The sequence below is a fragment of the Sediminibacterium sp. genome, from assembly GCF_051860225.1.
Lineage (GTDB): Bacteria > Bacteroidota > Bacteroidia > Chitinophagales > Chitinophagaceae > Sediminibacterium.
On record NZ_JBHYEI010000001.1, the window covers coordinates 1,174,024 to 1,289,366 of the forward strand.

At 35.5% G+C, this 115,343-nt stretch carries 94 protein-coding genes (2 of these 94 only partly in view); 54 read left to right on the plus strand and 40 right to left on the minus strand.

The features are described 5' to 3' along the window. From mqnC to ACTIEI_RS05105, 6 genes are all read left to right on the plus strand, one after another. Positions 1-1,011, plus strand: partial view of a cyclic dehypoxanthinyl futalosine synthase gene (gene mqnC / locus ACTIEI_RS05080; RefSeq protein ID WP_439505199.1) — the 3' portion only. 117 nt of this gene lie to the left of the window's left edge; the window shows 1,011 of its 1,128 coding nt (coding positions 118-1,128); its start codon lies off the left edge, out of view; the stop codon is at positions 1,009-1,011. A 54-nt stretch (positions 1,012-1,065) separates the two neighbouring features. Further along, the gene (locus tag ACTIEI_RS05085; protein ID WP_439505200.1) at positions 1,066-1,509 is read left to right on the plus strand and encodes a hypothetical protein; all 444 of its coding nucleotides are present in this window, start codon (positions 1,066-1,068) and stop codon (positions 1,507-1,509) included. Between the two features lie 122 nt (positions 1,510-1,631). Beyond that, positions 1,632-2,117 (plus strand): RNA polymerase sigma factor, encoded by a 486-nt coding sequence (locus ACTIEI_RS05090; protein WP_439505201.1) that lies wholly within the window; start codon positions 1,632-1,634, stop codon positions 2,115-2,117. Further along, positions 2,117-3,190 carry an anti-sigma factor family protein gene (locus tag ACTIEI_RS05095; RefSeq protein ID WP_439505202.1) on the plus strand — a complete coding sequence of 358 codons (1,074 nt, stop codon included), beginning with the start codon at positions 2,117-2,119 and terminating at the stop codon, positions 3,188-3,190. Before ACTIEI_RS05090 ends, ACTIEI_RS05095 begins: the two co-directional genes overlap by 1 nt. A 10-nt stretch (positions 3,191-3,200) precedes the next feature. Continuing rightward, positions 3,201-4,064 (plus strand): outer membrane beta-barrel protein, encoded by an 864-nt coding sequence (locus ACTIEI_RS05100; protein ID WP_439505203.1) that lies wholly within the window; start codon positions 3,201-3,203, stop codon positions 4,062-4,064. A gap of 94 nt (positions 4,065-4,158) precedes the next feature. Further along, positions 4,159-4,701: a L,D-transpeptidase family protein gene (locus ACTIEI_RS05105; protein WP_439505204.1), complete on the plus strand. Its 543-nt coding sequence runs from the start codon at positions 4,159-4,161 to the stop codon at positions 4,699-4,701. Between the two features lie 93 nt (positions 4,702-4,794). Here the strand turns inward: ACTIEI_RS05105 and ACTIEI_RS05110 are convergent, their stop codons facing one another. Continuing rightward, positions 4,795-6,585 carry an acyl-CoA dehydrogenase family protein gene (locus ACTIEI_RS05110; RefSeq protein WP_439505205.1) on the minus strand — a complete coding sequence of 597 codons (1,791 nt, stop codon included), beginning with the start codon at positions 6,583-6,585 and terminating at the stop codon, positions 4,795-4,797. A 27-nt stretch (positions 6,586-6,612) separates the two neighbouring features. Continuing rightward, complete coding sequence (locus tag ACTIEI_RS05115) at positions 6,613-7,077, minus strand: MarR family winged helix-turn-helix transcriptional regulator (RefSeq protein WP_439505206.1); 465 nt, start codon at positions 7,075-7,077, stop codon at positions 6,613-6,615. Positions 7,078-7,219: 142 nt separating this feature from the next. Between ACTIEI_RS05115 and ACTIEI_RS05120 the strand changes: the two genes are divergently transcribed. Continuing rightward, positions 7,220-8,362 carry a glycosyltransferase gene (locus ACTIEI_RS05120; RefSeq protein WP_439505207.1) on the plus strand — a complete coding sequence of 381 codons (1,143 nt, stop codon included), beginning with the start codon at positions 7,220-7,222 and terminating at the stop codon, positions 8,360-8,362. Positions 8,363-8,559: 197 nt separating this feature from the next. Here ACTIEI_RS05120 and ACTIEI_RS05125 read toward each other — a convergent pair whose 3' ends face one another. The 5 genes from ACTIEI_RS05125 to ACTIEI_RS05145 all read right to left on the minus strand — a co-directional run bounded on the left by ACTIEI_RS05125 (position 8,560) and on the right by ACTIEI_RS05145 (position 13,464). Continuing rightward, positions 8,560-10,005, minus strand: coding sequence for an O-antigen ligase family protein (locus tag ACTIEI_RS05125; RefSeq protein WP_439505208.1), 1,446 nt, complete (start codon positions 10,003-10,005; stop codon positions 8,560-8,562). Continuing rightward, positions 10,006-10,851, minus strand: coding sequence for a Wzz/FepE/Etk N-terminal domain-containing protein (locus tag ACTIEI_RS05130; protein ID WP_439505209.1), 846 nt, complete (start codon positions 10,849-10,851; stop codon positions 10,006-10,008). It abuts the gene before it with no gap. Positions 10,852-10,861: 10 nt separating this feature from the next. Further along, entirely contained in the window at positions 10,862-11,332 is a 471-nt protein-coding gene (locus tag ACTIEI_RS05135; RefSeq protein WP_439505210.1) for an Lrp/AsnC ligand binding domain-containing protein, read from the minus strand. A 469-nt stretch (positions 11,333-11,801) separates the two neighbouring features. Then, entirely contained in the window at positions 11,802-12,005 is a 204-nt protein-coding gene (locus ACTIEI_RS05140) for a hypothetical protein (RefSeq protein ID WP_439505211.1), read from the minus strand. Position 12,006: 1 nt separating this feature from the next. Beyond that, positions 12,007-13,464 (minus strand): hypothetical protein, encoded by a 1,458-nt coding sequence (locus tag ACTIEI_RS05145; RefSeq protein ID WP_439505212.1) that lies wholly within the window; start codon positions 13,462-13,464, stop codon positions 12,007-12,009. Positions 13,465-13,918: 454 nt separating this feature from the next. On the opposite strand from ACTIEI_RS05145, the gene ACTIEI_RS05150 reads away from it, so the two are divergent. Together ACTIEI_RS05150 and ACTIEI_RS05155 are read left to right on the plus strand one after the other, a co-directional pair. Next, positions 13,919-14,152, plus strand: coding sequence for a helix-turn-helix domain-containing protein (locus tag ACTIEI_RS05150; RefSeq protein ID WP_439505213.1), 234 nt, complete (start codon positions 13,919-13,921; stop codon positions 14,150-14,152). A gap of 14 nt (positions 14,153-14,166) precedes the next feature. Continuing rightward, entirely contained in the window at positions 14,167-15,228 is a 1,062-nt protein-coding gene (locus ACTIEI_RS05155; RefSeq protein WP_439505214.1) for a hypothetical protein, read from the plus strand. A gap of 21 nt (positions 15,229-15,249) precedes the next feature. Here ACTIEI_RS05155 and ACTIEI_RS05160 read toward each other — a convergent pair whose 3' ends face one another. The 3 genes from ACTIEI_RS05160 to ACTIEI_RS05170 all read right to left on the minus strand — a co-directional run bounded on the left by ACTIEI_RS05160 (position 15,250) and on the right by ACTIEI_RS05170 (position 20,435). Then, complete coding sequence (locus tag ACTIEI_RS05160) at positions 15,250-16,995, minus strand: HsdM family class I SAM-dependent methyltransferase (protein ID WP_439505534.1); 1,746 nt, start codon at positions 16,993-16,995, stop codon at positions 15,250-15,252. Positions 16,996-17,464: 469 nt separating this feature from the next. After that, positions 17,465-17,938: a hypothetical protein gene (locus tag ACTIEI_RS05165; protein ID WP_439505215.1), complete on the minus strand. Its 474-nt coding sequence runs from the start codon at positions 17,936-17,938 to the stop codon at positions 17,465-17,467. Positions 17,939-18,131: 193 nt separating this feature from the next. After that, positions 18,132-20,435, minus strand: a complete 2,304-nt coding sequence (locus ACTIEI_RS05170; protein WP_439505216.1) for a KAP family P-loop NTPase fold protein — start codon at positions 20,433-20,435, stop codon at positions 18,132-18,134. Between the two features lie 375 nt (positions 20,436-20,810). On the opposite strand from ACTIEI_RS05170, the gene ACTIEI_RS05175 reads away from it, so the two are divergent. Together ACTIEI_RS05175 and dctA are read left to right on the plus strand one after the other, a co-directional pair. Beyond that, complete coding sequence (locus ACTIEI_RS05175) at positions 20,811-22,157, plus strand: hypothetical protein (protein WP_439505217.1); 1,347 nt, start codon at positions 20,811-20,813, stop codon at positions 22,155-22,157. Between the two features lie 322 nt (positions 22,158-22,479). Further along, complete coding sequence (gene dctA / locus ACTIEI_RS05180; RefSeq protein WP_439505218.1) at positions 22,480-23,703, plus strand: C4-dicarboxylate transporter DctA; 1,224 nt, start codon at positions 22,480-22,482, stop codon at positions 23,701-23,703. Here the strand turns inward: dctA and ACTIEI_RS05185 are convergent, their stop codons facing one another. From ACTIEI_RS05185 to ACTIEI_RS05195, 3 genes are all read right to left on the minus strand, one after another. After that, positions 23,704-26,262: a TonB-dependent receptor domain-containing protein gene (locus tag ACTIEI_RS05185; protein ID WP_439505219.1), complete on the minus strand. Its 2,559-nt coding sequence runs from the start codon at positions 26,260-26,262 to the stop codon at positions 23,704-23,706. Positions 26,263-26,317: 55 nt separating this feature from the next. After that, complete coding sequence (locus ACTIEI_RS05190) at positions 26,318-26,608, minus strand: heavy metal-binding domain-containing protein (RefSeq protein ID WP_439505220.1); 291 nt, start codon at positions 26,606-26,608, stop codon at positions 26,318-26,320. Between the two features lie 96 nt (positions 26,609-26,704). Then, positions 26,705-27,091 carry an HYC_CC_PP family protein gene (locus ACTIEI_RS05195; protein ID WP_439505221.1) on the minus strand — a complete coding sequence of 129 codons (387 nt, stop codon included), beginning with the start codon at positions 27,089-27,091 and terminating at the stop codon, positions 26,705-26,707. A gap of 72 nt (positions 27,092-27,163) precedes the next feature. On the opposite strand from ACTIEI_RS05195, the gene trmB reads away from it, so the two are divergent. From trmB to ACTIEI_RS05275, 16 genes are all read left to right on the plus strand, one after another. Further along, complete coding sequence (trmB, locus tag ACTIEI_RS05200) at positions 27,164-27,868, plus strand: tRNA (guanosine(46)-N7)-methyltransferase TrmB (RefSeq protein WP_439505222.1); 705 nt, start codon at positions 27,164-27,166, stop codon at positions 27,866-27,868. Continuing rightward, the gene (locus ACTIEI_RS05205; RefSeq protein ID WP_439505223.1) at positions 27,849-28,040 is read left to right on the plus strand and encodes a DUF5522 domain-containing protein; all 192 of its coding nucleotides are present in this window, start codon (positions 27,849-27,851) and stop codon (positions 28,038-28,040) included. Before trmB ends, ACTIEI_RS05205 begins: the two co-directional genes overlap by 20 nt. A gap of 32 nt (positions 28,041-28,072) precedes the next feature. Next, the gene (locus ACTIEI_RS05210; RefSeq protein ID WP_439505224.1) at positions 28,073-28,447 is read left to right on the plus strand and encodes an MGMT family protein; all 375 of its coding nucleotides are present in this window, start codon (positions 28,073-28,075) and stop codon (positions 28,445-28,447) included. 16 nt (positions 28,448-28,463) lie between these two features. Further along, positions 28,464-29,198, plus strand: coding sequence for a 2-phosphosulfolactate phosphatase (locus tag ACTIEI_RS05215; RefSeq protein ID WP_439505225.1), 735 nt, complete (start codon positions 28,464-28,466; stop codon positions 29,196-29,198). 95 nt (positions 29,199-29,293) lie between these two features. Continuing rightward, positions 29,294-33,052, plus strand: a complete 3,759-nt coding sequence (locus ACTIEI_RS05220) for a DEAD/DEAH box helicase (RefSeq protein WP_439505226.1) — start codon at positions 29,294-29,296, stop codon at positions 33,050-33,052. 117 nt (positions 33,053-33,169) lie between these two features. Next, a complete protein-coding gene (locus ACTIEI_RS05225) occupies positions 33,170-36,013 on the plus strand; it encodes an outer membrane beta-barrel protein (RefSeq protein WP_439505227.1) in 2,844 nt (947 codons plus the stop codon). Between the two features lie 288 nt (positions 36,014-36,301). Next, positions 36,302-36,976 carry a GNAT family N-acetyltransferase gene (locus ACTIEI_RS05230; RefSeq protein WP_439505228.1) on the plus strand — a complete coding sequence of 225 codons (675 nt, stop codon included), beginning with the start codon at positions 36,302-36,304 and terminating at the stop codon, positions 36,974-36,976. An 11-nt stretch (positions 36,977-36,987) separates the two neighbouring features. Continuing rightward, positions 36,988-38,190: an argininosuccinate synthase gene (locus tag ACTIEI_RS05235; protein ID WP_439505229.1), complete on the plus strand. Its 1,203-nt coding sequence runs from the start codon at positions 36,988-36,990 to the stop codon at positions 38,188-38,190. Further along, complete coding sequence (argC, locus tag ACTIEI_RS05240; protein WP_439505230.1) at positions 38,183-39,178, plus strand: N-acetyl-gamma-glutamyl-phosphate reductase; 996 nt, start codon at positions 38,183-38,185, stop codon at positions 39,176-39,178. Before ACTIEI_RS05235 ends, argC begins: the two co-directional genes overlap by 8 nt. 2 nt (positions 39,179-39,180) lie before the next feature. Next, a complete protein-coding gene (locus tag ACTIEI_RS05245) occupies positions 39,181-40,332 on the plus strand; it encodes an aspartate aminotransferase family protein (protein ID WP_439505231.1) in 1,152 nt (383 codons plus the stop codon). A 2-nt stretch (positions 40,333-40,334) separates the two neighbouring features. Next, positions 40,335-41,327 carry an N-acetylornithine carbamoyltransferase gene (locus tag ACTIEI_RS05250; protein WP_439505232.1) on the plus strand — a complete coding sequence of 331 codons (993 nt, stop codon included), beginning with the start codon at positions 40,335-40,337 and terminating at the stop codon, positions 41,325-41,327. Then, a complete protein-coding gene (gene argB / locus ACTIEI_RS05255; RefSeq protein WP_439505233.1) occupies positions 41,305-42,093 on the plus strand; it encodes an acetylglutamate kinase in 789 nt (262 codons plus the stop codon). The genes ACTIEI_RS05250 and argB overlap by 23 nt, the downstream gene beginning before the upstream one ends. After that, positions 42,086-43,153, plus strand: coding sequence for a M20 family metallo-hydrolase (locus ACTIEI_RS05260; protein WP_439505234.1), 1,068 nt, complete (start codon positions 42,086-42,088; stop codon positions 43,151-43,153). The genes argB and ACTIEI_RS05260 overlap by 8 nt, the downstream gene beginning before the upstream one ends. Beyond that, positions 43,150-44,484 (plus strand): argininosuccinate lyase, encoded by a 1,335-nt coding sequence (argH, locus tag ACTIEI_RS05265; RefSeq protein WP_439505235.1) that lies wholly within the window; start codon positions 43,150-43,152, stop codon positions 44,482-44,484. Before ACTIEI_RS05260 ends, argH begins: the two co-directional genes overlap by 4 nt. Positions 44,485-44,510: 26 nt before the next feature. Continuing rightward, positions 44,511-45,263, plus strand: a complete 753-nt coding sequence (locus ACTIEI_RS05270) for an FKBP-type peptidyl-prolyl cis-trans isomerase (protein WP_439505236.1) — start codon at positions 44,511-44,513, stop codon at positions 45,261-45,263. An 87-nt stretch (positions 45,264-45,350) separates the two neighbouring features. Continuing rightward, entirely contained in the window at positions 45,351-48,158 is a 2,808-nt protein-coding gene (locus ACTIEI_RS05275) for an outer membrane beta-barrel protein (RefSeq protein WP_439505237.1), read from the plus strand. 58 nt (positions 48,159-48,216) lie between these two features. Here the strand turns inward: ACTIEI_RS05275 and ACTIEI_RS05280 are convergent, their stop codons facing one another. Further along, on the minus strand, positions 48,217-49,029 hold the full coding sequence (locus tag ACTIEI_RS05280; RefSeq protein WP_439505238.1) for a GLPGLI family protein: 813 nt from the start codon (positions 49,027-49,029) through the stop codon (positions 48,217-48,219). Between the two features lie 118 nt (positions 49,030-49,147). Between ACTIEI_RS05280 and ACTIEI_RS05285 the strand changes: the two genes are divergently transcribed. Genes ACTIEI_RS05285 through ACTIEI_RS05315 form a run of 7 tightly spaced genes read left to right on the plus strand, consistent with a single transcriptional unit; the run spans position 49,148 to position 58,146 of the window. Then, positions 49,148-50,896: a sensor histidine kinase gene (locus ACTIEI_RS05285; RefSeq protein ID WP_439505239.1), complete on the plus strand. Its 1,749-nt coding sequence runs from the start codon at positions 49,148-49,150 to the stop codon at positions 50,894-50,896. A gap of 6 nt (positions 50,897-50,902) precedes the next feature. Then, positions 50,903-51,589: a response regulator transcription factor gene (locus ACTIEI_RS05290; protein ID WP_439505240.1), complete on the plus strand. Its 687-nt coding sequence runs from the start codon at positions 50,903-50,905 to the stop codon at positions 51,587-51,589. A 44-nt stretch (positions 51,590-51,633) separates the two neighbouring features. Then, the gene (gene kbl / locus ACTIEI_RS05295; protein WP_439505241.1) at positions 51,634-52,821 is read left to right on the plus strand and encodes a glycine C-acetyltransferase; all 1,188 of its coding nucleotides are present in this window, start codon (positions 51,634-51,636) and stop codon (positions 52,819-52,821) included. A gap of 7 nt (positions 52,822-52,828) precedes the next feature. Continuing rightward, positions 52,829-53,605: a penicillin-binding transpeptidase domain-containing protein gene (locus tag ACTIEI_RS05300; protein ID WP_439505242.1), complete on the plus strand. Its 777-nt coding sequence runs from the start codon at positions 52,829-52,831 to the stop codon at positions 53,603-53,605. Positions 53,606-53,613: 8 nt separating this feature from the next. Further along, positions 53,614-55,641 carry a (E)-4-hydroxy-3-methylbut-2-enyl-diphosphate synthase gene (gene ispG, locus ACTIEI_RS05305; protein ID WP_439505243.1) on the plus strand — a complete coding sequence of 676 codons (2,028 nt, stop codon included), beginning with the start codon at positions 53,614-53,616 and terminating at the stop codon, positions 55,639-55,641. Positions 55,642-55,649: 8 nt separating this feature from the next. After that, positions 55,650-57,248 (plus strand): L-aspartate oxidase, encoded by a 1,599-nt coding sequence (gene nadB, locus ACTIEI_RS05310; protein WP_439505244.1) that lies wholly within the window; start codon positions 55,650-55,652, stop codon positions 57,246-57,248. A gap of 13 nt (positions 57,249-57,261) precedes the next feature. Then, positions 57,262-58,146: a lysophospholipid acyltransferase family protein gene (locus tag ACTIEI_RS05315; protein WP_439505245.1), complete on the plus strand. Its 885-nt coding sequence runs from the start codon at positions 57,262-57,264 to the stop codon at positions 58,144-58,146. 2 nt (positions 58,147-58,148) lie between these two features. Here the strand turns inward: ACTIEI_RS05315 and ACTIEI_RS05320 are convergent, their stop codons facing one another. From ACTIEI_RS05320 to ACTIEI_RS05335, 4 genes are all read right to left on the minus strand, one after another. Then, on the minus strand, positions 58,149-59,561 hold the full coding sequence (locus ACTIEI_RS05320) for an MBL fold metallo-hydrolase (RefSeq protein WP_439505246.1): 1,413 nt from the start codon (positions 59,559-59,561) through the stop codon (positions 58,149-58,151). A gap of 24 nt (positions 59,562-59,585) precedes the next feature. Continuing rightward, positions 59,586-59,921, minus strand: a complete 336-nt coding sequence (locus ACTIEI_RS05325) for an ArsR/SmtB family transcription factor (protein ID WP_439505247.1) — start codon at positions 59,919-59,921, stop codon at positions 59,586-59,588. Positions 59,922-60,017: 96 nt separating this feature from the next. After that, positions 60,018-60,704: a tRNA (adenosine(37)-N6)-threonylcarbamoyltransferase complex dimerization subunit type 1 TsaB gene (tsaB, locus tag ACTIEI_RS05330; RefSeq protein ID WP_439505248.1), complete on the minus strand. Its 687-nt coding sequence runs from the start codon at positions 60,702-60,704 to the stop codon at positions 60,018-60,020. A gap of 3 nt (positions 60,705-60,707) precedes the next feature. Continuing rightward, entirely contained in the window at positions 60,708-61,313 is a 606-nt protein-coding gene (locus ACTIEI_RS05335) for a 3-hydroxyacyl-CoA dehydrogenase family protein (RefSeq protein WP_439505249.1), read from the minus strand. A gap of 75 nt (positions 61,314-61,388) precedes the next feature. On the opposite strand from ACTIEI_RS05335, the gene ACTIEI_RS05340 reads away from it, so the two are divergent. Next, positions 61,389-61,775 (plus strand): RidA family protein, encoded by a 387-nt coding sequence (locus tag ACTIEI_RS05340; protein ID WP_439505250.1) that lies wholly within the window; start codon positions 61,389-61,391, stop codon positions 61,773-61,775. Here ACTIEI_RS05340 and ACTIEI_RS05345 read toward each other — a convergent pair. Beyond that, on the minus strand, positions 61,770-62,705 hold the full coding sequence (locus ACTIEI_RS05345) for an aldose 1-epimerase (protein WP_439505251.1): 936 nt from the start codon (positions 62,703-62,705) through the stop codon (positions 61,770-61,772). The two genes, ACTIEI_RS05340 and ACTIEI_RS05345, sit on opposite strands and share 6 nt — an antisense overlap. Before the next feature lie 118 nt (positions 62,706-62,823). Here ACTIEI_RS05345 and ACTIEI_RS05350 point away from each other — a divergent pair, with 118 nt between their 5' ends. From ACTIEI_RS05350 to ACTIEI_RS05365, 4 genes are all read left to right on the plus strand, one after another. Beyond that, positions 62,824-66,189 (plus strand): methylmalonyl-CoA mutase family protein, encoded by a 3,366-nt coding sequence (locus tag ACTIEI_RS05350; RefSeq protein WP_439505252.1) that lies wholly within the window; start codon positions 62,824-62,826, stop codon positions 66,187-66,189. 8 nt (positions 66,190-66,197) lie between these two features. Further along, on the plus strand, positions 66,198-66,782 hold the full coding sequence (locus tag ACTIEI_RS05355) for a hypothetical protein (protein WP_439505253.1): 585 nt from the start codon (positions 66,198-66,200) through the stop codon (positions 66,780-66,782). Between the two features lie 82 nt (positions 66,783-66,864). Then, complete coding sequence (locus tag ACTIEI_RS05360) at positions 66,865-69,294, plus strand: bifunctional YncE family protein/alkaline phosphatase family protein (RefSeq protein WP_439505254.1); 2,430 nt, start codon at positions 66,865-66,867, stop codon at positions 69,292-69,294. A 15-nt stretch (positions 69,295-69,309) separates the two neighbouring features. Next, positions 69,310-69,939 (plus strand): flavin reductase family protein, encoded by a 630-nt coding sequence (locus ACTIEI_RS05365; protein ID WP_439505255.1) that lies wholly within the window; start codon positions 69,310-69,312, stop codon positions 69,937-69,939. Here the strand turns inward: ACTIEI_RS05365 and ACTIEI_RS05370 are convergent. The 11 genes from ACTIEI_RS05370 to ACTIEI_RS05420 form a co-directional block, all read right to left on the minus strand. Beyond that, a complete protein-coding gene (locus ACTIEI_RS05370) occupies positions 69,914-70,438 on the minus strand; it encodes a GNAT family N-acetyltransferase (protein WP_439505256.1) in 525 nt (174 codons plus the stop codon). The genes ACTIEI_RS05365 and ACTIEI_RS05370 overlap by 26 nt on opposite strands. Further along, positions 70,438-72,705 (minus strand): type IX secretion system anionic LPS delivery protein PorZ, encoded by a 2,268-nt coding sequence (gene porZ, locus ACTIEI_RS05375; protein ID WP_439505257.1) that lies wholly within the window; start codon positions 72,703-72,705, stop codon positions 70,438-70,440. The genes ACTIEI_RS05370 and porZ overlap by 1 nt, the downstream gene beginning before the upstream one ends. Positions 72,706-72,726: 21 nt before the next feature. After that, the gene (locus ACTIEI_RS05380; RefSeq protein WP_439505258.1) at positions 72,727-73,386 is read right to left on the minus strand and encodes a response regulator; all 660 of its coding nucleotides are present in this window, start codon (positions 73,384-73,386) and stop codon (positions 72,727-72,729) included. Further along, a complete protein-coding gene (locus ACTIEI_RS05385; protein ID WP_439505259.1) occupies positions 73,361-74,035 on the minus strand; it encodes a sensor histidine kinase in 675 nt (224 codons plus the stop codon). The genes ACTIEI_RS05380 and ACTIEI_RS05385 overlap by 26 nt, the downstream gene beginning before the upstream one ends. Before the next feature lie 808 nt (positions 74,036-74,843). Further along, the gene (locus ACTIEI_RS05390; RefSeq protein WP_439505260.1) at positions 74,844-75,347 is read right to left on the minus strand and encodes a hypothetical protein; all 504 of its coding nucleotides are present in this window, start codon (positions 75,345-75,347) and stop codon (positions 74,844-74,846) included. A 477-nt stretch (positions 75,348-75,824) separates the two neighbouring features. Next, on the minus strand, positions 75,825-77,003 hold the full coding sequence (locus tag ACTIEI_RS05395; RefSeq protein WP_439505261.1) for an FtsX-like permease family protein: 1,179 nt from the start codon (positions 77,001-77,003) through the stop codon (positions 75,825-75,827). Positions 77,004-77,006: 3 nt separating this feature from the next. Further along, a complete protein-coding gene (locus ACTIEI_RS05400) occupies positions 77,007-77,654 on the minus strand; it encodes an ATP-binding cassette domain-containing protein (protein ID WP_439505262.1) in 648 nt (215 codons plus the stop codon). Further along, positions 77,654-79,378 (minus strand): DUF4836 family protein, encoded by a 1,725-nt coding sequence (locus tag ACTIEI_RS05405; protein WP_439505263.1) that lies wholly within the window; start codon positions 79,376-79,378, stop codon positions 77,654-77,656. Before ACTIEI_RS05405 ends, ACTIEI_RS05400 begins: the two co-directional genes overlap by 1 nt. 59 nt (positions 79,379-79,437) lie before the next feature. Then, positions 79,438-82,410: a glycoside hydrolase family 3 N-terminal domain-containing protein gene (locus ACTIEI_RS05410; RefSeq protein ID WP_439505264.1), complete on the minus strand. Its 2,973-nt coding sequence runs from the start codon at positions 82,408-82,410 to the stop codon at positions 79,438-79,440. Positions 82,411-82,452: 42 nt separating this feature from the next. Then, positions 82,453-82,857, minus strand: coding sequence for a DUF5606 family protein (locus tag ACTIEI_RS05415; RefSeq protein WP_439505265.1), 405 nt, complete (start codon positions 82,855-82,857; stop codon positions 82,453-82,455). Positions 82,858-82,910: 53 nt separating this feature from the next. After that, on the minus strand, positions 82,911-83,555 hold the full coding sequence (locus ACTIEI_RS05420; RefSeq protein ID WP_439505266.1) for a DsbA family protein: 645 nt from the start codon (positions 83,553-83,555) through the stop codon (positions 82,911-82,913). A 64-nt stretch (positions 83,556-83,619) separates the two neighbouring features. Between ACTIEI_RS05420 and ACTIEI_RS05425 the strand changes: the two genes are divergently transcribed. Beyond that, complete coding sequence (locus ACTIEI_RS05425; protein WP_439505267.1) at positions 83,620-84,819, plus strand: DegT/DnrJ/EryC1/StrS family aminotransferase; 1,200 nt, start codon at positions 83,620-83,622, stop codon at positions 84,817-84,819. Here ACTIEI_RS05425 and ACTIEI_RS05430 read toward each other — a convergent pair. Beyond that, entirely contained in the window at positions 84,816-85,139 is a 324-nt protein-coding gene (locus ACTIEI_RS05430; RefSeq protein WP_439505268.1) for a hypothetical protein, read from the minus strand. The genes ACTIEI_RS05425 and ACTIEI_RS05430 overlap by 4 nt on opposite strands. A 47-nt stretch (positions 85,140-85,186) precedes the next feature. Here ACTIEI_RS05430 and rpoN point away from each other — a divergent pair, with 47 nt between their 5' ends. From rpoN to ACTIEI_RS05470, 8 genes are all read left to right on the plus strand, one after another. After that, positions 85,187-86,677: an RNA polymerase factor sigma-54 gene (gene rpoN / locus ACTIEI_RS05435; RefSeq protein WP_439505269.1), complete on the plus strand. Its 1,491-nt coding sequence runs from the start codon at positions 85,187-85,189 to the stop codon at positions 86,675-86,677. 9 nt (positions 86,678-86,686) lie between these two features. Then, entirely contained in the window at positions 86,687-87,388 is a 702-nt protein-coding gene (locus ACTIEI_RS05440) for a hypothetical protein (protein ID WP_439505270.1), read from the plus strand. Positions 87,389-87,443: 55 nt separating this feature from the next. Continuing rightward, the gene (locus ACTIEI_RS05445) at positions 87,444-89,777 is read left to right on the plus strand and encodes an efflux RND transporter permease subunit (protein ID WP_439505271.1); all 2,334 of its coding nucleotides are present in this window, start codon (positions 87,444-87,446) and stop codon (positions 89,775-89,777) included. Positions 89,778-89,883: 106 nt separating this feature from the next. Then, positions 89,884-93,021, plus strand: coding sequence for a SusC/RagA family TonB-linked outer membrane protein (locus tag ACTIEI_RS05450; RefSeq protein WP_439505272.1), 3,138 nt, complete (start codon positions 89,884-89,886; stop codon positions 93,019-93,021). Between the two features lie 24 nt (positions 93,022-93,045). Further along, on the plus strand, positions 93,046-94,506 hold the full coding sequence (locus tag ACTIEI_RS05455; protein ID WP_439505273.1) for a RagB/SusD family nutrient uptake outer membrane protein: 1,461 nt from the start codon (positions 93,046-93,048) through the stop codon (positions 94,504-94,506). 237 nt (positions 94,507-94,743) lie between these two features. Then, on the plus strand, positions 94,744-97,776 hold the full coding sequence (locus tag ACTIEI_RS05460; RefSeq protein WP_439505274.1) for a SusC/RagA family TonB-linked outer membrane protein: 3,033 nt from the start codon (positions 94,744-94,746) through the stop codon (positions 97,774-97,776). A gap of 12 nt (positions 97,777-97,788) precedes the next feature. Then, positions 97,789-99,315 (plus strand): RagB/SusD family nutrient uptake outer membrane protein, encoded by a 1,527-nt coding sequence (locus tag ACTIEI_RS05465; protein WP_439505275.1) that lies wholly within the window; start codon positions 97,789-97,791, stop codon positions 99,313-99,315. 21 nt (positions 99,316-99,336) lie between these two features. Further along, entirely contained in the window at positions 99,337-99,852 is a 516-nt protein-coding gene (locus ACTIEI_RS05470; RefSeq protein WP_439505276.1) for a DUF4843 domain-containing protein, read from the plus strand. A 72-nt stretch (positions 99,853-99,924) separates the two neighbouring features. On the opposite strand, the gene ACTIEI_RS05475 is transcribed toward ACTIEI_RS05470, so the two are convergent. Genes ACTIEI_RS05475 through alaS form a run of 3 tightly spaced genes read right to left on the minus strand, consistent with a single transcriptional unit; the run spans position 99,925 to position 105,143 of the window. Then, positions 99,925-101,064, minus strand: coding sequence for a redoxin domain-containing protein (locus tag ACTIEI_RS05475; RefSeq protein ID WP_439505277.1), 1,140 nt, complete (start codon positions 101,062-101,064; stop codon positions 99,925-99,927). A 9-nt stretch (positions 101,065-101,073) separates the two neighbouring features. Beyond that, the gene (gene gatB / locus ACTIEI_RS05480; protein WP_439505278.1) at positions 101,074-102,519 is read right to left on the minus strand and encodes an Asp-tRNA(Asn)/Glu-tRNA(Gln) amidotransferase subunit GatB; all 1,446 of its coding nucleotides are present in this window, start codon (positions 102,517-102,519) and stop codon (positions 101,074-101,076) included. Then, on the minus strand, positions 102,519-105,143 hold the full coding sequence (alaS, locus tag ACTIEI_RS05485) for an alanine--tRNA ligase (RefSeq protein ID WP_439505279.1): 2,625 nt from the start codon (positions 105,141-105,143) through the stop codon (positions 102,519-102,521). Before alaS ends, gatB begins: the two co-directional genes overlap by 1 nt. Before the next feature lie 97 nt (positions 105,144-105,240). Here alaS and ACTIEI_RS05490 point away from each other — a divergent pair, with 97 nt between their 5' ends. Continuing rightward, positions 105,241-106,212: a M23 family metallopeptidase gene (locus ACTIEI_RS05490; RefSeq protein WP_439505280.1), complete on the plus strand. Its 972-nt coding sequence runs from the start codon at positions 105,241-105,243 to the stop codon at positions 106,210-106,212. 48 nt (positions 106,213-106,260) lie between these two features. Next, positions 106,261-106,491, plus strand: a complete 231-nt coding sequence (locus tag ACTIEI_RS05495) for a hypothetical protein (protein ID WP_439505281.1) — start codon at positions 106,261-106,263, stop codon at positions 106,489-106,491. A gap of 2 nt (positions 106,492-106,493) precedes the next feature. Here ACTIEI_RS05495 and ACTIEI_RS05500 read toward each other — a convergent pair whose 3' ends face one another. Together ACTIEI_RS05500 and ACTIEI_RS05505 are read right to left on the minus strand one after the other, a co-directional pair. After that, entirely contained in the window at positions 106,494-107,402 is a 909-nt protein-coding gene (locus ACTIEI_RS05500; RefSeq protein ID WP_439505282.1) for a prohibitin family protein, read from the minus strand. 50 nt (positions 107,403-107,452) lie between these two features. After that, positions 107,453-107,884, minus strand: coding sequence for a YybH family protein (locus tag ACTIEI_RS05505; RefSeq protein ID WP_439505283.1), 432 nt, complete (start codon positions 107,882-107,884; stop codon positions 107,453-107,455). A gap of 44 nt (positions 107,885-107,928) precedes the next feature. Between ACTIEI_RS05505 and ACTIEI_RS05510 the strand changes: the two genes are divergently transcribed. Further along, positions 107,929-108,522: a DNA-3-methyladenine glycosylase family protein gene (locus tag ACTIEI_RS05510; RefSeq protein ID WP_439505284.1), complete on the plus strand. Its 594-nt coding sequence runs from the start codon at positions 107,929-107,931 to the stop codon at positions 108,520-108,522. On the opposite strand, the gene ACTIEI_RS05515 is transcribed toward ACTIEI_RS05510, so the two are convergent. After that, on the minus strand, positions 108,523-111,186 hold the full coding sequence (locus tag ACTIEI_RS05515; RefSeq protein WP_439505285.1) for a phosphoenolpyruvate carboxylase: 2,664 nt from the start codon (positions 111,184-111,186) through the stop codon (positions 108,523-108,525). Positions 111,187-111,196: 10 nt separating this feature from the next. On the opposite strand from ACTIEI_RS05515, the gene ACTIEI_RS05520 reads away from it, so the two are divergent. The 3 genes from ACTIEI_RS05520 to ACTIEI_RS05530 are packed head-to-tail and all read left to right on the plus strand — an operon-like array spanning position 111,197 to position 112,808. After that, entirely contained in the window at positions 111,197-111,739 is a 543-nt protein-coding gene (locus tag ACTIEI_RS05520; protein WP_439505286.1) for an RNA polymerase sigma factor, read from the plus strand. A gap of 37 nt (positions 111,740-111,776) precedes the next feature. Further along, a complete protein-coding gene (locus ACTIEI_RS05525) occupies positions 111,777-112,268 on the plus strand; it encodes a hypothetical protein (protein WP_439505287.1) in 492 nt (163 codons plus the stop codon). Positions 112,269-112,292: 24 nt separating this feature from the next. Further along, positions 112,293-112,808: a hypothetical protein gene (locus ACTIEI_RS05530; protein WP_439505288.1), complete on the plus strand. Its 516-nt coding sequence runs from the start codon at positions 112,293-112,295 to the stop codon at positions 112,806-112,808. Here the strand turns inward: ACTIEI_RS05530 and ACTIEI_RS05535 are convergent. The 3 genes in view from ACTIEI_RS05535 to mrdA are tightly spaced (at most 9 nt apart) and all read right to left on the minus strand, a layout consistent with a single transcriptional unit that may run on beyond the window. Beyond that, a complete protein-coding gene (locus ACTIEI_RS05535) occupies positions 112,805-113,563 on the minus strand; it encodes an MBL fold metallo-hydrolase (protein ID WP_439505289.1) in 759 nt (252 codons plus the stop codon). The genes ACTIEI_RS05530 and ACTIEI_RS05535 overlap by 4 nt on opposite strands. A gap of 9 nt (positions 113,564-113,572) precedes the next feature. Then, entirely contained in the window at positions 113,573-114,916 is a 1,344-nt protein-coding gene (gene rodA, locus ACTIEI_RS05540; protein WP_439505290.1) for a rod shape-determining protein RodA, read from the minus strand. Beyond that, positions 114,913-115,343 carry the end of a penicillin-binding protein 2 gene (gene mrdA, locus ACTIEI_RS05545; RefSeq protein WP_439505291.1) on the minus strand. The gene runs 1,678 nt beyond the window's last position, so the window shows 431 of its 2,109 coding nt (coding positions 1,679-2,109); its start codon lies off the right edge, out of view; it ends in the stop codon at positions 114,913-114,915. Before mrdA ends, rodA begins: the two co-directional genes overlap by 4 nt.

Below are 115,343 nucleotides of genomic sequence, written 5' to 3' on the forward strand. Positions count from 1 at the left end.
GAGCTTCGGAAAATACAAGTGCCGCACGGGAAAGTTACTTGGCAAATAGACCGAAATGTGAATACTACGAACGTTTGTATAGCCAATTGCAAGTTTTGTAATTTCTATAGAATTCCAGGTCATGCGGAAGCCTATATCACCGAAATGCCTGTTTATCGAAAGAAAATTGAAGAAACATTGAAGTATGGGGGCGATCAACTTTTGCTTCAAGGAGGCCACCATCCTGAATTAGGGCTTGATTTTTATACCAACACTTTTCGTCAGCTAAAACAGGAATATCCTACCATTAAGCTGCATGCGCTCGGACCGCCCGAAGTGGCACATATTGCCAAATTAGAAAAGATGAGCCACCATGATGTACTAAAAGCATTAAAGGAGTCGGGCTTAGATTCATTGCCAGGCGCAGGAGCAGAGATATTGGTGGATCGGGTACGCCGACTGATTTCTAAAGGTAAGTGCGGTGCAGACGAATGGTTGGCCATCATGCACGAAGCGCATAAACTAAATATTACAACCAGTGCCACCATGATGTTTGGCCATGTAGAAACTTTAGAAGAACGATTTATTCATTTAGTTAGAATTAGAGAAGTTCAATCCATGAAACCTACTGATGCCAATGGTTTCCTAGCATTTATTCCATGGACTTTCCAAGATGTAGATACTTTACTTACAAAGATTAGAGGGGTACATAATTTAACAACTCCTGATGAATACCTAAGAATGATTGCAATAAGTAGGATCATGTTGCCCAATATTAAGAATATACAAGCAAGCTGGTTAACGGTGGGTAAGGAAACTGCACAATTGTGCTTACATGGAGGAGCCAATGATTTTGGGTCTATCATGATTGAAGAAAATGTAGTGAGTGCCGCAGGTGCTCCACATAGATTTACCTACAAAACCATACAGGCAGCAATTAGGGAGGCAGGTTTTGAACCACAGTTGAGAAATCAGCAATATGGTTGGAGGGAAATACCTGCAACAATTGTAGAGCAGACTATTGATTACTAATTTATAGTAACTTCAGTAGCCAATATTATATCCTATTGTACTGAATACAACAATATGAATCTGTTTGAATCAGTAATTTGTTACGACTTCTCAGTGGGAAGGACACAGAATGAAAAGACATTGATTAAGACCAATGGCGTTCATATGATCGGTCTTGCTTGGGTCTGTAATGTGCTTTCGCTAATGGGCTTAGGAATAATCTATCTCTATTTATCTAAACAAAGCAATGAAATCTATGATTTTCTGGCAATGATTCGGTATTGGGAGCTTGCGGGTAGGATTGGCTTAATTATTTTTCTTTTATTGGTTTACTCGATGAGTTTCGGTGCATATGGAGGAAAAGTAATTTTTTTAAATATTATTCGCCGATTTCATTCAATGGATGAAAATGAAAAGAATTTGGTTGTTACAAGGGGAGGGCGATATTTCTATATATCATTGATTAGCTTTTTTATTATTGCGGGTGTTGTTGTTTACCTAAGTAAATACGTCTATTAAAGCCCTCTTCCCAAGGGTTTGCGCTATTTTTACGCCTCAAATTAAAAAAAACACCATTAGCTGTAACATAATGTTTGTTAGTACGTATCATAAGTACAAACCAGCTAACTGTTTCTATTTATATGACCGAGTTTGAGTACAATGAATGTGTAAACAACCATGCCGATGGCCTTTTTAGGTTTATCGTGAAAAATCTTCGGCATGAAGAAGACGCAAGAGATATTGTACAAACCAGTTTTGAAAAACTCTGGAGAAACCGAGATCAAGTAGAAACAGCCAAGTCAAAAGCCTATTTATTTACCGTAGGGTACAATCAAATGATTGATCATATCCGCAAAAATAAAAGGGTGCAATTGAAAGAGGAATTTGAAGAACAAACGGGTATTCAATACCAACAACATACCGGCTTAAAGAAAACATTGATGGAGGCATTGAACCGTTTGAATGAAACACAGAAGAGCTTAGTAATGCTGAAAGACTATGAAGGGTACAGTTATGAAGAGATTGGACAAATCATGAATTTGAATGAAAGTCAGGTTAAAGTGTACTTGCACAGAGCCAGATTAACCTTAAAAAACTATTTGGTTAGCGCCGAAAATGTATTATAATGATGACTATTAACCGAAATAATTACGAACACTATTTTCTACTTTGGGTAGATGGAGAGCTCTCCCCAGAAGAGATGGTAGCTGTAGAACGTTTTATAGCGGAGCATCCAGACCTAGCCGAAGAGTTGGCAATATTGCAAGACACTAAATTAGAGCCAGAAACACAATTAGTTTTTGAAGACAAGGCATTATTGTTAAAACAGCCTAGTAATGAGATTACCTTAAGTAATTATGAGTCTTGGTTTTTATTATTTATTGACAATGAATTGTCTTTAGCCGATCGCCAAAAAGTAGAGTTGTTTGTATTGCAGCATCCGAATTTGCAAGCAGCGTTTCAATTATTGTTACAAACCAAATTGGCTCCTGAAGAATGGGTATTCAACAATAAAGAATTATTATACAGGAAAGAGGATCAAAAACGTCCTGTTTTATATATGCGTTGGATGCGTTACGCATCAGCTGCTGCAGTCATTGGATTAATTGCTACTGTTTGGATGCTTGCTCCAGCAAATCAATTGAAAAAGACCATTGATATCAATGGAACACAACCAGAAATGGTTGGTACAGAGCCTGCGGGTAATGTAGAAAGAAAAGAAATAGTTACTGAAGAAAATCCAAAGAGTATAATTGAGCAACTAAAACCGAAAGCATCGCTTCAAGTTGAGACTCCTTCAATTAAAGTCAACAAAGCGCAAGCATTAGTAGGCAAGAATACTTTAGTAACAATGATCAATAATGAGCAAGTTAAAAAAGAAGAACAAACAATTGCAAGTGTTGAGCATAATTCAATCAACAGTAGCCAGGCCACTATTTCCGAAAATATAATGGAAAGAAGAAATGATATTGGGAATAATCAAGGAGTTAATATGGCCCCTGTTGAAGAAAAGATAGAATCAGCCCCAGAAGAGGTAAAAACAGTATATACCGCACTTGAAGATATTGAAGAAGACAAAAGTCTTTTTATAGGGGCCTTAGAATTAAATAAAGATAAATTGCGCGGATTATTCCGCAAAGCAGGAACGATCTTTCGCTCAAAAGCAAAACAAGAGGAAGACACTCGTCAAAGAAAATAAAACAAATAGTATGAAAAGAATCGTAAGCATGGTAGCAATGGTATGCATTGCCTTAAGTTCAACTGCTCAGTCAACTCAAGAGACTGATACCATCAAAGTAGGAAATTTCGTGATTATCAAAAAGAAGGGATCTGAGGGAAGCTCAACAGGGGCCTCAAGAACCAATAGAGATAATTACAATTTATTAAGGGTAGAGCGTAGACCAGCCAAGCGTAAAAATTTAAGCACCAATTGGTGGATTCTAGATTTGGGTTTTGCTAATATGCGTGATAATACCAATTATGGCTTTGCGCAAGCAGGATCTTATTTTAAAACTTTTCGTCCACAAGATGGACCAGTGAACGAAAATAGTTATCGTTTAAACAGAGGAAAATCTTCAAATGTGAATCTTTGGTTCTTCATGCAGAAATTGAATATCAGCAAGAATGTATTGAACCTTAAATATGGTTTGGGGCTAGAAATGTACAATTTCCGTTACGATTCTAGAATCAGTTATAATAATGATCCAGCACCTTACGTTTTTAATGATTCTATTTCTTTTTCAAAGAATAAATTATACGCTGGGTACCTTACAGTTCCATTTATGATTAATATCAATACTACGCCAGATAAACGCAAAGGATTTAGTTTTAGCGCAGGCGTAAGTGCTGGATATCTAATTTCTAGTAGCAATAAACAAATTAGTGCCGAGAGAGGAAAGCAAAAAGAGAAGGCAGACTTTTATATGGAACCCTTCCGCTTGGCTGCTATAGGAGAAATTGGATTGGGACCAGTTCGACTATATGGCTCATATAGCTTAAATAAAATGCAGAAAGATATTACCCGTGTAGAACAGTTTCCATACGCAATAGGAGTAAGATTAAGCACTTGGTAAAAAGTAGGTTCTTATTTTATCTTTGTTAAGTGAATTTAAATTAACATTCGTACCACAATTAGAACAGTTAATTTTCGTTTCTTAATCAGAGACTATGAAAAGGCCATTATACTGGATATTATTTTTTGCTGGCTTTACGATTACTACTTCTTTCAGGAAGCACAAGGTAATTGATCCTAAAAAAGCTGATAAGGATACCTACTCTGTTTATATCATAAAGAGTGAGTACGAGTTAAAAATATATGATAAAGACGGCGAATGGATGGCATCTTACCCTGTAGTGTTTGGAAGTAAAGATTTAGGCGATAAACTTTACCAAGGCGATAGAAGAACTCCAGAAGGGGTATTTCATATAACCGGTAAGCGAAAACATGCTAAATGGGAGCGTTTTATGTTGATTGATTACCCAACTGCTGAAAGTTATGCCAAGTTTAATCAACGTAAAGCCTTAGGCCAAATACCAGCAGGTGCAAAAATTGGAGGAGATATTGGCATACATGGTACGGTGCCTTATGACGATTATGCTATTGACCAATATAGAAACTGGACAGAAGGATGCATCAGCACAAAAAATAAATATGTTCAGGAATTGTTTGATTTATTGCCAGTAGGAACTCGAGTTGAAATTCGTAGGTAAGTTATCCACTACTAAGTATATAGTTTGATTCTGTAAAAATAAAAATCCCCGCTCCGATTAATCAGAGCGGGGATTTTACGTATTATCAATCGATTAGATTTTATAGCCATTATCAGCCACTAGTCGATCAGAAATTCTTCTGCGGGCATCTTTGCAATTGAAAGGCTCTACTTTAGTAAAACGCTTTAATCCAATATGCATCATGCGCAATTCGTCCCCGTCTGCAAAGCTATTCAATGCGTCTTTACCAGCTTTATTAATTCGATCTGCTGCATCATACAAGTAAGTGCGCATAATATCATTTTGAGTAGCTACGGCAGCGTCTCCTCTTAAAGAAGCCAATTTCATTACACGCAATAAAGCACTTTCTGCATGGAATACTTCAATAGCCATGTCTGCAATATTCATCAAGATTTCTTGCTCTTTATCTAATTGCATCATCAGTTTTTGAACAGCGGCACCAGCAACCATTAAAATAGCTTTCTTGAAATTAGCTATGGCTTTTAATTCTTTAGCGTATGTGCCTTCCTCTTCTGCGCCAAAATCTGGAATGCTCATTAATTCTTTTTGAACAGACATTGCAGGTCCCATTAAGTCTAGCTTTCCTTTCATTGCACGTTTCAATACCATGTCAACCGTTAGTAAACGATTGATTTCGTTAGTGCCTTCATAAATTCTATTGATGCGGCTATCGCGGTATGCTTTAGAAATTACATATTCATCAGAGAAACCATTTCCACCATGTATTTGAACACCTTCGTCCACTACAAAGTCAAGTACTTCACTTCCATACACTTTTAACATAGCGCACTCAATGGCATATTCTTCAGCGGCACCTAATAAAGCTTCTGCAAAAGATTTTCCACTTGCAGCTAATTCGTGTTCTTTATCATCAATCCATTTTGCAGAACGGTATAATGCAGATTCGCAAACCCATAAGCGAATAGCCATTTCAGCCATTTTATGGCGGATAGCTCCAAATTTAGCAATGGGTAATTTAAACTGCTCTCTTGTCTTTGCGTATTGAACAGAAGTATCGGTTGCTTTTTTAGCTCCTCCTAAAGTTGCAGCACATAATTTTAAACGACCGATATTTAAAATATTGAAAGCGATGACATGTCCTTTGCCAATTTCACCCAAAACATTTTCTACTGGCACTTTACAATCTTGGAAATACAATTGAACGGTTGAGGAACCTTTGATACCCATTTTATGTTCTTCAGGTCCTTGTGTAAAACCTTCTGTTCCACGCTCAATAATAAAGGCAGTGAATTTATCTCCATCAATTTTTGCAAATACAGTAAACACATCTGCGAAACCACCATTGGTAATCCAGCATTTTTGACCATTCAATAAATAATGTTTTCCGTCTTCGCTTAGCTTAGCAGTGGTTTTAGCACCCAATGCATCACTACCACTGTTGGGCTCTGTTAATCCATAAGCACCCTTCCATTCTCCACTGGCTAATTTGGGAATATATTTTTGTTTTTGTTCTTCGGTACCAAAGTATAAAATGGGCAAAGAACCAATACCTGTATGAGCTGCAACGGCTACAGAGAATGAGTAACCACCACCCATTCCTTCGTTCACAATAGTTGAAGTAATAAAATCTTTACCTAGCCCACCGTATTCTTCGGGGAATGATGTAGAGAGTAATCCTTGCTCGCCTGCTTTTTGCATTAGTGATGCTACTAATCCTGGCTCCATTTTATCAATTCGATCTACAATGGGCAAAATTTCAGCATCTAAAAACTGATGGCACATGTCCATGACCATGGTCTGCTCTTCATTAAATTCTTCCGGAATGAAAGTTTCATGAGGATTGCTTTCCTTGATGATCCATTCTCCGCCTAATAAGGCTTTTGTTTTGTTTGTGGCTTCCATCGTTAATTGTTTTGTATGTTAAAGTGTTTAATTCAATTGTTCTATTGGTGTTAAGGTAAGGTTGTCGTAAACCTTTTGAAATACCGCTTTTACCGTATCAATATCTTTTTTATCTACTCCCACCAAAGCTTCCGCCATAGTTTGATTGGCGAGGTCAATGGTAATTTGTTGTAGGTCTTTAGCTGCATCAGTTAGTTGAACCAAATTGATTCTTCTATCAGTGGGAGATGCTACTCTTTTGACCAAATGTTGCTTTTCTAAATTATCAATCAACCTGGTAATGCTTGGTTTGTCTCGAAATGTACGATTACAGAGTTCTTGCTGGCTTAAGCCGTCTTCTTTCCATAAATGGTATAATACACTCCATTGCTCAATAGTGATTTCCAATCCCGCATTGCGGAAATTCTTCTGCAATCTTCTAGCCACGGCAGTAGAAGCCATGCCATTGATGACGCTGTATAATTCTCCTCTTTTAAAATGGTTGTTTGGCATATAGTTAGTTATGCAACTAATTCAAAATTGGTTTCTTTCTTTGATACTACCAAGAATTATTTAATGAAAATTGGATGATTTTGCTGCTGTATCGCTTATTTAACTATCTCTTGATTCAAGAAGAATGGTTTTCTTTGCCTGAATGGAGTATTGGTTTATGATCACAAGCGGGGTTTTGGCGGCCTTATATGGTTGCCTAATACTGGTTTACCGTTATTGGTTCAGTGCTTTAAAGCCATTTCAAGTAACTAGAGAACAAAATCCATCTATTTTTTTCTCTATTATTATTCCTGCCCGAAATGAATCGGCCAATATCGAAAAATGTCTAGAAAGTATTTTATCACAGTCTTATCCATTGTATGAAATTTTAGTGGTGGATGATCATTCAACAGATGATACTGCGCTATTGGTTGCTCAACTAGCCCGGCAATACCCGCAAATACGATTGATTCAACTCAAAGATTATGTGGATGGAGAAGCTACCAATTCCTTTAAGAAAAAAGCGATTGAAATTGCAGTAGAAAAGTCAACAGGGTCATGGATTGTTACTACTGATGCCGATTGTTTGGTGCCAACTAATTGGTTGTATCATTTTAATGCAATGATTTTGGCAAAAGATCCGGTTTTTATTGCAGCCCCAGTCATGTTTACGCAGAATGGCCATTTTAGCGGGGTTTTTCAGGTACTGGATTTTTTGAGTTTACAGGGGATTACAGCCGCCGCTGTATCAGCGGGTTCTCATAGTATGTGCAATGGCGCTAATTTGGCTTATAGCAAACAAGCATTTGAGGCAGTTGATAAATTTAAAGGAATAGATCATTTGGCTAGTGGAGACGATATGTTATTGATGCATAAAATGAAAAAACAATTTCCCAATAGGTTGGCTTATTTGTTTTCCAATGAAATGATTGTGTCCACATCGCCAATGCCTGATTGGTACTCTTTTTTTCAACAGCGTATTCGTTGGGCAAGTAAAGCGGACAGTTATAATGAGCCCAAAATATTTTTAGTATTATTATTGGTTTATGTGTTTAATTTGTTCTTACTAATTGGGCTTGTAGTTGGAATATTTCAAGTTGAAATATTCTATTGGACCTGTTGGCTTATAGCCAGTAAAACCTTTATAGAGTTATACTTTCTTTTGCCCGTTGCTCGTTTTTTTAATCTTAATAAGACCTTGTTGTTTTTTCCAATGATGCAACCCTTTCATATTATCTATACCGTTGTTGCAGGGTGGTTAGGTAAATTTGGTAAATACCAATGGAAGAATAGGACAGTGCGTTAATTTTTTTCTTTAGAACGCTTATCGGGGAACCAAGCATAGATAAACATTGCAGCTAAAAAAAACGGAGTTAATAGTAAGCGTATCATGGTATTGGTCTATTTCTATATTAGATACCAAAACTATCCAAGTGTTTATTCTAGAAGCATTAATTAATGATTAAAATGAGGCTTAATCGGTCAATACACTTTTTATACCGCTTAAATCGCTAATGATTCTTTTTCAATTTTTTGATGATGCTTCAAACTAATCAATATTCCAGTAGTTAGCCAGAACAATCCACCAATTTTGTCGGTCTCTATTAAATCGCTGGTAAAATTAAGTGATGCAATCATCATTAATAGAATGCCCAAGCCCAATGAAATTTGACGATAATAGTTCTGTTGAAATTGATGATAGAGTTCCTGGGTTACTAATAGCAGGTAAATAAAAAATCCTGCAAATAATATAAGTGCAGGTAACCCTTGCTCTAAGGCAAGCAACAAATAATAATTATGTACAGTGGAATGTTCGGGGTTATTGCTGACCCAGGTTTTAAATGCAGCGGCGGTATAGGGTTCGTAATTATTGTAGAAACTATTTGCGCCAAATCCTGTCCAAGGTTTTTCTGCAACCATTCTAATACCTGCAACCCATCTATGGAAACGTTCTGCATTTGAAATGTCTTTTAACCCAATCGTTGCATTTAAGTGTTCCGAAAAATTCTCATGAAAAATAGTTTCATCGTGTTCAGGTGCAAACTGCATGAATCGATTGTTGTTGATTAGCACAATTAAACCAATGACTATACTAATAATGCCTATTAAAATGGTTTTGCCAAGTATATTTTTTTTAATTAAAATGTAGCCAATCATTCCTACTAATAAGGCCAACCATGCACCCCTTGAATAGGCAAAGAATAAACCAAGTGCTGCTATCATTAAACCTAATTGAATGATATATTTTTTGCGAGTATGTTGGGTGAATTGTAATAACAATATCCCAATAGGAATTAGGCAAACCAACATGGCAGAATAGTTTACATGATTCCTAAAAAACGGTCCCATTGTTTTTTTAATAGCCACAAAATCAAATCCATAAAATGCATGTCTAATAAGTGTTTGAATCACAACTAAGCTTAATGGTATGCATATATATAATGCAGTTTTTCTAAAATTACTCGAACGTAGATGTATCAAAGCAGTAAGCAATACAAATGGCAATAGGTACCAAATCTTAGCTAGTATAAACTTGAGTGCTAACCATTGGTTGGATGCATAAAATAAACTGATGCACATCCAAATTAGGAAGGCGATGATCCACTTGAAAATAGGCGATTCGAAAATAAACCTAAACGGAGATGGATTAAATAATATACTTGCTGCTACTGCTACAGATAAGATGATCAATAAGGGTTCATCTGGAAGATCTAAGCCAAGCGTGGGTGTGAAATTGTATTCTGTGGATAATGGAAGTGTAATCAGTAATAGCCAGTATATCCGTTCAGTTTTAGTAACAATCAATTGAAAGACTGGTGCTGCTGCAATTAAAATAAATGGTACGGCAAGACAATAGGGTTCTTGCGTAAGCAGCGACCATAATCCACATAAAAAGAAACTGCTAATTGCTAACCAAGAAAACTTTTTTGTTTGTAAAAAGCTAAGCATTTAGAAGCGACTGGGTTTTGCACTAATTAACACCAAGCATACACTGAAAACAAGTCCTAATAAAGCGGCAATAGGTAAAACTACTGCTTTTTGAGGCCAACTAATTTTTGCAGGGATACTAGCTTTTTCTAAAACAATTAACGCTTCAGGAGTGGTGGCTGCTGCCATTTTTGTTTCAATACTCATTTTATTGAACTGCTCTAATTGACTTAATAGTGCCGTCATTTTTGTTTTTGCAATTGCATCATTTGAGGAAGAATTACTCGATAGGTTATTGTAATCATTTGAAATGGCTGCAATGCTGCTGTCTAACTGCTGAGCTATTTTTTCGTATTGTAGCTTCCATATATTTTTCATTTTTGCAGCAAGTTGATCGGTCATAAAATTGACAACGGCTGCTGCCGTATCCTTGCTTTGGTGTGCATAGGAAATTTCTAGTTCATTGTTCACTGTTTTTACCAGTGTCAGGTCTTTTTTAAACTGCCGAATGCTTTTATACATCCTCATTCCCATGTCTTTATCTTCTATTTGATAATAGCGAGTCAAATCAAACCCATGAATAACCTGCTTGAGACTGGTATCCATGCTGGCCATACTCATCAAGCGATCTAAGTCGTCTCCTGAACCAAAAAAGGAATAAAGGTGTTGAATTTCATCGTTAAATAAACGCGCTTTATCAGCTAAAACTGCATTGCCTGGTAAGAGCTTGGTAGTAGCAGTGTATTTTGGAGTAATAAAAAAGATTACTCCTGCTGCAATTATAACAGATGCAATCGTGAAAACCAGAATGAATTTCCAACGCTTAAGCAGGGCAGTCGTTAATTCAGCAATATTAAATTGATTCATACAGGTTCTTTTAGTTAGGGCTTACCACAACATTTCTATCTAAACTTTCTTCTAATGAAATAAAGGTCTCGGTTCTTTCTATTCCCTTTATTTTTTGTAATTCGTCGTGCAATACAAAACGTAATTCTTGAATGTCTTTGCATACGATTTCTGCAAACATGCTGTAGTTTCCAGTTGTATAATTCAAGCGAACAATTTGTTTGATATTTTTTAATTCCATGGCTACGGAATCATATAATGAGCTTTTTTCAAGGTAAATACCTATGAACGCGATTACATCATAGCCCAATGATTTGAGGTCTACCGATAATCTTTTACCTTTAACTACATTTAGCTCTTCTAATTTTTTAATACGAACATGGATGGTGCCACCTGAAACGAATAATTTCTTTCCCAAATCGGCATAGGAAATCTCTGCATCTTCCATCATTTCTTGGATAATCTGAAAATCGAGTTTGTCAAGATTTAATTTAGTAGACATTTTTGCTCGTTTATTTTAATATTTTTCAAATATATGTATTGTTATTTGAATAATATCTATAATTTATTAAAAATGTTTGAAAAATAACTAACTAAACAAAGTTTATCTTAATTTTGATTTATCAAAGTAGCAAATTAGTTCTTTTTACTGTGGGGTGATGAAACTTTTGGCAGACATGCCCTCTTGTCTCGGGGGTGAGGATAACAGAATAAACGTAGCATAGAGCCGCAAGGATAGCAATATCTGAGCGACCGGGGTCGACCACCGAACTTTGTACTACAGCTAACTGCCTCGTGGAGGTTCGATCCCTCCCCCTACAGCTATTTAAAGGTCATATATGATTGATTTTCAATTATATATGACCCTCTTTGTTTATAAAAGAGGGTCATATAAAGGAAGTACTTAAGAATAATGAATATGTTTTAAATTATAGTCATTATAAAATCAATATGTGATTATTTAAAAATTGTTAAGCTGTGATTACCAGCATGCTTAATTCATTCAATGACTGAGCTTGCTTGTTTCTCTTTTCAATTTCAAACTTTTCCATGGTTTTTTCTATCTCCCTGCTTAAGTTATTCATAAAATTAGCATCAATCACTGCACCATCAATATGCGCAGGCACTATATTCTCCAATATCTCTGTAGAGTTGTAGTTAATATTGTTTTGCATATTAAAAAGTTTTTAGATTTTGAAAAATTTCAAAGGGAGGCAAAGGTAATGTATATAGTCCAATTTTACCATTCAGTTCACCAATATACAAATCTTTTAATAAACTAGCAATTGGTATGCGCGATCTCGGTTCTGTTGCATCAAATATTAACAATCCAGACGCTTTTTTGGATAATGCTTCACTTGTACTACTTAATTCTGCTATCCAAATAAACTTTGGCAATTCCAGATTGATTAACAATGCTTTAACATCAATTGAAAAGTCTTTACTAGCAGCTAAGTAACTCTTATAACTTCTTGTGGATGTAAGAAGGACGCGTACTACATAACTTGGAAGGTTAAGTTTAGTACTTATGGTTTTTAAAAATTCAAAACTTACCTCTTTAACTTGATCCGACTCTACATACACCCGCGAATATAACGGAACAATTGCAGCAGTTATTTCACAGCCAGCAAATTTAGGGTCAGAATAATTTGAAGCGGGATCGTTGAGATTTATGGTACTATAGGGTCTAAGATTGTCGTCAATTATAATATATTCAGCGTTTTGTTCATAGAAATCATAAAGGTTTGCACCATTTGCCAGTGTTGCAACTACAGAAAATGTATGTTTGGCTTTATACTCCGTCCTTCCAACTATGTTCATTACATGTGCAACACCTTGTGTATTTTGAATTATCGCCATTACTGGAACACATGATTCAATATAAATTTTTATTAAGTTAAAAAAATCACCTTGTGTGTACGTTGAAACAGAATACCAGTTAACTCCAAATCCAATTTTTTTTAAAACATAAGATATGTTTGATATGCTTAAACCTTTTGACGGTATTTGTCTAGTTATTGAATTTGAAGAAAGTATTCGATGTATATCATTAGGTAATAAAGGTTTATAATCAGAGTAGCGATTTGAGAAATATTCAAGTAGTGACCAAAGCGCAGTTTCTGCACAAACCATCATTTCGCCATCTTGAGAAGAATGAGGGAAGCCGTTTACATTAAATTTAACTCCACTGATTGCAGCATGCCCATTTGTTACAGCAACATAGTATAAATGATTTTTTTTAAAGATATCAGGTCGAAAAATATTTCGACCCGTAGGTGCAATAAATATAGGGCGGATAATTAAAAAACCAAGAAAGCTTGAAAGTAGATTTTCATGCTGATTAATGTCAAAGAAATCAGTGATTGAATATTTCTTATCAAAAAAAGATAAACGTATACAATGTCTTTGGTAATCTTTAAATTTTGAACCCCAGTAATGATAATACGAGTTTCGATAAAGCTTGTCTACATATGGAAACTCTATACCTATATAAATGTCATCCCTAATATCTGTTAAACACCTTATATTAAGTAGTGCTATTTTCGACTCATCAATTGTGAATCTAAACGTATCTTGAAAAATATCAAATAATCTATTTTCTAAATCAGCTTTATTAACAATTTCTATGGACATTTTTCTTTTATGTTATATCAAGTAAATATAATATTAATTATAAAAATTTAATATATTTCCAGTAAAAAATATTATTTACATTTTTTCATAATAGATTATTGGTTCAAGCCAAGCATATCAAATAGTATTTTGTCCCCCTTTTTTGCATCTAGTAACACTTTCTCATAGGGCATGACCTTTTTTGTAGGCATTAAAACCTTAAGTGTTAAAATTTGAGCTGTATTGTCATCCTGAGCTATACCTAGGTGGTAAACTTTGGAGTGAAACACCGGCTGTAACCATGCCCACCATCTGTAGACGGAAATCTTATTTGCTAAACGTTTAAAATCAACTAATCAACAACTCCAGTAAGCGCAAAACTTTCAAAAGTTTAAACCGTTACAATCTGAAAGATACTTATAGTCCGTAGACTTATTTACATCTATCATTCAACTTTGTATTCTAATCTACAAAAATGGGTACAACATATAATAGGGATGAAAAGGCTTTTTTAGTAAAAATCGGAAATCGTATTAGAGAGCTTCGAATAGAAGCCGATTTATCACAGGAAAAATTAGCCTTTGAAAGTGAACTTGACAGAACTTATATAGGCTCAGTTGAGAGAGGCGAAAGAAATATTTCCATAATTAACCTTAGAAAAATCTCAAATGCTTTAAAGACTGAAACATCGAAATTATGTGACATCTAATCCCAATAATATACATGAAAGATTATTTAAGCGACGCTATTAGAAAAGTTGAAAAAATAAAAAAAAGGAGCTTGACGATTTATGATAAGATTGAAATTGGAGATCATGAATTGTGGTTAACTAGTCAAGAACTTTCAGCTATTTTAAATGAAAAACTTGTTGGAAATACCTCTTTACAGGGATTACCTTTACGAACTAGATCAAAAGTGGCAAAGCAAATTACTTGCATTGCACTTGGCTACCCAATTCCAAACTCTTTTAAAAAAGTACAACCGCGATTTTTCGGACTTTCATTTGACACGTATGTTCAAAAATCAAATAATCTACAGGTTTGGAATGAAGAGCTTGATGTTGAAAGAAGATATGTTTTGATACGAATTGACGAATCAGAAATTATTTCTAAAATAAAAGTTGTAACAGGGAGTAATTTAGCTGTATTGGATACAACGGGCACTCTTACTCAAAAATATCAAGCAAGACTTATCAATGGAATTGAGCAAACAGAATTAATTAGTTTATCCGATACGGATCATTTTCCAAATAGTTTTGAGATGCATGATGGGGAGATAGATTTGTCTTTAGATTCACCAATAGATGAACCTTCGGAAAATAAACTACTTCCTATCAAAGGCATTTTTGAATCAATCCAGAATCTTATTGGCGAATCATTCTTAGACAGTGGACATGATCAAGAACGAAATCGTGGTGCGGCTTTACATGCACTTGTTTGCAAAGCTTTGGGATATAAAAAATATTTTGATGATGGACAATTTCCTGATATTAAGCACCAATTATTGGAAATTAAATTGCAAACATCTCCGACAATTGATCTCGGATTGGTTTCTCCTGATAGTGATTCATTTTTAGATATTGAAAAAATCGGTGACAAAAATATGAGACATTGTGATGTACGATATGCATTATTTTTTGCGGTGATATCACAGGGAATTGTAACAATAAATAATATCTACTTGACAACAGGAAAGGATTTCTTTACCAGATTTCCTAAATTCGGGGGGAAAGTACTAAATAAAAAAATACAGATACCCTTACCTCGAAACTTTTTCAATACTTAATAGCTGCTTTTAGTAAAAGTTTCAATGTAAATCAAATATCGGATCTACATTAAATGATTCAGCAACTTTCAGCTCGAGCTGATATTCAAGTCTATCTATTACTTTCTTACTTTGTGATTTATTTAATTGCTTAACTAGATCAATAATTTCTATCCCTATCGGGGACTTAAAATCGGGAAGAGGATATTTCTCAACATACTGTGTAAAATAGCGTCTTCTGCCCGAATAAAGTTTATTATTGAAAACAAGGTCGTGATATTTTGTCATTAATTTTGAATTAGCAATTCCTTGAATCAACAGAAGTTTTTCAATATCTTCTTGTTTTACAGCAACAATCCAATAACAATTACCATTTACTATTTTTCCACCTTTATCGAAGTAAAAGCGAGGTGCTAAACTTATATCGGGAAAGACGAGTTTTGGATACTTCCATTGATCAGGTCGATGTGAAACCCACAATTCAAACCATTGCCTTCCTGCTTCAATTAAATATTCTCTTGATTTTAATTTTTGTTCGTGTTGTAATAAATATTTTTTTGCCTTTGGATATTTTTCAATATCAATAGTTTTCTTTTCTCCATCAATCGAAATATGCGGATATAGTACTTTCAGTTTGAAATTGTCAATTGCATTCCACGGTTCAACATTTTCCTGTGAGATTAGATCTTTTAGCAATTCATCTTCGGGCATATCGGCCTTGAGGTCTCCCCATTTATCACTAATGAATACTTTATCAGCAGTTGATTTGATTCCTACTTTTACCTTAAAAAAATCCTGTACACGATGTTTGGCAGCAGAATCAATTTTTGAAACCCAGCTTGATTCATTATTAGACAACATTTCCCAACAAGCACCTGAGCCAATTTTATATTTTAAGTTGCCTGAAGATTTTTTATAACGTTTGCCATTAGCTAAAAAATAGCCCGATTGTTTACTATTAAGTACTTCGTAAATAGTCTCTACGGGAATCAATTCTCCGCTATAACCATTTAACTCCTCATAAACTTTTATGAAATTTGCAGTTACCTGATTCTTTGGTTTACATTTTCTTCCAATGAATATAGCAGGTAAAACTGCTGCATCAAATAATTTTGTATCGCCTAAATCAATCAACTCAAAAATCTCATAATTCTCAGACAAGTATTTTCGGATACTTTCACCGCCTTTAGTTGACAGATATCTGTTTGATGTAATAACTCCTAGTAGTCCTCCTTCTTTCAAACTTTCTGTCATTGCAATCAAAAAAGGATAATATAAATCTACTCTTCCCTTCAATTTAAATTTTCGCGCAAGCTCTTGTGATTGTTCCGACCCAAGTAATTGGGTTCTAACATATGGCGGATTGGCAATAACAACGTCAAATGACTTAACTAATGAAGATTGTACAGTATAATTAAAATCTAATGAAAGTTGCTCTTGTGTAAAGTCAATTGCCTTAAGGAAATCTTCTTGCACTAAATTTGTATTTTTCAAACCAATTGAAATCATCCGTTCATTTGCAATGCTTAAATATTGATCATTTGAATCATAACCGACTATTTCAAAATCTGTTTTAGAATCTAATAATTTTTGACCAATTGATAATAATAATTCACCTTCTCCACAAGCTGGGTCAAGCACTCTTTGTTTACCCTTTTTCATATAAACGGCAATTCTGCTTGCCAAAAAATCAGCAAGCTTTGCAGGGGTGAACGTTGCACCAGTTTTTTTAATTTGTTCTTTTGTAATCATCATCTTAAGCGAATCTTCAAAGATACTTAAAATCATCAAAATCTACCGAGCCAAGTTAGGCACATTTGCAAGGCCCATTGGATAATTCATGATAGGTAAACATCAAATACTTTCCATGCTTGCGGAAATGTAGCTCTAATAGAATATATTGAATTTGCAATATTTAATGTTGAATAGAAATCATATTCAAATTGGCGTCAAAACAAAATGTTAGTCGAGGACTATCTTAAAATTGGTCAAGAAATAAAGGTTTTTTGAATAGATGGGTTAAGGTAACTGGTATCTCCAATAAGAGGAATGCAAATGGTTAATACTAGTGTAATTGAGGATTTTGTGATCAATGCAGTAAAAGAGATGTGGCTTCGGAAGAGCATCTCACAGACTGGTTTAGTCCATTTAATGGAGGTTAGCGAAGGATTTATTGGCAATGTTGAAAGCCCCAACTATAGGGCTAAATACAACATTAATCATCTGAATGAGTTGGCAAAGATATTTGAATGCTCACCTAGAGATTTTCTGCCAAAGAATTTTTTGTAATAATATTTTTGTGATCACTTTCTAGCATCCATGTTAATCGATTCCCTTTTACAAATTTGCAGTTCTCTTTCAAATAAAAATAAATGTAGTGTTTATACTCTTTCTGATGAGCAGCTATATATTGGTGGATTAAAGGGTTAGATATTACAATGTCTGATTTTACATTATCGTTGCCATAGAAAGTAATAACTGAAACGTCTTCCAGATTGTAACTTGATGAAATCCCATTCATATTGTAGAGTATTTCATATTCCCTTTTACGTTCTTCCTTAATATTAACTACATCGAAATCAATTTCAAAAGTTTCTGAAGGAATATATTTTTCAATTTTATCTTCATTTAAAGCTTCCCATTCTTGTCGATATTCACCAGCTTTTTTTATTTCTTCTGTAGACCAATACCACTCAGGGTTTCTAACTCCAACCGTTACAATCACTTTCATTTTTTTTCTTTTATTTCTGACAAATTAATTTAACTGCTATTCACCAGATGGTGTTACTGATTCTAAACCCTCATAAAATTAAGAACATACTTTCTCTACCTTAAATTAATTATAAAAGGCATTATTGTGATTTTCTGTTGGGATTTTGCATAATGCTCCATAATTTTAAACGCATCTTGATATGCCTTCATATTTATGAATTTCTAAGCTTTCTGTTTTCGGGAATAACTTTGAAGTCAAATGGCACATATTTTTCAAATCTTTCCTTTTCGAATGCCACGAAAAATTCTTTAAACTCCCTTAAATAGAGCCATTGTGCTTCATCCTCGCTATCTAAATAAGTTTTAAAATTCGCCCAACTTCCATAAAGGACAATAGCAGTATTGGAAATCGAGAATAGTTTTTGATGCAATGGCTCTACTTCAATAACTCTTTCAATAAATTCATTCAAATCTATGGAAACAAGTTCTTTTAAAATATCAATAGCTTCTTGTGGAAACTGCTTATCTGTTCTATAAGAATTACCGCCTACACTTATAAAACTTGTTTGTTCTGTATTCCCAAACAAACCAAATACAGTAAGGTCTATTTTTTTTGTCTCATCTGCATATTTTTTTAGATACAGAATCTGTAACGACTTCAATTCCTCTTGTGATAACGGAAACATTGTATTATCGATCATCTTGTTATTGACATAACGAACAAACTGCGATTCGAATTGGAAAGGAGACTGAGCTTCAGTTAATGTACTGGTAATGAAACTATGTAATTTGGATTTTCCGTTAGCACCATACAATGCGGTAATCTTGTTCTGATAATCAGCTAGTTTCTCCATTAGGTCTTTTCCATCATATCCTAGGGTTGTCTGATAAGTATTACCCGAAGGCCGATTAGCTAAATAAAAGATAGCTCTTATAATTTTTTCAAATTCATCCTTGCTGCCAAACTCGTGTATCTCCATGAACCGCTTCTGAAGCTCATATTCCAAACCCTTAGATACCCATTCATCAATTTTAATTTTGATAGAGTCAAGGTCAAGCGCGATTGAGCTTGTAAAGTCATTATTGGATAAATTTTCATCAAACAAGTTATAAGAAAAATAACGATCAAATTTGTCAGGGTACACTACAGACTGAAAATTACCCGAAGGATAGAAGTGTCCAATAGTATCCTGAAAAATATTTTCAACTGAATCTACAATTCTATCAATCTCTCCTTTGGTTATCTGCAAATTTTCATGATTATTATTTAAGTATATCCGAAGATATTTTTCGTTCTTCTCTGTATCAGGTATCTTAATAAAACTTGGCATATCTTTACCACGTCTTAATACATATTTTCTATTATCACTTTCTTCCTTGTTAAAATTTAAGAATATGGATTTTTGCCTGAATAACATTTCATAAACCATGGGGTATTTTAACCGCAATATTTCCAGTTCTATAAAATCTTTAACTTCTACCTCACCAAGTAAAGGAGATAAATTAAGCATAATCGAGTTGAAAAGTCTAGTCACATCACGCATGGATTCTATCCATGATAATGCAACAGCAGTCATAACCAAACTATCCCCGAAAATGGCTCTGTCTATCTCATTATGATATTTTTCATCAAATGATTTTTTAAGTTTGCTAGCGAGCACTTGACGAAGTATCTCTTTCTTGAAATGCGGTAAGTTTATTTCTAACTGAAAAATTTTTTCAAGGAACAGCCCGTGATTATAAGGATTGTGACCTTTCAATGCTTCGCTTATATACTGCTTGTCATAGCAGACAATGAAAAATGTATTATGAAAATCGGCTGTATTCCTAATTAGTCGGATCACTTCTATGATCTCATTTGTATCAAGCCTATCAAGATCATCTACATAAACTACAATTTTCTTTTTCCATTGCCTAAGCAAACGGTTTATGGTCTCATGCAAGCTGTTTAAGGAATCATACCCGAAAATGACAGATACTGAGGATTGCAAAGATTTGGATAAAGTACTGTCATTAACGGCGGCCAGCTTATTGGCATAATTAACCAATTCACTTGCAATCTCCGGATGATGTTCTCTGATTTTTTCCTCAATAGTATTAAAGAAATCCCTGATGATGGCTTGTGGTGTTTGGCTGTTCCATGGATTGAAATCAATCGCTATCAAATCCTTATCCTTTACTGTTCGCTTTAACAGGTCTACAAACGATGTCTTACCTAAACCCCATTTTCCATTTATGCCTATGGCAAACGATTTTTCAAAGTTGCTTGATAATATCTTTTTGGCTAGTGTCTCTGCATATTTGTTGTAGCCTAATAGGTCCTCACCAAATTCACCAATGGAATTATCATTATGGAGAGACTCTTTATTCGGCGTAAATTCAACTCTTACAATTTCTCGTAACGCCAGTTGCCATTGTAGAATAAAGAAAAGGACTAATACATCACCATATTTGAATAAAGGACAAAATGAAAATGAAATAATAGTAAAACTGAATTCAGTAAAGCGATAAAACAAATAAATGACTGAAAAAAAAGTAGAAATAGTAATTAGCAAATTAGCGGGATGCCATGTTATCTTTTTGGTAAAGTAGCAGTATAAGATTAGAATGAATAATCCCATAAAAATGAGATCATTGTACCAGATCGAATCAATCTGAGCTAATACTGGGGTAACTATATATGTACTGAGAACAAACTCTATTGGTTTATGGAATAATAGATAGGTAGCAATACATGCAACCGACCATTTTAACTTTCTAATAAGTTGATACCTTTTCAAGTGATAAGATTGAACATTATATTGACTATACTCAAGTAATTTGATCAGTCTCTAAAATATAACATTTTTTTCAATATTACTAACTATTTTAGCAGTACAAATTCTCCAGATATGCGTATTTACCTTGACAGCAATGTTTTTCGCGATTTAGAAAAAGCTGAAAACAAGGAATTGTATAACTTAATTCTTGTAGATAAGGAGCGCAATTTTTATTGTTTTTCTGAAGCCCATATTCAGGATTTAGTTCGTGATACTACAGACAAGAAGTTGTCTGATATGGATTTTATGGAAACGATTGTTTCTAACAATTGCTGGTACCACTCTGACCAGAAAATGCAAGTTAGCTTTAGTACCCCAATTGAGTATTATGATGCCCATCTTTGGAGAGTCGGAACTGATATTTTGACTTCCGAAGACAAAGTTTCAATTTTTATTAGAGATACGTTTCGAGCTATTCCTCTAAATTTGAACCAACTATTTGACGAAAGCAAACTACCTGTAGATTTTCCGGAAGATATGCGGGCAATGCTATTTGAACCGTTGACCATGCTTGATTTTATGGAAGCGATGCTGGATATGACGGAAAATCTCTCTGCTGATCAGCCTCGTTTCAAACGACTACTTCAATACCTTCACGGTACGATTGGAGATCAAGCATTATATGAAAAACTAGGCATTAAAGGGTACAATGGTAAAGAAGTAACTGACTGGATTACATTTTCCGAATCTTTCCGTGAACTTGTTTTTCAAAGAAGTACACTAAAGGATTTATACAGTCTAATAACTGAAATGGTTTCATGCTTAGATTTTTTTGGTATTGTCAAGGGCAAACCACGCAAACAGAAGTTCATGAGTTTGCTAAATGATGGTAAACATGTTTATTATGCAGCACATGCACACATATTCGTTACCAGTGATGTCGACTTGATTGCAAAAGCTAAAACTGTTTTCCAAATTTGGGGTTGGTCAACAAATATTATGACACCAGCAGAATTTAAAGACTATCTCATCTTCATTAATGGACAGGATATATCAGTCGCAGCAATGTTTGAAAAGTTTAACAATGTAGCAGACCTGCCGACAGGATATGAAAAATATACACTGGATGAGGCATATATTCAAAAAGACTTGCCGCATTGGTATTTAGGCGAATTCAACACCTTTAACTGTGCTATAGCTCGCGGTAATTGCTATTATTACTTTAGCCAGTTTTTCTCAAATATCGATTCTGGGACGATGACGATTGAACTAGAACGTGTAATCGACAAGATGCTTGATCATTTTGGCATCGATGAACTAAAGCGTGGTAAACTTGATAGAAAAGAGTTGGAAGAAAAAGAGTGGAAAGGAAGGGAATGGCGTGTAGGTGAAATGGGGGTATTGTTAAACGTAAATCAGGGAATTATGATTTCTTTTTTTAAAGCTGCACTTCCGACTAACGAGCTCGGCCCAATCTAAATTATATGTGACATGAAAAATAAGTAAAATGCGGCTCTTTTTGGCATATATTTTAACCTTTTGTTATATTTTGTATCCCTTTGATGCAGCTTGTGGTGCATCTTTTCTGATACAAAGTTGGATTTTTTTAAATAGGAATATTATCCATTTCTTAAATGAGTTCTTAAAAGTAGGTCAACTCTAGCCAAATGTTTAACTCAGTATTTCTGAGTCAAAAAGTTATCTCTGGCCCGCTCAACTTTTAAATACTCCAAATAATTCGGGGCTTTTTTTGTTTAGGACTTGTATTGATTTGATATATCTTCCACCGCTAAATCAAATCATGGTCAAGAAAATAACTTCTAACCTAACATTTTGGGTTTTATTTGCCATCACTGCAGGAATATTATTGGGACATTTTTTTCCTGAGCAAGGTGTGGCTATGCAACCTTTAGGGAAATATTTTATAGATATCATTAAGCTTTTTATTAACCCTATTATTTTGTTGACCATTGTTACAGGAATCTGTGGAATGGGAGATTTAAAGAAAGTGGGCAAGGTTGGAGGCAAAGCCATTTTATATTTTGAAGTTATTACGACCCTTGCTTTATTAATTGGTTTAGGGGTTGCTTTTTTGTTTGAGCCTGGTGCTGGAGTAAATACTGCTGCAGTTAATAAGGGAGATATTTCTAAATACAGCGGTGCACCTATTTCTATTTCATGGGTGCAATTTTTTAAAGACAATATCACCATACAGGTTTTATTGTTTGCCATTCTTGCCGGTATTATCATTAGTAAGTCTTCATTTAAGGATAAGGTTTTAAGAGTGGTTTATTTTAGCTCGAAATATGTATTTAAAGGATTACACTGGGTGATGAAGTTAGCTCCCATTGGAGCTTTTGGCGGAATGGCTTTTACCATTGGAAAATATGGCGTAGCAACTTTATTGCCACTAGGTAAATTAATGGCTTGTGTTTATATCACGATGGCATTATTTATTTTCTTGATTTTAGGTGCGGTACTACGCTATTATAAAATCAGTATTTGGAAATTCTTGGGGTATATCAAAAATGAATTGCTAATAGTATTGGGAACTTCTTCTTCTGAAGCAGCATTGCCTTCGTTGATGGAGAAGTTAGAGCATATGGGATGCCATAAATCGGTGGTAGGATTGGTGGTTCCTGCTGGTTATTCTTTCAATTTAGATGGCACTTCTATTTATTTGTCTATGGCCATTGTTTTTTTGGCCCAGGTATTTGACGTCACCTTAAATATGGAACAAATCATTACCATTATAGGTATTCTGATGGTTACTTCAAAAGGGGCTGCCGGTGTTACGGGTAGTGGTTTTATTATTTTGGCTTCTACTCTTGCTGCCACTAAAGTCATACCTATTGAAGGCTTGGCGCTGTTGTTGGGTGTTGATCGTTTTATGTCTGAAGCCAGGGCCATTACCAATTTTATTGGCAATGGCGTAGCTACAATATTTATTGCGAACAATGAGAAAATGTTTGATCGTGGCAGAATGCATAAAGCCTTTCATAAGCACGATATAAACGATTATTAGTTATTTCAATCTCATTCTCCAACCTGCATATAACATTCTTCCGTTGATTGGTCCCCATACCAGGGATGCATCAAAATAAGGACCGAATGGATTAGCGGCGGATACAATCACTCCTTGCTGAAAAAAGTTTGTTAGGTTTTCTGCTCCTATATAAAAATCCATGGATTTATTTTTACCTACGGTCTTACTAATTTGTGCAGCCATTAAATAAAAGTCGGGAGACATTGCTTCTCGCTGAAATTGAATGGGATTACTCAGGGTAGACGGAATTCGTTTTTGGCCATTGTAAGTGATGGTATAATTGAATTTCCAATTATTGCCTGTTGTATAGTCCAAACTTAAGAAGGCTCTATGTTGAGATACAAATGGTCTTTGTAATAATTCATTACCGTAAGTTGTTTTAACATCAAAAAAGCGATAAGCCATTTTAACTTCTAGTTGACTAATCGGTTCCATGTTTAACTCTGTTTGAAAACTATTGGAGTAGGATTTCCCTTTCAAATTGTAAAAGCGAATTTCATTGGTGGTTTCCAAATCAGTTACTACTTGATTGGTAAAATCGTTTCTAAAAAAGTCTATTGCTAAACTCGCTTTCCTGTTGAATAGTCTAAAGGATTGATCAAAGCTTATACCTCTGTTCCAAGCAATTTCTGGATCTAGTCCGTACGCTTTTCCTATGCCCGCTCCAATGATATTTAGTTGTCTTGCACTTACGAGTATGCCTGTATTCTCTGCAAAAATATTAGCTGTTCTTTGTCCTCTTCCTGCACTGATTCTAAAAATGCTCCCTTTAAATGGTTCGTAACGTATATGCAATCTTGGAGTTAAAAATGCACCAAATAAATTATTATGATCTGCTCTGATACCCGCTACCATACTCAGTTTTTCTGATGCAGTATAAGTGTATTCAAAGAATGCTCCCGCAACCGTTTCCGTTCTTAGGAAATTAGTCGTGTTAAATAATTCATTGTAATTATCATGTTGTAAACTCAATCCTGTTCTAAACTTGTGATTGGTGTTGCCAATAATACTCTGGTAAATCAAATTGCTGTAAAAGCTTTTTTGATTCGCATTGTAAATGGTTTTGCCAAAATAGGATTTTTGATCATGGTTAATAGCGGCAATTTGTAATCCAATACTTTTATATACTTTTTGTGGAAATACGTATCCAATCTTTGCAAAACCCTCGTAACGATTGGTATTGATGCCTAAACCATATATGGTGTTTGAATTCTGGTGTTGCTTGGGATCGAAACTGGTTTGTCCTCCCGTTTTATTGTCCTTCATTACTTTAATACCCATCTGTGCCATCCAACCTTTTGAATCATTGTATTGGTATCTGTTTACCATACTGAACTGATTACCTGTGGGTAAATCTCTAAATCCGTCTTTATTAAAATCGATATTATTATTGTTTAAAAAATTATCATGCAACAATAATCCTGCAGACCATTTTTCACTCAACTTAGTTTGGAGATTTAAATTTAAATCGGTCTTTCCAAATTCATTAATATAAATATTCGCTAAGAGTCTTTCTCCTACTGCTGGCTTTTTTAATTCCACATTAATTTGTCCTGCAATGCTTTCAAATCCATTCGCAACGGATCCTACTCCCTTGGTTAATTGAATTGATTCAATCCATGGTCCTGCTATTGAGTTTAGTCCTAGCGGAGTGGCTAATCCCCTTGGCCCTGGTAAATTTTCTACGGTGAGTTGAGTATAGTTGCCGCTTAGGCCCAATAACTGTATTTGCTTTGACCCTGTTACGGCATCGTTATAAGATACGTCTACTGAAGGATTGGTTTCAAAGCTTTCACTCAAATTACAGCACGCTGCTTTCAATAATTCTTTAGCCGTCATGATTTCTGAGCGTATGGGGCTAATAGTACTGATAAAACTTGATCTGCGCGTATTGGTTACCGTTACGTTTTGCAATTGTTGATTGTCTGCTAAAATCACTTTTAGGGTAGACGGATTTTCCACAGTAAATGTGTCTGATTTGTAGCCTATATAACTGATGATTAATTTATTTGAACTGCTTGTCATTGGTATATTAAAATATCCAAGGCTATCGGTCAATACTCCTCTTTCTGTATTTAACCATTTAATGGATGCTTGGTACAATGGATTGAACTGTCCTTTTTTATCGGCTTCTAGCACTATGCCTCTTACTTCGTCGGTATTGATATTTTCTGCATCGTGTGCTTTTTTGTTTTCATCACGATAATGACAACACTCGGGTAGTTCGTTGTACACATTATCTTTTGCTTTCTTATTAAGTAAGTCGTGTCCTGCTTCTACAATTCTGGTTTTGATTTTATTGATATTCACCAAGGAAGGAAAATAATGTAGGGTCAACATTTTAGACGCAATATCCCAATCTACTTTTTGAACCCCTTTCCCTTTTGATGCTTCTTCAATTCTTTCCTTACACATTTCGCAGGCACCTTCTACTCTAAACTGTATGGTGGTGGCAGTGGTGTCGGCTGTTTGTGCTACTAAATCATTCGTATTTATTATAAGTATTAATGCCAATAACCAATATAATTTTTTTTTCATCTTCTTCTATTTTAAAAATTTCCTGACACATTTTCTTGTGTCAGGAAATAATGAATTAATGCTTGCTATGCGCAGGCTTAACTTCTTTTAAAGCCATACCGCATTTACTGCATTTTGCATCTTTTTTAGTACTGGTAATATCTGCATGCATTGGGCATACATATTGCTTTACTGGCGTTAAAGCCATTTTACATTTACTGCATTTGTCCTTTTCTGTTCCAGTAATTTCTGGATGCATTGGGCAAGAATGGGTGGTTTTTGTACTGTCTTGCTTAGGCGCAGTTTGTTGTGCATAGGTAGCAAGGCTTAAGAAACCCGCTAATACTAGCATGATGGTTTTTTTCATGTTGGTTTAATTTATGTTTGATAAAGAAGATGCGGTATGAAAACGCAAATAGATACTACATGAGGATATGTAGTATCAAACTAAGATACAAGGGTATCAGATTCTGTAATTACAATAAAATTGATAGAGCGGTATACTAGTTTGCAGTGGCGGCGGGTTGCTTTGTGGCACTGCGATAGCATCTTTGTAAGTAACCAATTGGTTGATCGAATAGAAACTATTGGTATTCGTATGCAACTCAATAGAAGGCGTACTAGTCAAACCAGTTTTAGCAAAATGGGTATCCTGTGATTTAACAAACTTCACTTTGGTTTTGCAGCAATTTTTCATTTTATGGCTCATGCCACAACTGCTTTCTTCTACGGCTGCGTAGCTGATGGTAGTAGACTTGAGTTGATTGCAACAATAGAACTGCTTGATGCTAACTCCAATACTGGCAGCAGCATAAATGCAGAACAATAGTATTAATCCAAGTCTTTTCACCTTGCAAAGGTAAGGAGCATTTCAATTTTGGGCTTGTTTTAAATGTTAAATCCAACCTTTATCTTCGTGGTTATGGGCCAAAAAAAACTCATCCGATTCGAGGCAATTAAATCTTTTCCTAATGTGTTGGAGTATCCACAGGATATGAAAGGCAAATGGGCTTCTTTTTTTAAGAATGATCATCCAATTACCCTTGAATTGGCCTGTGGCAAAGGGGAATATGCGGTTGGTTTGGGTAGAATGTATCGGGAAAGGAACTTTATTGGTATCGATATTAAGGGAAACCGTATTTGGCGTGGAGCGAAAACAGCTATTGACGAGGGATTAAATAATGTTGGATTTATCAGATCGCATATTGATAAAATCACCGATTATTTTGAACCTGGTGAAGTGGCAGAAATCTGGATAACCTTCCCTGATCCACAATTGAGGGGGTCCCGATTCAAAAAAAGGCTTACACATCCGAGGTTTCTGCGCTTGTACCAGACCATCTTGCAAAACGGCGGCTTAGTTCACCTCAAAACCGATAGCCCTGACCTATATCAATTTACTTTAACGGTAATCAACTTATTCGAGCTTAATTTGTTAGAATGCTCTGATAATGTTTATGCCGCAGGTGCTGTTAAACCAGAACTGCAAATTAAAACACATTATGAGGGTCTAGATATTGCTGGTAGCAACAGGATTCATTATTGTTGTTTTAAAGTAGATAAGCCCATTCCTATTGAAAAAGATGACGTTTTAAAACAATTGATAAGTGAACAAGGAACTGATTGAGGGAAAAGATTTTTATTATGATGAAAAAGGCTACATGGTATTTACTGCCGAGTACCACTTAAATAAAGGTCACTGTTGTGGTTACGGTTGTAGGCATTGTCCTTATGATTATGATTGTGTTCCTGAACCAAAGCGATCTGCTTTATTAGAAGAAAAATCGAATCCTAATTAGCTTTTCAAAAGGCTTTTATTCTAATAAAACATATGAAGAAGTCAGCTGAAAAATTTAAAAGTATTCTACCTAGTGGTGCTCAAGAACCTTCATTTTTTGAACAAGTTTTTGAAGTAGCTAAATTGATTCCTAAGGGTAGGGTGACTTCGTATGGTGCTATTGCTAATTTCCTGGGCACTAAGATGAGTGCTAGAATGGTTGGTTGGGCTATGAATGCAGCCCATTCTAATCCTACTATCCCTGCTCATAGAGTAGTGAATAGAAAGGGGTTGCTTTCGGGGAAAATGCATTTTGCTACACCTACTAAAATGGAAGAGTTGTTGGCCAAAGAAAAAGTTAAAGTAGTGAATGATCAAGTAGTTGACTTTGAAAAAAAATTCTGGGACCCTTCGGTAGAATTATCTTGAACTATATTTGCGCCCCATGAGCACTAAACCTGTTTTACATACTGTATTATCTCCTCGTTTATTAGACATTTACGATATTAGTAATAGCATTGTTGTAGTGATTGACGTATTTAGAGCAACTTCTACAATAGCCACTGCATTGTATAATGGCGCTACAAGGGTCATTCCTGTTGATAGTGTAGATAAATGTATTCAAATTGGTAAAAATACCGGTGGCATTACCGCAGGAGAAAGAGATGGGAAAATAATTCCAGGTTTGGAGCATGGTAATTCTCCTGCTGAATATCCTCGTGAATTCATAGAAGGAAAAACATTGGTATTGACTACTACCAATGGTACTAAGCTATTGCATATGGCTTTGCAAAACGGTGCTTCAGAAGTAGTGACAGGTTCTTTTCCGAATCTATCTGCTTTGTGTGATCATTTAGTAACTGCTCAAAAAAATGTAATCTTAGGATGTTCTGCTTGGAAAGATAAATTCAATTTAGAAGATACTTTATTTGCTGGTGCTGTAATTGAAAGAGTAAAAGCGCATTTTACTATTCATTGCGATAGTAGTTTAATGGCGGAAAATATGTACCAATTACATAAAAATGATTTGAAAGGCTTCATCCGTAATACCACTCATTGGCATCGATTAGCACAGTATGGTTTAGAAAAAGACCTTGAATATTGTGTTACTCCCGATCAGGCCAATATTCTACCTTTTTATAAAAATGGTGACCTTATTGTGAAGGTTTCTGGTGAATAACGAACAAATCGTTCATATTTTACCGTTTATTAATCTATTTTAAATATGCTTTCCTTTACTTTTGCAAATTGGTCTTTTTTGACCGATTCAACGCAATGGCACTACCTTATTTAATAAAACATATTTACAATTTTGGTACGGAAGAAGTTATCCGTAGAGGCAAGAAGATTCACGCATTAGGCAATGTTGAATTGATTGAGTACGATGATTTGATGGGTAATATTGTTTTTAGGGTTAAAGACGATGGGTATAGTACTTTTTATAAAGTACATATTAATCAGTTTAAAGATCCTAAAACCATTTCATTACGATGTTCTTGTCCATATAATTTAGCTGAAGTCTGTAGGCATAAAGCAGGTGCTTTATTTCACTTACAGGATATGCTCGATAAAAACTTATTAGGGGACAAAGAAACGGTTTATGATCAAAAGCACACAACAGTTAAAATAAAATTGTTGGATCTAAAATTGATCCGCATGCTAACTTCTACTGAGTCTTTTGAAAAAGCGGAAGAATATTTAAGAACCAATAAAGCAACTATTCTAGAAGCAAAAAATGAGCGAGTAGTGGCGGAGTTGGACTATGCAAATGAACACCATAAAGTTGTTCTGCAAAAAAACGAAGAAAGAAATTTCGACACTAGCTGTACTTGTAATAGTGAAACTGAACATCCGCTTTGTGTTCATAAAGGAATTATTTTTTTGCAACTCTTTAAAAATTATGGAGCTGGCTATTTTGATAGCATCAGAAATTGGGATAAAGAAAAAAATAAGTTATTGGCCCTATATGGCTATACTTTAGCCGATGATATTAAAGGGAAGTTTGAGTTTACCTATACTGATGGTAAACCTTTTTTACGTGTTTTAGATAGTAGTATAAAACGGTTAGCTTTAACTAATGTAGTAGATCCAAAGCCTAGGCCGATTGAAATGCAGCCTGAGCTTGAAACCGAAGTTGAATCTAATCAATCTGGCAATTTGAAATTAGGCTTGGTTATTACTTCATTTTCTACACAGTACCCTAATTTGCAAATTGAGGCTGTTCAAGGCGAAACAGATGATGAGCTAACTAAATTTGTTGGAAAAACAGCCAAAATAGATTTAACTAAATTTGTAAATACAGCTGTTTTTTCTGAGGATGACAAAATGCTTATGCAGCAATTGCGTAAACTGATGTCTACTGAAGTTAATCGGTACCTAAATAGAAACTCACCTTTTAGCGGAATTTGGGAGAACATTGTTCAACAGCATACGGATGAATTACCTGAAGAAACGAAACACTTGATTAATGAATACCTGCATCCCAAATTAAAAAAATTATTTACTGAACTAGCTCGTTCACCTTTTGTATTTTATTTGCCATCTGGTAAAAAGTTTATCACAGAAAATTTACAGGAAGCCCAGTTGTCTGATCATTTTATTCAGCCTGAATTCAGTATCAATTATATCAATCAACAATACGAGGTAAATTGTCATGTTCAATTGCCTACTAAAGCATTTGCAATTAGTGAGAATGAGTGCGAGTCTTCTATGTTTTTTCAACAGGGAGCTAATTTTTATATTTGGAAAAAGACTGAGGATATTTTATTGATTGAACAATTTTTGCCTACGGGTAAAAGAATAATCCATGAACAAGATTGGGCTCAACAATTAACCAATTTCATTTTACCTCTTTCTCGAACCCATTCCGTTCATTTTGCAAATGTTAAAAAAGAAGAAATTAAAGATGCAAAACCAGAACTGAAATTACTTCTCAAAGAAAAGGGTGAATACTTGTTGTTTCAGCCTGTATTTAATTATAAAGGACACGATATTCTTCAAACGGACAAAGAGAAAATATTTTTTCCTGTTGCAGATAAACTATTGGTCATTCACAGAAACAAAGATGCAGAGCAAGAATTATTGGCAAAGATAGAATCATTGCATTCTGGATTTGTACGCCCAGTTGATTCAAACATACTTGCTTTAAAAGGAAAAGATGTGTTGAAGAACAATTGGTTCTTCTTATTTATAGATGCGGTAAAAGATATGAATATTCCTGTTTTTGGATTTGAAGCTTTAAAAAACTTCAGGTTTAATACAGCAAAACCCTCTACTAAAATCTTTATTAGCAGTAATACTGATTGGTTTGATGCAAAAGTCGAAATTCAATTTGGTGAACAAAAAGTAACCATTGATGATGTAAAAAAAGCCCTGGCTAATAAGCAGCAATTTGTTCAGCTTTCGGATGGTACTTTGGGAATATTGCCGGAAGAATGGGTGAAAAAATATTCTTTATTATTTAGAGTAGGAGAGGGTAAGTCGGGCAGTATGAAGCTCAGCAAATACCACTTTAGTGTAATTGAAGAATTATACTTGCAGAGAGATGAAGAAGAGCTGTTTTTTCAATTAGAAGAAAAGTATGAACGTTTAAAAGATAACCACGAAATCAAGCCAGTTCCTGCGCCGGCTCATTTACAAGCTATTCTACGACCTTATCAGGAGAGTGGTTTTCAATGGTTGAATTACTTACGAGAAGTACAATGGGGTGGAATTTTAGCTGATGATATGGGACTAGGTAAAACCATTCAGGCACTTTGCTTTTTGCATCATCTTAAAACAGAAAATAGTAGTTTGAAAGCATTGGTTGTATGTCCTACAACATTAATGTTTAACTGGCAAAATGAGATTAAAAAATTTACGCCTGATATTAGCTTTTATGTTCATCATGGTGGTGCTAGATTAAAGGATGGCATTAGTAATAAAGCTTATGATGTGATTATTACTACCTATGGTACTTTAAGAAGTGATATAAAGCAGTTTCTTGAAGTTTCTTTTGATTATGTTATTTTGGATGAGAGTCAAGCAATTAAGAATCCAAGTAGCAAGGTAACTAAAGCAGCTTCTTTACTAAAAGCAAAGAGTAGGCTTTGTTTAAGCGGAACTCCATTACAGAATAACACATTTGACATATATGCACAGATGAATTTTTTGAACCCAGGCATGTTAGGCAGTATGGAATTTTTTAAGCAAGAATTTTCTGTACCCATTGATAAATTTGGGGAGAAGGAACAGAAAGATCATTTACGAAAATTATTATATCCATTCATTTTAAGAAGAACCAAAGAACAAGTAGCCAAGGACTTGCCTGAAAAGCAGGAGATGGTTTTATTCTGCGAAATGGGGCAGGAGCAACGAAAAATTTATGAAGCTTATAGAAATGATTACCGGGATAAAATTTTGGGTGTAGTTGAAAATCAAGGTATCCAAAAATCACAATTAACCATTTTACAAGGATTAATGAAGCTGCGCCAAATTTGCGACAGTCCTGCTATTGTAAAAGAAGAAGAACGTTATCCAAATGTTTCTGTCAAATTAGAAGAATTGGGAAGGGAGATTACAGAGAATATCAGTAACCATAAAGCTTTAGTCTTTTCTCAATTTTTAGGCATGCTCGCCTTGATTAAAGAGAAAATGAAAGAGTTGGGTGTTGATTATGAATATTTTGATGGAAGTAGTACTGTAGCAGAACGGGAGCGAGCCATTCAACGCTTTCAGAATGATGAAAATTGTAGGGTGTTTTTGATTTCATTAAAAGCAGGAGGAGTAGGGCTAAACCTTACTGCTGCTGATTATGTGTACATAGTGGACCCATGGTGGAATCCTGCAGTGGAACAACAAGCAATTGATCGTACTCACCGAATTGGACAAACCAAAAATATTTTTGCTTACCGTATGATTTGTACAGATACGGTAGAAGATAAGATTCTCAAATTGCAAGAGCGAAAACGAAATCTTGCTCGTGAAGTCATTACAGATGACGAAGGATTTGTTAAAACTTTAACAAAAGAAGACGTGGAGTACCTATTCAGTTAAGGCTTTCACCGATTTGATGAATAAAGTTTCCTATTATCAAGATAGCTTGCCATTAATATTAATCTTCAAGTGTTTTACTTGAATACATTTTAGTTTCGGTCTTTCAAAATATTGATTATGCGTTTACTTTTATTGGCGTTGAGTATGTTCTCTTGTTTAAGTTTAATGGCTCAAAATACAGCTACCTTAAAAGGTAAGCTGGTAGACAGTGTTGGTAAGCAGGCGCTGAAAGATGCTTCCATTACTGTATTAGAAGCTAAAGATTCTACATTGGATGTATTTGGATTGGCCAAAGCTGATGGAAGTTTTATTGTTGAAAAAATTTCTTTTGGTGAAATGATCGTCATGATCAAATTTCAAGGGTATGAAGCATATTCAAAAAAGATTAACTTCTCAAAAGCCAATTCTACAGTAGACCTTGGCACTATATATATGAGATTAGCAGCGAATGATTTAGGCGAAGTCACCGTTACACAGTCTCCTATTACAATCAAAAAAGATACTGTCCAATTTAATGCATCTAGCTTTAAGACAAAGCCCAATGCAGTGATGGAAGATTTATTAAAAAAACTTCCCGGGGTTCAGGTTGAGGCAGATGGAACTGTTAAAGCACAAGGAGAGAATGTTCAAAGAATATTAGTAGATGGTAAAAGGTTTTTTGGAGATGATCCAAGATTGGCTACCAAAAATTTACCTCCTGATATGATTGATAAAATTCAGGTTTTTGATGCACTGAATGACCAAAGTGCTTTTACTGGATTTGATGATGGTAACAGAATTAAAACTATCAATATCACCACAAAGAAAGATAAGCGAAAAGGGTATTTCGGTAGAATAATTGCTGGAGGTGGATCAGATTCACAAGAGGGTAGATACGACAACAGTGTTAACCTAAGTTATTTTAATGGCGATAGACAAATTACCTTTACTGGCCAAGCCAATAATGTAAATAAACAAAATTTTGGAGGACAAGATTTGTTTGGGGGCGCTGGCGGCGGTGGTGGTAGAACCATTGTTGTTGGTGGTGGTGGAAGAGGCGGTGGTGGCGGTGGAGCTACTAATAATAGTGGTGGAATTATTAATACTTGGGCGGGAGGAATCAACTATAAAGATGTTTGGGGCAAAAAAACAGAAGTGTCTGGTAGTTATTTTTATAATGATCAAAAAACATACAGAGAACAAAATAGTTTTACACAAAATTTAATCCCAGGTAATCCTGACTCTTCTATTTTTAATACGCAAACAAATAATTCTGTTACGGCAAATAGAAATCATAGAATTAATTTTAATATAGAACATCAGTTTGATTCATCTAATTCAATTATCATAAGACCCAATATTAGTTTTCAAGAAACGGAGTCTGCAACAGACGTGACTACATTTTCAACTAGGGGCACAAGTAAAAATTTGAATAATTCTGTTTCCTCAGTAGACAGAAACAATAGTGGATACAATGCAAGTTTAGAAGCAACTTTCAGACATAGATTTAAAAAGAAAGGAAGGACTTATTCAATTGCGTTCAATCCTTCTCAAAATGTTAATGATGGAAATACGTCCAATTATTCTGTCAATAACTTCTTTGATAGGCCTATCCCTGTTGCTGATACCATTAATCAAATTGGCATTACGAATAGAGATAGTAAAACAATGAATGCAACATTATCTTACACCGAACCTATTGGTAAAAACCAAATTTTAGAATTCAACTATAATTACAACTCTAATATTAATAATTCTGGTACCCAAACTTTTGCTTTCAATAAAGCCAGTGGCCAATATGATTTAGTAGTTCCTAACTTAACCAACGTTTTTGAAAACACATTCAATTCAAATAGAGTAACATTGAATTATCGATTACAAAAAGAAAAGTATAATTTCAGTATTGGTTCCGGTGTTCAGGTTGGCGACTTGGTAAGTAAGAATATCAGTAGAGATAGCTCTATTACTCAAAGCTTTGTGAATTTCTTTCCAACGATGAATTTCCGGTATGACTTTTCTAGAACCAAAAATCTGAGAATTTTTTATAATGGAAGAACAGGTCAACCTACTGCTCAGCAATTACAGCCTGTCATAGATAATTCTAATCCATTAAATATCACTTCTGGAAACCCAAATTTGAAGCAACAGTTTATTCATACTTTCAGGATATTATATAACTCCTTTGATGTAGTTTCACAAAAAATTTTCTTTGCTACCATCAACGCGAATGTTACGGCAAACGATATTCAAAATTCAACTACCTATTTACCCAATGGTGCTCAATTTACTAGGCCTGTTAATTTAAGTGGCACTTACAATGTGAATGGATTTATTAATTATGGATTCCCTCTAAAGAAGCCTAAGAGTAATCTTAATTTTGGACTTAATTTAAGTAGAAGCCAAAGTCAAACATTGGTAAATGATTTGAGTAATTATACTAGAAATACGACTGCAGGGTTTAATGCATCTTGGACTACTAATATTAAAGAAGGATTCGACATGAACTTCTCTTCAAATTCTAGTTTTAGTTTTGCTCGTTACACGTTGCAGCCTCAACAAAATGGAGATTTCTTCACGCAAACTTTTGTGGCAGAACCTACTGTATATACGAAGTCTGGTTGGGTATTTTCAACTGATTTTAGATACATTAAAAATACAGGAAGAGCTGAGGGATTCAATACTAATATTCCATTGTGGAGTGCTAGTATTGCTAAGCAGTTATTTAAGAAGAAAGATGGGGAGTTGAAATTCTATGTTTTTGACTTACTTAACCAAAATCAGAGTTTAACTAGAAACGTAACAGGCAACACCATTCAAGACGTTTCTACCGTTGTTCTGAAAAGGTATTTCATGATTAGTTTTACCTATAACTTAAGAAGCTTTGGCGCTCCTCAAGGTGGAATGCAACAGAGAGGACCAAACCAAATATTTAGAGGTGCTCCTGGACAAGGCATGCAAATGATGCGAAATTTTAGACAGTAAACGTTAACTTATCTGGAATTTTTGTTTTATTGTCCTTTGTATTTCAAAGAATTGTAAATTTGCACTTCATTTGAAACAATGGTAGCAAGCATTACATCTTCATTACACGCTAACAACTGTTCGTATTTAACAGAACAGTTGCTGATACCATTCATCGTATTACCGAGACCACGACGTGGTTTCTGATAGGACGAGCAACTGGCAATTGCCCCTATCAGTGAAAATTTCTCCGAAAAATTGGTTTGGGCTTTACGCTATCTTTTTACTCTTTTTAATTATACAAATACGTTGGAACAGTCAATTATTGTTCGTGTAGCAACTGCTAATGATATTCATTATGCAACTACTATTACCGATGAAATGGAATCGTCCGCAAAAGCCCGTGGTACGGGTATTGCCAAAAGAAGCCCTGATTATGTTGCCAATAAAATGCGAGAAGGGAAAGCTGTTATTGCATTAGAGCCTAATGGAAATTGGGTTGGTTTCTGTTATATTGAAGTTTGGGGGCACGAACAGTTTGTAGCCAATAGTGGATTGATTGTTTCACCTGCATATCGTAAAAGTGGTGTGGCAAAACAAATTAAGCAGACCATTTTCAATTTGTCTCGCAATAAATATCCTTCAGCTAAAATATTTGGTTTGACTACTGGCTTGGCGGTCATGAAGATTAATAGTGAATTGGGTTATGAACCTGTTACCTATAGTGAGCTTACCGATGATGAAGAATTTTGGGCAGGCTGTAAGAGCTGTGTCAATTATGATATCTTGATGAGTAAGGATCGAAAAAATTGTATGTGTACTGCAATGTTATATGACCCTGCCGATCATTATGAACCCGCTGAAACCATTGCCGACTTTAAACAAAACTCAAAATTATACGAGCGTTTTATGAAAGTGAAACAGAGTAAATTATTGAAATGGTTCAGGAAAAAGACTTCTAAAAATTATTTCGTTCAATTCTAAAAGCAGGAATCATGGAATCAAAAAAATTGGTATTGGGTTTTAGTGGGGGATTAGACACCACTTATTGCGCCATTTATTTGTCTCAGGAAAAAGGGTTTGAAGTACATAGTGTTATCGTGAACACAGGAGGCTTTTCAGAAGATGAATTAGTGCATATAGAAAAACATGCTTACGCGTTGGGCGTTAAAACACATACTACCATCAACGCAGTAAAAAGTTATTATGATAGTATTGTAAAATACCTGATTTACGGAAACGTATTAAAGAATAACACTTATCCACTTAGTGTTAGTGCAGAGCGATTAAGTCAGGCCATGCATATTGCAGAACATGCAAAAAAAATGAACGCGGTTGCTGTAGCACATGGTAGTACTGGTGCAGGCAATGATCAGGTAAGGTTTGATATGATATTTAATATCATGATTCCTGGTGTTGAAATTATTACCCCCATTCGTGATTTGCAGTTAAGCAGAGAGGCTGAGATTGAATACCTAAAAGAAAAAGGTGTTCAAATGAATTTTGAAAAAGCAGCTTATTCTATTAATAAAGGACTTTGGGGCACTAGTGTAGGTGGAAAAGAAACCCTACATTCAAAAGGCTTATTACCCGAAGCTGCATGGCCTACTCAAGTAACCAAAACGGGTGAAGAGGAGATCAAGATTCATTTTGAAAAAGGAGTCATTACCTGGGTAAATAACCAACACTTCACCCATCCATCTCATGCCATTCAATATATACAATCTTTGGCGGCACCTTATGGAATCGGTAGAGATATTCATGTGGGAGACACCATTATTGGAATCAAAGGAAGGGTTGGATTTGAAGCTGCTGCCCCTATGGTGATTATTAAAGCGCATCATGCTTTAGAAAAACATGTATTAACCAAGTGGCAGTTAAATTGGAAGGATCAGTTGGCGCAGTTCTATGGAAACTGGTTACACGAAGGTCAAATGATGGATCCAGTGATGAGAAATATTGAAGCATTTTTAGAAGATACACAAGAACATGTAACAGGTTCTGTTTATGTTCAATTAATGCCTTACCGATTCCAAATAATTGGTATAGAATCTGAATTCGATTTAATGAGCAGCCAATTTGGAAAATATGGGGAAATGAATAATGGATGGACTGGAAATGATGTAAGAGGGTTCTCTAAAATTTTTGGTAACCAAACGGCTATTTATCACCATATTAAAAATGCATCCAATGATTAAAGTTGGAATAGTAGGCGGTGCAGGATATACAGGAGGTGAATTAATACGATTATTATTAAATCATCCTGAAACTAGTATCTGCTTTGTTCACAGTACAAGTAATGCAGGAAACCCTTTATACAAAGTTCACGCAGATTTGTTAGGAGAAACCGAACTGCTTTTTACTGCTGAATTAAGCACTGATATTGATGTATTGTTTTTGTGTATGGGGCATGGTGATGCAGCTAAATTTTTAAAAGAGAATGTTATTGCATCATCGATTAAAATAATTGACCTTTCACAAGATTTTAGATTAAATCATAGTGCCGTTTTTAATGACCGAACATTTGTGTATGGCTTACCCGAACTAAACAAAGCAGCTATTGTAAATGCGCAAAATATTGCGAATCCGGGTTGTTTTGCTACTGCCATTCAATTGGGTCTTTTACCATTGGCCAAAGCAGGTGTTTTAGCAGACATTTATACCACTGGTATAACCGGCTCAACAGGTGCAGGTCAGGGATTAAGCAATACTTCTCATTTTAGTTGGAGAGCCAATAATATAGAAGCGTACAAAACATTGGCGCATCAACATGTAAATGAGATTACGCAATCTATTAATCAATTGCAAATTGATGATGCGCTTTCTGTAAATGGAGAAGGTAGAGGTTTGCATTTTGTTCCATGGAGAGGTGATTTTACTAGAGGAATTTATATCAGTTCAATGGTAGAAATTGGCCTTCCTTTTGAAGAAGTAAAAAGTTTATATCAATCATTTTATGCAGATGCAGCTTTTACGATTGTTTCTGACAAAATGATTAATCTGAAACAAGTGGTTAACACCAACAAGTGTTTAATTCATTTAGAAAAGCAAGGCAATAAACTTGTTGTACATAGTGCTATAGACAATCTGTTGAAAGGCGCAAGTGGTCAAGCTGTTCAAAATATGAATTTATTATTTGGATTAAATGAAAAGGCCGGATTAAAATTGAAGGCCAGTTATTTTTAGTTATGAAATTATTTGATGTATATCCCTTGAACAATATCACCATTAATAGGGCTCAAGGTTCTTATGTGTGGGATAATAATGGTGTCCAGTATCTTGATATGTATGGTGGACATGCAGTGATTAGTATTGGCCACACCCACCCTCATTGGGTAAAGCGTATTGAAGCTCAATTGGAAAAAATTGCCTTCTATTCTAATTCAATTGTTATTCCATTGCAACAAGAGCTGGCGGATAAGCTGGGAGTAGTCAGTGGTAAAACCGACTATCAGCTATTTTTATGTAATAGTGGGGCTGAAGCAAATGAAAATGCATTAAAGCTTGCCTCTTTTCATACAGGAAGAAAAAAAATAATTGCATTTTCTAAATCATTTCATGGTAGAACTTCTTTGGCTGTAGCGGCTACTGATAATCCCTCTATTGTTGCGCCAGTAAATGAAACCAATCATATTATTTTTCTGCCTTTTAATGATGAAGCTGCTCTAGATGCTTGTTTTAAAGCACATGGTTCAGAAATTGCGGCAGTCATTATTGAAGGTATTCAAGGAGTAGGGGGAATTGTACCAGCTACTATTCCTTTCTTAAAATTGATCAGAAATTTATGTGATCAAAATGGATCGGTTTATATAGCAGATAGTGTACAATGTGGATATGGAAGAACGGGCCAATTTTTTGCACACGATATAGCTGAAGTAAATGCCGATATCTATTCAATGGCAAAGGGTATGGGGAATGGCTTTCCAATTGGTGGTATTTTAATTGCACCGCATATTCAATCTAAACATGGAATGTTGGGTACTACTTTTGGTGGCAATCATTTAGCATGCGCTGCAGCCTTGGCTGTTTTAGAAGTAATGGAGGAAGAAAATTTGATGAGTATTGCTAAGCAAAGAGGGATGTATTTGATGAATCAATTAAAAGCTATAGAGGGGATTGAAAACGTTAGAGGAAGGGGCTTGATGATTGGGTTTGATGTTCCGGAAAAAATGAAAGGGTTAAAAAAACTATTACTTGAACAGTACAATATTTTCACAGGCGAAGCAAAACCCAATGTGATTAGACTATTGCCTTCATTAGCGCTTTCACGAAAACAAGCAGATGAGTTTTTAGAGGCTTTAAAAGAAGCAATTCTTGAAATACAAACCAATGCTGAATAAATATGAACCACTTTATTTCTGCAACCGATGTTACCAGTATTCAGCAACTTGTAGACAATGCTTTGCAGTACAAGTTGAACCCTTTTCTCGATGCTCAATTAGGTAAAGGAAAACGAATAGGATTACTTTTTTTAAACCCTAGTTTAAGAACAAGATTGAGTACACAAGTTGCTGCCGCTAATTTAGGCATGGAAGCAATTGTATTTAATGTAGACAAGGAAGGCTGGGCTTTAGAATTTCAAGAGGGGGCTGTTATGAATGGTACAACTGTGGAGCATATTAAAGACGCGGCTCCGGTATTGGGTCAGTATTTTGATATATTAGCCATTAGAACATTTCCTGCGCTCAAAAATAGAGCAGATGATTATAGTGAAATGTTTATCAAACAGTTTATTCGTTTTGCAGGGGTGCCAGTAGTAAGTTTAGAGAGCGCAACCTTACATCCCTTACAATCTTTAACCGATATTATTACAATTCAAGAGTCAATTAAGCAGATAGGTGCAATGCATAAACCTAAAGTGGTTTTAACATGGGCGCCACATATTAAACCATTGCCACAATGTGTAGCCAATAGTTTTGCACAGTGGGTGAATGCTTGGGGTAATGCCAATTTTGTAATCACTCACCCTAAAGGGTATGAGTTGGCCGAACAATTTACCAATGGCGCAACCATTATTCATGAGCAAGAGGAAGCTTTAAAAAATGCTGATTTTGTTTATGTAAAAAATTGGAGTAGTTACGAGCAATATGGAGAGATTTTGCCTGCTAATACTAATTGGATGTTGACGAATGAAAAATTAGCTTTCACCAATCAAGCTAAAATAATGCATTGCCTACCTGTTAGAAGAAATATTGAACTAAGTGATGAAATTTTAGATGGTCCAAATAGTTTGGTTACACAACAAGCAGGTAATCGTGTTTGGGCTGCACAAGCCGTACTTGCAGCAATATTAAATACCTTAAATCAATCAAATGAGCCAACTGATCATTGTTAAAATTGGAGGTAATATTGTTGATGATGATCATGCGCTTCAGCATTTTCTGAAAACTTTTGCTGCAATAAAGCAATCAAAGCTATTGGTTCATGGAGGAGGTAAGTTGGCAACTAGAATAGCTGAGGCAATGGGAATTCAGCAGCAAATGGTAGATGGGAGAAGAATTACTGATACGGAAACCTTGAAAATAGTTACCATGGTTTATGCTGGCAATATCAACAAGAATATTGTAGCTCAATTACAACATTATGGTACAAATGCTATTGGTTTAACCGGATCAGACGCCAATGCAATTCTCGCGCATAAGCGCATAAATAAAACATCAACTGACTACGGATTTGTGGGAGATATTGATGAAGTTAATACTGCTTTTTTTCATGTACTTGTTCAACAGGGCTTGGTTCCAGTAGTGTCTCCTATTACACATGATGGTAAAGGTCAATTATTGAATACCAATGCAGATACCATCGCGCAATCCATAGCTACAGCAATGAGTGCACTTTATGAGACGATACTTATTTACTCTTTTGAGAAAAAAGGCGTTTTGTTAGATATTAATAATGAAGATTCAGTTATTCCAAAAATTGATTCAAACTATTATCAAATACTAAAAGATCGGCAGCAAATATTTGCTGGAATGATTCCTAAATTAGATAATGCGTTTACTGCAATTGAACAAGGTGTTGCAAAAGTAGTAATTGGAAATGCAGATGAATTAGCAGCACTAATTATTGGTAAAGCTGGAACAACCATTCAACATGGATGAGATAAAAGTACTATATACCGAAGCAATTGATTTATTAAAACAACTGATTGCCATTCCTTCTTTTAGTAAAGAAGAAGCTGCAACTGCTGCTTGTATAGCCAGTTTTTTGCAGAAAAAGCAAATCCCTTTTCAACAACAAGGAAATAATATTTGGGCAACGAATTTGCATTTTGATATCAATAAGCCTACTATTTTATTGAATTCACACCATGATACCGTTAAGCCTAATAGTGGTTACCAGTTAAATCCATTTGAACCCATTATTAAAGAAGATAAATTATATGGCTTAGGAAGTAATGATGCTGGAGGGTGCTTAGTTTCTTTACTTGCTTGCTTTGTTTACTATTATGGCAAAGCTGATTTAGCGTATAATTTGATTATTGCTGCAACTGCGGAAGAAGAAATATCAGGCAAGAATGGTGTAGAGGCATTGATCCCCCAATTACCCCCTATTGAATTTGCAATTGTAGGCGAACCTACCTTATTAAACTTGGCTATTGCTGAAAGAGGTCTCATGGTAGTAGATGCAAAAACAACTGGTATTGCAGGTCATGCGGCAAGAAACGAAGGGGAAAATGCATTATATAAAGCGGTAAAAGATATTGAATGGATTCGGCAATATGAATTTGAAAAAGTGAGTGAGTTATTAGGCCCAGTTAAAATGACTGTTACTTCTTTTAATACAGAAAATAAGCAACACAATATGGTGCCTGCTTCTGCTGAATACTTGATTGATATTCGTGTGAATGAATTGTACCAATTTGAAGAAATATTGGATAAGTTAAAAGCGAGTTTGAACGCGCAAATTACACCTCGTAGCACGCGTATAAAATCAACTTTAATTATTCCCAATCATCCAATAGTAAAAGCTGGGGAATCATTGGGAAGTATTTGTTATGGAAGTCCCACCACTAGTGATAAAGCCCTAATGCCTTTTCCAGCTTTAAAGGTAGGACCAGGAGATAGTGCAAGAAGTCATACAGCTGATGAGTTTATTTATTTATTGGAAATTGAAAAGGGAATTGAATTTTATATCAACTTATTAAATGAGGTATTATGAAACTTTGGAGTAAAAGCAATACCAATACCACTCAAGCCGTAGAGAAATTTACTGTTGGAAAAGACAAAGACTTCGATATCTTCTTGGCGCCTTTTGATGTGTTGGGTTCAATAGCTCATGTTAAGATGCTGGCCAGTATTGGTTTATTAACTCATCAAGAAATGCTAGCATTAGTTAAAGAGTTGCAAGTAATTTATCAATTGGTGATCCAACCTGATTTTGTGATTCCAGATGGGGTAGAAGATATTCATTCTTATGTAGAGTTGGTGCTCACGCAAAAACTGGGTGATGTAGGTAAAAAAATCCATAGTGCTAGAAGTAGGAACGACCAAGTATTGGTAGATATTAAGTTGTACTTAAGAGCTGAAATTAAAACGATAGCCGAATCAACTTTTCAATTGTTTGAATTGTTGCAACAAAAAAGTGAAGAATATAAAAACCATTTATTGCCAGGGTATACCCATTTGCAATTGGCTATGCCCTCTTCTTTCGGTCTTTGGTTTGGAGCATATGCGGAAAGTTTGGTAGACGATTTAACTATGCTTGAAGCTGCTTATACGGTGGTTAATAAAAACCCACTAGGTTCTGCTGCTGGCTATGGTTCCTCCTTCCCGATAAACCGAAAAATGACCACTGATTTATTGGGTTTTGATCAGCTCAATTATAATGTGGTGTACGCCCAAATGGGAAGAGGTAAAACAGAAAGAATCGTGGCAACTGCATTGGCAAATATTGCTGATACTTTAGCCAGAATAAGTATGGATGCTTGTTTGTATTTAAACCAAAATTTTGCATTTATTAGTTTTCCTGCAGAATTAACCACTGGTTCTAGTATCATGCCGCATAAAAAAAATCCAGACGTTTTTGAATTGACCAGATCTTACTGCAATAGAATAAAAGCATTGCCTAATGAAATTAGTTTAATGACTACCAACCTGCCTTCGGGATACCAACGTGACTTGCAATTATTAAAAGAAAATTTGTTCCCTGCTTTTTCTGAATTGAATAATTGTATTGAAATGATGCTTTTGATGTTTAGTCATATTCAGATAACACCAAATATTGCCGATGACCCTAAATTCCAATATATGTTTAGTGTTGAAGAGGTAAATAAATTGGTTTTACAAGGGCTTCCTTTTCGGGATGCTTATCAGCAGATTGGGAATGCCATAGAAAAGGGGGAATTTAATTATTCAACCTCCGTAAATCATAGTCATGAAGGCAGTATGGGGAATCTCTGCAACGAGGAAATTAAAGGAATGATGAATCAAATAATGAGTCGTTTTCAATTTAGCAAAGCAACAACAGCCTTTCAATTACTTTTGACTTAATTTGCAAACCATTTATAAAATATCAAATGAAAAAAATACTTAGTTTATTAGTTTTAGGAACATTGGTATCAGTTACGCATGCTCAGGCGCAGCCGGCAGTAAAGTCGCCAGTTAAAACACCTGGTAATGTGAAAACTGCAACAAAACCTGTTGCTAAAGCACCTGCAGGGGCTGTCATTTTTAAGTCATCGGCGGACAGTGCGAGTTATGCATTGGGTGTTAGAATAGCCCAAAACTTAAAATCTCAAGGATTAGATCCTTTGGTTGCGGCAATGTTCCAAAAAGGAATCACCGATGGTTTTGCGGGTAAAAAATCGATTATTGCAGATGAGTTATTAGACTTGTGTATTGGGAATTATCAGCAGAAATTGAGTGCAGAAAAGTCAACCGTTGCACGAGAAGCTGGTAAAGCCTTTCAAGCCAAAATGGCAAAGAAGCCAGGGGTAGTTACTCTTCCTAGTGGATTACAATATGAGGTAATTAAAAATGGTACTGATACGATTAAGCCAAAACTGACGAATAAAGTAAAGTGCCATTATCATGGAACCGTGATTAGTGGTGAAATCTTTGACAGCTCTGTTGAAAGAGGAGAGCCAGTTACTTTTCCTTTAGGGAATGTAATTTTGGGTTGGCAAGAAGGGCTACAGTTAATGACTGTAGGCAGTAAATGGAAGTTTTATATCCCAGCTGATTTGGCTTATGGAGACCAACAAAAAGGAGATAAAATTGCTCCAGGTTCTTTACTCATTTTTGAAGTAGAATTGTTAGGGGTTGAATAGTTTTTTAACCTTTATTAACCTTTAAGAAAAGTTAGTTAACCCTTATTTGGGGCTTAGCCGATTAGCTTCGTACACTAAATATTTTGTATGAAGCTAATCGGTTTTTTTATGCTTGGGATATGTTTTTCTTGGGCTTTAAATGCACAACAAACCACTGCAACAATTTACGGAGAAGTTGTTGACTCAATTGCGGGGAAGGGGTTGGCATATACCACCGTGTCAATAGTGCAACAGAAAGATTCTACCCTTGTAAGTTTTGCAAGAGCAGACTCTTCAGGTAAATTCAAATTGTCGGGTTTGCCAAAGGGGAACTATCTACTTTCTTTTTCTTATGTGGGATACTTGCCAGTTTGGAAGCCAATTCAAATAAAGGCTATAGAACAGTTAAATTTAGGCCGGATCAATTTAACTGATTTAGTTCATGCAGGGGATGTAACCGTTACCGCAAGAAGGCCTCCTGTCATCATCAATAATGATACCATTGAATTTAATACAGAAAATTTTAAAACACAACCCAATGCGGTTGTTGAAGATTTACTGAAGAAATTACCCGGTGTAACAGTAGATAGGGATGGTACCGTTAAAGTAAACGGGCAAAGAGTGAATCGCTTTATGGTTAATGGTAAAGAGTTTTTTACAGGCGACCCTAAATTGGCAACTAAGAATTTAGATGCGGATGCGGTTGATAAGGTGCAGGTATATGATCGTAAAAGTGACCAAGCAGCTTTTACAGGGGTTGAAGATGGTCAATCAGAAAAAGCGATTAATTTAAAACTGAAAAAAGACAGAAATAACGCCACTTTTGGAAGGGTCACTGTTGGGGGCGGAAATAAAGACAGATTTGAGGGCCAAACGAATATTAACCGCTTTAGTGGCGACAAACAACTTTCGCTTATCGGTATGGGCAATAATACCAATAAGCAGGGATTCTCCATTGGAGATGTATTAAATTTTACCGGCGAATTAGCAAGAGGGATGCGCAATGGTGGAGGCGTATCGATTCGCACAGGTAATAATGATGAATCTGGTGGAGGATTGCCCATCACTGGCATGGGTCCCAATCAACAGGGTATTGCGCAAACATTTGCAGGTGGTTTAAATTATAATAACAATTGGAACAAGCGAACCGATTTAAATGTCAATGGTATTCTTAGTGATGTAAACCTTCAAACATATAGAACAATCAATCGGCGAAATTTATTGCCTGGAAATACTTTTGATTATACGGCTAATAGCAGTAATATCAATCATAATAAACAGAAAAAAATTAGTGCTATTCTAGACCAGAAAATTGATTCTTCCTCTTCTTTACGATTTACCCCACAACTAACCGTTCAAGATAACACTACCAACTCAACCAGTAGTTATCGGTCGGTTAATGACCAACAAGTCAAACTTAATGAAGGAAGTACCAATTTAGTTAGTCAGTCAAATGCGGTGAATTTTAATGGCAATTTATTATTTAGGAAGAAATTTAAAAAGCATGGCAGGACGATTTCTTCTAATGCTAGTTTGGCTTATAATGATAGTAAACAAGACGGTAATTTAACCACCATTAATCGCTTTTACAATTCGGGTATTCCTTTGCCAGATTCAATTACCAAGCAAATCAATAATCGGGATGCAATAACAAATAATATTGGTGGAAATATTATCTATACAGAGGGTATTGGTTTAAAATCATTATTGGAATTCAGTACTTTTTATAATATTAGTACAGGAGAAAGTAAAAGAAATACTTTCGATTTTAATAATGGAAACGGTAAGTATGATCAAGTAAATACGCTTTTAAGTAATCATTTTAGAAGTGTGTATACTTATGGAGGTGGAGGGCTAAATTTTAGATCTAATTTCAAAAAGTTGAGTTTAACTACTGGTGCAAGTTTGCAGGTTGCATCAATGGAAAGTGTGAATAAAACTAATTCAAATACGATTAGGCAAACATTTACTGATGTATTGCCCATGCTCTCTGTTCAATTCAAATTAAAACCTTCTGTTAGTTTAGGAATAAATTATAATACATCAACAAATCAACCTTCTACGCAACAGTTACAGCCAGTTGCAGACATCAGCGATCCACTCAATACCTATACTGGAAATCCTAACTTAAGGCGCAGTTATACCCAATCATTGGCAATTAATTTTTCTTCATTTAATATTTATACACAAAGAAATGTGTTTTCATTTCTTTCCTATTCAAGAATCAATAATGCATTTGTGAATTCCGATAGAATTTTGCCAAATGGTTCAAGAATAACGATGCCAGTAAATGCAAATGGAAATTCCTTCTTAGTAGGAAATTTCAATGCAGGTTTCCCGCTGAAAAAATTGAAGTCTAGGGTTGATATTGGACTAAGTGGGTCCAGCTTTAGAAATATCAGTTTTATTAATGACCAAAAAAATATCATTGATAATATTAGTTTAACACCCAATATTGGTTACCAGTTTTCACTGGATACAACTTTAGAAATTCATTTAACTGCTAGAGTTAATATCAATCAAGCTAAATACTCTTTGCAGCCACAACTGAATAACCGATTCTTTCAACAAGTATACGGTCTTGATATCACCAATTTTTTACCTAAAGGATTTGTAATGAATAATACGCTCGACTATACCATTAATACTGGAAGAGCAGATGGATTTAATACAAGCGTTCCTTTTTGGAATATTTCTCTGGCAAAAAGCTTTTTAAAGCAAAAAAGGGGCGAATTGAAATTTACTGTTTTAGATGTCTTGAATAAAAATATTGGGATTAATAGAACAGCGAATCAAAATTTTATTCAAGATACCCGATATAATGTTTTACAAAGATACTTCCTGTTGAGTTTTAGTTATCGCTTGAACAGATCGGCTGGAGGTAATGGTACTAATGTTGTTATTCGTAGTTTTTAAATTTGGTTTTCGGTAAAAAAGAGCCCCTTGATTTTCAAGGGGCTCTTCATTTTATCTACTAATTCCTATTGATTTTAAATCCACCTGGTGCTTGTGAACTCATCAAATCAAACATGATTTTTTGATATTCTTGCCTGCTAATTGGTTTACCCTTCTGGGGTTCTTTCAATTCTTTTTTATTGACAGTTTTCTTGAATTCTGTAGCAGTGAAAACCGTTGTGCCGTTGTTGAAATCTACTTCTAAAATTAACCCTGGCAATTGGCCATAATTTTCTGGTCCTGCCGGGGTAATAATATCGTTGGTAAACCAAGCAACTATTTCAATTTCTTTTATTTCAGGACTCGCTTGTTTGTTGGTAGTATCATTACTATTTTCAGACGGTCCACCAAATGTTCGAATAACTGCTCTTTGTGTTTGTTTAATTTTTCGTGTTGCTTTATAACAAGTAAATCCTAAAATCTTTTTTGTTTCCTCTGTCATTTTCCATGGCTCTGGTTTCAATGTGTCAAGTATTAAATATGTTTTTCCACCAAGATCTGAGGATTGTATTCCCTTTGATTGAGCAAAATTCTTGTAAAGGTCACCACCATCAGCACCACCACCTACACTGACAAATACGGTACCGCCACTTCTAGAAGAAAATGGATCTGGCGCTTCAACTTCCGGTATCATTCGATAGATTGAAACACTGTCGCTAAATAGCAATTGATGCCTACTCGTTCTAAATTCAGGCATCATTGCTTTCATTTGTTCATTTTGAATGGTTTTGTGTAGGTTCACTTTTTTTTCGTAAAGAATGGTACCTTCTTTTTGTTGTGCCAATAAAGTTGAGCAGCTTAGTAGCATAGACGCTGTTATCCATTTTTTCATATTACTTGTTTTAGGATTCAAAACTATTTCTTGCTGTGTTAAACTGCCTTTCACTAAGGTTAATTAAGGTTAATGAGACACTTAGTGGTGCTTTTCAAGATTATATTTGTATTGAGCTATGACGAAATTGACTATTTCAAGATGGATAATGATCAGTGCAATTGCGCTGATTGTAGCATTTCAATGTTATTGGATAAGTCTTATTTATCAAGAAGAAAAAGAAAGCACCTTAAAGCAAGCAGATTTACTTTTTAAGGAATTGGTGTACACCATGCAAGTCAATCGATTTAAATCTGATACGCTTTTTTTAAATGCCGGAAAAGGCAATAACTTATTTGCTTTAGAAGCTGCAAATGCTTTATTGAAGGAACGAGATAGTGTAAGACCAAGCTTGTTGCGTGACACAGGTTTGGTGAAAATGATGAAAGGCCTGTTGCGTGACACATTTGTTAAGCAAATCACCATTACACAAAAACAACCCACTGATACTAATATATTAAGTTCTTTTTTAGATACGCTTTTGCCAAAGCCATCTTCAATAATGAGTATTAGGGTCCATCCCAATCAACCTTCTTTGTCAATTCGTACAAATGACAGCTTAACGAATATTCGTCAGTGGCTGGTTAAAAAAAATGGAGATTCTCTTGTTTCTAAAAAAATAATGCCAGATTCTTTTGTTGTTCATCAAGCGATCAACTTGACAAAACTTCCCTCAAAAAAAGATAAAAGTCCTCAGGCAATACGTTTATCTAAGAATACATCAGCGCTTGCTTCCAACCGTTCCTTTATTAGTTTGTTTTCTAGAAGTGTTGCGGTAGCTGACTCGCTTTCGATTAAAGACCTTGATTCAGCTTATGCTCTTAGTTTAAAGAAGTCTGGTATTGATTTGATATTTAAAACTAAGACAGGTTTATTTGATTCATTGCATCTTAAAGATACCGTTTCATCCAACTTTTACAGAACCAATATTGCTACAGTTGGGTTTACTCAACCAAAATGGTATCAAGCAAAGTTTGATAATCCAACTGTATTTATTTTGATCAAAATTTTGCCACAAGCTTTTCTCTCGTTGCTATTAATTTCATTTATATCAATCGCTTTTATTTTTTTATATCGAAATTTAGTTGCACAACAAAAATTAGCCATTTTTAAAAATGAGTTTATCAGCAATATTACCCATGAGCTTAAAACGCCCATTGCTACCGTAAATGTTGCAATAGAAGCTTTGCGAAATTTCAATGCTTTGCAAAATCCCGAGCGAACAAAAGAATATTTGGCCATTTCTTCTGCAGAAATGCAACGACTCAGTTTGCTAGTAGACAAAGTCCTTAAATTATCGATGTTTGAGTCAGATAAAATTATCCTAAACAAAGAGTGGTTCAATCTTAAACTGTTAGTAGAAGAAATTTTAGATAGCATAAAAATTCAATTCGATAAAAAGAATGCCATCATTGAATTCAATACGTCTTTACAAGAATTGTTTATTGAAGCAGATAAATTACATATATCAAGTGTGCTGTATAATTTATTAGATAATGCTTTGAAATACAGTAGTAATAATGCTGTTGTGAAACTATACTTGTCAATGCCAACTGATCATTTGGTTGAGTTGCAGATCATAGACAATGGTATTGGTATTGCGAAACAATTTCAACATAAGATTTTTGATAAGTTCTTCCGTGTACCAACTGGGGACCTTCATAATATCAAAGGGTATGGATTAGGTTTGAGCTATGTGAATCATATTATACGTCTACACAAGGGTTCTATTTCCGTAAAAAGTGAACTTGGTAAAGGCAGTGAATTTACCGTTCTATTGCCTATATCTGCAGCCGATAGCAAACTCATTAATGTTAATCCATCTTAGTTTATTATGGCAATCAAGATTTTGTATGTTGAGGATGAGTTGTTCTTGGGTAAAATTGTATTAGAGTCATTAGAGCAAAGAGGTTTTGAAGTATTAATGGAAATGGATGGTGCTAAGGTCATCCATCAATTTCAACAATTCTCGCCTGATATATGCGTGTTAGATATTATGCTCCCCAACAAAAATGGGTTTGAGTTGGCTACTGCCATTCGAAATTTACAAGACGATATGCCCATTATTTTTTTAACAGCTAAAACGCAAACCGAGGATGTGGTAAAGGGGTTTAATATAGGCTGCAACGATTATATAAGGAAGCCCTTTAGTATAGAAGAGTTGATTGTTCGTATAAATAATGTTTTGCGTATTCCTAAAATAGCAATTTTAAAAGGTATAGAGGAGGAGGTAATGATTGGCCAGTTTAGGTTTCATGCACATAAACAAATGTTAATTTTTGGAAAGGATATTCGGAAATTATCTTACAGAGAGTCGGAATTGTTGAAGTATTTTTACCTCAACTCCAATGAGCTTATTCAAAGAAGGGAATTATTGAACCATATCTGGGGAAATGATTCATTTTTCAACAGCAGAAACTTAGATGTTTATATCACCAAATTAAGAGGATATTTAAAAGAAGATCCTAATCTTCAAATTATTACCATAAAAGGGGTTGGCTACCGGTTTGTTGCAGACTAGAAAAGCTTGAACTTCCCTACCTTTGCCATTCTAATGAATGGAATATGAACGAAAAATTTGTTGCCAGAATTGCCAGTGAATTGGCTGAAATTGAATCTGCAGGTTTATTCAAAAAGGAAAGGGTTATTACTAGTGAGCAGGGGCCTGAAATTATAGTGAATGGTAAAAAAGTATTGAACTTTTGTGCCAATAACTATTTGGGTCTTTCTTCTCATCCCGATGTGATTAAAGCAGCACATAAAGCCATTGATACCCATGGGTATGGTATGAGCAGTGTTCGTTTTATTTGTGGTACACAAGACATTCATAAAGAGTTAGAACAAAAGTTGGCCGATTTTCTGGGAACAGAAGACACCATTTTATATGCAGCGGCATTTGATGCCAATGGAGGTGTTTTTGAGCCTTTGTTTGGTGAGCAAGATGCCATCATCAGTGATGCCTTAAACCATGCTTCCATTATAGATGGAGTTCGCTTATGTAAAGCACAGCGTTTCCGTTACGAACATAATAATATGGCAGATTTAGAAGCCAAGTTAAAAGAGTCTGCTAATTGCAGGAGTAGAATCATTGTAACAGATGGTTCCTTTAGCATGGACGGGACTATTGCTCAATTAGATAAAATTTGCGATTTAGCTGATCAATATGATGCCATTGTAATGATAGATGAATGTCACTCATCTGGATTCTTAGGAAAAACAGGAAGAGGTACCCATGAATACCGTGGAGTGATGGGCAGGATTGATATCATTACTGGCACCCTAGGTAAAGCCTTAGGTGGAGCAAGTGGTGGATTTACCTCTGGAAGAAAAGAGATTATTGAAATGCTTCGCCAACGAAGCCGCCCCTATCTTTTCTCTAATACGGTTGCCCCAAGTATTGTGGGTGCTTCTATTGCAGTATTAAATATGCTTACTGCTGCTACTACTTTAAGAGACAAATTGGAATACAATACCAACTATTTTAGAACAAAAATGACTGAAGCGGGTTTTGATATAAAACCAGGTGATCATCCCATCGTTCCTATTATGTTATACGATGCGGTAATTGCACAAAATTTTGCTGCAAAGTTATTGGATGAAGGAGTTTATGTGATAGGCTTCTTTTATCCAGTAGTTGCTAAAGGTTTGGCAAGAATAAGGGTTCAGTTAAGTGCTGCTCATGAACAGGAGCACTTAGACAAAGCCATTGCTGCTTTTACTAAAGTAGGGAAGGAATTGGGGGTGATTAAATAAAGAAAATATGAGAAAATTATTATTGGTATTTAGTGTTGGATTGTTTTTTGCAGCTTGTTCTCCCAATAATGTTAAAGAGAATAAAGCTTTAGGAAAATACTTTGATTCTGCAGGCGTAAAAGGAACTTTCGCTTTATTTGATAATGGTGCTGGCGATTTCACTATTTATAATTTAAATAGATATAAAGATTCCGCTTACTCTCCAGCTTCTACATTTAAAGTGGTTCACTCATTAATTGCATTAGAGACAGGAGTAGTATCAGATGAAAAAATGGCTATTCAATTGGATTCGGCTGTAACCATGGAGAACGCTTTTAAAAATTCTATTGTTCCCTATTACCAAGAAGTGGCAAGAAGAATTGGAAAAGACACTATGCAATTATGGTTAGATAGTTTACAATATGGGAATCACACCATTGGTAAATCTATTGACAGCTTTTGGCTAAATAATACCATCAAGTTAACGCCCGATGAACAATTGGGTATTATGAAACGCTTGTTTTTTAATCAACTGCCTTTTCAAAAGAGAACGCATGAGATTGTAAAGCGTATGATGTTGAGAGAATCAAATGCCAATTATCAGTTGAGCTATAAAACTGGGTTAACTTATAAAGAGAACGGTGATCTATTGGGATGGGTTGTTGGTTGGATCGAAGAAAACAAACATCCTTATTTTTTTGTATTGAATGTTGAAGGTCCTTCCAATATTCCAATGGAAGAGACTAGAATTAGTTTGCTTAAAAAGATATTAAGCAACCAAGGATTTTTTGAAGGAAAAAGATAATTCCAATTATGCAACTATACTGTAATTCTTTAACGCAACTAAGTAGACTAAAAACGCGTGAAGTAAAAATTGGCGATTTGCTTTTAGGCAATGGTCATCCAATAAGGGTACAAACCATGACTACAACCGATACCATGGATACCATGGCAACTGTTGAACAAACCATTCGCTGTATTGAAGCAGGTGCTGAATTGGTAAGAATTACAGCCCCTTCAAAAAAGGAAGCTGAGAACCTCCAGCATATTAAAGACGAGTTGCGTAAACGCGGCTACACTACTCCACTTGTGGCTGATATCCATTTTACTCCCAATGCTGCTGAAATTGCCGCTAGAATAGTAGAAAAAGTTAGGGTAAATCCAGGCAACTACGTCGATAAAAAAAAGTTTGAACAAATTGACTATACAGACGCTGAATACTTAGAAGAAATTGAACGTATTCGGGAACGATTTACACCTCTTGTTTTAATTTGTAAAGAGCATGGAACAGCCATGCGTATTGGAACCAATCATGGATCTTTAAGTGATCGCATCATGAGTAGGTATGGCGATACGCCCATCGGTATGGTGGAGAGTGCTATGGAGTTTTTGCGTATTGCTCGTTCAGAAGACTATCACAATATTATTTTGAGTATGAAGGCCAGCAATCCTCAAGTGATGGTGCAGGCTTATCGCTTATTGGTTCAGCAAATGGAAGCGGAGTTTGGGGAATGTTATCCTTTGCATTTAGGCGTAACTGAAGCGGGTGATGGTGAAGATGGAAGGGTTAAAAGTGCAGCAGGTATAGGTACTTTACTAGAAGATGGGATAGGAGATACGGTTCGGGTAAGTTTAACCGAAGACCCTGAATTAGAAATTCCTGTATGTAAAGACTTGGTTAAGCGATACAGTATTGAGTATCGTGCAGGTGTTACGCATGGGCTTGTTCCAGACATTTCCAAAGTGCCTTATGATCCGTTTCATTATAGCAGAAGAAAAACATTTGCGGTAAGCAATATTGGCGGAACCCAAGTGCCTGTAGTGATTGCAGACTTTAGTAAGGTTACAAAAATTACTCCTTCACACTTAGAAGCGATTGGATACAAGTACGATGAGCCAACAGATAAATGGGCAATCGGAGATGCTGCTGCAGACTATATTTTCACCGGTAACCAGTTGCTCGATTTTCCCTTACCTGGGACATTAAAAGTAATCGTGTATCCTGCTACGTATGAAGAATGTGTAGACAAATACAGCTATTTCCCCATATTTGATCGGTCGGGTTATGCGCAAGCAAATTGTAAAAGCGATGCCATTAATTTTGTTATGGTCGATTGCTTCAATGATGCAACAGCTGTGAATGACTACACTTTTTTGGAAGAGTTTGCAAATGATACTACTGTAGTACTTTGTTTAAGCAGCACCAATGCAAATGCAATGCAGTCTATCAGAAGAATGATGATGGAATTAATGAATTTGCAAGTTCAGAATCCTGTAGTAATTATAACAGATAGTAATTGGCAAACAGCAGATGAACATTTAATTCACTACGCTACTGAATGTGGTTCATTGCTATTAGATGGAATGGGTGATGGTATTTGTTTGGGAATGACTGCCGCTAGTTATCAGGCTCAAAGCGAAGGCGAAATGGAAACCAGTGGTAGGAATTATTTGAACAACACTTCTGTTGAGCAATTCATCAACTCTTCCGCATTCAGTATCTTACAAGCAACCCGTACAAGAATTTCTAAAACTGAATATATCAGCTGTCCTAGCTGTGGTAGAACATTGTTTGATTTACAAGAAACCACCGCTAAAATTAGAAATGTAACCAATCATTTAAAAGGGGTAAAAATTGCCATCATGGGATGCATTGTAAATGGTCCTGGTGAAATGGCGGATGCTGATTTTGGTTATGTTGGAAGCGGAGTGGGTAAAATTACCTTGTATAAGGGTAAAGATATCATGAAACGAAATATTGATAGCGAGATTGCAGTATCCGAATTAATTAATCTATTGAAAGAACATGGTGCTTGGGTAGAGCCGAATAGTTCATTATAATTTGTTGTATGCATCAAACCGACTTTTTAGTAATTGGTTCAGGTATTGCTGGATTGACCTATGCATTAAAAGTGGCAAAGGAATTTCCTGATAAAAAAATCATCCTAATTACTAAAACACAGGCTGATGAAACCAATACTAAGTATGCACAAGGGGGTATTGCTGGTGTTTGGGATGAGAGCAGAGACAGTTTTAGCAAACATATTGAAGACACCCTGATTGCAGGCGATGGCCTTTGCAATGAATCCATTGTTGAAATTGTAGTGACCGAAGGACCGGAAAGAATTAGGGAAATAATTGAATATGGGGCTTCGTTTGATAAAGACGAGTCGGGTATTTATAGTTTAGGAAAAGAGGGTGGTCATAGTGAGAATAGAATTTTACATCATAAAGATGTAACTGGTATGGAAATGGAGAGAGCGCTATTGTCTCAGTTAGCCGCTTTACCCAATATCCATTTATTAAACCATTGCTTTGTGGTTGATTTATTGACCCAACATCATTTGGGCTATTTAGTGACCAAGTCTACTCTCGATATTACTTGTTACGGTGTGTATGTTTTGAATTTGCAATCTAACCAAATAGAAAAAATTGTTGCGAAGATTGTATTGTTGGCTTCTGGTGGATGCGGACAAGCATATAGAACAACAACTAATCCAACCATTGCAACTGGAGATGGTATTGCCATGGTGTATAGAGCGAAGGGCAAAATTGAAAACATGGAGTTCATTCAATTTCACCCAACCGCATTGTATGAACCAGGTGTTTCCCCTTCCTTTTTAATTACAGAAGCTGTTAGAGGCGATGGGGGAATCTTACGAAATAAAGCAGGGGATGCTTTTATGGAGCGTTATGATCAGAGAAAAGATTTGGCACCCCGTGATATAGTAGCACGCGCTATAGATAATGAGATGAAGCGAACGGGTACGGAGCATGTTTATTTGGATTGTAGGCATATGGATAAAGAAAAATTCATTCATCATTTCCCTAATATTTATCAAAAATGTTTATCTATTGGGATTGATGTGATGAAACAGATGATACCCGTTGCTCCTGCTGCTCACTATAGTTGTGGAGGTATAAAAACAGACGAATGGGGTAGAACTTCCATCCGAAATTTATACGCTTGCGGTGAATGTGCAAGTACAGGATTACATGGAGCAAACCGATTAGCCAGCAATAGTTTATTAGAGGCGATGGTATTTGCGCACAGGTGCTTTATAGACACTTGCAAAAATATATCACAGTTAAATTTTGTTGAAAATTTACCGGATTGGAATGCATTAGGAACTGCTGAGCCAAGGGAGATGATTTTGATTACGCAAAGCTTAAAGGAGTTGCAACAAATCATGAGTGATTATGTAGGTATTGTAAGAACCGATGTGAGATTAAGTAGGGCCATGAAAAGATTAGATTTATTGTTTGAAGAAACAGAACAATTGTATCGTTCAACTAAAGTGTCGCCTCAGCTTTGCGAGTTGCGTAATTTAATTACAGTGGGGTACCTTATTGTAAAAAGTGCGCAGTTTAGAAAAGAAAGCAGAGGGCTTCATTATAATACAGATCACCAAGAAAAGAGTCCTATTTTACAGAATATAATTCTTTAAAGCCACCAAGGCCATGTACAATATTATTTATCCATTGTTTTATTTATTATCACTATTGCCTTGGCGAGTCATGTATTTTATTGCAGATGGCTTGTATGTTTTGGTATTTTATATGTTTGGCTATAGAAAAAAAGTGGTGCTAAATAATTTGCTGATTGCGTTTCCTGATAAGACTGAAAAGGAACGGCTCAGAATTGCTAAAGATTTTTATCACAATTTTATTGATACCATTGTTGAGACCATCAAGATGATTTCGATTAGTACCAAGGAAGCCGATAAGCGCTTAGTTGGAAACATAGAAGTGTTAAATGAATTATATCATTCAGGTAAAAATGTTCAATTATTAGCAGGTCATTTTTTTAATTGGGAATTTTTAAATCACTGGATTCCAAGACATAGCTTGTATCCTTTTGTTGGGGTTTATCAACCTTTGTCTAATAAAGTAATGGATAAAATCATTTATGATATGCGTGCTAAAAATGGCACTATACTTATACCGACCAATCATTTCAAAAACCAATTCAGGAGTTATGTGAAAGACCGGTATGCTTTAGGGCTTGCAGCCGATCAAAATCCACCTAGTGACCTGAAAGCCCATTGGGTACCGTTTTTCAACCGATTGACTCCTTTTATTTTAGGTCCTGAAAAAGGTGCAAAATTGAATGATACCCATGTGGTATTCTGCCATTTTTATAAAGTGCAAAGAGGCTATTATGAAATCAAATTTGAGTTAATTACTTCTGATCCTCATTCATATAAAGATGGAGAACTAACCAAAATATATGCCGCCAAAGTAGAACAAGCGGTTAAATTAAAACCAGCTAATTATCTTTGGAGTCATCGCAGATGGAAGTGGAGTTTTGATCCAACCAAACATGCTTCGCTTGAAATAAAATAAGCTTAGTTTAAAACAGCAGCTTCTTTTTCAAATTCAAATTTATCTGGGAAGCCTTTGATAGCTTCAATACCTCCTACCACATTTCGGATATTGTGTATACCCTGTCTTTTAATCATTGATGCCGCAATTACACTTCTATAGCCACTTGCACAATGGATATAAATATTATGGTGGTCATCTAAATTAGCCATGCTTCCTGGGTCGGTTAATTGATCTAAGGGGATATTAATAGCTTCTTTTACGTGCTCGTTGGCATATTCGGTTTCTCTTCTAACATCTACAATTACTAAATTCTCATCAAATGGAAGATCCATTGCTAACTCATCTGCTTCAACATCAATAATTAAATCTATTGTTTCGCCTGCATTTTGCCAGGCTTCAAATCCACCTGATAAATATCCTACAACATTGTCTAGACCAACTCGGCTCAATCTAATGACAGACTCTTTTTCAGATCCAACTTCTGTAACCAAAACGATAGGCTGTGTAAATGGAAGCAAACTGCCTGCCCATTCTGCAAATCGACCGTTCAGTCCTATATTAATCGAGCCAGGAACAAATCCCTGCATAAATCGATCTGGATGTCTTGAATCTAAAATGATGGGATTGTCTGCCAACTTTTCTTTGAAATCCTTGATTGATAAAGCTTGCATTGCTTTTTCTAAAATGCTGTCTAAACTACTATATCCCTCTTTGTTGATACTGGCATTAATAGGGAAGTATGCTGGCGGCGTATTTAATCCCTCCGTAACCGCTTTTATAAATGTTTCTTTTGATTCAGCTTGTAATGCATAATTGCTAGACTTTTGTACTCCAATAGTACTAAAGGTTTCCGCCCCTAAACTTTTTCCGCAGCTGCTTCCAGCCCCATGCGCTGGATATACCACAACATCATCTTCTAAAGGCATGATTTTTTGTTGCAAACTTTCGTAGAGCATGCCTGCCAAATCGTTCATAGTTAACTCATTACTTTTCTGCGATAAATCTGGTCTGCCCACATCGCCCACAAACAAAGTATCACCAGTGAAAATGGCTTTATTATTTCCCTCTTCATCTTTCAATAAGTAGCAACTACTTTCTAAAGTATGACCAGGCGTATGTAATACTTGAATGCTTATATTTCCAAGACTAAAAGTTTCTCCATCTTTAGCAATATAAACAGGGTATTTTGTAATTGTATTAGGACCATAAACTATGGTAGCTCCAGTAGCAGCTGCTAAATCTAAATGCCCACTCACAAAATCTGCATGAAAATGAGTTTCAAAAATATACTGAATACGAGCATTCCGCTCACTGGCTAATACCAAATAAGATTCAATATCCCTAAGCGGATCAATTACTGCAGCAATACCATTACTTTCGATATAGTACGCAGCTTCGCTGATACATCCAGTGTATAATTGTTTTATAAACATGCAATGAATTTGCGGCAAAGGTAATTAATCTACCAATGCTTTCACAAATCCAACTACATCGTTTAAGCGGGTGTAATTAACGGAGTAATAAATGAATTTCCCTTCTCGGGTAGTGCTCACAATACCGGCTCGTCGTAAAATGGCCAGGTGCTGGGAAGCTACGGATTGTTCTAAACGAAGTTTTACATAAAGCTCTGTAACAGTCATCTTCTCGTGGTCATCTAAAAGTTTGATGATTTGCTGTCGAAGCTTGTGGTTAATGGAGCGAAGGATCAAAGATGCCTTCTTGGCCTGAAGGAAATCTACCTTCACAGGCTCTGCGCCATTGTTTAATAGGATTGATTGAATTGTTGCGTTCATGTCTAGTAATATTGGGGGTATTATGACTCACACAAAGTTAGCTTTTTTACAATGTATACACTACAGTTATTCACATTAGTTTTTCTCCAACAACTTTTATGACCTTAACGGCTGATAAAACTCTTTAATATAAAGTGGTTCTGCATAGGCTAAATCAGCAAATTTTTTTGCTAAAAACTCGCTTTCTGAAATCGTAACCATTTGATTTACATTATGTTGCGAATTATCTATACTATAGTTAGTTGGTAGGGTAAATTGTTCAAGTTTTTTGGAGCCGTCTCCACAAAAAATTACTTTAGAATGACAAAGTAGCCCCTCAAAAAAGACAGAATCAAGCACTATTGCATGCGCATTTTTTAATGTTAATAGCTCTTGGTTGTAAATCCCACCAAAAACTTCCATCCTTCTGGCATCAATCATGGCATAAATAACCGTGTCTTTATCTATTGCTGTTATATGTGAATTTTCGATAGCTGCTTTGGCAATAACTGCCAAGGTATTAACAATAATTAGGGGTTTATTTAATGCATAACAAATACCTTTTGCTGAAGCTAATCCTACGCGAATCCCTGTATAACTTCCTGGTCCACCGGTTACCGCAACAGCGTCTATTTCATTTAGTGAAATGCCTGTTTCTTCAATAAGCTCTTGTATAGCTGGCTGTAAAAAAGCAGCATGGTCTTTCTGCTGATGATGAGACCTAGAAGCTAAAATGCTTTTATCCCTGCTAAGGCAAACACCCGCATAGCTTGTAGCAGTATCTATATTTAAAAGTAAAGCCATGTGTTAAATAATTTGAAATGCAGGTGCTAAACTGTAACGTTCATTGGTTTTTGCCAAGCTTTGCAAGAGGGTTGAAACCTTCTGAAAGCCAATTAATTCGCACCATTCAAAAGGTCCGTAAGGATAATTGGTCCCCAATTTCATGGCGGTATTAATTTCTTCTTTTGAACTGATATTTTCTGCTAATGCAAAATAGGCTTCATTAATAATCATTGACACTACTCTAGGTGAAATCATGCCTATTTCGTCTGGAGATACAACCGTCTCAATGCCCGCTTTTGTTAAGTGCTCAATAATTTTATTGATTGCGTATGCATTGCCTGCAATTTCCAATTTTGGTTGGTCAAAAAATCCACGCCAACCATTATATCGTGCAAAATTTTCAGGCATTGTTATAGTTGGAGTAATTACAGCGTTTACTAATACCATTGCGGATGTTACGGATAAGAATGCAGGTCCTTCTTCTTCAAAGCATGTATCAATGAATAGATCTCCTTCAGGTAATGAAGCAGTTGTAGAATGGTATTGAATGAAGTCATGTTCACCAACTTTAAACTTACTAGTCCAGGTTGAAAAAATTTCATCCGTTGCTTTGATAATTATTTGCATATAAGGGCTTAGGTTGCAAATTTAGGTTGGTAGGTTGATTAAAATGCAGCAATTTGCTTTCATAAAAAATGAACTATGTCTAAACAAGTGATAAAAACAACTAATGCACCAGCGCCAATTGGCCCATATAATCAAGCAATAAAGGCAAATGGCTTTGTTTTTTTGAGTGGTCAAGTTGCTTTTGATCCAGTAACTGGTATCTTGGTTCAAGACAGTATTGCTGCAGAAACACACCAAGTGATGAAAAATATTGAAGCTGTTTTAAAAGAATCAAAATTGTCATTTGATCATATAGTCAAAACAACTATTTTCTTAAGTGATATGGCATTATTCGCCGAGGTAAATGAAGTGTACGGTACTTATTTTAATGGGGATTATCCTGCACGAGAAACCGTTGCTGTAAAGGGTTTACCTAGAGGAGTGAATGTTGAAATTTCTATGACTGCTGTAGTTGATTTATAAGGTTGTAATCTGATAACTTGTTTTAAATTGGTATTCTTTATTAGGGGATAACATTAGTAAACCTATACCGTTATTGAAATTGTCTGGTGCACCACTTAAATTTTCTATGGCAATACTGTTTCTGTGGTCAGGTGTGTACACTTGTAAAATTGGATAATTTTCGTCTGGTATAACTTTTAATTGAAATTGGTCATTACTAAGCAAGCATTTGCCATTGGCGGCTAATTCGAAGGAGTTGTCTAGAAAAATTTCATTCAACGGATATTTTTCAATAAATCGATTGTCTTTTATTTTTTTTCCTGTTGGGATCAAATCTGCATCAAATTCTAACATGGTATCTGAATCAAATTGCAGTGAATATTGGTCTATAGGTCCGCCCAAATTAAAGTATGGATGCCATCCGTCTGCGTAAGGGATAGCATCCTTATTTTGATGACTTATACTTGTAGTAATGGCTAAAGTGTTGTTAAGGCTTAACTCCCAGCGTAAGCTGATATCAAACGTAAAAGGATAGCCAGCATCATTTTTAGCATAATGATAAATTAATAGGATGCTTGCAGCAGTATCTGATTCATTGGTGCTTTCTAACTCGTAAACAGCGTCATAAATTAGACCATGCAAAGCATGTTCGCCTAAATAATTTTTTTGAATCGTATAGTTCTCTCCGTTTAATTGGTAGGTTCCCTTGTGAAGTCGGCAAACAAATGGACTTATTTTAGCACTTTTAAACGCAGTGGTAATACTTTCTTGGGCTTCCATCACCGAGCTAAATCCATCAATGCAATTAAATGTGTTTCCGTTTAATGGGATATGAAAGGCGTTCAAGATTCCCCCAAATGCAAATATTTCTGCAATACAACCAGTAATTGTATCAATTAAGCGAATAACTGGATAGGCTTGTTCTTGGTTGATTTCTACTTTAAATCGCATAAAAATCCTTTAAATGTCAAGATAATGCAAAAGACCCTTTTTTTGACCAAATAAAAAACTAACGGTTGTTCACCCCTTGGATTTATGCAGTATTTTTGCGCAGCTTAAAAATCAGGATATGGCGTTTTCATTAAAGAATAAAGTAAGAATAGTAACAGCAGCAAGTTTGTTTGATGGGCATGATGCGGCAATCAATATTATGCGCAGAATCCTACAGTCTAAAGGTGCAGAAATTATTCATTTAGGACATAATAGAAGTGTGGCTGAAATTGTAGAATGTGCAATTGAAGAGGATGTTCAAGGGATTGCGATTACCAGCTATCAGGGTGGACATGTAGAGTTTTTTAAATACATGAAAGATTTGCTCGATCAAAATGGCTGTGGCCATATAAAAATATTTGGGGGTGGAGGAGGAACTATATTACCTGAAGAAATTAACCAATTGCACCAACATGGTATTACTCGGATATATAGCCCTGATGATGGTCGTACAATGGGATTGGAAGGAATGATTGAAGATGTGCTAAAGCATTGTGATTTTGAATTGAATTCAAATGCCAATACAGAAAAACCATTGAATTTAGGGGAGGTTAAAGAAATTAGAACAGTAGCAAGAAAAATAACATTGGCAGAAAATGGCTTATCAAATGATCATTCAGAAGTTACTGTATTAGATACTGAAGCAATACCTGTTTTAGGAATTACAGGTACAGGCGGTGCGGGTAAAAGTTCGGTTACTGATGAAATTGTAAGAAGATATTTGAATACCTACACCGATAAAACGATAGCTGTTATATCAGTAGATCCTTCAAAGAAAAAAACTGGTGGAGCGCTGTTAGGAGATAGAATTAGAATGAATGCAATTGCACACAATAGAGCCTATATGCGTAGTTTGGCTACTAGGGACGACAATACTGCATTGAGTGTGCACGTGCAAGAAGCCATCAATATTTGTAAAGTGGCTGGCTTTGATATGATTATTTTAGAATCTGCAGGGGTGGGCCAAAGTGATGCCTCTATCTTAGATTTTTGTGATGTTAGTTTATATGTAATGACGCCTGAGTATGGCGCTGCATCTCAATTAGAAAAAATCAATATGCTTGATTTTGCAGATATTATTTGCATTAACAAGTTTGATAAAGCAGGGGCTTTAGATGCATTACACGATGTTCGTAAACAGTATAAACGCAACCACGAATTATGGGCAGAAGTAGATGAAAATTTACCTGTAGTTGGAACCATCGCTGCACAATTCAATGATGTTGGTATTAATCAATTGTTTGGTAAAATCATGAATACCATTCAAGAAAAAACAGGCGTTTATTTTTCATCTGTTAATGCAATTCAAGCAGGATTAAATGAAACAACTACAAGGGCACAAATTATTCCGCCAAAAAGAGCACGTTATTTAGCAGAAATTGCAGATGCAAATAGAAGCTATAATGAGTGGACTAATGAACAATGTTTAATTGCATCTAAATGGTATCAATTGAATGGAGCAATTGAATCTTTGCCTATTGATAGCTTGGCCAAGAACGAACTGGAAAATATTGCTGCTGAATTTGAATCAACTCTTCATCCAGATTGTAAAAAAATGATTCAGCAGTGGCCAGCATTAGTAAAAAAATATCAAGCAGATTTCTTTGAATATACTGTAAGAAATAAAACAATCAGACAACCACTTACAACTCAGTCTTTGAGTGGAACACGCATTTCAAAAGTTATCTTACCAAGGTATAAAGATTGGGGTGATATCTTAAGATGGCAATTACAAGAGAATATTCCTGGTGAGTTTCCTTATACTGCGGGGGTATTTGAATTAAAAAGACAGGGTGAAGACCCAACAAGAATGTTTGCCGGCGAAGGTGGTCCTGAAAGAACTAATAAGCGTTTTCACTATGTTTCATTAGGTCAGCCTGCAATTAGATTATCTACTGCATTTGATAGTGTAACCCTTTATGGAGAAGATCCAGATCCACGACCAGATATTTATGGTAAAGTAGGTAATAGTGGGGTAAGTATTGCTACTGTTGATGATGCTAAAAAGTTATATAGTGGATTTGATTTGTGCGATCCTAAAACTTCTGTTAGTATGACTATTAATGGCCCTGCTCCGATTATTTTAGCATTTTTCATGAACGCAGCCATTGATCAATTATGTGAGAAATGGATTAGTGCCAATAATAAATGGGAAGAAGTAAATGCATTAATTGAACAGAAGTTTCAGAAAAAACCAAGGCCAGTATATTATAATCCCTCTTCTCCTGAAAGATTACCTGAAGGAAACAATGGATTAGGTATTGGGTTATTAGGAGTAAGTGGAGATGAGGTTTTACCTGCAGCTATTTATGCTCAATTAAAAGCAGAAGCCCTTTCTCAAGTTAGAGGAACTGTACAGGCAGATATTTTAAAAGAAGATCAGGCTCAAAACACTTGTATTTTCTCTACAGAATTTGCGCTTAAATTAATGGGAGATGTTCAGTCTTATTTTATAGACCAAAAAGTACGTAATTTTTATAGTGTAAGTATTAGTGGATACCATATTGCCGAGGCAGGTGCCAACCCAATTACTCAGCTGGCATTTACTCTTGCCAATGGCTTTACATTTGTAGAATATTATTTGAGTAGAGGAATGCATATTGATGATTTTGCTCCAAACTTGTCGTTCTTTTTTAGCAATGGGATGGATCCTGAATACAGTGTAATTGGTAGAGTCGCTAGAAAAATTTGGGCGAAAGCCATGAAGCAGAAGTACAAAGGAAACGATCGATCTCAAAAATTGAAATACCATATCCAAACCAGCGGTAGAAGTTTACATGCTCAAGAGATTGACTTTAATGATATTAGAACCACTTTGCAAGCTTTATACGCTATTTACGACAATTGTAATAGCCTTCATACCAATGCCTATGATGAAGCCATCACAACTCCTACAGAAGAGAGTGTACGAAGGGCAATGGCTATTCAATTAATCATTAACAGAGAATTAGGCACAGCTAATACAGAAAATTTCATTCAAGGAAGCTTTGCCATTGAAGAATTGACCGATTTAGTAGAAGAAGCGGTTTTGTCGGAATTTGAAAGAATTTCTGAACGCGGTGGTGTATTAGGTGCTATGGAAAGAATGTATCAGCGAAATAAAATTCAAGAAGAAAGCTTGTATTATGAAACCAAAAAACATACAGGTGAATTGCCGTTAATTGGGGTTAATACCTTTTTGAATAAAAAGGGAAGTCCAACTGTGTTGCCTGGTGAAGTTATCCGAAGTACTACTGAAGAAAAAGAACAACAAATTCAAAACTTAAACGCTTTTAAGCTAAGGAATATAGATAAAAGCAAACAAGCACTGGAAAAACTACAGTTGGCTGCCATCAATAATGAGAATTTATTTGCTGAGCTAATGGAAACAGTTAAGTATTGTTCTTTAGGGCAAATCACCAATGCATTGTATGCAGTAGGTGGTCAATACAGAAGAAATATGTAAATTCAATTATGAAAAAGCACTTATTCCTTTTCACTTGTCTTGGGGTCTTCTTTAGTATTTTATCAAATGCCCAAGCAAGAAAGATAGATACCATCATGAAATTAGGAAATGTAGGATTCAAGTTGGTATGTAATAACAAAAATGACGATAAGAATTATGTAACTGTTAGCCCGATTGGGTTCAGTGGCGGCGCTAGAGATGTTAGCTTTGAAGTAAAAGGTCGTATTCGCAAAGCTGAAGTAGACGACTTGAACAATGATTTATATCCAGATATGGTTATCTATGTTTACTTAAATGGAACAGATGACAAAGGTACCGTAGTGGGTGTATCATCAGTAAAAAATGAAAGTTTTGCTGGCATTGTTTTTCCTGATATTGTAGATGATCCTAAATTAAGAACAGGTTATAAAGGGTTTGATACGTTTATGTTAATGGAGGGAACACTAATGAGAAGGTTCCCTGTTTTCACAACTGATTCTGTTGGTGCCCAAAGAACAGGGATGTTTCGACAAATTCAATATAGGGTATTCCCTGGTGAAAGGGGATTACTTACGTTTAAGCCAGTTCGCAGTTATGAGTTTGCAAAGCAGTAATTCACTTATTTAGATTAATTTATCGTAAACAGCCATATACTGTTTAACAGAATGCTATCTTTAGTTTCCTTAATTAAACATTATGTACAGGAAACTTACCTTAGCGGCCCTTCTATTTGTTTCTGCGTTTTCATATGCACAAACGGTTCAGCAATTACTTGCCAAAAAGGTTACTTTACCTAATGGGTGGGCACTCACTCCTGTCGGTAGAAGTTTTCCATTAGGAGACTTGCCGTTAAATATGATTGTTAGTAAATCGAAACAGTTTATGGCGGTTACCAATAATGGTCAGGGTACTCAAAGTATTCAATTGATAAATCCCATCACTGAAAAAATTTTGGATACCAAAATAATTGAGCGTAGTTGGTATGGGCTTGCCTTTAGTGCAGATGAAAAAAAATTATTTGTTTCGGGTGGTCATAATAATCGAATTGAAATTTTTTCTATCGAGAATAACAAACTTATTCTTTCTGACTCCATTATTTTAGGAAAAAAATGGCCTAATAAAGTTAGTCCAGCAGGGATTGCCATAGATGATAACAAACAGTTGTTATATACTGTAACTAGAGAAGATAATCAGCTTTATGTCATTGATCTTAAAACTAAACAAATTGCTCATAAACAAGCATTGGATGGAGAAGCTTATGCTTGTGTGCTTTCGCCTGATCAGCAATTTTTGTATATCAGTTGTTGGGGATGTGATAAGGTTTATCAATTCAGTACTTCACAAAGAAAAATGCTTGCAACAATACCAGTGGGAGACAATCCCAACGAAATAGTTTTAAATAAGAAAGGAACTGTTTTATATGTTGCTAATGCAAATGATAATTCAGTTTCTGTTATAAATACAAAAGAACAAAAAGTTGTAGAAGTTTTAAACGTGGCCTTATATCCAGACGCCCCTAATGGTTCAACAACCAATGGCCTGGCATTAACTGCTGATGAGAAAACCTTGTATATTGCTAACGCAGATAATAATTGCCTAGCTGTATTTGATGTTTCAAAACCAATTCAAAGTAAAAGTAAAGGATTCATTCCTGTTGGTTGGTATCCAACTAATGTGAAAGTGGTAAATAATAAAATATTCGTTTCTAATGGGAAAGGATTTTCTTCTAAAGCGAATGTTTATGGGCCAAACCCATTTGCAAATAAGCAAATGGTATTACACCATGAGGGCGACCCCAATAAGCCAAAGGGGGTTGAATACATTGCTGGATTATTTATGGGAACCATGAGTGTGATTAATATTCCTACTCCTAAACAAATGAGTGTGTATTCCCAAGTTGTTTATCAGAACACACCATACAATAAAGCAAAAGAAAAAATTGTACAAGGTGAAATAGGAAATCCAATACCTAGAAGAGTAGGCGATAAGAGCCCAATTAAGTATGTGTTTTATGTTATTAAAGAAAATAGAACCTATGATCAAGTGTTAGGAGATATGAAAGAAGGAAATGGTGATCCACGCCTAACTTTATTTGGAGAAAATATTACTCCCAATCAACACGCATTAGCTCGAAACTTTGTTTTGCTTGATAACTTTTATGTAGACGGAGAAGTTAGTATGGATGGCCATAACTGGACTATGGGTGCTTATGCAACTGATTTCTTAGAAAAGAGTTGGGTGAGTAGTTATGGTGGAAGGGGAGGTAGTTATGATGGAGAAGGTAACAGAAAAGTTGCTAATAACAAAGGTGGATTTTTCTGGGATCATGCCAAAAAAGCTGGTGTGAGTTTTCGTAGTTACGGTGAGTTTGTAGACAATTACAAAGCCAATATACCAGTACTTGAAGATAATTTTTGCAAATACTTTACTGGGTATAATAATTCTGTAATGGACACCACCCGTTTTTATCAATGGAAAAGAGATTTTGATTCATTGATTGCAATTAACAAAGTTCCTCAGTTTAATTCTATTCGTTTCTCTAACGATCACACCGAAGGGTTAAGGTTGGGAAGGCCAACGCCTTATGCGCATGTGGCCGATAATGATTTTGCTGTTGGATTGTTTGTAGAGTATTTAAGCAAGAGCCCTATTTGGAAGGAGACTGCCATATTTATTGTTGAAGATGATGCACAAAATGGAGCTGATCATGTAGATGCTCATAGAAGTATTGCGTTTGTTGCTGGAGGTTTTGTTAAACGGGGCTATGTTGATCATACCATGTATTCTACTTCTTCTGCACTCAGAACAATGGAATTAATTTTAGGAATTCCGCCTATGAGCCAATACGATGCAGCTGCAACCCCTATGTGGCGCTGTTTTACATCAAAGCCAGATCTAAGTCATTTTACTGCGTTGATGCCGAGTATTAATTTGAAAGAAAAAAATACAGCCAAGAATGAATGGCAGCGAAGATCTGAGCAGTTTAATTTAGCTAAAGAAGATGCAGTTCCCGATTTAGAATTTAATAAAGTATTGTGGCATGGTTTAAAAGGAGATCATATACCATTCCCTGGCCCCAAAAGAGCTGCTTTTTATAAACCCATTGAAAAAGCAGATAAAGACTAGACAACAATTTGGTCTTTGAGTCCTTATATATTTATGCAGAGATACAGTATTGAAGAAATCAAATCTTGGGAAAGATTTTATAGGGCAAATTTCGTGAATTGTCTTACAGGGTTCAAGCCAGTAAGTTTAATCGGCTCAATCAGTAATAACGGTATTCCCAATTTATCAGTGATAAGCAATATTGTACATTTAGGAGCTGATCCAGCTCTTATTGGTTATATTAATAGACCTATTGCAGCAGCTCCTGATACTATAACGAATATTGAACAAACAAAGAGTTATACAGTTAATCATATTAATGCCTCGTTTTTATCTCAAGCCCATCAATGCAGTGCAAAATATGCTGCAGATATTGATGAATTTAATGCAACAGGGTTAACCCCAATCTATGAAAAAAATATAGTTGCTCCGTTTGTGAAAGAATCAGCCTTTCGTTTTCAAATGGAATTAGTAGAGATTGTTCCTATTCAGTACAATGATACCTTTTTAGTAATTGGTCAATTGAAGGCGGTGTTTTTAGATGAATCAATTATTGCTAAGGATGGATTTTTAGACTTAGCTGCAGCAGGATCAATTATTTCAGTCGGTCTTGATGGATATGCTAAGGCTGAAATGATTACTAGATTGCCTTATGCAAAGCCATAGTGAAAAGAGAAAAACTACAGGTGTCTTGAGGCAATTGGATTGATTTCTCGAGTTTCATTCCAAGTTTCTCAAGTACTTTAATCGAAGCTGTATTTTCTGGTTTGGTAATGCCAGCTAAAGTTGGAAGTTGCAGCGCTTCTTTAGCAAATTGAATAACTAGTCTACTGGCTTCAGTAGCAAAGCCACGCCCTTCCATTTCAGGCAAGAAGGCAAATCCTAAATCTGGTGTAATTAATCCATCTCTTTTTACTATTCCACAAATTCCAATTGGTTTTTTGTCCAATTTGGATTGAACTAGGAATAATCCAAAACCAAACTTATGATAGCTAGGGATTATTTTATTCAATATGTAATTGCTTGCTTCAGTTTTATTTTTAACCTGTCGGTCACCTATATTTTTTATCCAGTTAGGACTATTCATTAGTTGTAACATAAATCCTGCATCTATTATAGTTAAGGGCCTAATGGATAGTCTTTCTGATTGTAAGTTTAGTTGCATTATCTTCCGCTTGTTATTACAATTTTAGTTACCATATTCTCATTCCCTTTTTCGTCTCTAGCAAAAACAAGATAAACTCCTGAAGCTATTTTATTTCCTAAATAATCTCTTCCATTCCAAACTACTTGTCCACCAAGACTTCTGGATTGGAACAGCATTCTTCCATTTAATTCGGTGATCTTAATAAGGGTGTTCTCTGTTAATCCCCGAATTGAAATTTGACCATTGAACTGTGGCGGCACAGGATTAGGGAAAACTAAAATACTATTGAGATTTTCTTTTGGCTCAGTTGCAACACCTCTATAACTACACAAGCCATTAAATGTGGCAAAATAGACTTCTCCAGTAATTGGATCGATACCAATTTTCTTAATATCGTTGCTTAATAGAGGGCTGTTATTTATTGTAAAATGATGGAGAATTTTTTTAGCATCTGCACTTAAAAGCCAAACTCCATTTTGTGTGCCAATCCACTTTTGATTAGCTCCATCTACTGCCATACATTGTATTTGTTCTCCTTTAAATAGCAAACCTGCAAATTGATCTTGTTGAATAATTGGAAGCGTTGCATCGCAATTGCTAAATGGATTATTTGCACAATTGATAATACCTATCCCATCATCCGTTCCTACCCAAATATTATTGTCTTTGTCCTTTAAGATGCTTAAAATGTTGTTGGAAGGAAGGTTCCCATTTCCAGCCCCTTGTTTAAATAATTTCCATTGGTCATCTACAGTGGATTCAATGCTATTGCCATGTTTATAAACGATTAAGCCATTACCTTTTGGACTTTGAATCCATAGTTGCTGATAATCATCAGCTATGATTTGTGCAACTGCATTTTCTGTTAAGTTATATGGGATTGTAAATCCATACCATTTATTGTCTTTTGTTTTTAGCTTTAATGCTTGAGGAGCACCATAATTACTAATCCATAAGTTGTTATTTTGATCTAGTGCTAAGCCACTCACCCTGATATTTCCTAGGTCACCAATTGCTGCCTGTAAACTGCTGTTATTTTGTTTGAAAATTTGTATTTGATTGTCGTTTTTTTTGATCAAACCACCACCGTAACTTCCTCCCCAAATTGATCCATCTATTGGATCGATTGACAAGCTGATTATATCGAATACAGAATCTAATATTGGTGTATTGAATGCTCCAATATTAGACCAGATGCCTTCTTTGAAAACTAAAAGGCCATCTCTATTATATAAATAGTTCCATGCGTTATTAACAGCGCCTGCTCCTTGATAGACTGCTCCTTTATAGAAAGCAAATTCTCCACTCGAAACTCCTATTGGCCCATTAGGTATAAACCTTTCGACAGAGCTCCCAAATGAAGAAAGTCCACCAAATAAATCCGAAACCCAAATTGTTGAATTATCTATTAGGGCTGCCGTTGGGAATGATATAATTCCAGGAGCGGAAATTGTTTTTTCAATGGTTCCATTTGTATTTAATATTATTACTTTAGAATCTCCTGCTTGGTTTCTCAAGCATATGGTTATTTTGTTATTGCTAATTCCAGTATGGTTTACCCTAAAGCTTGGTTCTTGAAATAATAATTTCCATTGATTATTAACTTGTAAAAAGAGGCTATCATTTTTTGTGATAAGGAGTTGATTATTGATAATGCTGATAGTGTTTATTTTTCCACTAGAAGGGGCTGCAACGGATTCCCAGTTTCTATAATTGGCGGGGTCAACACCGAGTTTGCGAATCCTTTTAATGCCTTCATCTGTTGCGGCATAATAATATAGGTTGTCTTCTGAAAAGGCATTTACTCCAATTTGATTACCTCCGTTTCCAATAATCCAAGTATCTCTTATCTCATATTTTGAGAGATTCACTAAAATGATACCTAATCCAGTACATAAAAATGCAGTGCCACCTGAACTGTAAATTGATTGAATTGTTTTATTTCCGCTAATTGTGCTCTTTTGTATATCACTAATATTCCTAGTAATTCCCCCTTTTAAAATATCTATATTGCTATTCTTATAGGCAATAATTAATTGGTCTGTTTGGCTATCCCATCCAATTTGTTGAACCCCAACGTCGCTTAACCCATTTACTTTATGATATCTGTTTATTTCTAGTGTATTATCAATTGAAAATAATGCTGCTGTTGTTGCAGCATAAATTTTATCTCCTTTAATAACCTGAAGGGTGTTTTGGTAACTAAGGTGTTCTCTCCACTGTCCATTTAACGCAAGTCCCAATAATATAAATGCAATGAATGATATATAAAATTGCTTCCGCATCATTAAATATAACCAAACTATTTATTCATAGATGTTCACAATCCCTTGTTTTATTGCAAATACCACCAAGCCTACTCTTGTTTTGATTTCTAACTTTTTAAATAAATTATCTCTATAGTTATCAATTGTTCTGACACTCACACACATTTCATCTGCAATTTCCTTGTAGGATTTATCTGCACAAAGCAATTGAAGAAAATGTGCTTCTGGTTCTGATATATTCAAAAGCAATGCTGTTTGTTTACCTTCATCTTCTTCATTTGAAACGTAGTTGATTAATTTGTCTCTTACTAGTTCATTAACATAAAATTCATTTTTTTGAATAGATTCAATAGCTTCTCTAAAAACATGTGGTTTACTATCTTTAATAATGTATCCTTTTACTCCGTTTCTTAGCATTCGAATAATGGCCATGTCATTTGAAAGCATGCTTAAAACCAATACTTTTATACTAGGCACTTCTTTTCTAATCCATGCAGCTGTTTCATAGCCATCCATAATCGGCATTGTAATATCTAATATAACAATATCTGGGGGGCTATTTTTATCTAATTTATTGATAAACTCTTGTCCGTTGCCAGCTTCTAATACTACTTCAAAATCACCAAGCGAATTGATTATACCTGCAAGTCCAGATCTTAGCAATTCATGATCATCAACTAAAGCTACCGTTGTTTTCATTTTGTTTTGATTTTATCAGTATGGTAATGGTAGTTCCAGCGCCAATTTTACTATCAATATTGACAGATGCATTGATGAGTTTTGCCCGGGAAGTAATATTTTCTAGCCCTACACCTGAACGTCCTTCTTTTACTTTGGAAATATCAAATCCAACTCCATTGTCTTTGACCTCTATTGTCAAAAATTGATTTTGTTTTCCAATATTAATTTCAATTTTATTACTAGATGCATGCTTTAAGATATTATTGATTACTTCTTGAATCATTCTGTATAAAATGACGTCAACGCTTTTGTCTAAATAATCTAAGTTCACTTCTTCATCAATATTCAATTTGGTTGAATATTTACCAGTTTTTTGAATATTATATAGTAGATTTTCTAAAGAATCTAAGAAGCCAATTTGGTTGAAATTATGGTTAATCATGCTATGACTTATATTCCTTAAGTCATTCCATACTTTTTTTAAAAGGGTATAAATCTCTTCTTTTTCTTTTTCATTTATAACGTCTTTCAAACTAGCTATTCTCAACATGGACAAGTAAACAATTTGGGCTGTATCATCGTGTAATTCTGATCCGATATAATTGAGTGTTTGTGTTTGTATTTCTAATTGCGATTTGATTATGGTTTGTTCAAATCTATTTTTCATTTCCTCTTTTTCTTTTTGGTTCTGTCGTTGTTTGCGTAGAAATAAGTAGAGCAATACCAATAAAAATACTGCCAGTAGGATAAAAAATACAGAGGATATTATTATCGTGACAAGTATGTCTTCTTGTTTTTCCGGCATAGTATGAATGCGTAAATAAATGCTGAATAAAGAACTACATTAAGGCTTTGGTTTATGATTCCATATATCCTTTTGCCTTCTTGTTGAAGATCATAACTTCTTAAATATTCAAACAATGCATTAATGATGACTGATCCCATATAAAATAGAAGCAACCCTGTACAGACCCAAAAAAATGGTTGCTTTGCCAATGGAAAGTCTAAGTGTTCAGGTAAAACTGATTCATAAAAAAAGAGGCAGCAAAATAGCACAATAAAAAAAGAACCCAATAGAAATGTATACGTATGGAAACTATTATAGCCTTGTAAAAACTGTAAATTAAGAAAGACCATTACAGCGTAAAAAGGGATAAAGCCAATGGTGAGCTTTTTAAATAATGTTGTCTTTAGATGTTTGGAAAATAAAAATGAATAAAAAATAAATTCTAATGTGGTGAAAACATTATAAAGTAAATAATTTTTTACGCCAATTCTTGTAAGCCAGAAACCTGTTAACTCTACTGTTAGTGTGATTAATAAAAAAGGTAGAAAATATTTTAAAAGAGTGTCTTTTAAATATTTAAACAAATATATACAAACTAAAAAACTGCTGGCTTGCACCAGCAGATAAATGTATGTCAACATCCTTATTGGGATTTGAATGAGCAGCTAACTTATGGAAAAATCAATAATTAAGGCCAAATATTTCCATGATTCAAGTAGTTTGAACCGTCTATGCTTGTTCCATCCCCAACGCTTTGACTTCTAATATTGCCGCTATTGGTAATTCTATTGTTTCCTAAAAAGAAAACAGAAACCCTTCCATTGTATTCAGGTTTTGGTGCTGTTACCTCATCATACTGACCAAAATAAACATACAGTTTATCAGACTTATATTTATTCTTTAATTCCTTGATGTATTTTTCCATATCATCAACATCAAAAACTACATATTCAGTATAATTTGAGCCTTTATAGTTTTTCTTGTAAGTTTCTTGCATTCTCGTTGCTGCGCTTTCTGAAATAAGTCCTTTTATTGCACTTGTACTTCTGGCGGAACCAACAATTTTCATTTCTGCATCTTTACTGCTTGACTGTAACATACTAGATTCAGTTTCTGCTTTCTGGCAAGCAGTCAAGCTAAGTAATACAACAACTCCCAAGCCTAAAAAGCGTTTCGAGATAAGATTTTTCATAATAATCGATTTAAAAGTGGATTGTGAGTGTAAGTTATATCAACTTTTAATAAAATGCATGACTAGAAATTAATAATAAATAAAATATTATATATAAAACGTTTAAAATCAATTATATAAATTTACCACTACAAAAAATAGGGTTAAATCACGCTAACTAAAAATACAATCACCACATGTTTTTATTCTCTTCGAGCCAATCTTCTCACAAGAAAATTGCTCAAGATGACAATCAACACTTGCTGGAGAAATTACTTGTTTCAAGTTTTGATATAAATTTAATTAATCCAGATGTTAAAACTTAATGGTTCTTAGTGGGAAGGAAGTTTAACAAGAAAGGGAACGCTAATCTATAGTATTTGTACTGAGTTTTTCTATTGAAACTTTAGACAGCGACAGAGCCTGAAATTAGCGAAGGTTTATGGATTATATAATCAAACCACTTACGTTTGAAATAGTTTAAGATATCTTGAATGATTAGGACTCCATATGTTTTTGAATCGCTTTATATGTTACTATCCATAATAACAAAGCGAGTAAAATTGCTATTACCAAAGTGTACCAAGAAATCATTGGGGAGATATATATCAGTTGCTGTTCAAGTAGTATTTTTAATCCTAATTGAAATACTACAACTAGTAAAGTAGCCAATAGGATACTCTTTATATTTCCTGGGTAAAACTGCTTGATTAAAAATTTAGACAATTGATTGGGTGTTGCACCTAGTGTAATTAACAATATAATTTCTGGTCTGCAGTTTGCAATGGTTAACTGAATAAAAAGAGTAAAGATAATTAATGCAAAAACCAGCATTATACCACCCGCTATTCCAGAAATTGAAACCACCGTATCAATAACTTTCCGATACTTGCTATACCTTAATTTTTCTGTATTGGTGCTTAAGTTATTCTTTTTTAAAAAAGTAGCAATTGCAGGATTAGAAGGATCGCTGGTTTTTAATACTAATCTAGAAACATTTTCGCCTGATTTTTTTTCTGCATAATTATTTCCCCATTCAATAAATTCAGTAGGAACTAACATGGATGAAATCCTATCGCTTAAGCCAACAATTTTTGCATTAAAACTGATTGGTCCATTTTTTCCGTATACAGTCAATTTAAAGACAATCATTTTTACAATTGCAGGTGTAAGTTGAGGGAGATTTTGAGATAATGAAAACTGAAAATTATAAATGTCCAAAAACATATTCGGTACAATCACAGGAACAAATGTTGCAGTTGGATTCCATGCAAACTCGGCATTTTTAATATCTATAAAACTGCTTGGGACACTTTCAAATGAAATATCTGTATAAAAAGGAAATTGGTTGCTAATGCTTTGTATGCTTGCCTTGAATCTACTCGGGTTTAAAAGGCCTACTGATTCAGTAAATGGTTGTTTAGCTATTTCTTTAATTAGGTTGGAATCTAATTCGCTATTGCCTAAATTATCATTGTCCAATACTTTATTAATTACTAAAAAGTCTGCAATACTATCTTTGTTATTTGGGCTTTCTAATAAAAAATGATAGTTTGATTGAATTTGAACTGCTATTAATAATAAGAATACTGCAACAGCTAAACCTATTCTTGCTGTGGCCATTCGAATGGTTCCCGATTGATTTTTAATTAGTTTCTTTAATAATGAATGTAACAAAGCTTATAAGTTTAAACTTACTTGATAGTCAAAATGATCATCCTTATCTAAGTCTGTAATAATTATTCCAGCATTCCGTCTTTTACATTCTGTACTGATTAGTTCAGCTGCAATTTTTTTATTTGCATTGTCCAAATGACTGAAAGGCTCATCCATAATCAAAAAATCAAAGGGCTGCATGAGTGCTCTTAGAATACAAATTCGTTGTTGTTCACCGTAACTGCATTTTGTTGCTGGTTGGTTTAATATCGATTGAATGCCCAGCTGATTTGCCATTTCACTTAACTGCTCTTCTGTTATAATTGGATCATATAAAACTCTTTTTAGTTCAATATTTTCTCTTGCTGTTAAAGAAGAAAAAAGGCGTAAATCTTGAAAAACAATACTCCAGTGTTTTTGCCTTATTTGAGCTAATTCACTCGGTTTGAGTTGTAGTATATTTTTGCCATCATATGATATATCGCCAATATAATCCTTCCTTAATCCATAGAGGATATGAACTAAAGTAGTTTTCCCTGTCCCGCTAGGAGCAGTTATTTTTATAAACTGCCCCTTTTTCCATTGAATATATTTGCCCCAGACATCAGATAGTTCTACTGATGGTCTGTCGGCTATAGTTGATGGAATAACTTTATTTAATTCAAAAATCATTAGTTGGCTCTTATAACCGTAGGAATACCTGATGGAAATAATTTTTCTTCCATTTCTTTTTCTCTTCTAGCAACAGCTCTTGTGTCTACAGCTATATTAGTAAACAAACTCACCAGTGTAACCAAACTATTTTGTTTTTGGTCTTGCATATTAATTTCTAATATAGATGTTATGCTATTATTAGAAAAGTTTTCAGAGCTTCCCATGATGTCTTTAATGGTATTTCTAGCAGTATTTAATGAATTATAATAACCATCAGAAGAATCTTTGCCAAAACCATTTAAGGTATTTGCAATATCAATATATAATACAGTTGATTTGCCTTTAAAATAATTTAAGGCCTCATTATTGATTGTTGCTTTAGCATTATTTAGTTTATACTGGGAATAAGTGACTGAATCACTCGCAATGATTAATCCACTTTCATTGGCAACCATATATATACCCATTTGCCCAAACAAATCCCCTGATTTATAATCAGTTCCATTTTTTACAATAAAACCACGTTCAGCAATTTTGCCTAGTAGCTTTTTAAAATTTTCTGGCTTTCCTGCTGGGATATTAATAATTAATTTGCCTATAGGTTTTTTAACGACTAATGAAAGCTCATCTTTTCTTGTTTGAGGCTCGGTCATCCCAATTCCTAAATCGGAAACAACCACTGCAATATCGCCCTTAATGGCTCCATATAATTCAGCAGCAGAAACACCTGATTTGTTTAAAAATTCATTTACAAATCCTTCTACTTCCAACTCTTTTAATACACCTCCAAATATAGCTGGGTTAAAGGAAGCCATCACAATTGCATTGATATTTTGAGAGGGAAAAGTTTTGATTAAATCTGTATTCACAGTTGGTCCAGCATACTTTTTTAGAATGCTGCTTAGTAAAGGGTTCGTATGGGTAACAGATTTCGCAACAATTTTACCTTCTTCAAAAGCTAAAGTTGCAGCTGTATAATTATTACTTACCAGTTCCTCTAATTTCGGTAATTGCAAAGGCATGCCACTTAAAGCTGCTAATGTGCCACCAGAGCTTGCAAACAAATAGCCCTCTGCTTTAGTTTTAAACATTTTGCCGAACTCTTTTACAGAAGCCATTGAAGCGGATTCTTTTTGAGTAAATAGGCGGGTAAGTTCTTCTAAAATATCTTTTTTGGAGTCTTTCTTTTCCGGAATAACAAAGCGCATATTTACAGTATCATAATACGGAGTCACTTTGTTTTCATAAATCATCACCAAAGCATGCTCTTTGTTCCAAGCAAGAAAGTTATTATCACTTAAAGGGAGATATTGAAAATCTTTTTCTTTAGAAACTGGCTTTTTGTCTTGCCATTTTAATTTAGAAAGATATTGATTAAACACAACAGTGTCCGAAATACTAAACAGCAAATTCATGATATTAATATTGCCATTTCCTTTTTTGGGGTAGTTGAAAAAATGAAATTTTTCTTCCCAATTAATTCCGGAATTATTTCTAAAGTCTGCTACTTTTTGTTGATCTTCTAGATTGGTTGAATCTTTCTGAAAGCCCTTGGCTAAAATGCTATCAATACTTATTCCACCGTTTTGTAATTTTTCTTTTAATGCGTTGGGATCAAAACTTACCACAACCATAGCTTCCTTTGGAATCAACTTGGTTTCCTTTGGTGCATTATTAGAACAAGAAATCAGTAGTAAGCTGCTGATTCCAATCAATAAAAAAGAGTGAATACCGCTTTTCATAAATAAAAATTATACACTGAAGTTAATTCTTACTGCGGTATTCACCCATAAATATGATGTTAATTGATAATAGCCTGATAAATGGCCTCCTGGATATTTGGACGCACATTCATTTTTCCAAAAAGGGTATTATTTCTAGTAGGGGTTACCCTATTTGACAAGAAAATATAGATTAATTCATTGTCTGGGTCTACCCAAACACAGGTGCCAGTAAACCCAGTATGTCCAAAAGTATTTAGTGAGACCGATTTTGAAGGGTAGGGATCTTTTCTGCTTAAATTGTCTTTTTCAGGTTTATCAAAGCCAAGACCCCTCCGGCTTGTTGCACTATTGTAAGCGGTAAATTGTTGGATAGTTTCTTTTTTCAAAAATGCTTGACCATTTATGCTGCCTCCATTTAAAAGCATCTGGTATAGTTGTGCTAAGTCATACGCATTGCTAAATAAACCGGCATGACCTGCTATTCCACCAAATAAGGAAGCTCCCTCATCATGCACGTCTCCGCGCATCATTTGCTGTCTAAAGTGCTTTTCTTCTTCAGTGGGCACTAATGAATTTAATGGGAAATATTTTCTTGGTACAAACCCGGTTGTAGTCATTGCAAGCGGGTTATAAAATATTTCTTTACTGTAATCGTGGATATTTTTTCCTGTAACTGTTTCAACTACTTTCGCGAGAAAAATAAAATCATTATCACTATAAATATATTGTCCTGAAGCTGTTAATGGACTAGTTAGAATCCTTTGAAAAATGGTGTCTTGCCAATCGTTTCTTAAGTAAATATTTTCGGCTACACGAACGGAAAATCCAGGTACAGGGCTTTCTCTGAAGTAGGCCGGTAAGGGTTTTCCAGTGGTGCTATCTAATAATTCTTTATAAAAAGTAATAAATGATTTAAGCCCAGCTTCGTGTAGCAAAATATCTTTTAATTTCAAATTGGCCTTATCCGATTTTTTTGTCCAGTCTAAATAATCACCTAATGTTTTTTCTAAATCAACTTTTCCCTCTTCTACCAATTTCATTATTGACACAGTAGTTGCAGATATTTTTGTTACTGATGCTAAGTCATAAATCATTGATGGGTTGATTGGCTCTTTCTTATCTAAATTGGTAAATCCAAATGATTTGTGATAGGCAACTTTACCTTTTCTTGCTACTAATACCACACATCCTGGTACCGCCCCTTTTTCAACTGCATCATTGGCAATGGAGTCTATCTTATTTAGCTTGTTTGCATCTAAACCAGCTTCCCAAGCTTGTACTTTAGGAAAATAACTATTATAGTTAATTGAAGTGCCATAGGTGAGAGACGGTGTAACGGTTACTGGTAAAATTCCTTTCGGCTCATTGCGACCAATTAAAACATCGTATACAGCTTCTTGGGTAATTTCATCGTCTTCATAGCATGCCAATAAGTTGGCTGGATTATTTGAATTAGTCATTGCATATGGATTGCCAAAATACAAAGTGAGTGTATTGAACGATTCTAATGAATTTAATAAATAAACGGAGGCGTTGCTCAACCCAAAATTCTTTGCAGGCCTTCTGCTGTAATTATGCATTCCAACAATCACTAAATCGTAACCAGATGCTTTTATTTTTTTAATTAAAGCATTGGCTGAACTACTATCCGCCTTCTCTGCTGGAATATTATTAGCCATTTTGTCATCCATCAATTGTTTGCCAATTGTTGCCCTTGATCCAAACAAAAAAACAGTCGCATTATAATTATTTTTTAGCTGTATACTTATTGCATTTTCTCCAGGTGCCCCAATTGCGATATATGCTATACGTTGTCCTTTTTTTACTGGAAAGATTTGGTTGTTTTCTTTCTTTAATAGTGTTATGGCATGCTTGCTTAGTAGGGTTCTAATTCGATTGGTTTGAACATTTAAATCGTTTACTAAGTTAGTCGTGTCAATTGGTTTTAGTTTATTGAGCCCTAAGTGATACTTAGCTAATAATATTTTTTTAACCCTAGCATCAATTGACTCCCAGCTTAATCTTCCATTATCAATTGCTAATCTAATGGCAGCAATGGTTCCAGGGATGTCTTCTGGTAAGCAAAGCATATCATTGCCTGCAATTAATGCTGCTACAGAAGCTTCACCAGATGGAAAATACTTGGTGATCCCTTTCATTTCTAATGCATCGGTAAAGCTAAGCCCCTTAAATCCTAATTCATTTCTCAATAAATCAGTAATGCTTTTTTTAGAAAGGGTTGCTGCTAAATTTGCTGTTGTGTCAATTGCAGGTATGTACAAATGCGCAGTCATCATGCTACCTAAACCTGCTTTAATTAAAGCTCTGAAAGGGTAAAGTTCTAACTCATCTAACTGAGCCCTTGATTTATTGATAACTGGTAAATCGTAATGGCTATCTACTGCAACATCTCCATGGCCTGGAAAGTGCTTCCCTGTTGCCATAACGCCCATTTCTTGCATGCCTTGCATATATGCGGTGCCATATAATGCTACTTTGTATTTATCTTCTCCAAAGCTTCGGTCGTTAATAACCGGGTTCATTGGATTATTATTGATGTCTATATCTGGCGCATAGTTTACTTGAATGCCTAATCTTTTGCATTGGTCTCCAACTGCCTTTCCGAATTCATAAATTAATTCGGCATTGTTAACAGCTCCCATCATTAATTGCCTTGGGAAATTAATAACGCTGTCTAGTCGCATGCCTAAGCCCCACTCGCCATCAATACTAATCATCAGGGGTGTTTTGGCTAAAGATTGATAGCGGTTTGTTAGCATTGCTTGTCTCACAGGCCCCCCCTGAAAAAAACAGAGACCACCCACATTGTATTTGCGGATGATCTCTGAAACTTTTTCTACATGATCGGGCCCCAAATTACTGTGAGCCCTAATAATCATTAACTGCGCGATGCGCTGGTCTTTATTTAGTTTGTTAAATTTCTTGTTGACCCACTTAATGGCTTCCGGTGTTTCTTCGTAAAAACGCTGAGCCAATATTGCAGTATTACCAACTACAAAAATTGAAAGAATTAATAACCACTTTTTCATACAACCTGTTTAATAGATTCACAAGGTATGAAATGGTATGGTTTATTCTCCTTCCTCGGGTGCTTCTGTTAATTCAATGGCGATATTATTAGTTTTTAAAATACTGTACCATTTTACCATTTTCTTCATATCACTAGCATATACTCTATCAAAGTCCATATCTGGATAAACCTTTTGAAAATAGGCTTTTACAGCAGCAGGGTCCTTTTCAGATGGCAAAGTTTCAGTGCTGCTTTCCATTGCTTTAAAAACTTCCGCAAGGTTAACGTTTTCTCTTATGGTATAAACTTCAATACTTTCAAGGTGAGAAAAATTATGAATTCTGCTACTTACAAATTTGGTGGTATTATCATCTAACGACTTAACAATAGCGCCATCATTCTTGCTGCTCAACATTTCGAATAAGCCGCTCATTCCAGTAACCGATATCAATTTATTGTATTCCATAGTTCATTTATTGAGGTGCAAAGTAAAGGAAATTGTTTTGGAGAAGCATCCGTTTATTGAATTGATTCTAAAGCCCTATCTAATCTAGCTTTTAAGTCGGCATAAGGAGTGTACCCTCTTGCCAATAAATGGAATTTAGTTTCAGACTCTTGTAATAATACACAGGGGTAGCCAGTAACTTGCAATTGTTTCACCAATGCAAACTCATAATTGGCTTTTTCCTTGTATTCCTCGCTTTTAAGCCTTTCGTAAAAAAGTTCGGGCTGAATGCTGTATTTTTCTAGCAAGTGTTTGTAGGCTTCGTCATCTGTAAGGTCTCTTCCTTCAAAGTGTAATGCTTTTTGTAAATCTGAAGCAAACTCAACCTGCTTCTCAGGATAAAATTCTTTGAAAATGGATAAAGCAATAGCTGGTTTTTCAGAGTTGGGATACCAATCGCTGAGGTCTGGATTATTGATATGCCAAAGATAATCGGGTCCAAAAGTAACGCCAGCGTACTCTTCAACCGTTTTATAGGCAGATTGGATATATCCTGCTGTAGCACTTATATGAACGGGTTCTTCGGGTAAAATCATTCCTCCTGATAAAACCTCTATTTGAAGATCAGCGTATTCATTAGCTATTTGGGTCATTACAGGGCTAAATCCATAACACCACCCACAATAGGCGTCATAGCAATAAAAGAGTATTGGTTTCATAATGCAAATTTAGGAATGGATTCTATAGCTTTGTTATCAGATTTAACCAATAAAATGTTAGAATATGCCTGGTTTTGAACTTTTTGGTGCCGAAGAAAGAAAAGAAGTAAATGATGTACTCGAGACTGGTATTTTGATGCGGTATGGATTTGATGGTCCACGAAAAGGTATTTGGAAGTCACAAGAATTAGAAAAAGCCATTGCAGAAACTTTTGGTTGCGAATATGCTCAATTAACTTCTTCTGGAACTGCAGCTTTAACTACAGCTATGGTTGCTTTAGGTATTGGTGCAGGGGATGAAGTGATTATGCCTTCTTTCACATTTGTAGCTAGTTTTGAAGCTGTTTTAAGTGTGGGAGCAATTCCTGTTTTAGTAGATGTAGATGATACGCTCACCCTGCGTCCGGATGCAGTTAAAAATGCGATTACAGCAAAAACAAAATGTGTGATGCCAGTTCATATGTGCGGTAGTATGGCAGATTTAGACGCGCTTTCAGCCATTTGCACAGAACATCGGTTGATTTTATTGGAAGATGCCTGTCAAAGTATTGGAGGTACTTATAAGGGGAAAGCTTTGGGTACCATTGGTCATGCTGGTACATTCAGTTTTGATTTTGTAAAAATGATTACTTGTGCTGAGGGGGGAGTAGTGATGACGAATGATAAAGCTGTTTATACCAAAGCAGACGGTTATACAGATCATGGCCATGACCATTTAGGGGTAGACAGAGGGGCTGACCTCCATCCATTTATTGGATATAATTTTCGAATCAGCGAATTGCATGCTGCTGTAGGACTGGCTCAAATTAAAAAGTTGAACACATTTCTAGCATTACAGAAAAAAAACAACAAGGCACTTAGAACCTATTTGGAGCAGATACCTGAAGTTAGATTTAGAAGAGTGCCTGAAGGGGGCGAAGATAGCTGTAGTTTTTTGAGCTGGTTCTTGCCAACTGCAGAACAAACACAAGCAGTAGTTGCTGAAATGAAAGCACAAGGAATTTTAGCGGGTAATTTTTATTGGTTTGCAAATAATTGGCATTATATCAGCAAATGGGATCATTTAAAAAACGCAACTACCTTAAGCCGAATTAGCCCTGAGCAAGAAGCTGCATTAATCAAACTTAAATCAACTGTTTTTGCAGAGAGCGATGCTATCATGAGCAGATGTGTTTCTACTGCCATTAGTCTTGTTTGGACAGAAGAGCAAATTCATGAGAAGGGTACTAAAATGGTGGAAGTGATTAAAAAAGTACTTGCTTAATAGGGACTATTTTTTCCTTCTAGCTTGTTTACGTATTCTAAACTGCCTAATCTAAACCTGAAAGGAATTTTCGTTGCTTTCTCTAGCTGTAATTCTTTTTTGCAAAAGAATCCCAATCCCTTCACATAATGATCTGATGGCAAAATTTTAACGGGACGTTGTTTTAAACTATCTAACTTTTCTTGAAAAGTGGAGGATGCAGAAGATGGTTTAAAATATTTAGATAAGTCAGCTGATTCAGTAATAAATTTTGATTGTGCATTAGCAGAAAGCACCATTGTTAGGTATAAATTCACAAACAAACAAATCCTTTTAAGCATCTTATGGTATTAAAACTATGTAAATTTACAGCGTAATATTTTAATGGATGTCACTCGGTCAATCTTTACAACAAAAATTATTGCAGAAACTGTCTCCTCAGCAGATTCAGTTAATGAAGCTATTACAAGTGCCTACTGCCAATTTAGAGGAGCGCATTAAAGAAGAGTTAGAAGAGAATCCTGCTTTAGAACAAGGTGATGAAGGTCATGAAGATGAATACACAGATGAGTTAAAAGATGAATTTGACGGAATGGGTGAAGACGATTCAGACCCTGATGGTAGCGAAGACGATTATGATAGTGTTGATATTAGCGAGTATGTGGTAGATGATGACGGTGAAATAGCAGACTATAAAACGAAGGATGATAATTATCCAGAAATGGATGATCAAAAAGTCATTCCCATTAAATTAGAAACTAGTTTTCATGAGTTGGTCTTGAACCAGCTAGGTATGCTTGAATTAGATGAACGTAGTTATAAAATTGCAGAGCAAATTGTAGGTAGTTTAGACGATGATGGATACTTGCGAAGAGAATTAAGTTCTATTTCGGATGATTTGGCATTTAGACAAAGTTTAATAGTAGAAGAAAAAGAAATTGAAGCCATCATTTTACAAATTCAACAATTTGATCCTGCTGGAATTGCAGCTCGAGATTTAAAAGAGTGTTTGTTGTTACAGCTGAAAAGGAAAACTGATGAGGGCAAAAGTGTTGAATTAGCTGCTCAAATTCTCACTAAATATTTTGAGGAGTTTACTAAGAAGCACTACGAAAAAATTCAAAAAAGTTTAGGGCTGACCGACGAACAGTTGAAGGATGTGATTGGTCAAATCATCAAGCTGAATCCAAAGCCAGGAGGCAATTTGGGTGAAATGAATCAAGCAGAAAATTACATTGTTCCTGATTTTTTTGTTATCAATAATAACGGCTTACTAGAATTAACATTGAATGCTAAAAATGCCCCTGACTTACGCGTAAGTGAAGGGTATAGAGATATGTTAAAGGATTATGAGAGGGGAAGTAAAAAAGATAAACGTCAAAAAGAAGCAGTTCTTTTTATCAAGCAAAAAATCGATTCTGCCAAATGGTTTATTGATATGATTAAACAAAGGCAAGATACTTTGATAGGAACGATGGGGGCAATCATGAAACACCAACAAGAATTTTTTCTAACCGGTGATGAAACTACCATGCGACCTATGATATTGAAAGATATTGCTGAACTAACTGGATTAGATATTTCTACCGTAAGCCGCGTGGCTAATAGTAAATTTGTACAAACTGAATTTGGTACTTACAGGCTTAAATTTTTCTTTAGTGAGTCTTTAAGTACAGAGAGTGGGGAAGAAGTTAGTACACGTGAAGTAAAAAAGATTTTGAGCGATATGATTGAATCTGAAGACAAACACAAGCCTTTAAGTGATGAGGTCTTGACAGAAATGCTGCAGGAAAAAGGATACAATATTGCTCGTAGAACGGTAGCTAAATACAGAGAACAGTTGAATGTACCTGTTGCCAGATTGCGTAAAGAACTTTAATTTTTTTAAATGACATCAGAGTCTATTAATAATCCCTTTAATAAACAACAGGAGCCAATTAATGCATCCTACAATAACCCAAGTTGGCCTGCAGTTGTTAAAGGATTTGCTAAGTTATTTTCCTATTTTTTTCATCCGCTCTTTATACCCACTTACTTTTTTTTATACCTCATGCAGTATTACTCTTTTGAGTTTGCGGGTATCACCGATTGGCAATTGAAATTGAGGTTATTTGGTGTTTTTTGGATGACGGCCTTTTTTCCTGCTTTTGCAGTATTTCTTTTATGGCGACTTAAGTTTAGCGATGGTATTTTTTTGCGCACCCAAAAAGAACGCATCGTGCCATATATTATCACCATGTTTTTTTATTGGTGGATGCATTATTTGAGCCGTAATTTTCCTGATCAGCCAGCTGTCTTAAAGTTCTTTTATACTGGGATTTTTATGAGCTCGGTGGCTGGACTATTGGCTAATAATAACTATAAAATTAGTATGCATGCAATGGGAGTGGGTGGATTTGCGGCGGCTATAATCCTCACTTCAATACATTATCAAAATTTAGATGGAATTGCAATTAGTTTAGCGGTATTCATTGCTGGCTGTATTTGTACAGCCCGATTGATTTTAAATGAACATAATTTGAAAGAAGTGTATACTGGACTTTTTGCAGGTGCACTATGTCAGGCTATTTCATATTACTTTGTAATGTAATATTCCCCTACTTCCTTTGTTTTTTGTTTCTTTGCACCTCATTCAACTTATTTGCATGTGGTATAAGGCAGGGAAAACCATCTTACGTTTTAGAATCAGTTTATTATTTCTTTTGTTTGTTGCAACCGCTTTCATGGCTTGGCAGGCTTCTAAGGTTCAACTGAGTTATGATTTTACCAGAGCCTTGCCTACTGATAATCCAAAATTTATTGCATACCAAGATTTTTTGAAGCAATTTGGTAATGATGGAAATACTGTTGTGATTGGGATTCAAGCCAATCGTTTTTACGAGAAAGACTTTTTTAATGAAGTATATGCATTGAGCCAAAGATTAAAAAAAGTGCCTGGCGTAAATGAAGTGTTGAGTGTACCTGATGCCGTAACGCTGCTAAATGATGCAGAAAAACAACAATTAGTTCCACAGAAAATTTTTAATCCTCCTTACGCAAATCAGGCTGATTTAGATTCGGCAAAATCTACTTTCGAAAATTTACCCTTCTATCGTACGCTTTTATACAATCCTGAAAAAAAAGCCTATTTGTTAGGAGTTACTGTTAATAAAGATTCCATTAACAGCAAATACAGAACGGTAATTGTAAATAATATTTTGAAGGAGACTGGTATTTTTGAGTCGAATACAAAGTCAACATTGCAGATTAGCGGATTGCCTTTTATCAGAACCGTTATTGGGGATAGAATTAAAGACGAAATGAATTGGTTTTTAATTGGATCATTGGTCCTTTCTGCAATCACTTTATTTATTTTTTTCCGGTCTGTTAGTGCAACCATTATGAGTTTGTTGGTTGTTGGTATGGGGGTGATTTGGAGTGTAGGAACCCTTGTTTTATTTGGTTATAAAATCACTTTGCTAACTGCTTTAATTCCACCTTTAGTTGTTGTAATTGGAATACCTAATTGCATTTATTTTTTAAATAAGTACCATACTGCTTATAAGGAAAAAGGAAACAAAGAAGAAGCATTGGTTACCATGGTAGGAAGAATGGGTATTGTTACTTTATTCTGCAATATTGCTGCTGCTATTGGGTTTGCGGTATTTGCATTAACCAAAAGTCAGTTGTTAAAAGAGTTTGGTGCAGTAGCGGGAATTAATATTTTATTATTGTTTTTCATATCCTTGTTTTTTATTCCGCCGGTACTTAGTTTTTTACCTGCTCCAAAAACTAAGCACACCAAATATTTAGATAATGCATTTTTAGCATCCATTCTAGTTAAAATTGAACGTTGGACTTTTCATCATACTAGGATGGTTTATATGGTTACAATCATTGTAACGGTTATTTCCATTATCGGAATTTTTAGAATTAAAAGCGAAGGATTTATTGTAGATGATTTGCCAAAAGCGGATAAAATTTATACCGACCTAAAATGGTTTGAAGACAATTTTGGGGGAGTGATGCCGCTGGAAATTATTGTAGATACCAAAAAGAAAAATGGTTTGATGCGTTCCGTTAAACCAATCGCCGCAATAGATGAGTTCTCTGCTTATTTAGATTCTTCTGAATATACTGCAAGGCCTCTATCATTTGTTGAAGGTTTGAAGTTTGCTAAGCAAGCATTCTATGATGGGGATTCTTTAAGTTATGCTATTCCATACGAGAGTGATCTTGCTTTTATAGGACCGTATTTAAAAGCTAAAAAAGACAGTAGTAGTAAAAGTGATGGCTCAGGTGCTTTTAATAGATTGATTAATAATTTTATCGATAGTAATAAGCAGAAGGCAAGAATTAGTGTGAACATGAAAGATGTTGGTAGTGCTAAATTGCCTGAATTATTGGCCGCATTTGAAGCAAGGGCCAATCAAGTTTTTGATACAGCAACCTATAAAGTGAGTTTTACTGGAAGTAGTGTAAGTTTTTTAGAAGGGTCTAGCTTTATCATCAATGGATTAAAAGAAAGTATTTTTTGGGCTTTCTTACTGATTACGCTTTGTATGCTTTACTTGTTTAAGTCGATGCGAATACTAGTCAGTTCACTTATTCCTAATTTAATTCCATTAATTGTTACAGCAGGGGTCATGGGTTGGGCTGGCATTGCATTAAAACCTTCTACTGTATTGGTGTTTAGTGTGGCATTGGGTATTGTGATTGACGTGACCATTCGTTTTTTAATCAATTACAAACAAGAGCTCCCCGCTCATAATAATCAAGTTAATCCTACATTGATTCACACAATTAGGCATACTGGAATCAGTATCATCTATACTTCGCTGGTTTTGATTGCGGGTTTTGTCATTTTTAGTTTCAGTGATTTTGGCGGAACTAAGGCTTTGGGTTGGCTTACTTCATTAACATTAGTTGTAGGAACTATTACAAATTTGGTATTATTACCTGTTCTAATACTGACTATTTCTGGTAATAAGAAAGGATAATTGGTACTTTATGCGGATAAGTGGATAAAAGTTTTCGATTTGTTGCAGCGTTTTGTATATAAAATCTGCCTAAATTTAACAAATCTTAAACTAAAACTAAACTCGCATGAGAAAACTAGCCGTTTTTTTGACGTGTGCATTGCTATTAGTGGCTCAAGCATACGCTCAAACTGCTCGAACAGTTACTGGTAAAGTAGCTGATGAAAAAGGAACACCCCTCAGTGGTGTTACTGTAAGTGCAGTGGGTGCAAACAAGAATGCACTTACTGACAATGCTGGAAATTTTTCCATTCAAGTTACTGAGAAAGTAAAAACCCTTAGAATTAGTTATGTAGGGTTCGATTCCAAAGATGTAAACATTAATGGGCTTTCTTCTGTATCTGTTAGCCTTAACCAAGAAGACAAGTCACTAAGTGAAGTGGTTGTGGTAGGTTATGGTACTCAAAAAAGAAAAGACCTAACTGGTAGTGTTGCCAGTGTTAAGGGTGCTGCATTGGCAGATAAGCCAACACAAAGTTTTGAACAAGCATTAGGAGGTAGGGCTGCCGGCGTTCAGGTGGTGATACCTAGTGGTGTTTTAAATGCTCCTCCAGTATTAAGAATCAGGGGTGCGAATTCTATTTCATTGTCTTCTAGCCCCCTCATAGTAGTTGATGGTGTGCCAATTTTTGACGGAAACAGCAGTTCTACTAATGCTGCAGGTAACGCTTTGTCATCAATCAATCCTAATGATATCGAAAGTGTTGACGTAGCAAAAGATGCTGCTGCCACTGCTATTTATGGTAGCCGTGCTGCAAACGGTGTGTTATTCATTACTACTAAAAAAGGAAAGTCAGGTCGTTCAAAAGTTACATTAGACAGTTGGGTTGGTTTTAGCAATCCACAAAGACTTCAAAAAGTATTGGATGCTCAACAGTATACCGATTATAAAAATGAAGCTTTGCGTAATGCTGGTACCTTCAACGCTGCAACAAATGCATTTGCAACTACTTTAGGACCAGATGGAAAAATTATTAATACCAATTGGGCTGATATTATTTACAGACAAGGTTTACAGCATAGTAACACTGTAAGTGTATCTGGCGCTAATGAATCTACTAACTATTATTTTTCTGCAGGTTATACAGAGCAACAGGGTATTATCAGAAAAAATGATTTCAAGCGTTTGAGCTTGTTGATGAATATTGACCACAAAGCGGGTAAGTTCTTTACCATGGGAGGCAAGATTCAATATACTAGTGATAAAAACTTAGCTGCTTCTAGTTCTGGTTCTTTGTCTGGGGAGGCATTCAATACCAACGGTATGGGCCGTGTGGCATTGGTTACAGCCCCTAACGTAGGTCCTTATTTAGCAGATGGCTCTTACAACCAGGCCAATGGGCTAATTGGCGTGATGGGTAATAAGTTAGGTCAAGTTGGTTTTTATAATCCACAGATCGCTTTGGATTTAAATAGATCGCATGCATATGGTGAACGTTTTATTAGTAACGTTTATGCTCAATTTAAGCCAGTCAATTGGTTGGCACTAAGAACACAATATGGTCTAGACTACCAGATGATTGACAATGATATTTTCTCTCATCCATTATCTGGAGAAGGTTTCTCTACCACTGGTTCTGCAACCTCTATTTTTAATAAGACTAAGCGTTGGGTTTGGACTACAACTGCGCAGTTTGACAAAGTATTTGCTGAAAGGCACACTGTGAGTGTATTGGCAGGTATTGAACACCAAAAAACAGACAACAGTAGCTATGGCTTAAACCGTGTAACGGTTTCTGATCCTGCGTTTACGAATATTCAGGGTGGTTGGGCTACGCCAAACACATCTGGACTAGGTATTGGAGAAAACTACTTGTATTCTGAGTTTGCTCGTGCGCAGTACAACTTCAGTAGAAAGTATTTTTTAACTGCGAATATTCGTAGAGATGGTGCATCTCAATTAGGTGCAAATAGCAAGTATGGAACTTTCTGGGGTGTTTCAGCTAGTTGGGATGTATTAACAGAAAAATTTGTTCAAAATCTTAAATTGGATCAAGTATTCAGTAGTTTAAGGTTAAGAGCTAGTTATGGTAAAGTAGGTAATATTGGAGGTTTAGGTAACTTTGCTTCATTGTCTACTTATGGTTCTGGTTTATATGGTGGGTTCCCTACAGTTGCATATAGCCAAGCAGGTAATCCTAACCTTACTTGGGAAACAAGTAAGAAAACAGATATTGGTTTAAACTTTGGTTTATTCAATGATCGTTTAACAGCTGAAATTGGTTATTATAATAGTAACAATGATGGTTTATTGTTATTTGTACCACAACCTCCTTCTGCTGGTTTGCCCTCTAACATACCTACCAATATTGGTTCTATGTATAATAGGGGTTTTGAATTTGATTTACGTTATGATGTTATTCAGAAGAAAGACTTTAGCTGGTCTACTTCGTTTAACTTATCAACTAATGACAATAAAGTATTGTCGCTTGCGCCAGGCATTACAAACATCGTTTCTTCAACTAGTGGATTAGAGAATCCTAGTATCACTTTGCCAGGTCAACCAATTGGTATGTTGTTTGTAACTAGAACTGCTGGTGTTGACCCTGCAACAGGTCGTAGAATTTTTATTAATAACCAAGGCCGTCAAGTATTTTTCCAACACGTTGCACCTGCAGGTCAGTCTCGTTTCATGTATGCTGACGGAACTACTGCTCCAACTGTAAGTAGTGCTGATGCTGTGGTTTATAAAAACACACATGCAAAAATATTTGGAGGATGGGAAAATAACATCAGATTCAAGAACTTTGAATTGAATGCTTTGTTTACTTATCAAATGGGTAACTGGTTATATTATGGTACTCAAGCTGGTTTAAGAGATCAGCGTTTTTGGAATAATGAAGTAGGAGTATTAAACAGATGGCAGAAGCCAGGTGATGTTACTGAGTTTCCAAAGCCAGTATTTGGAGACAACGTATCAAACGGATCTTCTTTCCCTCTTGATATTAACGTGTTTAAAGGAGATTTCATTAAGTTAAGAACTTTAACTATTGGATATAATATCCCTAAAACAGTATTGGAAAAAGCTAAAATTTCAAATCTTCGCTTTTATGTTTCAGGAAACAACTTGTTAATACTCACCAAGTATCCTGGTCCAGATCCTGAAGTTTCTTCTAACGGAAATGGTACCACCAACTTTGGTATTGACAGAAATACTGTAGCCAACCAGCGTACTATTACTGTTGGTTTAAATGTTGGATTCTAATTGTTAAACTATTAATTCAGAAAAATGAAAAAGAACCTATTATATGTTTTGATGGCTGCTGGGCTGGTTCAATTGAGCTCTTGTGCCAAAGACAATTTTGTTAATCCGGTTCCTACCAACGTGATATCTGATCTTACTGCATTTGACAGTAAAGACAGAATTGAAGGGCAGGTTCGGGCAATTTATACCTCTATTAAAAATGCTGGTATGTACGGTGGTCGTTACCAAATTTTTAATGATATCCGTGGTGAAGAGTTTATGAACGATCGAACCAACGTAGTTACTGGTTTTGATGTTTGGAACTACACACCTTCTAACAGTTCTACTAACTCTGTTCAGAACCATTGGTCAAGGGCTTATTATGTAATCAACTTGTCAAATGTATTTCTAGATGGAATGGCTGCAAAAGGAACTGCAGTTGTAGGTGCTACGCTTTCTAATAATTTTCAAGCGGAAGCCCGTTTATTAAGAGCAATGAGTTATTATTCGTTGTTGCAATTATATGCCCGTCCTTTCTGGGATGGCAATGGCTCTAAGCCTGGTGTTCCTTTGCGTTTAAAGGGAAATACTGGTTCTGATAATTATGCTTTAGCAAGAGCTACAGTGGCAGAAGTTTATACGCAAATTTTAGCCGATTTAAATTTTGCTGAAACCAATTTACCTACTACAAATAGTAATGCATTCAACAATACAACTCGTGCACATAGAAACACTGCAATTGCCTTGAAAACGAGAGTTTACTTGAGTATGCGTAGATATGCAGACGTTATTACTGAAGCGAATAAAATCGTAAGTGCAACTGCACCATTTACTTCTACTTCAGGTGTTACACATGCATTACAAGCAGATATTACCAATGTATTTAAAGCACCTTATACTACATCTGAATCAATCTTGTCTATGCCTTTTGCTTCTAATGAACAACCAGGTGGGCAAAATCAATTAGGGTATTATTATGGGCCTGCTGCATTTAACGGTGGTAATGGAGAATATTCATTGTTACCCACTGGTATTATTTCTGATGCAGGCTGGAAAGCTACTGATAGAAGAAGAACTATGATTGGTGTATTTGGCGGCAAAAGCTATCTAACTAAATACAGTGTGCCTGCTACTTTCATAGATTATGCGCCAGTTATTCGTTATGCAGAAGTTTTATTAAATTTAGCAGAAGCAAGAGTAAGGTCTACGAATACGGTTGACCCTCAAGCCATTGCGTTGTTAAATGCAGTTAGAGGTCGTTCTGATGCCTCAACTGTTTTTGCTGCTGCAGATTTTGCTAATTCAGATGCATTAGCTAATGCAATTCTTACAGAGAGAAGAATTGAGTTTTTAGGTGAAGGTTTACGTGGAACAGACTTAACTCGCTTAGGTTTACCGTTACCTGCAAAACCTGGCGTAGCTGCAATTCCTGCTACTGCTCAACAATATATCTGGCCAATCTCTTCTTCTGAATTATTATTGAATCCACTTTGTGTAGATAACTAATTGGTTCAGTTTTAAATAAAAAAAGGACTCCTTTTAGGGGTCCTTTTTTTATGCCTTTTAAACTCAGAAAAGTTAAATAAATCGACGATTTTCTCTTTTTTGCATTAAACAAACTGCTTTTTATTCCTTATAGTTATAAATTTCTAGGCCCTGATTTAAAGATTTTTTTAAGGTTTTGACAATGATTATGAGTTAGTTAACTATATTGCGAAGACCGAAAATTAAAAAAACTGCTTTATGAGAAAACTCGTTATGCTCATGATGGCTTTTTTTCTGTCGCTAACATCATTGTTGGCACAAACTAAAGCTATCACAGGAAAAGTACTAGATGACAAGGGAGCTCCAATTCCAAATGCATCTGTATTAGTTATGGGAACACAAGTTGGTACTACTACCAAGAATGATGGTTCCTTCTCTTTAAATGTACCCGCTACAGGTAAAACACTTGTGATTACTTCTGTGAACTTTGAGAAACAAGAAGTTCGTTTGGGTGCATCTAATACTTACAGTATTACTTTAAAAGCAAGTGCTGATGACTTGGAAGAAGTAATTGTTACAGGTTACCAGCAGCAAAAGAAACGTGAAGTGAATGCTGCTGTATCCAGAATTGATGGTAAGCAAATTGAAAACATTCCTGCTCCATCAGTAGACCGTTTATTACAAGGTAGAGCGTCTGGTGTGCAAGTAAATGCAAACAACGGTGTACCAGGTGGTGCGGTAAACATCTTAATCCGTGGTGCTGGATCTATTAATGCAGGTACTCAACCACTTTTTGTAGTGGATGGTATCCAAATTAATGGTGCTACCACTAATATTCAAACACAAACCAACCCAATTGCCTTCTTGAACCCAGATGATATTGAGTCTTTCGAAATTTTGAAAGATGCTGCTGCAACTTCTATCTATGGTGCAAGAGGTGGTAATGGTGTGGTTTTAATTACCACTAAAAAGGGTAAAGCTGGCAAAAACGAAGTAATGGTGAACACTCAGTTTGGTGTTACTAGCCCTTTAAAGTTTTTTGATGTGTTGAATATTTCCGAGATTGTTCAATCAAGAATTGAAGCTGTACAAAACGCGAGTCCTCGTGCAACTGCAGCTGCCGTTAGGGCGAATGTTCTTGCAGGTCTTGGAATTAATACTGCATTTACAGACGATCAAATTCGTGGCTTAACCAATTATGATTGGCAAGCTGCTGGTATGCAAAATGGTAATGTAAGACAAACCAATTTGTCTTTAAGAGGTGGTAACGATAAGACTACTTATTATGTTTCCGGTTCTTATAATTCTACTGAAGCTATTGTTACTCCTGTTAATTTTACCCGTGGAACTTTGTTAACCTCTTTATCACATAAAATTAACCGCAAGCTTTCTATTGAGTCTCAAATCAGTTTGAGTACTATTAGCCAGAATGGACCATTTGGTGGAGCTGGTGGTGGAGCCTTCTTAGGTAATATCGCTTTTGCTGGTCCTACTATTTTGCCTCATAACCCAATCACTAACCCTGATGGAAGCTGGTATGGTTTACCAGGAAGTGGTCAGGCAGTTGCTGGTATCTTAAGTTTCAATCCATTAGCGGTGAATGCTTTGAATACAAACAAGCAAAGAACCAATCAAATGGTGGGTAGCTTTACAATCAACTATGAAATTGCAAAGGGACTACGTTACCAAGGTAAATTTGGTTTAGACTATCGTTTAGTACAAACTGAATTTTATGGTGATCCTCGTTTGGATGAGTACTTAAACCGTCGTGGTTTAGGTTCTGCCAACTCTAACTGGAACACCAACTTCTTGACTTTCCATACATTAAACTACAATAAGACTTTTGGTGGTAAACACAGTGTTTCTGCTCTTGCTGGTACAGAGTACCGTAATGATGTGAACGAACAAATTGGTGCTTCTGCTGAAGGTTTCCCAACTCCTGATTTCAGAACTATCAATACTGCAGCTACTCCATTAGGTGCAACTGGTTTTTGGACTGGTAGCCGTGTATTCTCTATTTTTGGCCGTGTGAGCTATGAATATGATAGACGATATAGCATTGTAGCATCAGTTCGTCGTGATGGATCTTCAAGATTTGGTTCAAACAACCGTTTCGCTACTTTCCCATCTTTCCAATTTGGTTGGAATGTAACCAATGAAAAGTTCATGTCTAAAACTTCAAATTGGTTAAATAACTTGAAAGTACGTTACTCATGGGGACAGTCTGGTAACGACCAGATTGGTAACTTTGATGCATTAGGTTTATTTGGCGGTGGTCGTCAATACGCTGGTAATCCTGGTATTTTCTATAGCCAGTTGGCTAGTCCAACCCTTCGTTGGGAGTTAAGAACAGAAAACAACTTGGGAGTTGATGTTGGTTTATTCAATGACCGCATTACTGCTAGTGTAGACTTATATAGAAGAATCAATAGTAAATTATTATTAGGTCGTTCTCTTTATGCAACAACTGGTTTCGGTTCATTCACCGATAACGTTGGTGAAGTAACCAATGAAGGTATTGAAGCAACTGTTGGATTTAAAATCATTGATAAGGCGTTTAAATGGAGAACTAACTTCATTTTTGCATATAATAAAAACTTTATCTCTGGTTTATATGATGGACTCCAAGTATTACCAGGAAACAACGCAATCCGCGTAGGAGCTCCATTGGGTTCTTTCTTTGTAGCAAACTATGCTGGTGTGAATCCTGCAACTGGTCGTGCAATGTGGTATAAGGCTGATGGAAATCTAACTTACAATCCATTGATTCCTGCTGATCAGCGTTTATCTGGTCAAACCATTCCTGTTTACAATGGTGGTTTCGAGAATTCATTCTCTTTCAAAAACTTCGAAGCTTCTTTCTTCTTTAACTACGAGTACGGACGTACGGTGAGTGATGGACAGGTTAACTTTATGGGTGAAATTGGTGGACGTGCATTTAATTCATTGCAGTCTATTTATGATGCTCGTTGGACAAAGCCAGGTCAAATCACCAATATTCCTAGACCATTCAATAATAATACTGATTTCGCAAGTTCTGGTCGTTTCACTGGACAGAATTATTTATTCAAAGCAGATTATATCCGCTTGAGAACAGTGATGCTTGCTTATAACTTCCCTAGAGAATTGATGCAACGTTGGAAAATGTCAATGGCTAGATTCTATATTCAGGGAACAAACCTTTGGACCTATTCTGACTATCCTGGTTATGATCCTGAATTCGTAGGTGCGGCAACTGGTATTGTTCCACAAAACAAGAACATCACTGTTGGTTTGCAACTTGGTTTCTAAACATCTAAATGAATGAATATTATGAAAATCAATATGAATAAATTTTTTATCACCGCGTCTTTAGTAAGTCTATTAATGACTTCCTGCTCTGACAAAGACTTGAATGTTCTTCCCAGACAGTCAATAGATGCGTCTACTGCTTTAAGCTCTCCTGCGAGTGTTGATGCAGCTGTTATTGGGGTTTATGCAACACTTAAATCTCGTGTATTATATGGTCGCGACTTCGTAGTATACGGAGATGCATTGGCTGATAATGCAGTTGCAACAGGTAAATCTGGAAGACTAGCTCCTGAAGCACGTAATAACGTGGGTGCACATTATGTTAACTGGGGTACTGCATACTCTACTATCAATGACTGTAACTTGGTATTGGATGCGATACCTCGTATGACGGCTGCAACACAAGTTCAGCGTGATCGTTGGGAAGGTGAAATGCGTTTTGTACGTGCATTAGTTTACCATGATTTAATGCGTGCCTATGCATACGATCCAACTGCTATTTTAGATGCGTCTAACCGTGGCGGTGTTGTGTTAAGAAGTACAGCTGTTGACAATAAAGATACTGCTGCTGCTTTTAGACCTGCTCGTGCCTCAATTCAAGAATGTTACAATTTCATCATTAACGACCTTACGCTTTCTTCTGCTAAGCTTCAGCCTGCGGAGGTAGCTCGTAATGGTGCTCCTCATTTTGCAACAAGAGCTGCAGCTCAAGCTTTATTGGCTCGTGTTCAATTATACAATGGCAACTATGCTGCTGCACGTGATGCTGCAAGCAACGCATTGACTGGTGGTATTGGATCATTAACCACCGCATCTAACCACGTTGCAGGATGGAGAGCTTCTACCAACCCTGAATCTATTTTTGAAGTACGTTTTTCCATTGCTGCTGAAAGTTTAGGGGTAAACGAAGCGCTTCAAACTACAATGACTTCAATGGGAACACTTGGAGCTCCTGGTAGTAATGGTGGTTGGGGAGATTTAGTACCTAACGCATTACAGTTGAATGCTGTAGGTCTTTCTGGTTTCCCTGCTTCACTTTCAATTGCTAATACAATTGCGCTACCAACATTAACAAGAACATCTGATGTGCGCAACCAATTATATGAGTGGGGTGGACAGCGTACTAACCCTCGTTTCATTGAGTGTACAAAGTACTTTGGTAAAAGTGGTTTCTTAAACTTAGATAACGTACCTGTTTTACGTCATGCAGAAATGTTATTGATTCGTGCAGAAGCTCATTTTCGTTTAGGTAATGTTGCATCTGCGCTCACAGATATCAATGATCTTCGTGCTCGTAGAGGCTTAGCTGCTGTTAGCTTAACTGGTCCTGCAGTTTTAGAAGAAATTCTAAACCAACGCTTAGCAGAATTGGCTTTTGAAGGTCACCGCTTCCATGATTTGAAGCGTTTAGGCAGAGATATTATCAAAGATCCTAGTGTTGGATTTACAGTAAACTTCTCAGATTTCCGCATGTTGGCAAGAATTCCTGACGGTGAGTTGGTTGGAAACCCTAATATGAGACAAAATGTAGGATATTAATTCACCACTAAAAGAAACAAAATGAAAAAATTAGTATTAAGTACCTTTATTTTAATCGCAACTTTGTTTACGATGGTGGGTTGTATCAAACAAAATACCCTCACTATTAAAGATCTTCAAGTTGAATTTGATGCTGCATCTTGGAATGCACGTGGAGCAGGTGTAACATGGCCTGTATTGAATCGTGTTCCTCCTTACGGTATGCCAGTTGCTGCTACTGATCCTTTGATTAGCAGAAATAGCGGCACAATCCGTTTCCGTGTTAACTTAATTGGTGCCCAGCAGAATACTGCTCAAACCATTAATTATAGCGTAGTTGCAGCTTCTACCACTGCAGTTTCTGGAACTCATTTCACAATTCCTGGAACCATCACTATCCCTGCTAATAGCAGTTTTGGTGAAGCAGTAGTTAATATCTTGAACCCAGGTGTTTCAAGTGCTACTCCTGTAAATTTGGTATTGGAAGTGACTGGCAACAGTTTAATTAAACCAGCTACCGAAATTAATAAGATTGGATTAGTAATTAGTCAGAACTAATTTAATTAAGTACATAAAAAAACTGCCGGTATCTAGTATGTCGGCAGTTTTTATTTTGTAGGAAATCAAGTATTATTTTATTAAATCCTCTAGTGTTTTAAATAATTGCTGACCTCTTAAATCTGATGCGATAATTTTTCCTTCAGGGCTAATCAATACGTTAAAAGGAATGGCGTTGAATTGATATACATTTGGCATTTCACTTTGCCATTGCTTCAAGTCACTTACATGTTTCCAATTTAATTTATCCATCTTAATAGCGTCTAACCAAGCTTGTTTATCATCATCAAGTGATACTCCTAAAATGGTGAAGTTTTTATTTTTAAATTGATTGTAAGCCGCCACAACATTGGGATTTTCTTTTCTGCAAGGGCCGCACCAACTTGCCCAAAAATCTACTAAAACATATTTACCTTTTAAGCTACTCAATGAAAATGGTTTTCCATCTAAGTCGGGTAAATTAATTTCAGGAGCATCTTTTCCTAACAAAGCATAGGCAGGAGGCGCAGCTGGTTGTTGTTTAGCGGTAGCATTGATGAGCTCTTTTATTTTCTTTAGTCCGGTATGTTCTTTGTACTTTTCCGCGGACTCATTTACCAATGTTTTTAGTTCATCAGGCGTCATGGTTCTTGAAGCCATACCTAAAGCATAATACCTTGCTGCAGGGCTTTCGCTTTCTTTTATAAAGTTACGAACCATGGTATTCATTTCTTTTACTTTAGCGTCTCTAGTTCCTTGAATTACTTTGAGTAAACTATCTGATTTAGGTTGAGCTTGTAAAGAATCAATCTCCATAAATACTGCATACAAAGCAGAATCTTTTTTGCGGTAATCTTCAAATAAAGTGTGCATTGCGGCTGAAGCAGGAGAGTTCTTTACTTCATAAACCCTGTACCTAGTAACATCTAAATCAACTTCAATTTCATCGTTGTCATTAACGATTAAAACATCTGGGCCATTTTCTAATACTAATCTGTATAGTCCCTCTTCTTTGGCAATACCCTTTAAACTAAATTTTCCATCAGCCTGTAGACTGATAGAATCTAAAATAATGGGTTGTTCTCCACCATAGGGTAGCTCTTGTAAATAGACTTTAGGAGCGATTGCATTTTTGATGGTGCCTTTAACAGTAAAAGCCCCGTACTTTTTTTTCTGATCACAAGCACTAACCATTAGCGCTGTACCCAGAAATAAAAAAATCATTTTTTTCATAAGTATCTATTAAAAGTTTAATTTTTGCTCAAGCATTTCGGTAACTAATTTCGGGTCAGCTTTACCCTTACTTCTCTTTTTAACTTCTCCCACAAATAGTCCGATTAGTCCTTTTTTACCCTTTTGGTATTCCTTTATTTTTTCGGGCATTGATTCAATTGTTTCGTTAATCCATCTATCTAGTTCATTGGTATCGCTAACCTGTATTAGGTTTAATGATTCTGCTAATGATAAAGCAGATGCGGAAGTATGTAATAAGGCAGGTAATAATTTGGATGCAGCAATTGAGAAATTAACTTTCCCAGCTTCTATTAGCTCAATCATTTGCACTAATCCATTCGGTGTAAGCCCAAGTTCTTGAATGGATTTTTGTGATTCATTCATCAATTGTTTAATAGGTCCTAAAATCCAATTAGCAACCATTTTATAGTGAGAAGTTAGCTGAATGGTTTGCTCAAAAAAAGCAGCAATCGATTTTTCTTCACAAAGTTGGCTTGCATCATAAGCACTTAATTGATATGCTGTTTGATATTGTTGCATGAGCTGATGGGGAAGTGATGGCATAGCTGCTTTTACTGCATCAATATAGGATTGTGTCAAATAAATAGGTGGCAAATCTGGATCAGGAAAATAACGATAGTCATTTGCTTCTTCCTTGTCTCTGATGGCAAAAGTGGTATCATTATCTGCATTAAAACTTCGGGTTTGTTGTTGAATGCGATTTCCTTTTTCTAATTCGTCAATGATTCTATTGATTTCAAACTCAATCGCTTTTTTTACATTCCTAATAGAGTTTAAATTCTTTACTTCTACTTTAGTGCCTAATTGTTCAGCGCCTTTTAATTTTACAGAAATATTTGCATCGCATCTAAGGCTACCCTCCTCCATATTTCCATCACAAATACCAATCCAACGGACTAGTTTTCTAATTTCAGTAACATATTGCCAAGCTTCTTCTGCAGAAAATAAATCAGGTTCAGTAACAATTTCAATTAGAGGAGTTCCCGCTCTATTTAAATCGATACAAGTATTATTGGGGTCTAAATCGTGGATGCTTTTACCTGCATCTTCCTCCAAATGGATTCGATTTAATTGAACTGCTCTTTCCCCTTCAGCAGTTTTAATCGTCACAAACCCGCCAATACATATGGGATGGGTATGTTGGGATATTTGGTATCCCTTGGGAAGGTCTGGATAGAAGTAGTTCTTTCTTGCAAAAAAAGACTGTTCGGCTATCGTACAATTGCAGGCCAATCCCATTTTTACCGCGTATTCAACGGCTTGTTGATTAAGTTTTGGCAAACTTCCGGGATGAGCCAAGGAAATAGGACTTACCTGTGTGTTAGGGGCATTGCCAAATGCAATACTATCCCCACTAAACAACTTACTATTGGTTGCTAATTGAGCATGTACTTCAAGACCAATAACGGCCTGGTATTTTTGGGATAAATCCATTATAAAAGACTGCTTATTTGTAGTATCAATTCCTTCAAATTTGATGCGTCTTGCCCACCAGCTGTAGCCAGTGTTTTTTGACCACCGCCACCGCCTTTAATTAAGGGAGTTGCATACTCTTTGATTAATTTAGGCGCTTCTAATCCCTTTTCAGATACTATGCTATCACTTAGCATGATACAAACTGCTGCTTTCCCAGTAATGTTTGCACATAGTACTACCACATAGTGATCACCCAATTCTGTTTTTAAATCGAAGCAAAGTTTCTTCAACTGGTCTGCACTATTCACTTCAACTAGTTCACCAATAAATTGCCCTTCATTGCTGCCAATAACAATTTGTTTTGATTTTTGCAACAGGATATCACGGATGGATTGTAGCTGTTTTGCTTCAAGGCTTTCTAATCTTTTCTCGCTCTCTTGTTTTTCTTGAATTAATTTTTCTACCGCTTTAATTGGATCCTGTGTTTTTAATAAACCAGCAACCGTTCTTAGTTCATTAAATTGTTTATTTAAATAATTTAAAGCGTTGCTACCTGTTAATGCTTCAATTCTTCTTACCCCAGCTGCAACTGCAGACTCAGCAGTAATTTTAAGTAAGCCAATCATACCAGTATGCATTACATGTGTGCCTCCACATAATTCAACAGAGTAGTTAGGGTCTGCTACAACTACTCTAACTTTATCTCCATATTTTTCTCCAAATAAAGCCATTGCACCTAATTTAAGTGCTTCTTCTTTGGGCATTTCTGTAATAACGACTGGAATATTTTCTCTAATTTTTTCATTTACAATCCTTTCAACTTCTATAACTTCTTCATCCGTTAATCGAGCAAAATGGGAGAAGTCGAATCGAAGGTTATCTTGATTGACCAAAGAACCTTTTTGTGCAACATGGGTGCCCAACACTTTACGTAATGCTGCATGAAGTAAATGAGTTGCAGTATGATTATAACAAGTGAATAATCTTCTTTCTGCATCCACTGTAGCAGTAAATGTTGATGCAATTTCTGCTGGTAATTGATTTACAAAGTGAACAATTAAGTCGTTCTCTTTTTTAGTATCGGTTACTGCAATTTTTTCGGTTCCAAAATCTAACCAACCTGTATCCCCAACTTGACCACCGCTTTCTGCGTAAAAAGGAGTAGTGTTGAATACTAATTGAAATTGCGTTTTCCCTTTTGAACTAATTTTTCTGAATTTGGTAATTTTACTCTCCGTGTTTAATGCCGTGTAGCCCACAAATCCATTCCCTTTCTCTTCACTAACAATTACCCAATCTTCTGTATCTAATGTTGCAGCTGCTCTACTTCTATTTTTTTGTTGCTGCATTTCGCTTTCAAAGCCAGCTTCGTCAATGGTTCTGTTATTTTCTGCTGCTATTAATCTAGTTAGGTCAATTGGAAAACCAAATGTGTCGAATAATTCAAATGCAGCTTTTCCATCAATGATATCGGTGCTGTTTTTAATCATATCATCCATTCTTTTCAATCCTTTGTCTAAGGTTTTTAAGAATGCATCTTCCTCTTCTTTTACAACTTTATTTACAAAATCTAATTGTTGTTGTAATTCGGGGAATACTTTTTCAAATTGCTTTGCCAATACCGGCATCAATTGAAACAATAATGGCTGCTTATAATTCAAGTAAGAATAATAATATCTAACTGCTCTTCTAAGAATTCTTCTGACAACATATCCTGCACCAGTATTCGATGGTAATTGACCATCTGCAATGGTAAATCCAATTGCCCTAATATGATCTGCAATAACCCTAAAAGCAATGGCTTCTTTAGAATCGGAACGATCATATTGATTGCCCGTTATTTTTTCAATAGCTTCGAAAGTTCCAGTGAATACATCGGTATCATAATTGCTTTGTTTGCCTTGAATAACGCGCACTAATCTTTCAAAGCCCATACCTGTATCCACATGTTTAGCTGGTAATTCTACCAAGGAACCATCTTTTAATCGGTTGTATTGAATGAATACATTGTTCCAGATTTCAATGACTTGTGGATGGTCTTTATTGACCAATTGGCTTCCAGGAATTTTTGCTCGCTCTTCGTCAGACCTACAATCTACATGTATTTCAGAACATGGGCCACAAGGACCTGTATCTCCCATTTCCCAAAAATTATCCTTTTTATTCCCATAAATAATATGGTCTACGGCAACTAGTTTTTTCCACTCTTCTAAGGCAATTGTAGAAGGAGGAATACCCTCTGAAGGGTCGCCCTCAAATACAGAAACATACAATCGATCTTTTGGGAGCTTATATACTTCAGTTAAAAGTTCCCAGCTCCAAGCAATGGCTTCCGCTTTAAAATAATCTCCAAAACTCCAGTTCCCTAACATTTCAAACATGGTATGGTGATAAGTATCAACCCCTACCTCCTCTAAATCATTGTGCTTACCACTTACGCGTAAACATTTTTGCGTATCCGCAATTCTTGGGCTAGAAGGCTTAGTATTTCCTAGAAAATAATCTTTGAATTGATTCATCCCTGCATTCGTAAAAAGTAGGGTAGGGTCATTTTTTACTACTATAGGAGCAGATGATACAATTTGATGCTTTTTAGAAGCAAAAAAATCGAGGAATTGTTGGCGAATTTCGGCACTCGTCATGATGAATTACTTTTTGTATGCCATTAAGGCTGTAGAAACTATATTTGTTAATAATTTAAGGGGCAAAGGTACGGATTTAAGGGGCTGAAAACCGATCATGAAAAAGGTAAAATACTACTATAATACACATAATATGCGCTTTGAGAAGCTGACAACTCCCCTAAGGGTGCGGTTGCTTCAGGTCTTCGGCTATATTGCTGCATCTATCGTTACTGGAATTCTCATTTTTGCTATCACATTCCGTTATATTGATTCACCCAAAGAGAAATTACTTCGACAACAAAATGATGATTTAAGACAGAATTATAAGGTGATGGAAGAGCACATCAAGCAACTACAGCTTCAAATGGATGAAATTGCTAACAGAGACAATTATGTATACCGGTCTATTTTTGAGTCGAGTCCGATACCCGATAGTGCGAGGGTAAAAGAAATGGAGAAGAAAAAAGAAGTGCAATTGGTACAAAGTATGGGCGAGACCGAATTGGTAAACAGTATGGCTGCACAGCTTAATAACCTAAGTTTACGAATGGCTTATCAAGTGAAGTCCTTTGCTGCTATTGAAAATATGGTGAAGAATAAAGAGAAATTATTAGCTGCAATCCCTTCCATACAACCCATCAGTAATAGAAATTTAAATAGGGTTGCATCTGGGTTTGGGTATAGAATTGATCCTGTTTATAAAGACAGGCGATTACATGCTGGATTAGATTTTACTGCACCAGCTGGCACTCCTATTTATGCTACGGCCGATGGGGTAGTTAAAGATGCAGGCTTTAATACGGGTGGCTTTGGAAATAGAGTAGTAGTAAACCATGGGTTTGGATATGAAACTTTGTATGCCCATATGGTTAGAATTAAAGCTAGGGTAGGAACCAGGGTTAAAAGGGGGGAAGTGATTGGATATGTAGGTAATACAGGTAAAAGTACTGGACCACATTTACATTACGAAGTGCATAAAAATGGAACACCTTTAGATCCTATTTATTTCTTTTATAATGATTTAACCCCTGCACAATTTGATCGTATTCTTAAATTGGCGGCTGCAAGCAACCAAAGCTTCGACTAGGCTTACAACAAAAAAGCTACTTACTTGTAATAAGTTAAACTTATTATTTTGGAGCCAGGCGTACGTGAATACCTTTTACGAATTGTAAATACCCTTTCCGTTGGACTTTTTTGGTTAGCAATTAATTCTACTGCCGGAATAATGTATGACCATGCTTTTTTTCATGGGAGCATCAGTACTGGTAATATTATTTTTTATACCTGGTTCATCAGTAGCTTCATTTTATTGCTAAGGTGGCTAATAAAGCTTTGGAGCAAACCCATCGATTTTGAGCAATAATATTATTTTTCTTTTGTGTCTAATATCACGGGCGTATTTCCTTTACCTAAAACGATGACTTTAGAATTAGGTGAAGTTACCAGTGCTTTCATGACTTGTATTTGCTCGTACTGCAATTGCTTATCACCTAAGCCAGCACTAATGATTTGCTGATAATCTGCAATACCCCTAGCTTCCACTCTTTTTCTCTCTGCTTCTTGTTTTTCTTTTTGTAAAACAAATTCCATTTTCTGCGCGTCTTGCTCTGCTTTAATTTTCTCTTCAATAGAGGTTTTTACATTGGTGGGTAAAGTGATATTTCGAACCAATAATTGCTCTAGGATTAATCCTCTTTTTTTAAAATCTTCATCAATAGACTTATAAATTCTATTCTGAAATAAATCTCTTTTTAAAGAGTATAAGTCGATGGCAGTATAATAAACAGCATTGTCTCTAATTTTTGTTCTGGTAAGCGGTCGAACAATTTTATCCCTAAAATCAAGCCCTGTTTCTCTGATTAGTCTAGGTGCTTCACTGGCTGTAACCCTATACAGTACGGTTAAATCAATCACCACTTCTAATCCATCTGCGGTTAATACCCTAATAGCATCATCCCCAGACTGCTCTCCTTCGTCATTTGCCCCACTCATGGTATAGTTCTGTGTTTTAATGTCTACTTCTCTTACTTCAACCAAAGGATTTACAATGTTTAAACCACTGTATAAAACATTATTGGAGATTTTTCCAAATAAGCTCTGAACTCCAATTTGACCTGCGTCAATTTGTTTGATACAAGAAGTAAAAACGCCTACTAATGCAATGATAACTCCCGCTATTCTTACCCCCTTTGCCAGTTTAATAAACTCCTCTCTTTCTTTATTCATAAAACCCGCCGCCACTAATAAAATGATGCCTAAAATAATTAAAATCATATATGATATTTTATAATAAATGTAAGATAAGCTCTTTTAACCTCACCATCCTAACTACTATGATCTACAATGATTACCCATTTGCCATTTATCTTTTTAAATAAGATAGTATAGTGGCCACTCACATTCCCCGCATTTCTAGTTAACTCCCATTTCCCCAATACCATCCATAATTGCTTGGTCAATGGTTTCACTTCAAGCAAAGTGAAATTCAACTGACCCATATAATCTTTATTGGGATAGTTCTTCTTATAGTTATTGAGTGTATTGGTAAATCCATAAGTAGGACCATTTTTTCCTACAAAAAGCAAGCTGTCGTTATTCCAATAGCCTTTCATGAATGCATCAATATCTCCTCTATTCCATGCCTCCGTTTGTTCTTGTAAAATTTTTCTGATTTGTTTTTCTGGGCCAGCTTGCCCAAAAATTGAGCTATGCCCAATCGCCATAAATAATAAAATATAAAGAAGTTGTTTTTTCATTTTCGTTATAATTAGTATGTATTAAAATTAGCTAACTTTCTTGAATGGAATATATTACTCATTTACAGAAAGATAAAAAAATGGCTTCTATTATTACTCAGGAGCCATTTGTATTAAAGCGAAAAAGAAATATTCCTATTCGCTTGATGGCAAGTATCATGAGCCAGCAATTAAGTACTAAAGTGGCTGCAGTTATTTACAAACGATTTCTAGATTTATATAATGGAAAAGAGCCCAAAGTAGATGAAGTGCTGGCAACGCCTAATGATATGCTTAGATCAATTGGTTTAAGCAATGCTAAAGTTGGCTATATTAAAAATGTTGCCCAATTCTGTAAAGAGAATAGTATTACCGATCATAAGCTTTCCTCAATGAGTAATGATGCCATCATTGCATTATTGGTTCAAATTAAAGGTGTAGGTAAATGGACAGTAGAAATGTTATTGATGTTTAGTTTAGGGCGTGAAGATGTGTTTGCTGTAGATGATTTAGGTATACAACAAGCCATGTGTAAGTTGTACAAAATAGATTCCACCCATAAGAAAACCATGCAGGAAAATATGCTAAAACTTGCCCAAAAATGGACTCCCTATAGAACCTATGCCTGTTTGCATTTATGGAATTGGAAAGACAGTTAATTAGGCTGAATTCCTAGCTGCATTGATGATCCCGAACATAGATCGGGTAATTAATTTTTCATAATTCGCTTTTAACTCTTCCGATACCCCTTCATTTTTTAATTGTTGTAATGCGTATTGCTGAATAGTTAATAATGGTAAAACAATTTTGTCTCGCATTAATATCGAAGCTCTGCCAGGTTGATCTTGTTCCATCAAAACTTTATCACCTGAAAGTTCAAGTACGAGCGAATGCGTTAAATCATATTCCGATTTAATCATCCTCCAAACAGGACCAAACAAAGGATCATGTTCTATATGTGCGGTTAATGGAAAGAATGATTTTAGCATGCTCATCATGCTATTATCAATTAATGTTCTAAAAAATGCAACTTCATTAAATAAAGATTTAACCTCATCCCAACGGCCTGCATTTTTTAATGATTGCAATGCTGAACCAACGCCAAAATAACCAGGAACGTTTTGTTTTAATTGACTCCAACTACCTACAAAAGGAATAGCTCTTAAGTCTTCGAAAACTAATTTATCTGAATTTCCTCTTTTGCCAGGCCTACTTCCAATATTACTTTTATTGTAGTAATTCAAAGGACTGAACTGTTGCATATATGGGAGAAACTGTGGATGTTTTTTGAACGATTGATACACTTGGTGACTGATCCCCCCAAGCTCTTCCAATAAACTTCTATGTTTGGTGCTTATTTCTATTCTATTTTCTGCAAACACCGTATTGCTAATGCCTGCACTCAATAATTGTTCTAAGTTATATTGGGCAGATTTAAGTGTTCCAAAATTAGAAGTGATGGTTTGACCTTGTATAGTTAACTGTATTTCTTCGTTTTCAATATTATTGCCAAGGGAAGCATAAAACTTATTTGTTTTCCCGCCGCCTCTAGAAGGTGGGCCGCCTCTTCCGTCAAAAAATTTTACTTTAATCTCGTGATTTCTTGAAATTGCGGTAAGTTTTTCTTTGGCAGTATAAATGCTCCAATTGGCTTGTAAGTAACCTCCGTCTTTTGTGCCATCACTAAACCCTAGCATAATGGTTTGTGAAAGTGAACGTGCTTGTAAATGCTTTTTATAAATAGGTAATTGATATAGCCATTGCATGATATGTTCGGCTTCTTTTAAATCTTCAATGGTTTCGAATAAAGGAACAATGTCTACTGAAAGTTGCTTAGTATTCCATCCGCATAATTTGAATAAGGTAAATACTTCCATCATATTTAATGCAGACTGACAATTGCTAATTATATATCGATGGCATCCTTGTTCTCCATTAATTTGTTGAATACTATTGATAGCAAAAATACTTTCTACGGTGTCTTTGGCAATTTCAGTTGAAGTGTCATCTATATCAATCACTTTTTCAATACCCAGTAAACAATTGATTTTTTCTTCTTCACTTAAAGTATCATAATCATTCGGCAAAATGCCATTTTGATTCTTTTGTTTGAGGGTGGCATCAATGTTTTTAATTACTGCAGTATGAATTCGACTGTCTTGTCTAATATCAATTGAAGCGAACCAAGTACCAAAAACTTTGACTTTATTGATTAAACTATTTACCCGATTGATATATAAAGAATGATGATTCGCAATCATCAAATCTTTTATTTCCTGTAATTTTTCAAGTAGTTCTTTTTGGTGTATTCTTTTACTTTCTTCTGGTCTAAATACATTTTCGTATAACTGTGCTTCCAATTTTGTTACTAGTACATCTACCCCAGAAAAAGTAAGTCGTCTTTTTAATTTTCTGATGTCTCTATAATAACAAACGATGATAGCGCTCCTTAATGAATCTGCAATTTTGAGTGTAGTGGATGCATTTACAAATGGATTACCATCTCTATCCCCCCCTGGCCAAAACCCTAATTCAATTAACGGGTTATTGATTTCTTTTTCACCTTCAAGTATTTCGTTATGAACAAAATTGTAAATATTTCCTATTGATTGATACAGAATATTTTCTAGGTACCACATAAGATTTACAGCTTCGTCTAATGGGGTGGGCTGTTTTTTATTAAAAAATGGAGTGATACCCAATTGTTGGATATACAGATTGATTGTTTCAAAATCATTTTTTGCAATTGCTTCCCCTAAATCATGAATAATACCCAACACACTACCTGGATAAAATTGAGTAGGATGGGCGGTTAAAACAACCCTGACTTTAAATTGGCTTAATTTTTCTTTAAGTAAAGGAATTTTTCCTTTAAAAAAGGCTTCGTTATATAAAGCTTTTAGGCTTCCAGTTCCATTCAACTGATGAACAGAATCAAAAGCAGCATCTTCGATTGCATCAAAAAGAACTACCTGCCGTTCTATGTATTGAACAAATTTGAATAGGCGATCTAGCTGTTCTGTCTCATTACTTAATTGTACGTGTCTGTTAAAGAAATCTTGAATTATTTCGATGGGTGATTTTCCAGATTGGTATCCATCTATACAAGATTGTAATAAAATTGGAAGCAATGCACCTACATTGGCTATCCCAGAAAAAGGAAGAGCAGCAAATAGACTATTATATATGGTGTACTTGTCTGTTACATTTTGCCTGAAGGCTAATATGGGTTTATTTACATACATAGTTGATACCAATGAATATACAAATTTTTTTGTCCGATTAAACCTTTCATCTCCAATTTTATCTAACTTATAAGACAATCGATAAATATTGAATCAAGATGCTCAATTGGTGAAGCAGTTTAAAATCCCTTCACAAAAAAATGCCGCTTTTACGCAATTGGTAAAACAATATCAAGAAAAATTGTATTGGCATATCAGAAGGATGGTAGTTGAGCATGATGATGCCAATGATGTATTGCAAAATAGCTTTATAAAAGTATGGAATGCATTAGACAATTTTAGAGAAGACAGTCAACTATATACTTGGTTGTATAGAATTGCTACAAATGAAAGTTTGAGTTTTTTAGAACAAAAAAAGCGCAAACAAACAAGTTCATTTGATGATGTGGCAGAGGTTTATGGAAATATGGTTAAAGCAGATAGCAATTTTAATGCGAATCAATTGGAATGGAAATTGCAATTGGCCATACAGCAACTTCCTGAGAAGCAGAAGTTGGTTTTTAACCTTCGCTATTTTGATGAAATGCCATACGAACAAATTAGTAAAATATTGGATACCAGTGAAGGGGCTTTGAAGGCAAGTTATCATCATGCAGCAAAAAAAGTGGAAGAATTTATAAAAACACATTAAACCCTCTGTTGGTATTTGAGTCTTAAAAAGGAAGAAAATGGAAAACAAGGAAATCATACAAGAGTTAGACCAAATAGCCCCTTTGTTGAATACCGTTTCAAAAGCGCCCGTTCAAACAATACCCGCTGGATATTTTGATCATTTTCAAGTTCAAATGAATCCTGACACTAGAAATATCCAAAAGGAAGAGACACCAGTTGTTCAAATGAACCAAAGTCGCAAATGGTATACTATTGCAGCAGCAGTCGTAATTTTTGGTGTATTAGTCATTGGTGGATTCAATCTTATCAATCAACCTGTTGTTTCATCAAATCCCAGTTTAGTGATTAATATGGAACAAATTGCTAAAATGGATATCAATGAATCTGTACAAGCATTGTCGAACGATGCGATTGATGAGTATCTGAAAAATGCCAATGCATTAGCTGGGCCTGAAAATAGTTTGCATCATTATACCGTGGATGCAATTTCTGATAAAACGGTGGCTGAAATTTCAGATGAAGAACTGCAGCTTTATCTGAGCGAATAATTAATCAACTTAAAAAAAAACAACATGAAACGTTTATTATTAATCATTTTAATGGGTGTAGCAGCAATTGCGCAAGCACAAGAACCTCCACCACCCAGAATGGGTAGAATGCCAGGTGGAATGCCACCACCACCACCTCCAGGGGAAAGGCCAAATATTGAAGCCATCAAAGTGGCTTATATCACCAAACAATTGAACTTAAACACTGAAGAAGCGCAAAAATTCTGGCCATTGCACAATGCATATATGGCCGAGTTAAAGAAGGCAAGAGAAGCAAATAGGGATGCTGAGTTGGCTTTTGAAGAACAGGCATTGTCTATTCGTAAAAAGTACAATAATGATTTCAAGAAAATCTTGAACGCAGAAGATAGAGTAAATACGGTTTTTAAATTAGACCGCAACTTTAATGATATGATGCGCCAAGAGATGATGAAACGAGGCATGAAACCCGGAGGTCCTGAAGGACGTTCAGAAAGACCAGCGTTAAGAAAACGGTTAATGCAAAAAAATAGAGCAGATTCATCTCTTAAGAAAAACTAAAAAAGATTTGAATGCTGAAATATGGGGCTGGAGATATCATGGTAAAACAGGTATTTCCAGCCTTTTTCTTGTCCGGCTTCCCACCAAACTCTTCTTAATTCCATACACTTCTTTCCATTAAAGTCATATTTAGCTACAAATCTGCTTTTCATTTGTTGCAATTGAGGGGCATCGTCTCCACCAAAAAAGATGGTTTCATTTTCTTCTTTAATAAAGAACACTTGGTGAAATTTACTATGTGCGCCTGTTAATTGGTATTCAATATAGTTATCAATGAATCCATAATCTTCTTCAAGCCAAACCACTTTACTGAATTCTTCTAAAATCTGAATGTCGGCTTGAACATAGGAGGCAGATCCTACTCCCATTGCGAATTCAAATTCCCTTCTTTGTACATAATAAGTAGCGTAAGGGAATGCAATAAATTGCTCACCTGTTGTATAATTGCGTGTTGTAATACCTCCAGCATGGTCTTTATGCAAATGGCTCATTAACACTTTAGTTACTTGCGAAGGGTTGTATCCTGCATTTTCTAGGTTATAATAAATCTGCGGTATCCCATTAGACATATTGTATCCTAATCCAGTATCAATTAAAATAATATCTTTTTTAGTAACAACTAGAAAGGGCTGAATTTCTACCAACAAACTACCTATTGGTCTGGTATTTAATTCTTCGGTTGCTGTATTAAATGGAACAAATACTTTGGTTTTATCAATCGTAAAACTTCCTTCAGATAATGGAATAATGGTCATAATAATGAATTAACGCAATACCATTTGTCGGTCTGCATCTAGTCTTAATAAAATAAAAATTAGAATAGTAAAAGTGAGTAAAGAAGATCCGCCATAACTTACTAATGGGAGTGGGATACCAACAATCGGAAATAATCCAATAGTCATACTCACATTCACTGCAATATGAAAGAATAAAATACTCACAACACTATAGGCATACACCCTGCTGAATGTACTTCTTTGTCTTTCTGCAATCTGAACAATCCGAAATAATAATGCTAAATAAATTGATAGGAAAATAAAACAACCAATAAATCCAAATGCTTCACCTAATGAAGTGAAAATAAAATCGGTATGTTGTTCTGGAACATATTTACCTCTTGTTTGGGTTCCTTTTAAGAATCCCTTTCCTGCAAATCCACCTGAACCAATAGCAATTTTACTCTGGCGTACATTATAGTCATCTGGTTTTCTTGGTGCTTTTTCATTGCCAGCTTGTTGCTTCTTTAAAGACTTTACGTTGTCTGCGCAGTTATAATCCTTTCCTACCATGCTGTAAATACGAGTGCTTTGATAGCATTCAAATACATTATTGAATATGTAAGGAATCACGAAGCGTTGGGTTCCAGCACTAATCATCCAGATAATAATAATGGTAGTAATTAGTCCTTTATTTCTTCTTGCTTGTCTTCGCGCAAAATAAATAAGGACCATGGCAATCACACTTAAAATAATCAGTAAAGTGTTTGGTTCTATAATTAAAGAGGCAATTACTAGAATGCCAAAGGAAGATCCAAAAATTAAAATTTGTGCAGGTAAACCTTCTCTATACATCGCAATTAAAAAAGAACTGTATACCAATGCCAATCCTAATTCATGTTGTAATATCGACAGTATAGCTGGTGCAATTGTAATAGCACCGCCAATCAATTGAAATTTTAGTTTGCTAAAATCTGTCTCTTGTCGAGACAAGAACTTAGCCAATGCCAATGCGGTGAATATTTTACATAGCTCTGCAGGCTGTAAGTTAAACCCACCACCCATTGGGATCCAGCTTTTAGACCCATTGATGTTTTTACCAATAAAGAAAGTTGCAACCATCAATAAGATCCCAAATGCATACATTAGGTTAGCAAAAGCAGTAAATAGTTTACTATCCGTTAATAAAATAAATGTGGCCACTAATGCACAAAATCCTGCAAAGAATAATTGCTTGCTATAGTTAGTTTTTCCCCCAATAAAAGAGGTGAACCAGTTTCCTCCATCTCTAAATTCTACCATGAAAATGCATAAGATGCCAATTGTAACTAATGCCGAATAGAGCCAAATCATTGGGTAGTCTACCCCCTGTGAAATATTTTTATTTTTCATCTTGCACGCCCTCCTAATTTTTTCTTTTTGTCTTCGCTAAGTAATAAGGCTGCTTTGATTTTGAATTTGTCGGTACTATCTTTTTTATTGCCAACAGGTTTGCTTCCTTGTTCTAGGGTAGCTTCTGTATTGCTTTTATTATTTTCTTTATTATTCTCTGTTTCTTCTTTTTCCGCTGCTTCTTCTAATGCTAATCTAGCTAACCGAGCAGCCCTTTCTGCATCTTTACGAGTATACCAATTTTTAATTGCTTGGGGAACCAAATCCATATTGGTAATTCTTTCAGCAGTAGCTTTTCCGGCAACACTTAAAGTGTCATTTAAAAACTTTTCCATAATCAATCCCGCAATAGGACCTGCTGCTACAGATCCGTATCCTCCATTTTCAACCACTACGGCAACTGCAATAGTGGGATTGTCTTTTGGTG

Coding starts and splice junctions, on each gene's coding strand:
- ACTIEI_RS05085 (WP_439505200.1), top strand. CDS start 1,066: ATGAATCTGTTTGAATCAGTAATTTGTTACGACTTCTCAGTGGGAAGG.
- ACTIEI_RS05090 (WP_439505201.1), top strand. CDS start 1,632: ATGACCGAGTTTGAGTACAATGAATGTGTAAACAACCATGCCGATGGC.
- ACTIEI_RS05095 (WP_439505202.1), top strand. CDS start 2,117: ATGATGACTATTAACCGAAATAATTACGAACACTATTTTCTACTTTGG.
- ACTIEI_RS05100 (WP_439505203.1), top strand. CDS start 3,201: ATGAAAAGAATCGTAAGCATGGTAGCAATGGTATGCATTGCCTTAAGT.
- ACTIEI_RS05105 (WP_439505204.1), top strand. CDS start 4,159: ATGAAAAGGCCATTATACTGGATATTATTTTTTGCTGGCTTTACGATT.
- ACTIEI_RS05110 (WP_439505205.1), bottom strand. CDS start 6,585: ATGGAAGCCACAAACAAAACAAAAGCCTTATTAGGCGGAGAATGGATC.
- ACTIEI_RS05115 (WP_439505206.1), bottom strand. CDS start 7,077: ATGCCAAACAACCATTTTAAAAGAGGAGAATTATACAGCGTCATCAAT.
- ACTIEI_RS05120 (WP_439505207.1), top strand. CDS start 7,220: ATGGAGTATTGGTTTATGATCACAAGCGGGGTTTTGGCGGCCTTATAT.
- ACTIEI_RS05125 (WP_439505208.1), bottom strand. CDS start 10,005: ATGCTTAGCTTTTTACAAACAAAAAAGTTTTCTTGGTTAGCAATTAGC.
- ACTIEI_RS05130 (WP_439505209.1), bottom strand. CDS start 10,851: ATGAATCAATTTAATATTGCTGAATTAACGACTGCCCTGCTTAAGCGT.
- ACTIEI_RS05135 (WP_439505210.1), bottom strand. CDS start 11,332: ATGTCTACTAAATTAAATCTTGACAAACTCGATTTTCAGATTATCCAA.
- ACTIEI_RS05140 (WP_439505211.1), bottom strand. CDS start 12,005: ATGCAAAACAATATTAACTACAACTCTACAGAGATATTGGAGAATATA.
- ACTIEI_RS05145 (WP_439505212.1), bottom strand. CDS start 13,464: ATGTCCATAGAAATTGTTAATAAAGCTGATTTAGAAAATAGATTATTT.
- ACTIEI_RS05150 (WP_439505213.1), top strand. CDS start 13,919: ATGGGTACAACATATAATAGGGATGAAAAGGCTTTTTTAGTAAAAATC.
- ACTIEI_RS05155 (WP_439505214.1), top strand. CDS start 14,167: ATGAAAGATTATTTAAGCGACGCTATTAGAAAAGTTGAAAAAATAAAA.
- ACTIEI_RS05160 (WP_439505534.1), bottom strand. CDS start 16,995: ATGATTTTAAGTATCTTTGAAGATTCGCTTAAGATGATGATTACAAAA.
- ACTIEI_RS05165 (WP_439505215.1), bottom strand. CDS start 17,938: ATGAAAGTGATTGTAACGGTTGGAGTTAGAAACCCTGAGTGGTATTGG.
- ACTIEI_RS05175 (WP_439505217.1), top strand. CDS start 20,811: ATGCGTATTTACCTTGACAGCAATGTTTTTCGCGATTTAGAAAAAGCT.
- dctA (WP_439505218.1), top strand. CDS start 22,480: ATGGTCAAGAAAATAACTTCTAACCTAACATTTTGGGTTTTATTTGCC.
- ACTIEI_RS05185 (WP_439505219.1), bottom strand. CDS start 26,262: ATGAAAAAAAAATTATATTGGTTATTGGCATTAATACTTATAATAAAT.
- ACTIEI_RS05190 (WP_439505220.1), bottom strand. CDS start 26,608: ATGAAAAAAACCATCATGCTAGTATTAGCGGGTTTCTTAAGCCTTGCT.
- trmB (WP_439505222.1), top strand. CDS start 27,164: ATGGGCCAAAAAAAACTCATCCGATTCGAGGCAATTAAATCTTTTCCT.
- ACTIEI_RS05210 (WP_439505224.1), top strand. CDS start 28,073: ATGAAGAAGTCAGCTGAAAAATTTAAAAGTATTCTACCTAGTGGTGCT.
- ACTIEI_RS05215 (WP_439505225.1), top strand. CDS start 28,464: ATGAGCACTAAACCTGTTTTACATACTGTATTATCTCCTCGTTTATTA.
- ACTIEI_RS05220 (WP_439505226.1), top strand. CDS start 29,294: ATGGCACTACCTTATTTAATAAAACATATTTACAATTTTGGTACGGAA.
- ACTIEI_RS05225 (WP_439505227.1), top strand. CDS start 33,170: ATGCGTTTACTTTTATTGGCGTTGAGTATGTTCTCTTGTTTAAGTTTA.
- ACTIEI_RS05235 (WP_439505229.1), top strand. CDS start 36,988: ATGGAATCAAAAAAATTGGTATTGGGTTTTAGTGGGGGATTAGACACC.
- argC (WP_439505230.1), top strand. CDS start 38,183: ATGATTAAAGTTGGAATAGTAGGCGGTGCAGGATATACAGGAGGTGAA.
- ACTIEI_RS05245 (WP_439505231.1), top strand. CDS start 39,181: ATGAAATTATTTGATGTATATCCCTTGAACAATATCACCATTAATAGG.
- ACTIEI_RS05250 (WP_439505232.1), top strand. CDS start 40,335: ATGAACCACTTTATTTCTGCAACCGATGTTACCAGTATTCAGCAACTT.
- argB (WP_439505233.1), top strand. CDS start 41,305: ATGAGCCAACTGATCATTGTTAAAATTGGAGGTAATATTGTTGATGAT.
- ACTIEI_RS05260 (WP_439505234.1), top strand. CDS start 42,086: ATGGATGAGATAAAAGTACTATATACCGAAGCAATTGATTTATTAAAA.
- argH (WP_439505235.1), top strand. CDS start 43,150: ATGAAACTTTGGAGTAAAAGCAATACCAATACCACTCAAGCCGTAGAG.
- ACTIEI_RS05270 (WP_439505236.1), top strand. CDS start 44,511: ATGAAAAAAATACTTAGTTTATTAGTTTTAGGAACATTGGTATCAGTT.
- ACTIEI_RS05275 (WP_439505237.1), top strand. CDS start 45,351: ATGAAGCTAATCGGTTTTTTTATGCTTGGGATATGTTTTTCTTGGGCT.
- ACTIEI_RS05280 (WP_439505238.1), bottom strand. CDS start 49,029: ATGAAAAAATGGATAACAGCGTCTATGCTACTAAGCTGCTCAACTTTA.
- ACTIEI_RS05285 (WP_439505239.1), top strand. CDS start 49,148: ATGACGAAATTGACTATTTCAAGATGGATAATGATCAGTGCAATTGCG.
- ACTIEI_RS05290 (WP_439505240.1), top strand. CDS start 50,903: ATGGCAATCAAGATTTTGTATGTTGAGGATGAGTTGTTCTTGGGTAAA.
- kbl (WP_439505241.1), top strand. CDS start 51,634: ATGAACGAAAAATTTGTTGCCAGAATTGCCAGTGAATTGGCTGAAATT.
- ACTIEI_RS05300 (WP_439505242.1), top strand. CDS start 52,829: ATGAGAAAATTATTATTGGTATTTAGTGTTGGATTGTTTTTTGCAGCT.
- ispG (WP_439505243.1), top strand. CDS start 53,614: ATGCAACTATACTGTAATTCTTTAACGCAACTAAGTAGACTAAAAACG.
- nadB (WP_439505244.1), top strand. CDS start 55,650: ATGCATCAAACCGACTTTTTAGTAATTGGTTCAGGTATTGCTGGATTG.
- ACTIEI_RS05315 (WP_439505245.1), top strand. CDS start 57,262: ATGTACAATATTATTTATCCATTGTTTTATTTATTATCACTATTGCCT.
- ACTIEI_RS05320 (WP_439505246.1), bottom strand. CDS start 59,561: ATGTTTATAAAACAATTATACACTGGATGTATCAGCGAAGCTGCGTAC.
- ACTIEI_RS05325 (WP_439505247.1), bottom strand. CDS start 59,921: ATGAACGCAACAATTCAATCAATCCTATTAAACAATGGCGCAGAGCCT.
- tsaB (WP_439505248.1), bottom strand. CDS start 60,704: ATGGCTTTACTTTTAAATATAGATACTGCTACAAGCTATGCGGGTGTT.
- ACTIEI_RS05335 (WP_439505249.1), bottom strand. CDS start 61,313: ATGCAAATAATTATCAAAGCAACGGATGAAATTTTTTCAACCTGGACT.
- ACTIEI_RS05340 (WP_439505250.1), top strand. CDS start 61,389: ATGTCTAAACAAGTGATAAAAACAACTAATGCACCAGCGCCAATTGGC.
- ACTIEI_RS05345 (WP_439505251.1), bottom strand. CDS start 62,705: ATGCGATTTAAAGTAGAAATCAACCAAGAACAAGCCTATCCAGTTATT.
- ACTIEI_RS05350 (WP_439505252.1), top strand. CDS start 62,824: ATGGCGTTTTCATTAAAGAATAAAGTAAGAATAGTAACAGCAGCAAGT.
- ACTIEI_RS05355 (WP_439505253.1), top strand. CDS start 66,198: ATGAAAAAGCACTTATTCCTTTTCACTTGTCTTGGGGTCTTCTTTAGT.
- ACTIEI_RS05360 (WP_439505254.1), top strand. CDS start 66,865: ATGTACAGGAAACTTACCTTAGCGGCCCTTCTATTTGTTTCTGCGTTT.
- ACTIEI_RS05370 (WP_439505256.1), bottom strand. CDS start 70,438: ATGCAACTAAACTTACAATCAGAAAGACTATCCATTAGGCCCTTAACT.
- porZ (WP_439505257.1), bottom strand. CDS start 72,705: ATGCGGAAGCAATTTTATATATCATTCATTGCATTTATATTATTGGGA.
- ACTIEI_RS05380 (WP_439505258.1), bottom strand. CDS start 73,386: ATGAAAACAACGGTAGCTTTAGTTGATGATCATGAATTGCTAAGATCT.
- ACTIEI_RS05385 (WP_439505259.1), bottom strand. CDS start 74,035: ATGAAAAATAGATTTGAACAAACCATAATCAAATCGCAATTAGAAATA.
- ACTIEI_RS05390 (WP_439505260.1), bottom strand. CDS start 75,347: ATGAAAAATCTTATCTCGAAACGCTTTTTAGGCTTGGGAGTTGTTGTA.
- ACTIEI_RS05400 (WP_439505262.1), bottom strand. CDS start 77,654: ATGATTTTTGAATTAAATAAAGTTATTCCATCAACTATAGCCGACAGA.
- ACTIEI_RS05405 (WP_439505263.1), bottom strand. CDS start 79,378: ATGAAAAGCGGTATTCACTCTTTTTTATTGATTGGAATCAGCAGCTTA.
- ACTIEI_RS05410 (WP_439505264.1), bottom strand. CDS start 82,410: ATGAAAAAGTGGTTATTAATTCTTTCAATTTTTGTAGTTGGTAATACT.
- ACTIEI_RS05415 (WP_439505265.1), bottom strand. CDS start 82,857: ATGGAATACAATAAATTGATATCGGTTACTGGAATGAGCGGCTTATTC.
- ACTIEI_RS05420 (WP_439505266.1), bottom strand. CDS start 83,555: ATGAAACCAATACTCTTTTATTGCTATGACGCCTATTGTGGGTGGTGT.
- ACTIEI_RS05425 (WP_439505267.1), top strand. CDS start 83,620: ATGCCTGGTTTTGAACTTTTTGGTGCCGAAGAAAGAAAAGAAGTAAAT.
- ACTIEI_RS05430 (WP_439505268.1), bottom strand. CDS start 85,139: ATGCTTAAAAGGATTTGTTTGTTTGTGAATTTATACCTAACAATGGTG.
- rpoN (WP_439505269.1), top strand. CDS start 85,187: ATGTCACTCGGTCAATCTTTACAACAAAAATTATTGCAGAAACTGTCT.
- ACTIEI_RS05440 (WP_439505270.1), top strand. CDS start 86,687: ATGACATCAGAGTCTATTAATAATCCCTTTAATAAACAACAGGAGCCA.
- ACTIEI_RS05445 (WP_439505271.1), top strand. CDS start 87,444: ATGTGGTATAAGGCAGGGAAAACCATCTTACGTTTTAGAATCAGTTTA.
- ACTIEI_RS05450 (WP_439505272.1), top strand. CDS start 89,884: ATGAGAAAACTAGCCGTTTTTTTGACGTGTGCATTGCTATTAGTGGCT.
- ACTIEI_RS05455 (WP_439505273.1), top strand. CDS start 93,046: ATGAAAAAGAACCTATTATATGTTTTGATGGCTGCTGGGCTGGTTCAA.
- ACTIEI_RS05460 (WP_439505274.1), top strand. CDS start 94,744: ATGAGAAAACTCGTTATGCTCATGATGGCTTTTTTTCTGTCGCTAACA.
- ACTIEI_RS05465 (WP_439505275.1), top strand. CDS start 97,789: ATGAATATTATGAAAATCAATATGAATAAATTTTTTATCACCGCGTCT.
- ACTIEI_RS05470 (WP_439505276.1), top strand. CDS start 99,337: ATGAAAAAATTAGTATTAAGTACCTTTATTTTAATCGCAACTTTGTTT.
- ACTIEI_RS05475 (WP_439505277.1), bottom strand. CDS start 101,064: ATGAAAAAAATGATTTTTTTATTTCTGGGTACAGCGCTAATGGTTAGT.
- gatB (WP_439505278.1), bottom strand. CDS start 102,519: ATGGATTTATCCCAAAAATACCAGGCCGTTATTGGTCTTGAAGTACAT.
- alaS (WP_439505279.1), bottom strand. CDS start 105,143: ATGACGAGTGCCGAAATTCGCCAACAATTCCTCGATTTTTTTGCTTCT.
- ACTIEI_RS05490 (WP_439505280.1), top strand. CDS start 105,241: ATGAAAAAGGTAAAATACTACTATAATACACATAATATGCGCTTTGAG.
- ACTIEI_RS05500 (WP_439505282.1), bottom strand. CDS start 107,402: ATGATTTTAATTATTTTAGGCATCATTTTATTAGTGGCGGCGGGTTTT.
- ACTIEI_RS05505 (WP_439505283.1), bottom strand. CDS start 107,884: ATGAAAAAACAACTTCTTTATATTTTATTATTTATGGCGATTGGGCAT.
- ACTIEI_RS05510 (WP_439505284.1), top strand. CDS start 107,929: ATGGAATATATTACTCATTTACAGAAAGATAAAAAAATGGCTTCTATT.
- ACTIEI_RS05525 (WP_439505287.1), top strand. CDS start 111,777: ATGGAAAACAAGGAAATCATACAAGAGTTAGACCAAATAGCCCCTTTG.
- ACTIEI_RS05530 (WP_439505288.1), top strand. CDS start 112,293: ATGAAACGTTTATTATTAATCATTTTAATGGGTGTAGCAGCAATTGCG.
- ACTIEI_RS05535 (WP_439505289.1), bottom strand. CDS start 113,563: ATGACCATTATTCCATTATCTGAAGGAAGTTTTACGATTGATAAAACC.
- rodA (WP_439505290.1), bottom strand. CDS start 114,916: ATGAAAAATAAAAATATTTCACAGGGGGTAGACTACCCAATGATTTGG.